We start from the raw sequence: 115,343 nt of genomic DNA on the forward strand, positions 1-115,343 counted from the left end.
ATCCGACCCCGAGCCGGCTGGCCGGCCAGCTCGACGCGGCGGTGCCGTCGGATGTCGGGCAGCCGTCGCCGGTGACCGTCGCCGCCCCGCTGTCACACGCCCAGGAGCGGTTGTGGATCCTGCACCGCCTCGACCCGGCGGATGTCAGCTATCACGTACCGCTCACCCTGCGCCTGACCGGCGAGGTGGACGTCGCGGCCCTCACCGCCGCGCTGACGGACCTCACCACCCGGCACGCCACCCTGCGTACCGTCGTCGAGGAGACCGAGGACGGCCCCCGCCAGAAGGTCCTCGCTCCGCGACCGATCGTCCTGGACCGGCTGTCGGTGACACCGGCCGAGCTCGACACGGTCGTGGCTGAGGCCGCGCGCCGGCCGTTCGACCTGGCCGCCGAACCACCACTGCGGGCCGCGCTGTTCGTCCTGTCGAACCGGGAGCACGTCCTGTTGCTGTCGCTGCACCACATCGCGGCGGACGGACTGTCTCTCGGCCCGCTGGTCGGTGACCTGGCTGCGGCGTACGCGGCGCGAAGCGGGGGAACCGCCCCAACCTGGCCGCGCACGCCAACGTCGTACGTCGAGCACGCCCGCCGTACCCGCGGCGTCCTGGGCGAAGCCGACGACCCGGCCGGGCGCCTGGGTGCGCTCCTCGGGTACTGGACCTCGGCGTTGAGCGGCCTGCCGGCCCGGATCGATCTGCCCGTCGACCGGGTCGACGCGGATCCGGTGGATCACCGTGGCGACCGGGTGCCGATCATGTTGCCTCCTCGGCTGCACCGGGCGATCCGGGCATTGGCCCAGGAGCGCCGGGCCAGCTCGTTCATGGTCGTGCACGCCGCGATCGCGGCCCTGTTGACGCGACTGGGCGCGGGGAGCGACATCCCGATCGGTACGCCGGTGGCCGGTCGTGGTGACGACGGGGCGCTCGATGACGTCGTCGGCTTCTTCGTCAACACCGTGGTCCTGCGGGTCGACACCGCTGGCGACCCCGGCTTCCGTACGTTGCTGGATCGAGTTCGGGCCGCCGACCTGGCCGCCTACGCCAACGCCGATCTGCCCTTCGACGTTCTGGTCCGGCGGCTGCGACCGGAGCGCGATGGTGCGTCGCAGGTACTGTTCCAGGTTCTGCTGACAGTGGACGAGGCGCCTGTCACCAGGATCACGCTGCCAGGTGTCGAAGCCCGGCTGGGCACCGTCCCGACGGCAACCGCGAAGTTCGACCTGTCGTTCCACTTCAGCGAGGAACACGACGAGGCCGGGGAGCCGGCAGGTGTGACGGGGTACCTCGAGTACCGCAGCGCGGTGTTCGACCGGGACACCGCCGAGTCGATCGCCTCTCGGGCTGGTCGACTGATCGATGCCGTGCTGAGCGCCCCCGACGCGCCGATCGGCGGGCATGACCTGTTCACCGGTGTCGAGCGTCGAGCGCTGGGTCTGGACCTGCCGCCGTCCCGGCCGGCACCGCTTCCCGACCAGACGTTGACGGAGATGTTCCGCGCCACCGCGCGCCGGTTTCCTGAGGCTGTCGCCGTCTCCGATCACACGGCCCGGATGACTTACGCGCAGGTCGACGCCGCCGCGGAGCGGCTGGCCGCCCGGCTGCGCGGCCTTGGCGTCGGCCGTGGGCAGCGGGTGGGTGTCTGGCTGCCGCGTACCGTCGACCTTCCGGTCACGATCGTGGCGGTGTTGCGGTCCGGCGCCGCCTATGTGCCGGTCGACGCGGACTTCCCCGCCGCCCGGGTGATGGCGGTCTTCGCCGACGCGGAGGTCGCGTGCGCGGTGACCGTCCGGAAGCTGGCCGACCACCTGTCTGGCTTCTCCGGGGTGGTCCTGGAGCTCGACGACCAGGTCGCCGGGGCAGGGCCGCGTGTCGCCGGGAAAGGGCCGGCTAGCGCGGTCGTCGGCGGTGGTGACGCTGATGGCGCGGAGCCGCCCGACGATCGAGCCGGCGGTCCCGCGAGCGCGGCCGACGAGGCCTATGTCATCTACACGTCGGGCTCGACCGGTGAACCCAAAGGGGTGTCGGTGTGCCACGCGAACGTGATGGCACTGCTCGCGGCGACCGACCGCTACACCAGGTCGGACGAGCCGGACGTCTGGACGCTGGCGCATTCGGTCGCCTTCGACTTCTCGGTGTGGGAGATGTGGGGGGCGTTCCGGCACGGCGGGCGGCTCGTCGTGCTCGCGTCGCATGTGGTCCGGTCGGCCGACCTGTGGTGGCGGGCGTTGGCGGAGCACCAGGTGTCGGTGCTCAACGTGACGCCGTCGGCCTTCTGGGCGCTCGACGCGATCGACGCGGCGGCCCCTGGTGGCGACCTCGCGGTACGGCTGGTGATCTTTGGCGGTGAGCCGCTGGCCCACGGTCGCCTGGCCGGGTGGATGTCGCGGCACGGTGCCACCACCGAGCTGATCAACATGTACGGGATCACGGAGACGACTGTCCATGTGACACATCTGCCGGTCACCGCCGAGGTGGTGGCTTCCGGCCGGGCGTCGATCGGTGAGCCGCTGCCCGGCTGGCGATGCTATGTGTTGGATGGGTGGTTGCGTCCGGTGTTGCCGGGTGTGGTGGGTGAGTTGTATGTGGGTGGTGTGGGGGTGGGTCGGGGTTATCGGGGTCGGGGTGGTGTGACGGCGTCGCGGTTTGTGGCGGATCCGTTTGTGGTGGGTGGGCGGATGTATCGGAGTGGGGATGTGGTGCGGTGGCGGGTGGGGGGTGGTGTGGAGTTCGTGGGTCGGGTTGATGGTCAGGTGAAGGTGCGGGGTCATCGGGTGGAGTTGGGTGAGGTGGAGGTGGTGTTGGCGCGGTGTGTGGGGGTGTCGGCGGCGGCGGCGGTGGTGCGTGATGGTCGGTTGGTGGGTTTTGTGGTGCCGGTGGCGGGGGTGGTGGTGGATCCGGTGGAGGTGCGTCGGTGGATGGGGGGTGTGGTGCCGGGGGCGTTGGTGCCGTCGGTGGTGATGGTGGTGGATGGGTTGCCGTTGACGGGGAACGGGAAGTTGGATCGTTCGGCGTTGGTGGGGTTGTCGGTGGGGGTGGGTGGGTCTGGGCGGGTGGTGGGGTCGGCGCGGGAGGAGATCGTGGCGGGGGTGGTGGCGGATGTGTTGGGTGTGGGGGAGGTGGGGTTGGAGGAGGGGTTTTTCGAGTTGGGTGGTGATTCGTTGGCGGCGGTGCGGGTGGCGGGTCGGTTGGGTGCGGCGTTGGGGGTGTCGGTGCCGGTGCGGGCGGTGTTCGAGGCGTCGTCGGTGGCGGGTTTGGCGGCGGGGTTGTCGGTGGGTGGTGGGGTGGTGCGTCCGGTGTTGCGTCGTCGGGAGGGTGGGGGGTTGGTGGCGGCGTCGGCGGGGCAGCGGCGGTTGTGGTTGTTGGATCGGTTGGTATCGGGGTCGTCGGCGTATCACGTGCCGGTGGTGGTGCGGTTGCGGGGGTCGTTGGTGGTGGAGGCGTTGCGGGCGGCGTGGGTTGATGTGGTGGGTCGGCATGAGGGTTTGCGGACGGTGTTGGTTGAGGAGGGTGGTGGGTTGTGGCAGCGGGTGGTGGAGGTGGGGTCGGGGGTGGAGTTGGTGGTGGAGTCGGTGGGTGTGGGTGAGGTGGGGTCGGTGGTGGGTGGGTTGGTGGGTGAGTCGTTTGGTGTGGGGTCGTCGGGGTTGCCGGTGCGGGCGCGGTTGTTGTCGGTGGGTGTGGATGAGTGGGTGTTGGTGGTGGTGGTTCATCATGTGGCGGCGGATGGGTGGTCGTTGGGGCCGTTGGTGCGGGATTTGGGGTTGGCGTATGTGGCGCGGCGGGGTGGGGGTGTGCCGGGGTGGGCGCCGTTGCCGGTGCGGTATTCGGATTATTCGGTGTGGCATGAGCGGGTGTTGGGTGAGGTGGGGTGGCAGCGGGAATTTTGGGGTGGGGTGTTGCGGGGGTTGCCGGACGAGATCCCCCTACCCCACGACCGTCCCCGAGGTCAGCTTGGCGTAGCTCCTCACCCCACGGCCGGCGCCGCCGGGAAGGGCCGGCGGCGTTCGCCGGCGGCCGAGGACGAGGCCGACACGGTGCGGTTCACCCTCACGTCCGCGCAGTACGCGTCGGTGGTGGGGTTGGCGCGGCGGTGTCAGGCGACGGTGTTCATGGTGGTGCACGCGGTGGTCGTGGCGCTGCTGACCCGGTTGGGTGCGGGTGTCGACGTGCCGATCGGTACGCCGGTGTCCGGTCGGGGTGATCCGGCGTTGAACGATCTGGTCGGGTTTTTCGTCAACACCCTGGTGTTGCGGGTCGACGTCTCCGGTGATCCCCGGTTCGTCGACCTGGTGGACCGGGTTCGTCGGGTCGATCTGGCGGCCTACGACCACGCGGACGTGCCGTTCGAGGACCTGGTGGAGATGGTCAGGCCGGGGCGGCACCCGGCCCGGCATCCGTTGTTCCAGACCATGCTCACCGTCGACTTCGCCCCCGCGCCCGTGCTCGACCTGCCCGACGTGCGGGCCACCCCCGAGCCGGTCGCCGTCCGACACGTGAAGGTCGATCTGTCGATCTCGCTGTCCACACCTGACTCCTCGGGCGGGGACGCGCGGGCTCGCGGCACCATCACCTATGCCACCGCGCTGTTCGACCGGACGACGATCGAAGGCATCGCCACCCGCTTCGTCACGCTCCTCACCGCGGTGACCGCGGATCCCCAGGTACGCCTGTCGGCGGTCGACCTGTACACCGACGGTGAACGCCGTCTGCTGGACAACGCCAACCAGACCGGACGGCACATCGGCTACCGGACCGTCGTCGAGGAGTTCCACCGGACAGCGCGGCGGTTCCCCGACGCGCCGGCGGTGACCGCCGGCGGGACGACCACGAGCTACGGCCAACTCCGGCGGGCCGCCGAGACCATCGCGGCGTGGCTGATGGCTCGCGGCATTCAACGGGGAGAACTGGTCGCGTTGGCCATGCCGCTCGGCGTGGAGCTGATCGCCGCCATGTGGGGAGTCATGCGCGCCGGCCTGGCCTACCTCCCACTGGACATCTCCGCACCACCGGCCCGCAACCGCGTGATCGTCGACGACGCCGCTCCCGCGCTCACCCTCGACGCGACCGACATCCGTACGGTACTGCGCGACACCGAAGCCGTTGCCACCGAAGTCGTTGCCACGACGGCGCTGCCGCATCCCGCCGACCTGGCCTACGTTATCTACACCTCCGGCTCCACCGGTACTCCCAAGGGCGTGGAGATCGAGCATCGCTCGCTGGCCAACTACGTCGCGTGGGCGGTCGACGCGTACCCCGGCCTGTCCGGTGTGGCCGTGGCGCACTCCTCCCCGGCTGCCGACCTGGCCGTCACCACACTCGTCGCCACCAGCCTGGCCGGTGGCGAGATCCGGGTGGCGGACCTGGCGGACGCCGCCGACGCCACGTTCCTCAAACTCACCCCGAGCCACCTGCAACTGGACCCTGCGTCGGCGCCGACAAGGGACCTCGTGGTGGGTGGGGAGCAGCTGACCGGCCACACCGTGCGCCGCTGGCGGGCCCGTCGGCCGGACCTCACCGTCGTCAACGAGTACGGCCCGACCGAGGCCACCGTCGGCTGCCTGGCCCACCGGATCCCGCCGGGGGCGCCGTTTGGTGATGGTGTGGTCCCCATCGGACAGCCGGTGTGGAACACGATCTTCTATGTGTTGGATGGGTGGTTGCGTCCGGTGTTGCCGGGTGTGGTGGGTGAGTTGTATGTGGGTGGTGTGGGGGTGGGTCGGGGTTATCGGGGTCGGGGTGGTGTGACGGCGTCGCGGTTTGTGGCGGATCCGTTTGTGGTGGGTGGGCGGATGTATCGGAGTGGGGATGTGGTGCGGTGGCGGGTGGGGGGTGGTGTGGAGTTCGTGGGTCGGGTTGATGGTCAGGTGAAGGTGCGGGGTCATCGGGTGGAGTTGGGTGAGGTGGAGGTGGTGTTGGCGCGGTGTGTGGGGGTGTCGGCGGCGGCGGCGGTGGTGCGTGATGGTCGGTTGGTGGGTTTTGTGGTGCCGGTGGCGGGGGTGGTGGTGGATCCGGTGGAGGTGCGTCGGTGGATGGGGGGTGTGGTGCCGGGGGCGTTGGTGCCGTCGGTGGTGATGGTGGTGGATGGGTTGCCGTTGACGGGGAACGGGAAGTTGGATCGTTCGGCGTTGGTGGGGTTGTCGGTGGGGGTGGGTGGGTCTGGGCGGGTGGTGGGGTCGGCGCGGGAGGAGATCGTGGCGGGGGTGGTGGCGGATGTGTTGGGTGTGGGGGAGGTGGGGTTGGAGGAGGGGTTTTTCGAGTTGGGTGGTGATTCGTTGGCGGCGGTGCGGGTGGCGGGTCGGTTGGGTGCGGCGTTGGGGGTGTCGGTGCCGGTGCGGGCGGTGTTCGAGGCGTCGTCGGTGGCGGGTTTGGCGGCGGGGTTGTCGGTGGGTGGTGGGGTGGTGCGTCCGGTGTTGCGTCGTCGGGAGGGTGGGGGGTTGGTGGCGGCGTCGGCGGGGCAGCGGCGGTTGTGGTTGTTGGATCGGTTGGTATCGGGGTCGTCGGCGTATCACGTGCCGGTGGTGGTGCGGTTGCGGGGGTCGTTGGTGGTGGAGGCGTTGCGGGCGGCGTGGGTTGATGTGGTGGGTCGGCATGAGGGTTTGCGGACGGTGTTGGTTGAGGAGGGTGGTGGGTTGTGGCAGCGGGTGGTGGAGGTGGGGTCGGGGGTGGAGTTGGTGGTGGAGTCGGTGGGTGTGGGTGAGGTGGGGTCGGTGGTGGGTGGGTTGGTGGGTGAGTCGTTTGGTGTGGGGTCGTCGGGGTTGCCGGTGCGGGCGCGGTTGTTGTCGGTGGGTGTGGATGAGTGGGTGTTGGTGGTGGTGGTTCATCATGTGGCGGCGGATGGGTGGTCGTTGGGGCCGTTGGTGCGGGATTTGGGGTTGGCGTATGTGGCGCGGCGGGGTGGGGGTGTGCCGGGGTGGGCGCCGTTGCCGGTGCGGTATTCGGATTATTCGGTGTGGCATGAGCGGGTGTTGGGTGAGGTGGGGTGGCAGCGGGAATTTTGGGGTGGGGTGTTGCGGGGGTTGCCGGACGAGATCCCCCTACCCCACGACCGACGCCGTACCGGAGCCACCTCGGCGCGATCCGGCGTGGCCCGGATAACGGTGGACGCGGCACTGCACGCGTCGGTGGTGGCATTGGCGCGGCGGTGTCAGGCGACGGTGTTCATGGTGGTGCACGCGGTGGTCGTGGCGCTGCTGACCCGGTTGGGTGCGGGTGTCGACGTGCCGATCGGTACGCCGGTGTCCGGTCGGGGTGATCCGGCGTTGAACGATCTGGTCGGGTTTTTCGTCAACACCCTGGTGTTGCGGGTCGACGTCTCCGGTGATCCCCGGTTCGTCGACCTGGTGGACCGGGTTCGTCGGGTCGATCTGGCGGCCTACGACCACGCGGACGTGCCGTTCGAGGACCTGGTGGAGATGGTCAGGCCGGGGCGGCATCCGGCCCGGCATCCGTTGTTCCAGACCATGCTCACCGTCGACTCCGCCCCCGCGCCCGTGCTCGACCTGCCCGACGTGCGGGCCACCCTCGAGCCCGTACCGTCCGGCGAGGCCAAAGTGGACCTGTTCTTCGCCTTCACCGAGCGGCGCGACGATGACCGGCCCGCCGGGATGGACGCCGCCGTCCAGTACGCCGCCGACCTGTTCGACCCGGCGACCGCCGACCGGATCGCGACGATGACCACGAAGCTCCTGGCAGCGGTCACAGAGGATCCGTACCTGCCGATCAGCGCCGTCGAACTGGGGGAGTCGGACGAGTCGACAGGGCGACTGACGGGAGTGGTCGCCGGAGAACTCCGTACCGTCGTCGAACGGTTCCGTGCGACCGTCGCCGAACGGCCGTCCGCCACGGCGCTGTGCTGCGGGCCGCGCACCCTGTCGTACCGGGACCTGGGTGAGCGGGTCGACGGCCTGGCCCGACGCATCGGCGCGGCCGGGGCCGGCCGGGAGACCATCGTGGCGATGGCTCTGCCCCGGTCGCCGGAGCTGATCGTCGGACTCCTGGCGACGGTCTCGGCCGGTGCCGCGTACCTTCCGCTCGACCTGGGCCAGCCTGCCGCCCGGACGGCCGCCATCCTCGCCGAGGCGGGCCCGACCGTGTTCCTGGCCGACGCCGGCACCGCCCACCTCGCCCCCGACGGGGTGCGGACCGTTCGCGTGGATGAATCCGGCGATCACCCGGAGGACGATCACCCGGAGGGCGGCCGTCCGCAGGACGGACCCGCTCCGCTGCCGGCGCCGGACCTGGACGCCCTCGCCTACGTCATCTACACCTCAGGCTCCACCGGCAGCCCCAAGGGAGTCGCGGTGAGCCATCGCGCGCTGGCCGCTCTTCTGTCCGGAATTCCCGAACGGATGCCGGTCGAGCCGAACGACCGTGTACTGGCCGTCGCCAGCATCGCGTTCGACATCGCGGGCTACGACGTCCTGGCTCCACTGCTCGTCGGCGCGACCCTGGTCCTGGCGACCGCCGACGACACCAGCGACCCGCACCGCCTCGCCCGACTGGCCGCCGAACACGGCACCACCCAACTCCAGACCACGCCATCGCTGTGGCGGGCTCTGCTGGCGGTCGCTGACGGCTGGCCGCCGATGCGACTGCTCACCGCCGGAGAAGCGCTGCCCGCAGACCTGGCCGAAACGCTGCGCCGCACCGGTACCGGTGCCTACAACCTGTACGGACCCACCGAGGCGACCATCTACGCCACCGCCGCCCAGATCGGCCCGGATCATCCCGACAACTCGATCGGCGGCCCGCTGCCGCACGTCCGGTGCCACGTCCTCGACCACCGGCTGCGACCGGTGCCCATCGGCGTAGCCGGCGAACTCTACCTCTCCGGTGCCGGGCTGGCCCGTGGCTACCTGTACCGGCCCGGTCTGACCGCGACCCGGTTCGTCGCCGAGCCGAACGGCTCGGGCACGCGGATGTACCGCACCGGCGACCTGGTCCGCCGAACAAGCGCCGGGGAGCTCGTCTACCTCGGACGCACCGACGACCAAGTAAAAATCCGCGGGTTCCGGGTGGAGCCGGGCGAAGCCGAGGCCGCGCTGGTCCGTCAACCGACGGTCGCGCAGGCGACCGTGGTGGTGCGACCAGACCGGTCCGGCGGGCCACGGCTGATCGGATACGTCGTACCGACGCCCGGCCTCGACGTCGATCCCGACGCGCTGCGTGCCGACCTGACCGGCATCCTGCCGGACTACCTCGTGCCGTCCACCGTCGTCGTGCTCGCGGAGCTGCCGCTGACCGCGAGTGGCAAAGTCGACCGGCGTCGCCTGCCGGAGCCGCCGGCACCGGCGGTCGCCGGGCGGGCGCCTCGCGACGAAGCCGAGGAACTGATGTGCGGGGTCGTCGCCGCCGTACTCGGACTACCCCACGTCGATCCGGACGCGAACCTCTTCCAGCTCGGCGGCGACAGTATCCACGTCCTGCACGTCGCTCGGGCGGCGCGGGACGCCGGCGTCGCCGTCACGCCCCGGCAGGTGTTCGAGCAGCCGACCGCTGCCGGCCTCGCCGCCCTGGCCCGTACCGCCGGCCAGCGAACGGTCGGCGACGGCGCCGGTGACCCGCCCGGTGCCGGACCGATGCCGATGACGCCGATCGTCCACTGGCTGTACGGCAGAAACGGTCCGATCGACGGCTTCAACCAGTCAGCGATGATCCGCGTTCCACCGGGGCTGCGGATGGAGCACCTGGCGGCCGCGCTCCAGGCCGTCATCGATCACCACGACGCGCTCCGGCTGCGGATCGACGCAGCGCCGACGGCGCCACTGCTGCGGGTTCAGCCGCCCGGCGCCGTCGAGGCCGCGAGTCTGATCAGGCGGATCGCGGATCCTGGTGACGAGTCGCGCCGCAGGACGCTGGCCGCCGAGGGCGAGCGGGCCCGGCGTCGGCTCGACCCCGGTCACGGTGTCACGGTGCAGGCCGTCTGGTGTGACGCCGGGTCCAGCGGTCCCGGAGAACTGTTGCTCGTCGTGCACCACCTCTGCGTCGACGCGGTCTCCTGGCCGATCCTCGTGGCCGATCTCGCCGCCGCCTGGAGAGCGGTCCGTGCCGGGTCGCCGACGTCGCTGCCGATACCTCGTACGGGGCCACGTCGATGGGCGGCCCGCCTCGTCGAACTCGCCACCGACCCGGTCGTGGTGGCTGAGACGGCGGGTTGGGTGGAACTGCTGGATCCGCCCGGCTCGACGTCCGACGCGACGGCGACGTCCGACGCGACGCTGGGCTGCGCGGCGCTGACCGTCGAGCACACCCAGGCGACGCTACGGCACCTGCGTCGAGTCGCGCCCAGCGACATCGCCGCACCGATCCAGGTGGACCTGCCGACGCGGCTGCGCTGCGGAGTGGACGAGATCGTGCTGACCACGACAGCCTTCGCGCTCGCGCGGTGGCGGCAGGAGAACACCGGCGGGCGGAACTCCGCCGTCCTGCTCGACATCGAGCGGCATGGTCGCGACGCGATCGACGACGTCGACCTGTCCCGTACGGTCGGCTGGTTCACCACCCTCGCCCCGGCCCGGCTCGACCCGGGCAGGTGGCGACCGGGCGCGACCGTGTCCGGTCTGCTGCGGGTGACAGAGCAGGTACGGGCGCTGCCGAGCCGGGGCCTCGGCTTCGGACTGCTGCGCTATCTGAATCCCGCCACCGCCACCGAGTTGGCGGCGCTGCCCCGGCCGGAACTGGTCGTCAACCACCTCGGCCGGTACACCGATTCCGCGCCGGATCGTACGGAATGGCGGTTGCTGCCCACCGACGGACCGCTGGTGGCCGCCGCCGATCCGCGACTACCCCTGGCGCACGCCCTGGAGCTGACCACCGCGTTGGTCGACGGACCGGCCGGGCCACGCCTGGTGGTGACCTGGTCGTGGGCCGGCGGCCTGTTCCGCCCGGCCCAGATCGAGCGGCTGGCCGATCTCTGGGACGACTGCCTGGCCGTACTGGTGGTCGACGCGTCGCAGCGGGAAACGCTGGCCGCACCCACGCCGGACCCGCCGGCAGCGCGACCGCCGGACCCGCCGCTGGTGGACCTGCCGCCGGACGAGCTGAATCGTCTCCTCGCCGACTGGAGGCCCTGAGATGACGTCCGGCCGGATTCAGGACGTCCTGCCCCTGGCCCCGCTGCAGGAAGGACTGCTGTACCACGCGCTGCTCGATCCCAGCCGGGCCGACGTCTACGTCGTCCAGCTGACAGTCGATCTCGAAGGTTCGCTCGACCAGGTCAGGCTGCGCGCCGCCGGACAGGCGCTGCTCGCGCGGCACCCCAACCTGCGGGCCGCCTTCTGGCAGCGGCGGCAGGGTTCGCCCGTGCAGATCATCCCCGACGCTGTCGACCTGCCCTGGCACTACGTCGACGTCGCCGGTGAACCGGGCGGGTCGGACACGGCGGCCCGGCGGATCGCCGTGGCGGAACGGGCCTGTCGTTTCGACCCGGCCACCCCACCACTGCTGCGCATGACCCTGGCGCGGCTCGACGCCCGGCGGCATCGGCTCATCGTCACCGTGCACCATCTGCTGCTCGACGGCTGGTCCGTACCGCTGCTGGCCCGCGATCTCTTCTGGCTGTACCAGCACGACGCGAAGGCCGAAGGGCTGCCACCGGTGCCGGCCTATCGTGACTACCTGTCCTGGATCGGGGCCCGGGATGCGGAGTCCGCGCGGGCGACCTGGCAGGCCGCGCTGGCCGGGCTCGACGCGCCCACTCTCGTCGCGCCGGACCTGCCCAGATCCGGGCCGCCACCACGCCGTACGGCCGTGGAACTGTCCCCGACCCAGACCGCCGACCTGCGGGCCGCCGCCCGGTCCACGGGCGTCTCCGTCAACACGGTGCTGCAGACCGGCTGGGCACTGCTGCTCGCCACCGTCACCGGCCGTACCGACGTGGTGTTCGGCGCCACCGTCTCCGGCCGGCCGGCGGAGCTGCCCGGCGCGGAGTCCATGGTCGGACTGCTGATCAACACGGTGCCGGTACGGCTCCGGCTGGACCCGGCGGAGTCGGTGCTCCTGCTGCTGCGCCGGCTGCAGCGGGAACAGGCCAGCCTGCTGGACCACCACCACACGCCACTGGACCGGATCCAGCGGTGGGCCGGGCTGGGCGAGTTGTTCGACACCACGCTGGTGTTCGAGAACTATCCGGTCGACGCCTCGTCCCTGCGGGCATCCGTGGGTGAACTCACCGTGGTGCGGACGGAGAGCGTCGACGCGACGCACTATCCGCTGACTCTGGCCGTGGCCCCGGTCGACGGCCGACTCCTGCTACGACTGGACTACCGACCCGATCTGCGGCATCCGGTCGACGCGGTGCGGCTGCTGAACCGGCTACGCGGCATCCTGTCGGCGCTCGTGAGCGACCTGCGCAGACCGCTGGTGCGGGTTCCGACCGTGTCCGTCGGCGATGTCCCGCCGCTGCCACGGCACCCGCCGACGGCTGCGGCCACCCACCAGAGTCGGTCGCTCGCCGATCGCTTCGATGCCGTGGCCGCCGGGCGTGCGGACGAGGTCGCGGTGACCGACGCCGACGCAGACACCACCTACCGGCAGCTCCGTACCGATGCGGATCTGCTGGCCCGCAGGCTGGTCGGCATGGGCGTCGGCAGAGGAAGCCGGGTCGGTGTCCGGGTGCCCCGCTCGACCCGGATGGTCGTCGCGGTGCTGGCCGTCCTGAAGACCGGCGCGGCCTACGTGCCGGTGGACGCGGACTTCCCGCCGTCGCGGGCCGCCGACGTCTTCACCGACGCGGGCGTGTCGGTGGTGCTGACCGTGGCCGATCTCGTCGCACCGACGTCCGGGCCGTGGCAGACCGTCGCGATCGACCTGCCGCCGGCCACTCCGGCCGATCGGGCGTCGCACCGCACCGCTCGGGCCAGCGCGGCGGACGACGCCAGCCCGGCCAGCGCGGCGGACGTCGCGTATGTGATCTACACCTCGGGATCGACCGGTACGCCCAAGGGCGTCCTGGTCCGGCATGCCAACGTGCTCGGTCTGATCGACGCCACCCGCCACATCGTCGACGTGGGGCCAGCCGACGTGTGGACCCTGCTGCACTCCGTCGCCTTCGACGTGTCGGTGTGGGAGATGTGGGGCGCGTTGCTGCACGGCGGCCGGCTGGTGATCGTCCCAGCGGACGTGACCCGGTCCCCTCGGCGGCTCTGGGCGCTGTTGGCCAGCCAGCGGGTCACCGTCCTCAGCGCGACACCGTCGGTGTTCTGGGCGTTGGACAGCGTCGACGCGGCGGACGCAGTGGACACCGCGGCGCTGCGCTACGTCATTCTGGGCGGTGAGGCGCTGGCCGTCGGGCGGCTGGTGTCATGGCGGCGACGTCACGCCGATCGCCCGGTGCTGATCAACATGTACGGCATCACCGAGACCACCGTGCACTCCACCTGGATCGACGTCGACGACGACGTGGTGCGCGGCGGCGGGAGTCCGATCGGTGTCGCCCTGCCCGGATGGGGCTGCCGCATCCTCGACCCGTGGCTGCGCCCCGCCCCGACCGGGACCCCCGGTGAGGTGTACGTCTCCGGGGCCGGCGTCACGATGGGCTACCTCGACCAGCCGGGCCTGACCGCGTCCCGGTTCGTCGCCGATCCGACGGGCCCGCCCGGGTCACGGATGTACCGCAGCGGTGACCTCGCCCGAGCCGTCGGCGGCGGCGCCGTACTGGAGTATCGCGGCCGGATCGACGACCAGCTCAAGATCCGTGGACACCGGATCGAGCCGGCGGAGGTCGAGGCGGCGCTGGAGAGCCACCACACCGTGGCGCGGGCCGTCGTCGTCGCCCGGCGGGACCGGGTGGCCGATGACCAGCTGGTGGCGTACGTGGTTGCTGTCCCAGGGCAGCGGATCGATCCGGCCGGGCTGCGCCACCACCTGTCCGAGCGGCTGCCGTCGGCGATGGTGCCCGGTGTCGTCACCGCTCTCGACGCCGTACCGCTGACCCGCAACGGCAAGATCGATCGCGCGTCGCTGCCGGACGTCGTACCGCTGTCCGGGGCCGGCCGTGCCCCCGGCACACCACGCGAGGAGATCCTCGCCGACCTGATGGCCGACGTGCTGGACGTCGCGCACGTCGCCGCCACCGACGACTTCTACGCCCTCGGCGGCCACTCGCTGCTCGCCGTCAGGTTGGCCGGCCGGGTCCGGGCGGTGCTCGGGGTCGACCTACCGATCGGCGCGATCCTGGCTGCACCCACGGTCGCGGCTCTCGCCGCGCGCCTCGACAGCGTGCGGACCACCCGGCCGCCACTGGTCGCGCGGCCGCGACCGGAAACGCTGCCGCTGTCGGCCGCCCAGCGCCGGTTGTGGCTGCTCGACCAGATGAGCGCGGCGAGTCCCGCCTACCACATCCAGCTCGGCGTACGGATAACCGGAGATCTGGACCCCGACGCGCTCGTGGCCGCGGTGGCCGACGTGTCCGCTCGGCACGAAAGCCTGCGGACCACGGTGCCGATGGAGGCGGGTGAACCCTGTCAGCGGATCGACGACCGGCCACAGCGGCTCGTCGTCGTCGACCTGGCCGCCGCTGATCCGTCCGCCGTCGACCAGGCTGCTGTCGACCGGGCTGCTGTCGACCGGGCTGCTGTCGACCAGGCTGCCGTCGTGCTGGCCGCCGCGCTGACCGAGGCCGCGACCATGCCGTTCGCCCTCGACCGCGATCAGCCGATGCGCGCGCGGCTGTACCGGTTGGCACCGAACCGGCATGTGCTCCAGGTGGTGGTGCACCACATCGCCGCGGACGGCTGGTCACTGGGTCTGCTCGCCCGGGACCTCGGCGTCGCGTACGCCGCGCGCCGCACCGGCCGGACACCCGACCTGCCCGCCCCGGCCGTGCAGTACGCCGACTACACCCTGTGGCAGGCACTGGTCCTCGGCGACCCGGACAGCGCCGAATCGCTGGCCCACCGGCAGCTGGCCTTCTGGCGTACCCGCCTGGCCGGGCTCCCCGCCGAGGTGCTGCCGGCCACCGACCGACCCGCTCCGGCGCAGGCCTCGGCGGACGCCGCCACGATCTCGTTTCCCCTCGGACCGGAACTGCTCACCGGGTTGGCGAACGCCGCACGCGACCACGGGTGCACCACCTTCATGGTGCTGCACGCCGCTCTGGCCGCACTGCTGACCCGGCTGGGCGCCGGCACCGACGTCCCCGTCGGCACACCCACCGCCGGGCGGGTCGACCCCGCCACCGAGGACCTGGTCGGTCTGCTCGTCAACACCGTCGTGCTGAGGGTGGACACCAGCGGCGATCCGACGTTCGCCGAGCTGCTGGACCGGGTCCGCGCCGTCGACGTGGCGGCGTACGACAACGCCGACGTGCCGTTCGAACAGGTCGTCGAGGCGCTCAACCCGACCCGTGGGTCGGTCCGGCATCCGCTGTTCCAGACGATGCTCACCGTCAACACGACGCCACCGCCGTCGCTGCGTCTGCCGGGCCTGACCGTCGAACGAATGGACACCGAACTGCCCGGCGGTGCCAAGGTCGACCTCGCCCTCACCGTGACCGGCCCGCAGGCCACGATCGCGTACGCGACCGACCGCTTCGACGAGTCCACGATGCGGCGGTTCGCCGAGCGGTATGTCACCCTGCTGTCGGCGATGCTCACCGACCCGCGTACCAGGATCGGTGCGGTGGATCTCCGCGACGACGCCGAGCGCGGACTGCTCATCCGGATCAACGACACCTCCCGGCGGGTCCGTGACGTCACCGTGGTCGCGCTCTTCGAGGAGACGGTCGCCCGAACTCCGCAGGCTCCGGCCCTGTCCGAATCCGGTGTGACGCTGACCTACGCGGAACTGGACCGCCGCGCGAACCAGGTCGCCCATCACCTCATCCGGCTCGGCGCCGGGCCGGAGCGGATCGTGGCCGTCGTCCTGCCCCGGTCGGCCCGGTGCGCGGTCACGCTACTAGCGGTGTTGAAGACCGGTGCCGCGTATCTGCCGCTGGATCCCGCGCATCCGCCGGCCCGGCAGGCCGCCGTGCTGGCGGACACCGGACCGGTCTGCGTCGTCACCGAGACCACCGCGAGGATCCAGACTGCCGCGACGATCCCGACCGCCGATCGCGCTACCCGGGTCGTGCTCGACGATCCGTCCGACATGACCCGGATCGACGCCTGCCCGACGACCGCCCCGACCGACCGCGACCGGATCTCACCGCTGCGACCGGCCAATGCCGCGTACGTCATCAGCACGTCCGGCTCCACCGGCACACCGAAGGGCGTGGTCGTGGAGCACCGGTCGCTGACCAACTTCCTCACGCTGGCCGCCACGGAGTTCCCGCACCTGCGCGGGGTAGCCCTGCTGCACTCGCCGCTGACCTTCGACTTCACCATTCCGTCGTTGCTGGTGCCGTGGACAACCGGGGGACAGGTGCACGTCGCCGACCTTGAGGCGGCGGCCGACGGGCCCACACCGACGTTTGTCAAGATCACACCGAGCCATCTGCCGCTGCTCGCGACGGTCGCCGCCGCCGCGCCCACCGGGGAGCTGATGGTCGCGGGCGAACAACTGCACGGTGCCGCGCTGGCCGCGTGGCGCGAACGGCACCCGGACACACCGGTGATCAACGAGTACGGGCCGACCGAGACGACGATCGGAGCCACCGCGTACCGGATCCCCCCGGCCACGGTGCTGCCGTCCGGCCCTGTCCCCATCGGTCGGCCACTGTGGAATACCACCGTGCACGTCCTCGACGACCGACTCCGACCGGTTCCGCCGGGGGTGCCGGGGGAGTTGTACATCGGTGGCGCGGGCGTCGCTCGCGGCTACTGGCGCCGGTCCGGGCTGAGCGCGACCCGCTTCGTCGCGAATCCGACCGGACCGCCGGGGACCCGCCTGTACCGGACCGGCGACCTGGTCCGACTGCGTGGCGACGGCGAGTTGGAGTTCCTCGGTCGCGTCGATGCCCAAGTCAAGGTCCGTGGGCACCGGGTCGAACTCGGCGAGGTGGAGGCGGTGCTCGTCGCGCACCCGGCGGTCGGGCGCGCGGTCGCGGTGGCGCGCGGGGATCGGCTCGACAGCTACGTGGTGAGTGTGGGCGACGCCGTGCCCGACCCGCAGGAGGTACGGCGTCACGCGGCGGCGTACCTCCCGGCACCGCTGGTTCCGACAGTGACCGTCCTTACCGATCTTCCGCTGACCGCGCACGGCAAGGTCGACTCCGCGCGTCTGCCCGCGCCGACTCCGGGCGGGGCCGGTCGTACTCCGGACACCGCACGCGACACGGTGCTCGCCGGCCTGTTCGCCGATGTGCTGGGGTTGCCGCAGATCGGGCTGGACGACGACTTCTTCGCCCTCGGCGGCCACTCGCTGCTCGCGGTACGGCTGATCGGCCGGATCCGCGACGTTTTCGGTGTCGAGGTGTCGGTGGGGACGCTCTTCGCGGCTCCGACCGTCGCCGGCCTCGGGTCCGCACTCGGACCGGCTCTCGGGTCCGCCGCCGGACCGGCTCTCGGGTCCGCCGCCGACGGCGGTGCCGTCGCCGTCCGCCCTCGGCTGGGCCCGCAGATCCGCCCGCCCCGGCCGCCGCTGTCGTACGCACAACGACGGCTGTGGTTCCTCAACCGGCTGGACCCATCGACGGCGTACCATGTTCCGCTCGCGGTGCGGCTCACCGGAGACCTGGACCAGGAGGCGTTGCGCCGGGCCTTCGCCGATGTGGTCGAGCGGCACGAGAGCCTGCGCACCGTCTTCCCCGTGCACGACGACGAGCCGTACCAGCTCATCCTGCCGGCCCCCGTCGAGTTGACCTGGGACGCCGACGGCACGGTCGAGGAACTGGTGCGCCGGCCCTTCGATCTGACACAGGCACCTCCGCTGCGGGTTCGTCTGCTGTCGTCAGGGCCGAACGAGCATCTGCTGCTGGTGGTGATGCACCACGTCGTCGCCGATGGCGGGTCCTGGCTGCCGTTCCAACGCGACCTCGCCGCCGCCTACGCCGCGCGTCGCGTCGGACGGGCTCCCGAGTTCCCGCCGCTCGCGGCACAGTACGCGGACTACGCGGTGTGGCAGCGACGCGTTCTCGGGTCGCCGGACCAGACCGACAGTGTCGTGAGCCGACAGATCGCGTTCTGGCGGCAGGCGCTCGCGTCCGCACCGGCCGAGGTACGGCTGCCCGCCGACCGGCCACGACCGCCGACCACCGGCGGCCGGGCGGCCCGGATACCGTTCACCGTCGACGCCGCGACGCACGCCGCGGTGGCCGCGCTCGCCCGCGCCCACGACGTGACCGTGTTCATGGTGGCGCAGGCGGCGTTGGCGGCGACCCTGACCCGCAGCGGCTCGGGCGTGGACCTGCCGATCGGTACGCCGGTGGCGGGGCGCGTCGACCCGGCCACCGAAGACCTCATCGGGTTCTTCGTCAACACGCTCGTGCTGCGTACCGACGTGTCGGGCGATCCCACCTTCGCCGAACTCCTGCGCCGGGTGCGCGCCGTCGCGCTGGCCGCCTACGAGCAGCAGGATGTTCCCTTCGAACTGCTGGTCGAGGCCGTCAATCCGCCCCGGGACCTCGGCCGTCATCCGTTGTTCCAGGTGATGCTGTCGTACCAGTCGGCGATCGCCCGCCGTCTGGAGCTACCAGGGCTGAGGGTCGTCACCGAACAGGTCGACGCGGGCGCGGCCAAGTTCGATCTGTTGGTGGACCTGACCGAGCGCCGCGACGAAGACGGCGCACCGCTCGGCCTGTATGGGGTGGCCGAGTACCGCACCGACATGTTCGACCACGACACGGTGAGCGAGTTGGTCGCCCGGTTCGGCCGGCTCCTGACGTCCGTCACCGCCGACCCGGAGCAGCGCGTCGGCGCGATCGAACTCCTCACCCGGCGGCAACGGGCCGCGCTCGCCGCGACCGACATCGTCGACCCGGCCCGGATCGAACAGGTCCTGTCGGCACACCCGCTGCTGGCCGAGGTCTCGGTGGCGGTGCGCAACGATCCGTCCGGAGACCGCGTGCACGCGTACGTCGTGCCCCGACCCGGCTACCTGGTCGAGGCCAGCGACGTACGGGCGTACGCCGCCGACCGGCTCGCCGCGAACGCGGTTCCCCGTACCGTCGAGGTCGTCGCGGTGCGGGACGGCGCGGCGGGTACGGACGGCGTGACGGGTGCGGACATCGCGGTCGGTGCCGACAGCGTGGAGCGGCCGCGCCGGGGTGGGCCGGTCGACCCGTACGAGGATCTGCTCTGCGGAATTGTGGCGGACCTGCTGCGGCGTCCACGCGTCAGTGCCGACGACGGCTTCTTCGCGCTCGGCGGGCATTCGCTGCTCGCCGTCAACCTCGTCGACCGGCTACGGTCCGCGCTCGGGGTGGACGTGCCGTTGCGGACCGTCTTCGAACAGCCGACGCTGGCGGCGCTGGCCCGCCGACTCGTCGACGCCAGGTCCGTTCGCCCGCCGCTGATCCGGCTGGACCGGTCCGGCCCGGTGCCGCTGTCGCCCGCGCAGCGGCGACTGTGGATCCTGCACCGCACCAGCGGCGTGGCCGGGGACTACGCTATCGCGCTCGCCCAACGGCTGACCGGCCCGCTGGACGTCGAAGCCCTCGCCCTCGCTCTCGCCGACGTCGTCGAACGGCAGGACACCCTGCGGACCGTCTTCCCCGAACGCGACGGTGTCGCGGAGCAACTCGTCGTCGAGGTGCCCGTTGCCGACCTACGGCCGGTCGACGTACCCGGGGACGACCTGCCACGGCTGCTCGCCGAGCTTCGCGCCGAACCGTTCGTTCTGGCGATCGACCCCCCGGTACGGGTCCGGCTGCTGCGCGTGGCTCCGGACGTACACGTGCTGGTCCTGGTCGTGCACCACATAGCCGCTGATGGCGCGTCGTTGGCACCGTTGGCGCGGGACCTGAGCGCGGCCTACCGGGCACGCGCCAGGGGGCACGCGCCGGCGTGGTCGGCGCTGCCGGTGCGCTACCGCGACTACGCTCACTGGCACGTCGAGGTGGTGGCCGACCAAGGCGCGGCGCAGCGCCACTACTGGGGCGACCGACTCGCCGGACTGCCGGTCGAGATCGACCTCCGCGCCGACCGTCCCCGGCCGACGGTCAGCGACGGAGCGGGCGCCGACCTCGACTTCGCGGTGGACGCGGCGACCCACGCACGCCTGGTCGCCTTCGCCCGCGAGCATCAGGCGACACTGTTCATGGTCCTGCACGCCGCGTTGGTGGCGACGCTGACCCGGTCCGGTGCCGGCCCGGACGTGCCGGTGGGCACCCCGTTCGCCAACCGGACCGGCGGTATCACCTCGGATCTGGTCGGCTTCTTCGTCAACACGCTCGTGTTGCGGGTCGACACCGCCGACGATCCGAGCTTCGCGGCGCTGGTCGGTCGCGTCCGCGAGGTCGACCTGTCCGCGTACGACCATGCCGATCTCCCTTTCGAGCAGGTCGTGGAGGAGCTGAAGCCGCCCCGGCACCCGGCCCGGCATCCGCTGTTCCAGACCATGCTGGTGCTGAACTCGGGCCGCGCGCCCAGGCTCGAGCTGCCAGGCCTGTCCGTCGAAGCCGAACCGGTCCCCGGCGGTCCGGCGGCCTTCGACCTCACCTGGACCTTCGCCGACCGCTACGCCGCCGACACCCCGGCGGGCATCACCGGGTCGTTGCGGTACGCGGTGGCGCTGTTCGAGGAAGCCACCGCCCGTACGCTCGTGGATCATCTCCAGCGCCTACTGGCTACCGCGGTGGACAATCCGCACCGGCCGGTCTCGACGCTGGACCTGCTCGGCTCGGTGGAGCGGCACCGCCTACTCACCGAGTTCACGGACACGACGCGACCGATCGACCCGGCCACGCTGCCGGCCCTGTTCGAGGCGCGGGCCGCCGCCGACCCCTCGGCCCCGGCCCTGCTGACCGACGGCGAGGCGGTGACCTACCGGGAACTCGACCTTCGGGCCAACCGACTGGCGTACCACCTGATCGAAGAGGGCGTCGGCCCGGAGAGCATCGTCGCCGTCGTGCTGCCGCGCTCGGTCGCGGCGGTGATCGCCGTCCTCGCGGTGGCCAAGGCCGGCGGTGCGTTCCTGCCGCTCGACCCGGACCTGCCGGCCAGCCGGACGGCCAGCCTGCTGGCCGCCGCGCGCCCGACACTGGTGCTGGACAGCCTCCGAGGGTGGGAGAGCGGGCCGGCTTCCCGCCCGACCGACGCCGACCGGCGAGCCTCCCTACGCCCGGACCACCCGGCCTACGCCGTCGCCACCTCTGGATCGACGGGGGTGCCCAAGGTGGTGCTGGTGACCCACGCCGGCATCGCCAACCTGGCTCGCGCTCAAGGGCAACGATGGGCCCTCGGGCCGGGGGGCAGGCTGCTGCAGTTCTACGCGCCGGGTTCGGACTCGGCGGTCTCCGAGACCCTCACCGCTCTGCTCAACGGGGCAGCACTGGTCCTGCCACCGGCCGGGTTGCGGTCGGCGGAGGAGACCGCCGAGGTGATCGTCCGGCACCGGGTGAGCCACGCCGCGCTTCCACCGGCGATGTTGGCCACGCTGGCGCCGGACAGTCTGCCGACCGGTCTGACGCTCGTCGTCTCGGGTGAGGCGTGCGCGCCGGAACTGGTCACCCGGTGGGCCGCCGGCCGCCGGATGATCAACGCGTACGGGCCCACCGAGGTGACGGTCTGTGCGACCCACAGCCCACCACTCGATCCCGGTGACCATCCGACGATCGGCGCGCCGATCGACAACGTTCGTGCCTACGTACTCGACGCGGCCTTACGGCCGGTGCCGATCGGGCACGTGGGCGAACTGTACGTGGCCGGCCCTGGCCTGGCCCGGGGCTATCTGCACCGGCCCGGCCTGACCTCGGCGTGGTTCGTCGCCGATCCGTTCGGCGCACCGGGGCACCGCCTGTACCGCACCGGTGACCTGGTCCGATGGCGGTCGGTCGGCACGCTCGACTTCGTCGGGCGCGCCGACGACCAGATCAAGATCCACGGCCATCGGGTGGAACCCGCCGAGATCGAAGCGGCCCTGCTCACCTGCCCCGGTGTTCGGGCCGCGGCGGTGGTCGCCCGGGACGACCGCCCCGGTGGACGCTACCTGGCCGCGTACGTCGTGGCGGCACCGGATGTCGAGCCCGACCTCGCCGAGCTGCGGTCCACGATGGCGCGGCAGCTGCCGCCGGCGATGGTGCCAGCCGTGTTCTCGGCGGTGGCGGCGTTGCCCCTCACCGGTGCGGGCAAGGTGGACCGGCGTGCGTTGGCGGCCTTCGATTCCCCACCTCGCCGGACACCGTCCGCGTCAGACCTGCCGCGTCGTCCGACGGCCGTTCCGGCGGACAACGCACGTACGCTGGCCACGATCATCGGTGGGCTGTTCGGCCGGGACGACGTCGGCGTCGACGAGGAGTTCTTCGCCCTGGGCGGCGACAGTGTCATCGCGATCCAGCTGGCGAGCCGGGCCCGAGCGGCGGGCCTCGTGCTCACCCCACGGGACGTACTCGAGCACCAGACCGCGGCCGCGCTGGCCGCTGTGGCGAGGCCGGTCGTCGTTCCCACCGTGGACGCGGCCGCCCCGTCGGGTCCGGTGCCACTCACCCCGATCGTCCACTGGCTGCGCGAGCGCGGCGGTGACGTCGACACCTTCAGCCAGGCCGCCATCGTGGTGGTGCCAACGGGGCTGGATCGCGCCCAGTTCGTCGCCGGCCTGCAGGCCATGCTCGACCACCATGACGCGCTACGGATGCAGCTGCACTGCCCACCAGGTGGCTACTGGGCGTTGACCGGCCGGCCGGCGGGGGCCGTACCGGCGGATCCGTTGGTGCACCGGATCGACGCCGCGAGTCTGACCGACGTCGATGCATACGCCGGGACCGACGTCGATCCTGCCGCCCACGACGCCCTCGACGCCGACGTCCGGCGGCGCACTGTCGCGGCGGTCGCGGCCGCCCGCTCCCGCCTCGACCCTGCGGCCGGGACCCTGGTCCAGGCGGTATGGGTCGACCGTGGACGGACCCGCACCGGCCGGTGCGTACTGATCATCCACCACATCGCCGTCGACGTCGTCTCGTGGCGCATCCTCCTGCCCGACCTGGCCGACGCCTGGCGTGGGCAGACTCGTGGCGCGCCGGTGGCACCCGCGCCGGTCGGCACCTCGTATCGACAGTGGGCCGAACACCTCGTACGGGACGCCCAGGATCCGAGGCGGCTGGCGGAGATGCCCTTCTGGACGACACTGTCGTCCGACGGCGAGGAACCGCTGAGCACCCGTTCGTCGACGGCGACGGGGCAACCGGCCCTGCCCAGACGGACGCTGCGCCGCGACCTTCCGGTAGCCCTCGGTGCCGGCGTGCTCGACCGCGCCGCTCGGGCCTTCCACGCCGGCGTTTCCGAGTTGCTGCTGGCTACCCTTGCCCTCGCCGTCAGCAGATGGCGCGGGGCCACCGGCAGGCAGGGCGGGTCGGTGTTGGTGGACGTCGAGGGACACGGCCGGGTCGAACGGCCGGGCATCGACCTGTCCCGCACGGTCGGCTGGTTCACCAGTGTGCATCCGGTCCGCCTCGACCCGGGTCCGGACCCGGGTGAGGGCGATCACGCGGCGGTCGCCGCGGCGGTCAAGCGGATGAAGGAGCAACTGCGCGCCGTACCGGACCAGGGCATCGGCTACGGCCTGCTGCGGTACCTGAATCCGCAGACCGCGACGGTGCTCGCGGCGCTGCCCCGGCCGCAGATCGGTTTCAACTTCCTGGGCCGGGTTCCGGCGGAGCAGGCCGGCCAGCTGGCAACCGCAGCGGCGACGACCGAGGTAACGGTCGAGCCGGCTGCGGAGGCGTCGACCGGCGGGTCGGCAGCCCGTACCCACGCACTCGAGATCACCGGGTACGCGGTCGACACGTCCGACGGACCGACGGTGACCCTGATCCTGACCAGTCCGCGTGACCTTTTCGCCGACGAGGACCTGACCGGCCTCGCCGACGCCTGGTCGGCGGCGCTGCGGGAGCTGGTCGCTTGTGCCGACAGCGGCCTCGGTGGACGGTCTCCCAGCGATCTGCGGCTCTCCCGCCTGAACCAGGCGAGCATCGACGAGTTGGCGGCCCGATGGCCCGGCTACGTCGACGTGCTGCCGCTGACCCCCCTACAGGAGGGCCTGCTCTACCACCTTCAGGCCGATCCGGACCGCGCGGACGTCTACGCCGTTCAGCTCGCTGTCGACCTGTGGGGCGAGCTGAACCCCGCTTCGCTGCGGCGCGCCGCAGCGGCGCTGCTCAGCCGGCATCCGGCGCTGCGGGCCGGCTTCTGGTATCCCCGGTCGGGCCGTCCGGTGCAGGTGATCCCCGCCTCGGCGGAGCTTCCGTGGACCGAGGTCGACCTGTCGGCTGATCCGGATCCGGAGGAACGGGCGGTCAGACTGGCCGTCGAGGAACGGACCCGTCGCTTCCGGGTCGACACCCCACCGCTGCTGCGCTTCGCGTTGCTGCGCCTCGGCGAGCGGCACCATCGACTGGTACTGACCAACCATCACCTCCTGCTGGACGGGTGGAGTGTGCCGCTCGTGCTGCAGGACCTGCTGGCCGCCTACACCGGTGTGCCGATGCCGCCTCGGCCGCCCCTGCGCGACTACCTGTCCTGGCTCGACAGCCAGGATCTCGACGTCGCAGGGGCCACCTGGCAGCGGGCTCTGGCCGGTCTGGCGGCCGCGCCGCTGGTGGCCCCGGCGGTCGCTGGTCGAGCCGCCACCGAGAAGGTGAGTCAGCAGCTCACCGAACACCTGCCGGCGGATGTGACGGCGCGGCTGCGTCGTGTCGCCGTCGCGCACGGTCTCACCCTGGCCAGCGTCCTGCGGGTGGCCTGGGCGGCGGTGGTGGGCCGGCTGACCGGGCACGACGACGTGGTGTTCGGCGGCACCGCCGCCGGACGGCCGGACGAGCTGCCAGGCGTCGAGAACGTCATCGGGCTGATGATCAACACCTTGCCGGTACGGGTGCGGCTGACTCCGGCCGAACCGATGCGGGCGGTGGTGGACAGGGTCCAGCACGAGCAGGCGGCGCTGACACCGTACCGGCACGTGGCCCTGTCCGACGTGTGCCGCCGTACCGGCCTCGATCCGCTGTTCGACACGGCGATGGTCTTCGAGAACACTCCGGTCCATCGCGCGCCGTCGGCGGTCGCCGGCGACCTTCGGGTGGGCGACGTACGCGGTCACGACGCCGCCCACTATCCGCTCAACCTCAACTGTGGTCCGGACGGGGATCGGCTGCGCGTACGGCTGGACCACCGGCCAGATCTGCTCCCGGGCGGTACGGCGGAGCGGGTGATGGGCTGGCTGCGGCGGTTCCTGGTGGCCTTCGCGGCGGATCCGGACCGTCCGTTGGGCACGGTCGTGTTCGACGATCCCGTCCCGTCCGGTTCGTCGTCCGCGCTGTCCGCGTCGTCCTCATCCCTGCCGGGTACCGTGAGTGACATCTTCGCCGCCGTGGTCGCGGCGACACCCGACGCCCCCGCGCTGGTCCACGGCCCACGTACGCTCAGCTACGCCGACCTCGACCGGGACGTAGCCGCGACGGCGAGCGGGCTGCGTGCCGCCGGGATCGGCCCGGGTCGCCTGGTCGCGCTCACGCTGCCCCGATCGATCGAGCTGATCGTCGCGATGCTGGGCGTGCTGCGCGCCGGAGCGGCCTACCTGCCGATCGACCCGGCCTACCCGGATCCTCGGCGGAAGGCGGTACTCGCCGACGCGCGGCCCGCGCTCGTCGTCGGTCCGGGTGACCTGTCCGCGCTGATGCGAGCCGGGGCCCAGGGCGATCCCGGGCCCGGGCCGCGTCCGGACGACACGGCGTACGTCATCTACACGTCGGGCTCGACCGGCGCACCGAAGGGCGTCGTGGTGACCCACGCCGGCGTCGGTCGGCTGTGTGAGACCCAGCGGGCTCGACTCGGCGCCGGTCCGGCCGCCCGGGTCATGCAGTTCTCGTCACCCGGATTCGACGCGGCGTTCTGGGAGCTCGGCATGGCGCTGCTCACGGGCGGGACGTTGGTGCTGCCTCCCGGGCCGTTGATCTCCCCGGCCGAACTGCCGGACCTGGTCTGTCGCCACGCGATCACGCACCTGACGATTCCGCCGTCGGCGCTGGCGACGATAGCCTCCGGTGCCCTGCCGCCGTCGTTGACGGTCGTGGTGGCGGGCGAGGCGTGTCCCGCGCCGCTGGCCGCGACGTGGGCACGGCACCTGCGGCTGCACAACGCGTACGGTCCGACGGAGGCGACGGTCTGCGCGACGCTCAGCGCGCCGCTGCGGGACGACCCGCGTCCGCCACCGATCGGTGACCCGGTGGCCGGCACCGGGCTGCGGGTGCTCGGCGGCGCGCTGCGTCCGGCTCCGGCCGGTGAGCTCTACCTGGCTGGTCGCGGCCTGGCCCGCGGTTACCTGGGACGGCCCGGACTGACCGCGACCAGGTTCGTCGCCGACCCGTACGGCCCACCCGGGTCCCGGATGTACCGCACTGGTGACCGCGTGCGCCGCCGCGACCTCGGTGAGCTGGATTTCGTCGGCCGCGTCGACGATCAGGTGAAACTCCGTGGCTTCCGCATCGAGTTGGGCGAGGTGGAGGCGGTCCTGTCCCGCCACCGGCGGGTCGTCGCGGCGGCCGTGGCACTCCGTCCGGACCGGCGCGGCGAATCCCAGCTAGTGGGCTACGTCGTCGCCGACGGAGCGGACCTGGACCTCGACGAGGTGCGGATCTTCACCGCGCGGCGACTACCCGACCACATGGTCCCCACCGCGCTGGTCGTCTTGGACGCGTTGCCGACGACGCTCAGCGGCAAGCTCGACCGCAGGGCTCTGCCGGCGGTCGCGGACGGCGCCGATGCGCGGGCCGCGACCTCAGCGGCGATAGCGGCGATCCCCGTTTCGGCGATCCCCGTTTCGGCGGCCAGCGCGCCTCGGACCGCCGCGCCTCGGACCACCGGAGAAGACATTCTGTGTCGGCTCTTCGCCGAGGTGCTCCAGGTGCCGTCGGTCGGTCCGGAGCAGAACTTCTTCGACCTGGGCGGCCATTCACTGCTGGCGGCTCGGCTGATCGCCCGGATCCAGGCGACGACGGGGGTGGCGCTGTCGGTGGGTGGGCTCTTCGACGCGGCGACGCCGGCGGCACTGGCCCGCCGACTCGACACCGGCCTGCCCCGCGACCAGGCCTGGGACCTGCTGGTTCCGCTGCGCGCGGGGACGGGTGGCACCCCGGTCTTCTGCGTTCACGCCGTGGCGGGACTCAGCTGGAGCTACGCCGGACTGATCCGCCATCTACCGAGCGAGTTTCCCCTCGTCGGGGTGCAGGCACGGGGTTTCGCCGAACCGGGATCGTTGCCGTCCTCGATCGAGGAGATGGCCGCCGACTATCTACAACAGATCCGCCGCCTGCGGCCAACCGGGCCGTTCCACCTTCTCGGCTGGTCGTTCGGCGGACTGGTCGCCCACGCGATCGGTGCCGAGTCGCATCGGCTCGGCGAGCCGACCGGGGTGACGGTGTTGCTCGATGCGATGCCGGTCGTTCCCGGTGCCGGACCGGGAGTTCCCCGGGAGACCGAGCTGCTGGCCGGCGTGCTGCGCGCCGCCGGCCTGCCCGTGGCGGAGTCGGAGTGCCCGAGTCGGGCGGAGGTGGTCCGACTGCTCCGGCAGGCCCCGCACGAACTGGCCCGGCTCGCCGCCGACCGGCTGGATGCCATCGTCGATGTCAGCGGCAACAACGCGCGGCTCGCCCACCGTTACACACCCGGTCCGGTTCCCGCCGATGTCCTGCTCTTCACGGCCCGGGAGCGGACCGGACCGCCGCCGGCCGACCTGTGGCGCCCGTCGCTCACTGGACGGGTCAGTCATTACACCGTCGGTAGTACGCACGACGGGATGCTCGACGAGGCCGCGTTGGTCGAGATCGGGCCGATCCTGACCCGTGAGCTCACCCTCTTCGAACGCACGAGTTCCTCGGAGGAGCGATGACCAAGGACCTTTATCCGTTGGGAGAGATCCCACCCGTCGGCGAGGTGCCGGCGCGCATGCACGCGATGGTGATCCGCCCGGAGCGGTTCGGACCGCCGGAGAAAGCCATGCGGCCGGAGGTGGTGGAGACGCCACGACCCGGTCCGGGCCAGGTGCTGGTGATGGTGATGGCGGCCGGTGTCAACTACAACAACGTCTGGGCGGGACAGGGCCAGCCGGTCGACGTGATCGCGGCCAGGACGAAGCTCGGCGATCCGACCGGCTTCCACATCGGTGGATCCGACGGTGCGGGAGTGGTGTGGGCGATCGGCGCGGGCGTCCGGCACGTCGCGGTGGGTGATCACGTGATCCTTTCCCCGGGACAGTGGGACGAGACCGCACCAGACATGCGCATGTACGGTGATCCGGGTTACAGCACGAGCGGCCTGGCCTGGGGCTACGAGACGAACTACGGATCGTTCGCCCAGTTCTGTCTGGTCGACGACTACCAGTGCCATCCCAAGCCAACGGGTCTGACCTGGGAAATGGCCGCCTGCTTCCTGCTGACCGGCGCTACGGCGTACCGCCAGTTGTGTGGTTGGCCCCCGCACGTCGTCACGCCTGGCGATCCGGTGCTGGTCTGGGGTGGCGCCGGCGGACTCGGGTCGATGGCGATCCAGATCGTACGACGGTTCGGCGGCCGGCCGGTCGCGGTGGTCTCCGACGAGTCGAAATACGAGTACTGCCTCGGACTCGGTGCGGTCGGTGTGGTCAACCGCAGCCACTTCGACCATTGGGGACGGCTGCCCGACGTGACCGACACCGCTGGGTATGCCCGCTGGTCGCGCGGGGCTCGTGCCTTCGGCCAGGCGGTGTGGGAGGCGCTGGGGGAGCGGGTGCCACCCAGGATCGTGTTCGAGCACCCGGGAACGGACACCATGCCGACCTCGCTGTACCTGTGTGCTCCGTCCGGGATGGTGGTGACCTGCGGCGGCACCTCGGGCTACAACGGCGACATCGACCTGCGTTTCCTGTGGATGCGGCAGAAACGTCTCCAGGGTTCCCACGGGGCGAACACCCGGCAGTTCCGGGCCGTCGTCGACCTCGTCGCCGCCGGGGACATCGTTCCCTGCCTGGCCGGTACGGCGTCGTTCGCCGAGATTCCCTGGGCGCATCAGTTGATGTACGAGAATCGCCATCCGCGAGGTAACCAGGCGGTTCTCGTCAACGCTCCGACGGTAGGTCTGCGGGACCTACCAGCAGCCGCTCCGGCGGTTGGCTGACCGCTGTTCCCGGCCCGACCGGGCCGGGGTCGACTCCGAAAGGACGATGATGACGACGAACCCCTTCGACGACGAGGACGGCACGTTCTTCGTGCTGATCAACGACGAGGCCCAGTACTCCCTGTGGCCCACCTTCGCCGACGTCCCGGCCGGCTGGACCGTGGTCTTCGGGCCGGACAGCCGCGCCGCCAGCATCGAATACGTGGAGGAGCACTGGACCGACATGCGTCCGCGCAGCCTGGCCGAGGCGATGGACGGCAGGCAGGACTGAATGCCGGGCACCCTGTCCTCGCGGAGCGGGACGGTCGGGGAGGTGGACCTGGCGGATCCCGGGTTGTACGCGCGTGGTCGTCCGGAACCCGTCTGGGCGGCGCTGCGCGCCCGTGGCCCGGTGTACCGCAATCGACGTCCCGACGGCACCGTGTTCTGGGCGGTGTTGAGTCACCGACACACCGTCGAGGTGCTCTCGTCGCCGGAGACCTTCGTGTCCGAGCGAGGAATGCGCCTCGACGGTGACCCCGCCGCTGTCCGGGCGGCGGCCGGAAAGATGATGATCATCAGCGATCCACCTCGGCACGAACGCATCCGACGCCTGGTCAACACCGCGTTCACGCCCCGCGTGGTGGGGCGATTGCGGGACACGATACGGCGTACGGCGGCGGAGATCGTCGCGGACGAGGTGAAGGCAGGCGGCGGCGACATCGCCGCGGCGGCGGCACGGCTGCCGGCGTCCGTCGTCGCCGATCTGCTGGGGGTGCCCCGAGCGGACTGGCCGTACCTGCTCGAGCGGACGATGGTCGCCTTCGGCGCGGCCGACGACGCCGACGCGTCCCAGGACCGGCGGCCGGCGAAGATCGCGCAGGCGCACACCGAGTTGTTCGTTTACTTCACCGATCTCCTCGCGCAACGACGTGCGGACCCGGCCGACGACGTGCTGAGCGCGCTCGCCCACGGTGAGATCGACGGCCGGCCGCTCACCGAAGAGGAGATCATCCTCAACTGCAACGGACTGATCTCCGGCGGCAACGAGACCACCCGCCACGCCGTCCTCGGCGGGCTGCTGGCCTTGACCGACCATCCGGACCAGTGGCGGCGACTGCGAGCCGACCCGGGTCTGCTGGCCACCGGGGTGCCAGAGGTGCTGCGATACACGAGCCCGGCGATGCACGTCCTACGGACGGCGGTACGGGACGTCGATCTCGGTGGAGCGCGGATCGCCGAGGGCGACCAGGTCGCCTGCTGGCTGCCGGCGGCGAACCGCGACGAGATGGTCTTCCACGAACCGGACGCCTTCGACGTCGCTCGGCGCCCCAACCGGCACCTGGCGTTCGGCCACGGCCCCCACTTCTGCCTCGGATCCGCCCTGGCCACCGCCGAGCTGAACGCGTTCTTCGCCGAGCTGCTCGACCAGGTGCACGAGGTGGAACCAGTGGCCCCGGCCCGGCGGATGGCGTCGAACCTCATCTGGGGATTCTCGGCTCTGCCGGTACGACTCACGCCAAAGGAGGCCGGATGAGCGGCTGGTTGTTGCGCCGCCCGGACCGCGCGGCAGGCAGTTATCTGTTCTGCCTGCCGTACTCCGGAGTCGGCGCGTCCATGTACGCCCGGTGGCCGCGCCACATCGGTCCGGCCCAGATCTGTCCGGTGCAACCACCCGCGCGGGAGAACCGCATCGCCGAGCCGCACTACGGCACCTACGAGGCGTTGGCCGAGAGCCTGGCCGCCGATCTGCTGCCGTGGCTGGATCGTCCCTACGCGTTGTTCGGTCACTGCAGTTCCGCCCTGGCCTGCTACGCGACCGCGCTGCACCTGCACCGCAGCGGCGCGCGACCACCTGTCAGGTTGTTCGTGTCGTCGCAGGTCGCGCCGCACGACGGCCCGCATGGCCGGTTCCTGACGATGACCGACGGAGAGTTGGCCGAGGAGCTGGCCAGTCTGGTCCGCGCGATGGGCGGCGAGCCGAACGCCGCCTATCTGGACATGTGGCTGGACGTCCTGCGCGCGGACGTCGCGGCCAACCGGCGGTACCGGCTCGAACGTCCACGACGACTGCCCGTGGCGATCACCGTGATCGGTTGGAGCGACGACCGCGAGGTCCCCACCGACCTGATGGACGGGTGGAGCAGCTACTCCGACCAGGTTCGGTACGTGACGCTCAGCGGCGGGCATCACAGCTTCCTGTCCGCACCCCTGGCCCTGCGGGGAGAGCTGGCGGCCGACCTGAAGGAGAGCGTGGATGCGTACCGTTGATCAACTCGTCGCGGCACAGGCGGACCTGCGCCCGGACGCGGTCGCGGTCGACGGTCCCGGTCGTCCGCCGGTGACGTACGCGTCCCTCGACACACAGGCCGGTCGGGTCGCGGCGGGGCTGGCCGCGCGGGGAATCGGCCCGGGTGACACGGTCGCGCTGACCGCGTCCCGGCAGGTGTCGACGATCGTCGCGCTGCTCGGGATTCTACGGGCGGGCGCGGCCTACCTGGCCCTCGACGCACAGCTGCCAGCCGAGCAGCGGGAGCGGATCCGCCGGGACGCCGGGGCGACGGTGTCGCTCGACGACGCCGCCTGCGTCGAGCTGTGCGGCCACGATCCCGGACCGACGGCCGGCCGGCGGAGCGCGGCCCACCCCAGCGGTACGGCGTACGTCGCCTACACCTCCGGCAGCACGGGTCGACCCAAGGGCGTCCGGATCCCGCATCGGGCGGTCTGGCGGCTGGTTCATCGACCCACCTACGTCCAGGTGGGGCCCGGCGACGCGGTGCTGCACGCCGCACCGCTCGCCTTCGACGCGTCGACCTTCGAGATCTGGGCACCGCTGGCCGCCGGCGCGCGGATCGTGCTGCCGCCCGCCGGAGCCCTGTCGCTGGCCGACCTCGCCCAGGTCATCCGGGAACACCGGGTGACCATCGCCTGGTTCACCGCCGGGGTGTTTCACCAGATGGTCGACACGCAGATCGAGGCACTGGCCGGTCTGCGGTATCTGTTGGCCGGCGGCGACGTGCTCTCCGCCGCACACACGGACCGGGTCCTGGCCGAGCTGCCCGGCGTACGGTTGGTCAACGGCTACGGTCCCACCGAGAACACCACGTTCACCTGTTGCCATCGGGTCACGGATCCGGTCGGGACCGGCCCCGTACCGATCGGTCCGCCCATCGACGGAACCACCACGTACATCCTGGACGGCCGGCTGCGGCCGGTGCCGGACGGCCACATCGGAGAGCTGTACACCGGCGGCGAGGGGGTGGCGACCGGTTACGCCCGACGGCCGGGAGCCACCGCGCGGCGCTTCCTCGCGGATCCGTTCGCCCGGTCCGCCGGGGCGCGGATGTACCGGACCGGGGATCTCGCGCGTCGCCGTCCCGACGGGACGCTGGAGTTCCACGGTCGGGTCGACCGACAGGTCAAGATCAGCGGCTTTCGGGTCGAGCCCGAGGCGGTCGAGGCGGCGCTCGTGGCGGCGGACGGCGTCCGCGACGCGGCCGTGGTCGCCACGCCGTCGGTCACCGGCACCCGTCGCCTGATCGCTTTCGTGGTGCTCGATCCGATCCTGCCGGCGTCGCTGTTGGCGCTGCGGCGCACTCTGCGGGAGCAGATGCCGGCGTACGCGGTGCCGTCGTCGCTGGTCCCGGTCGACCGCCTGCCGCTCACCGGCAACGGCAAGGTCGACCGGGCGGCGCTCGTCGCTCGTCCGGTGTGTCAGGAGCGCAACGTCACCGCGCCCTACGTCGCGCCCCGGACCCCGGTGGAGGAGGCGCTCGCCACGCTCTGGATGGATCTGCTGGAGGTCTCGTCGGTCGGTGTCGACGACGACTTCTACGAACTCGGTGGGTACTCGCTGGTGAGCATGCAGATCACCAACGAGGTGGCGGACAGTTTCGGGGTCGCCGTGGCTCCCCGGTCCTTCTACGAGAACCCGACGGTGGCCGGACTCGCCCGACTCGTCGAGCGGGCAAGCACCGTCGTCGAGCGGGGAAGCACCGTCGCGGAGCGGGGAAGCACCGTCGTCGAGCGGGGAAGCATCCCGGCGGAGCGGACATGAGAATCACGCGACCAGCCGGCGACGACCATGTCGACATCGACAAGGTGGACCTGTTCGACCCCGGCTGGTACGCCGACGGCGACCCGCACCCGGTCTGGCACTGGTTGCGGGTGAACGCTCCGGCGCACCGGCAGACCCTGCCCGACGGACGGCGGTTCTGGTCGGTGACCCGGCACGCCGACGCCTGCCGGGTCCTGCGGGACCACGAGACGTTCACCTCGGAACGCGGCACGCTGCTGTGCGCACTGGACCGGGGCGACCCGGCCGGCGGCAAGATGATGGCCGCGACCGACCCCCCTCGGCACGCGCTGCTGCGGGAGCCGCTCAACCATGCCCTGTCAGCTCGCGCTTTGGCGCAACGGTCCGAGATGCTCCGGTCGGCGGTCCGTACCGCGCTCGATCCGGCCCGCGACGGGGGAGTGTGGGACCTGGCGGCGGCTGCGGCGCGGCTGCCGATGGCGTTCACCGGCACGCTCATGGGGCTGCCGGAGCAGGACTGGCCGGATCTGATCCGATGGACCTGGGCCGCGATCGCCCCCGACGATCCGGACTTCGGCACCGGTGATCCGGACACCACGCTGGCGACGAGCCACCACGCGCTGTTCGGATACTTCCGCGATCGGATCCGCCACCGCGATCCGGCCCGTGACGATCTCGTCGGCACGCTGCTGGGCATCCGCCTCGACGGCCGGGAACTGCGCCTCGACGAAGCCGTCTACAACTGTTACAGCCTGCTGCTGGGTGCCAACGTCACGACGCCGCACGTGATCTCGGCGAGCGCGGCGGCGTTCGTCGCCGACCCGGACGCCTACCGGCGGCTGGTCGACGACCCGGGACTCGTGGACCGTACGGTGGAGGAGGCGCTGCGCTGGTCCTCGCCGGCGAACCACTTCATGCGCTACGCGATCCGGGACACCACGGTTGCCGGGCGGCGGATTTCCGCCGGCGAGGCGGTCGCGGTGTGGCTGGGTTCGGCCAACCGGGACGCGTCGGTCTTCGTCGATCCGTACCGGTTCGACGTGACGCGCTCGCCGAACCGGCACATCGCCTTCGGGTACGGTCCCCATTTCTGCGTCGGGGCTCCACTGGCCAGGATCGTGCTGCGGATGGTGTTCGCCGAGATGCGTCGGGTCGTCACCAATTTCGAACTGGCCGGTCCGGTACGGCATCTGCGGTCGAACTTCGTCGCCGGGATCACGCGTCTGCCGGTGCGGACGAGTCTCGCGGGTGGTGACGGCAGATGATCAACTACCTCCAGATCACTCCTGATCTGCTGACGTACGTTCGGGAATGCTCCGCTCCGGAGAGCGACGCGCTTCGCGGCCTGCGCGAACGGACCGCCGCCCTTCCGGAGGCGATGATGCAGGTGCCGCCGGAACAGGGTCGGCTGCTGACCCTGCTGACCCTGTTGACCGGCGCCCGACGGGTGCTCGAGATCGGGGTCTTCACCGGTTACAGCACGCTGTGCCTGGCTACCGGCGTTCCCGCCGACGGCACCGTGCTGGGGATCGAACGCAACCAGCAGTGGCTCGACATCGCCCGCCCCTTCTGGGACCGTGCGGGTGTCGGCGATCGGATCGAAACGGTCACGGGCGAGGCCGAGCAGGTTCTCGACGCGATGACGGATCCGTTCGACCTGATCTTCATCGATGCCGACAAGGAACGGTACGACCACTACTACGAGGCCGCGTTGCGGCTGGCCAGGCCGGGCGCGCTCGTCATCGTCGACAACACTCTCCATTTCGGACGTGTGGTCGATCCGGAGGCGCCCACCGACGATCCCGAGTACGAGCGGATGCGACCGCAGTACCGCGCTCTCGACCGCCTGAACCGCAAGATCGCGGTGGACCCCCGCGTGGACTGCGGCATGGTGCCCGCCTTCGACGGTCTCACCTTGTGCCGGGTACGCGAGTCGGGTGATCAGGGCGGGGTGATCGACGGCGCCTGGCCGGAGCCGAAGCGCCAGCCCTCGACGGTGCCGACGGCCGGGTTGTAGCTGCCCGCGCCGAGGCTGCTGTAGTTCCAGGTACCGCCGGGCGTGGCGTGCCAGTACGACCAGTAGGCGTTGACCGGCGGGGTGTTGACACATGGTTCGGTGGCTGCGGTGGGCAGCCCGTCGATCCGGCAGACGAACGCCAGGCCCCACCGCACCGTTCCGGTCGGCGTGAAGCCCGCGCCCTGCAGAGCGGCGAGGCCGGTGGGTGGGTCACCGAGGTAGCAGTTGGTCTGGACGCCGAGGCCGAAGGCGGTGAAGTCGACGACCACGGTGACGCCGGTTCCGGGTGCACAGGCGGCGGCGTGCGCCGGCCGGGTCAGGGGGTCGACCGCGACCAGACCGGCCGCCACCATGACGATGGTGGCGAGTGCCGCGATACGGCGGCGGATCAGTGTTGTCATGTTTCCTCCGTGGGCGGGGTGCCGCGGCCTGACGGGCCTAGCCGCAGGCCAGGGTCGGTGCGTCCGGTCGGGAACCGTTGGCCGACAGGGTGACGAGGCTGGCGGCGGCCAGTCCGGGTACGGCCTGGGCGGTGGCCCGGGGCGCGGTGGTGGGGTCGAACCCGGAGGTGGTGTAGGCGATCGCCCCCCGGTCGGCAGCGCTTCCGGCGCAGTCGACCTGCAGGCCGAGCAGGAACTGGCGGGCCTGCCACCAGGCCAGCAGCCGTCCGGACGCCGCCAGCGCCTGGGCGGCCAGGCCGGTGCTGTTGGCGTTGGCCACGCCGCCGGCGCTGAAGGACCCGTCGGTGGCCTGTACGGAGATCAACCACTGTGCCGCTGTCTGGGCCTCGTGCCACTCGCCGGCCGCCACCAGTGCCTGAACGGCCATCGCGGTGGCGTCGACGTCGCTGCTGCAGGTGGCCTGGGCGAACTGGAGCGGGAACCCGCCGTCCGGGCACTGGCTGTCGGCCAGGAACGACACGGCCTGTGCTGGTGCGCCACCGGCCCGGTCCAGGGCGATGACGGCGAACGACTGGCTGAACATGTTGCTGTAGTCGCCGAACGCGGACTGGTCGGAGAACCGGCCCGAGGGTGCCATCAGTCCGGTGAGCCGGGCGAACAGGTCGACACCGCCGAACGACGTCGGATCGAGGCCGCGGACCTGCACACCGAGCGCGAGCTTGGCGGTGGCGCCCGCGTACGCCTCCGTGCCGTCCCCGATGTACCCGGTGATCACCGCCGGTTCGGCGAGCCAGGCGGTGGCGTTGGTCGCGTAGGTGTCGGCCTCCTTCGCGGCGGCGAAGGTGAAGATCGCGTCAATGGTGAGGCCCTGATCGGGGTAGGCGACGCCGCCGAAGACGACTTCGAAGCGCTCCCCGTCGACCATCTGCCGGGCGAGCCAGCCGGCGGCCGCGTCGACGCGGTGGTGGGTCTGCGGTGGGGTGGCGGCGGCCGGCACGGCCGCGGTCACGGTCAGCGCCAGTACGGTGAGCACAACGGTGGTGACGAGTCGGAAACGGTCGCGGTGGCGGTGAACGGCCATCGGGCGGCGCCTTTCCGGCCCCGGGCGTCGAGGCAGCCCAGGCGGACCGGGCGGCTCCGACCCGTGGGCCACGACGGGTGAGGAACTCTGCAGCTGTACGTCGATGGGTACTCGGGCTCGCGGCGAGGTGTTCGCCGCCTACCGTTGCGGGCCAGCGCCGGCTTCCGACCGGACTTCCCCCATCGACGTTCAGGAACGGATCTGCTGCGGACAGTGTGGGCACGGCTCGTTCAGGTCGTCAACGGCCAGAACGCGATCGAGGTGGCTTCCGTGGCGGGGATCACCGACGAGGTGGCTGTCAACCGCTGACCAGATCCGCTATTCGAACCGATTGGCCGCCGCCGTCGACGTCCGGTGCGGACGGGTGCGTCGGCGCGTCTGACATACTCGGTAGCGGCTCGTCACAACTGAATGTGCTCCCAGGCGGGGGAAGCCGGTGCGAGGCCGGCGCTGACCCGCAACCGTATGCGCGCCGGTGTGTCCCATCAGTACTGGTGCGCGAGCCGGAATGCCCGACTGTGGAGTGAGCGGCTCAGAACGTCGTGGTCTACGGATCGAGCCCGGGTCGGCCATGGTCGCGTGCGGCCGGGCGGATGCGGTTTCGGTCACCGCTCCGAAAGGTCTTCTCCATGGTTCGTGGCTCCCTCAGCCGGATCCTGCCGGCCCTCGCCGCCTTGGCCTTGATCGCGGCCGGCACCGGGGTCGGCCTCATGTCGTCCGCCGGACCCGCCCTGCGATGGGCTGCCCTACCGGCGGCGGCCAACCCAGACGCCGCCCAGGCCGGCTCCCGCTGGCTGGCGGGTCAGCTCGTCGACGGCGGCCTACCCGGCTTCGTCGGCACCGACTGGGGGCTGACCATCGACGCGCTGTTCGCGTTGCGGGCCGCCGGCGCCGAACCCGAGGCGGCCGTGGCCGTCACCGAGGCACTCGCCGTCGACGCCGACGGCTACGCCGCGATCCGCACGGAGACGGGCGATTTCGTGACCGGCGGTTCGACGGCGAAGGTTCTTCTCGCGGCTGTCGTCACCGGCGCCGACCCCACCGACTTCGGCGGGTACGACTGGCGTCAGCGCACCCTGGACTTGATCTACGGCGCTGACCAGGGCGCCAAGGCAGGGTGGCTGTACGACGTCAACCTCGACACCACCGCCGGGTCGAACCTGTTCGGCCAGTCGTTGGCGGTGACCGGGCTGGCCCGATCCGGCGGCGTACCGCAGCCGATGGTCGATTTCCTACTCAGGCAGCAGTGTCCCGGCGGCGGGTTCCGGCTCTACCCGGGCGCCGCCGGCACCTCCTGCGCGGCGGATCCGGCGACCGAGCAGAACATGGAGGTCGATGCTACGGCGATGGCGGTCCAGGCGCTGCTCGCGGCCGCCGACGCCGGAGCCAGTGGCACCAGCGAACCGGTGGCCGCCGCCACGTCGTGGTTGCTGTCGGTGCAGGCCGCCGACGGCTCCTTCAGCGGTTCCGGGTTCACCGCCTATCCCAACACCAACAGCACCGGTCTGGCCGGGCAGGCCCTGGCGGCGGCCGGTGAGTCCGCCGCCGCCGGTCGGGCCGCCGCGTTCGTCGCCGCACAGCAGATCACCGCCGGCAACGCCGGGGCCGCCTCGGCCCACGTCGGCGCGATCGCGTACACGCCGGACGCACTCGTCGCGGCCGCCGCGAACGGCATCGGCGAGTTCGAACTGGACCAGTGGCGCCGGGCCAGTGCCCAGGCCGTCCTCGGCCTGGCGCAGGTGCCGTTCGGACAGATCGGCTCCGGCACCCCGACCCCGACGGCTACTCCGACCACGTCACCGTCACCGACAGCGGACCCGACCACGTCGCCGACGCCGACGACGTCACCGACAGCGTCACCCACCGGATCGCCGAGCGGCACCCCGACTCCGAGTACCAGCCCCACGGCACCGTCGCCGACGACCACCGCCGGCCCGACCACGGCACCGGCGACGACCGCGCCGCCCACCGGTGGGCGACTTCCCACCACCGGTTCCCCGATCGCGGCGTACGGCCTCGTCGGCGGCATGACGGTCCTCGCCGGAGTCGGTCTGATCCTGGCGTCCCGCCGCCGCAAGGCCCGGCCGTGACCACGACGCCTGCGGTGTCGGCCCGGAGCACAGTGGCCGGGGGGCGGGCGGTCCGACTGCTCACCGTGGTGCTCCTCACCGCCGGTACGGCCGTGGCACCGGCGGATCCGGCGACCGCCGTCGGTCGGTCGGGATTCTGCCCGGACGACAACGGAGTCACCGTCGTCGTCGACTTTCAGGAACTGGGCGGTCCGACGATCGTCCGCTGCGCCGTCGGCGATCAAGCCACCGGTCACGCGGCCTTGAAGAACGCCGGGATCTCGATCACCGGCACCGCACGTTGGGGCGAATCGTTCGTCTGCCGGATCGAGGGCAAGCCGACGGTCGCCGAGGAACCGTGTGTCGACACCCCACCGGCGAACGCGTACTGGTCCTACTGGCACGCCTCCAACGGCGGCGCGTGGACCTACAGCCAACGCGGTGTGACAGCGCGCAAACCTCCGCCGGGCAGTTTCGAGGGCTGGTCGTTCTCCAAGAACAGGACGGCGTCGACCAGCCCGTCTCCTGGCGTGGCACCAGTACGTCCCGTACCGCAGCCACCACCATCGACCCCAGCGCCGCCACCCCCACCACCGCCGCCACCGTCCCGGACGACGTTGCCTCCGCCGCCGAACCCGTCGCCAACCACGCCGACCACGCCGACCCGCGGCCAGCCCGGATCCTCGCAGAACGGACCTGAGCCAGGCCAGCCCGCGACGACGCGGCCCGGTATGTCGACACCGTCCCGGAACGTGACGACGACGCCGAGTGGATCGTCGACCACGGCCAGCGCGGCGGCCCCGGATCCGACGGTCCCGTCGGCGGCGACCGATTCCAGCGCCCGGGGTGAGGCCTGGACCGGGGACGTCGATCCAGTGTCGGGGCAGCGCTCCGGGCTGCCGACGATGACCGTGGTCGGTGTCGGCCTGCTGCTGCTGGTCACGGTCGCCGCGGTGGTGACCGCGCGCCGGCGGGGTCGGAGCGGATAGGTGCCGCTGCGGCGTGCTCGGGTGCCGAGGGCGGTGCACCCGGGTGCCTGGTGGCTCTGGGCGCTCGGCCTGGCCGCCGCCGCGACCCGTACGACGAATCCGCTGTTGCTCGCGCTCATCATCGGGGTGGCGGCCTTCGTGGTCGCGGCGCGCCGTACCGACGCGCCGTGGGCCCTCGGGTTCCGCCTCTACCTGTGGCTCGGCGGAATCATCGTGCTGTCCCGGATCCTGTTCCGGATCGTGTTCGGCGGTGGCCAGGGCGAGCACGTCCTGTTCACCTTGCCGGAGATCCCGCTACCCGAGTGGGCGGCTGGGATCCGGTTGCTCGGCCCGGTCGCCCTGGAACAGGTGCTCGGCGGCGGCTACGACGGTCTGCGGCTGGCGGCCATGGTGATCTGCCTCGGCGCGGCGAACGCGCTGGCCAACCCGAAGCGGCTGCTCCGGGCCGTACCCGGCGCGCTCTACGACGTCGGCACCGCTGTCGTGGTGGCGCTGTCGGTTGCCCCGCAACTGGTCGAAAGCGTGCTGCGGGTCCGACGGGCCCGGCGGCTGCGCGGGGCCCGTCGCAGCGGTGTTCGTGCCCTGCGCGGCATCGTCATCCCGGTACTCGCCGACGCGCTGGACCGGTCCCTGGCGCTCGCCGCCGCGATGGACTCCCGTGGCTACGGCCGGCGCGGCCAGCAGGCGGCCGGGGCGTACGCGTTGACCGGCGCGCTCGTGATCGGTGGCCTGTGCGGAACCTGCGTCGGGATGTACGGGCTGATGGACCCGACCACCCCGCGTTACCTGGGCGTGCCGATGCTGGCGGTGGGACTGGGCGTCGCCGCTGCGGGCCTGGCGATCAGCGGTCGGCGGGTGCTGCGCACCACGTACCGGCCGGACCGCTTCGGCGGCGCCGAGCTGCTGGTCGCGGCCTGCGGGCTGGTGGCAGCGGTCGGGCTCTACCTGACCACCCGGATCGACCCTGCCACCCTCTACCCGTCGTCGAGCCCGCCGCACTGGCCTGAGGTCATGCCGCTACCGGCGGCGTCGATCCTCCTCGCGGCGCTGCCCGCCTGGCTGGCGCCGCCGCCACCGCCGGAGACCGATCCACCTGCCGCGCCGGTCGCACACACCACGCCGGTCGACCCCGCCGCGCCGGTCGCACACACCACGCACCATCAGCTGCGAGCGGAGGTCGTCCGCGGATGATCGAGTTCGACGATGTCACGGTGACCTATCCCGGGGCCGCGACAGCGGCGCTGTCGAACGTGACACTGAGCATCGCCGAAGGGGAGCTGTGCCTGGTCGCCGGCCGGACCGGCGCGGGGAAGTCGACGTTACTGCGTGCCGTCAACGGACTCGTACCGCACTTCACCGGTGGGCGACTGAGTGGTCGGGTCACCGTCGCCGGCCGGAGCACCCGTGATCATCCGCCCCGCGAGTTCGCCGACCTGGTGGGGGTCGTCGGGCAGGACCCGCTCGCCGGCTTCACCACCGACACCGTCGAGGAGGAACTCGCCTACGGGATGGAACAACTCGCCGTCCCCGCCGCCGTGATGCGCAAGCGGGTCGAGGAGACCCTCGACCTGCTGGGCATTGCCGACCTGCGCCGCCGTCCGCTGCGTACCCTCTCCGGCGGGCAGCAGCAACGGGTGGCGATCGGGGCCGCCCTCACGGCGCACCCCATGGTGCTGATTCTCGACGAGCCCACGTCCTCGCTCGACCCCACGGCCGCGGAGGACGTCCTCGCGGCGATCACCCGTCTCGTCCACGATCTCGGCATCACCGTCGTCGTCGCCGAACACCGGCTGGAGCGGGTCGTCCAATACGCCGATCGCCTCATCTACCTCGCCGGCGACGCCACCGTGTCGTCCGGGACACCCGGCGACGTCCTGGCCACCGCCGTGGTCGCCCCACCGGTCGTCGAGTTGGGACGCCTCGTCGGCTGGAACCCGCTCCCGCTGTCGGTGCGCGACGCCCGACGCCGGGCCGGCGAGCTGCGTACCCGGCTCGCCGACACCGGGCCGCCACCAACCTGTCCCGACGCCACCGGTCCGGTCCTGCTGCGTGCCCGGGGGATCGTCGTCCGGTACGGTCCGGTCGTCGCCGTACGCGGCGTCGGCGTCGACTTCTCGGCGGGTTCGGTGACCGCGCTGATGGGCCGTAACGGATCAGGGAAGTCGTCCCTGCTGTGGGCGCTGCAGGGATCCGGTCCACGGCACGGCGGCCAGGTGGACGTCGGTGGGGTCGACCCTCGGGACCGACCGGCACACCGGGCCCGCGCCATCGTCGGGCTCGTTCCGCAGACTGCCAGTGATCTGTTGTATCTCGACAGCGTCGAGGCCGAATGCGCACAGGCCGACCGCGAGTCCGGCTCGCCGCCTGGCACATGCCGCGCGCTGCTCGACGATCTCGTGCCCGGCATCGGGGACCAGCAGCATCCCCGGGACCTGTCCGAGGGACAGAAGTTGGCCCTGGTCCTGGCCATCCAGCTGGCCGCCGCGCCCACCGTCGTCTTGCTGGACGAGCCGACCCGTGGCCTCGACTACCCCGGCAAGAGACACTTCGCGGCGTTGGTACGCCGCCTCGCCGCCGATGGACGCGCGGTCGTCGTCGCCACCCACGACGTGGAGTTCGTGGCGGCGGTCGCCGACCGGGTGCTCGTCATAGCCGAAGGGGAGATCGTCGCCGACGGCCCGACCGCCGAGGTCGTCGTCGCCTCTCCGGCGTTCGCGCCGCAGGTCGCGAAGATCCTGGCGCCCGCGCCGTGGCTCACCGTGGACCAAGTGGCCGCCGCGCTGGCCGGAACCACGGGATGAGCGGCGCGACGAAGGCCACCCGGACCAGCGGCCGGACGCTGGTGCGCGTCAAGGTACGCGGTGCGCTGGTGCTCGGCCTCGTGTCGACCGCCGGCCTGGCCATGTTCTTCTGGCCGTTGTTCGCCGCGCCCGCCCCGACCGCGATCGCGCACGCCGACGACGCTCCGCTGATGTTCGTGCTGATCCTGCCGCTGCTCATCGCCATCGTGTTGAGCGAGCTCACCTCCGGTGGGATCGACACCAAGACCCTGGCCATGCTCGGCGTACTGTCTGCCGTCAACGCCGCGCTCCGGCCGCTGGGCGCCGGTACGGCCGGTATCGAAACGGTCTTCTTCCTGCTCGTGCTCGCCGGTCGGGTGTTCGGCAGCGGGTTCGGGTTCGTGCTCGGCTGCACCAGTCTGTTCGCCTCGGCGCTGCTGACCGCGGGCGTCGGTCCGTGGCTGCCCTTCCAGATGATCGCCGCCGCCTGGGTCGGCCTCGGTGCCGGTCTGCTCCCGCGCCGCCCCAGGGGCAAGGCGGAAATCGCCCTGCTCGCCCTGTACGGAGTCGTGGCCGCCTACCTGTACGGCTTCCTGATGAACATGTGGTTCTGGCCGTACCTCGCCCAGGGCACCCAGCTCGACTTCGTCCCCGGCGACCCGGTTCTGGACAACCTGCACCGGTTCGCCGTCTTCACCGTCACCACCTCCACGTTCGGGTGGGACACCGGTCGCGCGCTGACCAACGGGGTCGCGCTCCTGCTCGCCGGCCCGGCGGTGCTGACCGTGCTCCGCCGGGCCGCCCGTCGGGCGGCCTTCGACGCGCCGGTGGAGTTCGACGCACTGGCGGAGGTCACCACGCCGGTGGAGGTCCCCACGCCGTCCCCTCCGCCGACGACGGCGGCGGACGTGGTCGCGCACCGCGCGGGCGACCCGCCCGGCCGATGATGCAAAATAGTGGCAACAGCACACTGATGGCACTACGGAGGGAACTTCTGTGGCCGTGTACACGTTGCCCGACATGCCCTACGACTACGGCGCGCTCGAACCCGCCATGTCCGGTGAGATCCTCGAACTGCACCACAGCAAGCACCACGCCGCATACGTCAAGGGCAGCAACGACGCGCTCGACCAGCTCGCCGAGGCGCGCGACAAGGGCGACTACTCGACGCTGGTCGGCCTGGAAAAGACCTTCGCCTTCAACCTCTCCGGCCACGTGCTGCACTCGATCTTCTGGAACAACCTCTCGCCCGACGGCGGTGACCGTCCCGACGGCGAGTTGGCCGCCGCGATCGACGAGCACTTCGGCTCGTTCGAGGCGTTCGCCGGTCAGCTGTCCACGGCCACCAAGGGCGTCCAGGGATCCGGCTGGGGCGTGCTCGCCTGGGAACCGCTGAGCCGACGGCTCATCGTCGAGCAGGTCTACGACCACCACGGCAACGTCGGTCAGGCGTCGACGCCGATCCTGGTCTTCGACGCCTGGGAGCACGCCTACTACCTGCAGTACCGTAACGTCCGCCCGGACTACGTCGACCGGCTCTGGGACCTGGTCGACTGGGCCGACGTCACGGCCCGGTTCACCGCCGCCCGCGCGGCGAAGCCGTTGATCTGACCGGTGGCGGATCACCCCGTACCCGCCGCGGCCGACGTCGTCCAGCGCGCCGCCGGCGTCATCGCCGCGCGACATCGCGGCGACCTCGACGGCGCCGAGGCACTGCTGGCGGACTTTCCCTCGGAACACGCCCGGACGCTCGGCTTCTACCTGCTCGCCGACCTCGCCCTCGGACTGGTCCGCGCCCAGAGCGGACAGACCATGGACGATCTCGTGCGGGAACTCTCGCTGCACCTGGCCGCAGGAACGCACCGGCCGCCGCCGACCGACTGACACCTCGGGCCGCGCTGGCACACCTCCCACGCCGGGCGGACTTCGGTGAAGTCCGCCCGGCGTGGTGTCGTCAGTCTCCCCGCACCCGCGCGGCGGCCGCGACCAGGTGCCGCAGCGACGCCTCGACCTCGGGGTATCCGCGAGTCTTCAAACCACAGTCCGGGTTGACCCACAGGCGGTCCGCCGGGACGGCCGCCACCGCGCGGCGTACCGCCTCGACCACCTCGTCCAGGGCCGGCACCCGGGGCGAGTGGATGTCCCACACCCCGGGGCCGACCCCCCGGCGGTATCCGATCGCGGCGAGGTCGTCGAGGACCTCCATCTTCGAGCGGGACGCCTCGATGCTGGTCACGTCGGCGTCGAGGGCGTCGATCGCGGTGATCACCTCACCGAACTCGGAGTAGCACAGGTGGGTGTGGATCTGCACGTCGTCGGCCACCCCGCTGGTCGCCAGGCGGAACGCGGCGACCGCCCAGTCCAGGTACGCCTGCTGGTCCGCCCGGCGCAGCGGCAGGGTCTCCCGCAGGGCCGGCTCGTCGACCTGGATCACCCCGATCCCGGCGGCCGCCAGGTCGCGGCACTCGTCGCGCAGGGCGAGCGCCACCTGATCGGCGGTGTCGGCCAGCGGTTGGTCCGTACGCACGAATGACCAGGCCAGGATGGTGACCGGGCCGGTCAGCATGCCCTTGACCGGCTTGTCGGTCAACGACTGGGCGTAGGCGGACCACTCGACCGTCATCGGCGCGGTGCGGGCCACGTCGCCGTAGATGATCGGTGGGCGGACGCAGCGGGAGCCGTACGACTGCACCCAGCCGTGCTCGGTGGCGGCGCACCCGTCGAGCTGCTCGGCGAAATACTGGACCATGTCGTTGCGTTCCGGTTCGCCGTGCACGAGCACGTCAAGGCCGAGCCGCTCCTGCAGCCGGACGACGTGGGCGACCTCGGCGCGCATCCGCTGGACGTAGCCGGCGTCGTCGAGCCGCCCGGCCCGGTGCTCGGCGCGGGCCGCGCGGAGTTCGGCGGTCTGCGGAAACGATCCGATCGTGGTGGTCGGCAACGCCGGCAGCGCCAACCGCCGCCGCTGGGCGGCTACCCGGTCGGCGTAGTCGCCGCGCTGGCGGTCCACCGGACGCAGGGCGGTGAGCCGGGTACGTACGTCGTCGTGCCGCCACCCCGCTGGTGCGGCCGGAGGCGGTGGCGGCAGCTGCCCGGTCCCGTCGCGCAGCGCGCGACCGAGCGCGACGACCTCGTCGACTTTTTGCCGGGCGAACGCCAGCCGCTCCGACAGCCGGGGATCCAGCCGGGTTTCGGCGGCCAGGTCGACCGGGACGTGCAGCAGCGAACAGGAGGTGGCGACGGCGACGTGATCGGCCAGTCCGGCGAGCACGGCGCCGGTCGCCACGGCGGCCCGCAGGTCGGTCCGCCAGATGTTGTGGCCGTCGACCAGCCCGGCCACGATGGTCCTGCCGCGCAGTGGGCCGGCGGCCGCCAGCCGCTTCACGTTGTCCGGGCCGGCGACCAGGTCGACGCCGATCGCCTCGACCGGAGTGGCCAGCAGAGCCGGCAGCGCGTCGCCGAGGTCGCCGAAGTAGGTGGCGACGAAGATCCGTGGCCGGTGCGTGAGGTCGCCCAGCCGGGTGTAGGCGCGGCGGAGCGCGGCTATCTCCTCGGGGCTGCGGTCGGTGACGTAGGCCGGCTCGTCGAGCTGCACCCAGGCCACGCCCGCGTCGGCCAGCGCGGTGAGGATCCGCGCGTACGTCTCGACCAGGTCGTCGAGGCGGGCGAACGGGTCGTGCCCCTTGGCCAGGAGCAGGAACGTGGCCGGCCCGACCAGCACCGGCCGGGTGACGACGCCCAGGTCACGTGCCTCGGCGTACTCGGCCAACGCCTTCGTCGGGTTCGCCGTGAACACGGTGTCGGGGCCGATCTCCGGCACCAGATAGTGGTAGTTGGTGGCGAACCACTTGGTCAGCTCCAACGCCGGCTCGGCGTCGACGCCCCGGGCCATCGCGAAGTAGGTGTCCAGTTCGGACAGGCCCAGTCGGGTGAACCGGTCGGGGATCGCGCCGACCGCGACGGCGGTGTCCAGGACGTGGTCGTAGTAGGAGAACGTGTTCGACGGGATCGCGTCGAGCCGGGCGTCGCGCAGGGTCCGCCAGACCTCGGCGCGCAGCGTGGCGGCGGTGTCCGCCAGGGCCGCCGCGTCGATACGGCCGGCCCAGTAGCTCTCGACGGCTTTCTTCAGCTCGCGGTTGGCGCCGATGCGCGGGTAGCCGAGCACGGTGCTCTGGCCGAAGGTGGTTGTCACCACAGGGTCCTTCCCTCGAAGTGCCCAGCGGCACGGGAAAAGAACCAGGGAGGAAAGCCGGCAACGGTACGGCTTCCGCCCCGGCCCTCCCGCGAGGCCGCCGGCGACGCACACCGGGCGGTGTGCGCAGCGCTGGCAGGTCTTCGGACTCGTGGGCGTGACCCGACTGGTCGCCTACTGGCCGTCGCTTCCCAGACCTCGCGGTCCAGTGCTTCGTTGACGGCGGTCGTTCCCACTTACCGCTGCGGGGCAGTCCCGGATTCGCACCGGGTTCCCTCTTGCGACGTTCCGCCTGGTGGGCGGAACGAACCAGCACCACCCGCCATCGTACGGGCACCTCGGCGGTGGCCGGACGAGGGCGGGTGGCAGCGGAGCCCGGCGGTCGGGACCGGACGGGAGCGGGAGCGGGAGCGGGTGGCGCCGACTCCGTTGGTCAGAAGTCGTCGTCGAAGGTGACCGATCCGGTCACCCCGACCTGGTACGCCGACACCCGGCGTTCGAAGAAGTTCGACAGTTCCTGCACGTCCTGCAGGTCCATGAAGGCGAACGGGTTGGTCGAGCCGTACATCGGTGCGATGCCGAGTGCGGCCAGCCGCCGGTCGGCGACGTGCTGCAGGTACTCGCGCATGTCGGTCAGGGACATCCCGGAGACGCCCTGTTCGAGCAGGTCGGCGGCGAACTGCACCTCGCACTCGACCGCCTCGGCGAGCATGTCCCGCACCTGCTGTTCCATCTCGGCGTCGAACAGGTCCGGCTCCTCGGCGCGGACGGTGTCCACCACGTCGAAGGCGAACGCCATGTGCATCGACTCGTCGCGGAACACCCAGTTGGTGCCCGACGCGAGACCGTTGAGCAGCCCCCGGGACCGCAAGAAGTACACGTAGGCGAAGGCGCCGTAGAAGAACAGGCCCTCGATGCAGGCGGCGAAGCAGATCAGGTTGAGCAGGAACGCCCGCCGGTCGGCGCGGGTACGCAGCTCCCGGAGCTCGAAGATCGAGTCGATCCACCGGAAGCAGAACTCGGCCTTGCGGGCGATCGACGGGATGTTCTCCACCGCCGCGAACGCCGCGAAGCGTTCCTGCTCGTCCGGCACGTAGGTGTCGAGCAGGTTGAGGTAGAACTGGACGTGCACCGCCTCCTCGAACAGCTGCCGGGACAGGTAGAGCCGACCCTCCGGCGAGTTGACGTGCTGGTAGAGGTTGAGCACCAGGTTGTTGGCCACGATCGTGTCGCCGGTGGCGAAGAACGCGACCAGTCGGGACACCAGGTGCCGCTCCGCTGGCGTGAGGCGGGCCAGGTCGGCGAGGTCGGAGTGCAGGTCGACCTCTTCGACGGTCCAGGTGTTCTTGATCGCGTCACGGAACCGGTCGAAGAACCGTGGATACCGCATCGGTCGCAGGGTCAGGTCCATGCCGGGGTCGAGCAGCAGGTGCCGCTCGCCCGGGGCGGCACCGGCGGCGGCACCCGCGGTGGTACGGGCGTCGGAGGCAGCGGTACGGGTGTCGGGAATCGTGGTCACTGGCAGGCCTCGCAGCTTTCGGGGTTTTCCAGGGAGCAGGCCAGCGCGTCATCGTCGCCGACCGCGATGGTCGGGGTGACGCCCGGGGTGGCGATGGCGACGGTGGCCTGCTGGATCCGGGTCGCGGGACGCGACCGCAGGTAGTAGGTGGTCTTCAGCCCGGATTTCCAGGCGTACAGGTACATCGACGACAGCTTGCCGATGGTGGGGGCGCTCATGAACAGGTTCAACGACTGCGATTGGTCGATGAACGGGGTCCGGGCGGCGGCCAGGTCGATCAGCGCCCGCTGCGGCAGCTCCCAGGCGGTACGGAACAGCTCCCGTACCTGCGGGGGAAGCTCCGCGATGCCCTGCACCGATCCCTCGGCCCGCTTGATCTGGTCGCGGATCGCCGCCGTCCACAGCCCGCGCGCCTTGAGCTCGCCGACCAGGTAGGTGTTGATCTGCAGGAACTCCCCGGACATGGTCTCGCGCTTGAACAGGTTGGACACCTGCGGCTCGATGCACTCGTAGCAGCCGGCGATCGAGGCGATCGTGGCGGTCGGCGCGATCGCGACCAGCAACGAGTTCCGCAGGCCGTGCGCGGCGATCGTCGCGCGCAGCGCGGCCCATCGTTGCACCTGCGCCGGCTCGGCACCCCACAGGTCCGGGTGCAGCTCGCCGCGCGCCGCCCGGGTCTCGGCGTACGCCGGATGCGGGCCGAACCGTTCGGCGAGTCCGGCCGAGGTCTCCAGCGCGGTGAGGAAGATTTCCTCCTGTACGCGGGTGGACAGTTCCCGGGCCCGCGGTGAGTCGAACGGCAGTCGCAGGGTGAAGAAGGCGTCCTGCAGGCCCATCAGTCCGAGCCCGACCGGCCGCCAGCGGGGGTTCGAGGCCGCCGCCTGCGGGGCGGGGTAGTAGTTGATGTCGATGACCCGGTCGAGGAACACCACCGCCGTACGGACCGTGTCGCGCAGCTTGTCCCAGTCGACGCCGTCGGCGGTGACGTGCGCGCCGAGGTTGACCGAACCCAGGTTGCACACCGCGGTCTCGGTGTCGTCGTTGACCTCCAGGATCTCGGTGCACAGGTTCGACAGGTGGATCGTGTTGCCGGGCATCCCGGTCTGGTTGGACAGCCGGTTGGCGGCGTCCTTGAACGTCATCCAGCCGTTGCCGGTCTGCGCCAGGGTCCGCATCATCCGCCCGTACAGGTCGCGGGCCTTGACCGTGCGGACCGCCTTCTTCTCCGCCGCGCGGTACGCCTCGTCGAACGCCTCACCGAACAGGTCGGGCAGTTCGGGTGCGTCCGACGGGTCGATCAGGGACCAGTCGGCGTCGGCCTCGACCCGGCGCATGAACTCGTCGGGGATCCAGTTGGCCAGGTTGAGGTTGTGCGTACGTCGGGCGTCCTCACCGGTGTTGTCCCGCAGTTCCAGGAACTCTTCGATGTCCGGGTGCCACGGCTCCAGGTAGACGCAGGCCGCGCCCTTGCGCCGGCCGCCCTGGTTGACCGCCGCGACCCCGGCGTCCAGGGTCTTGAGGAACGGGACGATCCCGTTGGACCGACCGTTGGTGCCCCGGATCAACGCGCCGCGTCCGCGCACCCGGGACCAGGAGATGCCGATTCCGCCGGAGAACTTCGACAGTCGCGCCACCTGGTGGTACCGCTCGTAGATCGAGTCCAGTTCGTCGCGGGGCGAGTCGACCAGGAAGCAGGACGACATCTGGGTGTGCCGGGTGCCGGAGTTGAACAGGGTGGGCGAGCTCGGCAGGTAGGCCAGGCTGGACATCAGCCGGTAGAAGCCGATCGCGTCGCCCGGTGTCTGGGACAGCCCGCAGGCCACCCGGAGCAGCCAGTACTGCGGGGTCTCGACCACCAGCCGGGACTGCGGATGCCGCAGTAGATATCGGTCGGCGACGGTCCGTAATCCGAAGTACTCGAAGCGTCGGTCGCCGTCGAGGTCGATGGCATCGTCGAGCTTACGGGCGTGGCGGGCCACGAACGCCGCGGTGTCGTCGCCGACCAGTCCGAGGCCGTGGGCGTAGCGGATCGACTGGCTGAAGCTGGCGACGCCCTGTCCCCGGACTTCCTTGTCCACGAACGCGGCCAGCAGCCGGGCGGCGAGTTTCGAGTACTGCGGCTCCTCGCCGATCAGCTCGGCGGCCGTCTGGATCGAGAGTTTGTCCAGCTCGGCGGTGGTGGCTCCGTCGTACAGTCCGCTGATCGTCTTGGTCGCGACCCGGAGTGGGTCGACCTCGTCGAGGTCGGCGACCCACCGCTCCACCGCCTTGACGATCTTGTTGACGTCGACCGGTTCGGTGTCGCCGTCGCGCTTGCGGACCCGCATCGCGGGCCGGCGCTGCTCGTGCGGGCGCTGCTCGTGCGGGCGCTGCTCGTGCGGGCGCTGCTCCGCCGTGCGCTGCTCCGCCGTGGGCCGCTCCGTGACGGCTCCGTCCGCAGTGGCCTGTTCGGCTGTCGCGGTCATGTCCCCCTCCTCACACCGATCGACAGGTCGACGGGCGCGCAGGGGGAGACGCCACCGGTCGCCCTCGGCAGGTCTGCCGACGGGCCCGGCTGATGGCGTCGGCCGTCCCGCGCGGCCTCCGACCGCCGCACGCGGCGCGTGCGGCGCGCTGGCAGGTCTTCGGACTCGTGGGCGTGACCCGACTGGTCGCCTACTGGCCGTCGCTTCCCAGACCTTGCGGTCCAGTGCTTCGTTGACGGCGGTCGTTCCCACTCACCGCTGCGGGGCAGTCCCGGATTCGCACCGGGTTCCCTGTTGCCTCGACCGCGTGCGACGGCGGTCGAACCAGCTGCGGGAGACACCATATCTGGGTCTGGTGGTTCTTGTACAACACCAGATGCTGTGTCGCGTGGTGACGGGCGAGATGGTGGCCGCGCGGTGGGACGAGACGACCCCGGGGGATCTTTTGTTTAATTGGGCGAAAGATCGTAACGATCACTCAGAAGATCTTGCTACTTCGACGAATGTGGCCCATGATGTGCCGCAGCTGTGATCGAGGATCATCTCGTCCCCCGAGCAGGTGCACCCCCTCGGCGATGGTTCCGACCGCGGCCCCACCGCACCGCCGAAGGGGAAGGTATGTCTCCACACTCACCACGTACTCGCCGTCCACTCACGTTCCTCGCCACCGCCACCATGCTCGGTTCGCTGGCCGCCGTCGCCGGGTCCGCTCCCGCCGCCGCCCAGGCGGCGGAACTCCCGCCACAGGAGCCGGGCGTCACCTTGCGTACCTACGACGTCCGGGTCCCGCTGTCCGAGATCTGCACCCTCAAGCCCGGACAGACACCGAACGTCGACAAGCTGATGCCGGTCGTCGACTGGTCCAGCGCCGACAACTTCGGGTTCGAGGACAACTTCGTCACGCACGCCCTCGCCAACCTGCACATCGCCACCGCCGGGACCTACACCTTCCGGCTGACCAGCGACGACGGTTCCCGGCTCTACATCGACGACGCGGTCGTGGTCGACCACGACGGCCTGCACGGTGCCACCGACATGGACGGTGCCGTCACGTTGACCGAAGGCCACCACGCGCTGCGGGTCGAATACTTCGAAGCCGGCGGCGGCCAGCAGCTCACCCTGTCCTGGCAGCCGCCGGGCGCGGCGGACTTCGTCGTCGTACCCACCTCGGTGCTGAGCACCGACGCTGGCGTGGTCCGGGTGACCGCACCGGGCCGCAAGGAGTGCCAGGGCGTCACCGACACCCCCGGAGACGGGCTTCCGCTGGACGGCGTGCACCCCGACTACACCCTGACCGACCTGCGTCCGGACGGTTTCCAACCACAGGTGTCCGGGATGGACTGGACCGCCGACGGTCGGCTGGTCATCGCCACCTGGGGCGGCAGCGAGCAGTTCAGCGGCGAGGTGTACATCGTCGAGAACGTGACCGGGGAGACCGGCCCCGACCAGGTCACCTACAAGCGCATCGCCAGCGGTTTGAACGAGCCGATGGGTGTGGCCGTCGTCGACGGCGTTATCTACGTGTCGCAGAAGCACGAGCTCACCGAACTGCGCGACACCAACGGTGACGAGGTCGCCGACGAACAGCGGACCGTCGCCAGGTGGCCGTACGGCGGCAACTTCCACGAGTTCGCCTTCGGCCTGCTCTACAAGGGGGGCAACTTCTACCTCAACCTGTCGGTCGCCATCGACTACGGCGGCGCGACGACCAACCCGCAGCCGGTGGCCAACCGGGGGACCAGTGTCGTGGTGAACCGACGCACCGGCGCGGTCAGCTACGTCGCTGGTGGACTGCGTACCCCCAACGGCATCGGCTGGGGTCCGGAGCAGGAGCTGTTCGTCACCGACAACCAAGGTGGCTACCTGCCGGCCAGCAAGCTGGTGCACATCGAGTCCGACCGGTTCTTCAACCACTACACCAACCCCGCCGGGCCGTACGACGCCAACCCGGTCACTCAGCCCGCCCTCTGGCTGCCGCAGAACGAGATCGCCAACTCGCCCAGCACTCCGGTGCTGCTCAAGAAGGGCCCGTACCGGGGTCAGTTCCTGATCGGCGACGTCACCTACGGCGGGCTGCAGCGGGCGTACCTGGAGAAGGTGAAGGACCAGTACCAGGGCGCGGTGTTCCGGCACACCCAGGGCCTGGAGGCCGGTGTCAACCGGGTCACCCTCGGTCCGGACGGCGCCATCTACGTCGGTGGGCTCGGCGCCGACGGCAACTGGGGTCAGCCCGGCAAGCTGCGGTACGGCCTGCAGAAGCTCACCCCGAACGACAACCGTACGTTCGACATGAAGTCGATGAGCGCCACCCCGAACGGGTTCAAGATCGAGTACACCCGGCCGTTGTCCACCGAGACGATCCAGGACATCGCCGGGCGCTACCAGGTCGAGCAGTGGCGCTACGCGCCGACCCCGACGTACGGCGGCCCGAAGGTCGACGAGGAGTCCCTGAGCGTCAGCGCGGTCAAGGTCTCCAACGACCGTCGGACGGTCTGGCTGACCATCGACGGACTGCAGCAAGGTCGGGTGGTGCACCTGCGCTCGCCTCGGTCGTTCACCGCGTCAAACGGCGAACAGCTGTGGAGCACCGAAGCCTGGTACACCCTCAACGCCATTCCCGGCGTCCAGCCCGACCGGGTCTTCTACGAGGCCGAGGAGGGCCACCGCCAGGGCAGTGCCCGGGTCGACACCGAGCACGTCGGTTTCTCCGGGGTCGGTTTCGTCGCCGGGTTCGGCGACCTCAACGCTTCGACGACCGTGCACGTGGACGTGAAGCGCAACGGCGAGTACGAGGTGGGGCTGCGCTACAGCAACGGTCCCAACCCGTTCTCCGGCGACAAGACCGTCAGCGTCTACGTCAACGGCGCCAAGGTGCGTCAGACGGTCCTGCCGTCCACCGTCACGTGGAAGGAGTGGGCCACCAAGACCGAGCTGTTGACGTTGCGTAAGGGTGTCAACGCCATCGAGTACCGGGTGGAGACCGGCGACACCGGACACGTCAACCTGGATCTCGTGACCGTGCGTCAACCGGGCGAACGGATCGTGCTGTTCGACGGTGGCAACCTGGCGGAGTGGCAGCACACCGACGGGCGTTCGGCGAGTTGGCCGCGACTGGGCGACGGAGTCATGGAGGTCTGCTGCGGCGACCTGCGTACCCGTCAGGCGTTCGGTGACTTCCGGTTGCACGTCGAGTTCAAGGTGCCGCAGCTGCCAGCGGACGTGACCGGGCAGAACCGTGGCAACAGCGGCGTCTACCTGCAGGAACGCTACGAGATCCAGATCCTCGACTCGTACGGTGACCCGACGCTGGACACCAACGAGGCCGGTGCGATCTATCTGCAGAAGGCGCCGGACGTCAACGCCGCGCGACCGGCGGACACCTGGCAGACGTACGACATCACCTACCGCGCGGCCCGTTACGACAACGCCGGCACCAAGACCGAAGACGCCCGGGTGACGCTGGTCTGGAACGGCGTGACCGTTCACGACGACGTCGCGATCACCGGTCCGACCGGCGGGAACATCCCCGAGGGTCCGGCCACGGGGTCGATCCGGCTGCAGGATCACCAGAACGCCGTGCAGTACCGCAACATCTGGATCGAGCCGCTGAGCTGATCCGTCCGGCGGTGGTGGTGGACCGGGGGACCGGCCCACCACCACCGCCGCAGCGACGGTCCATCGCGATATTCAATCTATTCGTGACGGGCGACGCGGAATTGTTGACATTGGGAGCCATGGTGGTTGACCATGGCCGGACGGCGGGGTGACCACGCTCACACCGAAACGCACCTGCACTCTGTGTGCACCCGCCGGGATTGACGCACCCCACGATTCCCGTCCCGGAAGGGCCTCGTCAATGAAGAAGACCCTCACCCTAGGGTTGATCGCCACCATGGCGATCGCCCTGACCGCCTGCACCGACTCGGACGCGACCCCGACCGACCAAATCGACGGCGAACTGCGTCAGGTCCGCGTCGCGGCGCTGCCGATCACCGAAACCGCCGCGTTGTGGGGCGGCATCGAGGCCGGCATCTTCGCCGAGCGCGGACTCGCGGTCGACGTGCTACCCGCGCAGGGTGGCGCCCAGGCGATCCCCGCCCTGATCAACGGCGACATCGACTTCGCCATCGGCCAGCCGTTCGGTCCGTTCCGCGCCGACCTGCAGGATCTCGGCGTCGTCCTGATCGGCAACTACGCCTCCTCCTACGCCGAGGGCGACGACATCAACGCCGTCGTGGCGTCGGCCCGGTCCGGCATCACCCGCCCCGCCGAACTCGCCGGTCGCCGGGTGGCGGTCAACAGCCTCGGCGCCGCCGGTGACGTGACGATCATGGCGGCGGTGGAACAGGACGGCGGTGACCCGAGCACGATCCAGTTCGTCGAGGTCGCCTTCCCCGACGTTCCCGCCCAACTGGAAGCCGACAACATCGACGCCGCCTGGGTACCGGAGCCGTTCGTCACCCAGCTGCGCGGTCGCGGCGACGTCCTCGTCGTCGAGCCCTACCAGGCCGTCATCCCCGGCCTGGCCACCCTGACGACGATCACCACCGCCGAACGCCTCGAATCCGACGCCGACCTGATCGCCGACTTCTCCGCCGCGATGGAGGAGACCCTCCAATGGGCGCGGGATCCCGCCAACGAGGCGGACGTGCGTCAGTCGATCAAGGACAACCTGGAACTGCCCGAGGCGGTCGCCGACTCGGTGCGGTTGCCGGAGTTCGGTTGGGAAATCGACCGGGCGAGCCTGGAAACGCTAGCGACGCTCGCCACGGACTACGCCGTACTGGAGCAGCAGCCGGACTTCGACCGCCTCATCCAGCAGCAGTAGCGGTGCGGTCCGGCCCGCCGCGCCGATACGGCGCGGCGGGCCGGACCGCCGACCACGGGAGCGACATGCACGTTTCGTCCATCCGGCGTCCCCGGTCACCGCGCAAAGTGGTGCTGGGCGCCGTCGGACTGACCGGGTTCCTGATCGTCTGGCAGCTGATCCCGACCCTCGGCCTGGTGAACTCGCAATACCTGCCGTACGTCACCGATGTGCTCGGACGACTCGTCGAAGAGTTCCGTGACCTGGCCTTCTGGCGTCGACTCGGATCCACCATGACCGCCTGGGCGATCGGGCTGGGCGTGGCCACGGTCGCGGCGGTCGCGCTCGGCACGCTCGTCGGCTTGGTGCCGGTCCTGCGCCGGGCCACCCACACGATGGTCGAGTTCCTGCGGCCGATTCCGTCGGTCGCCCTCATCCCGCTGGCCGTACTGCTGTTCGGCATCCAGCTGCAAGCGGCTCTGGTCATCATCATCTACGCCTCGTTCTGGCAGGTGTTCGTGCAGATGATCTACGGCGTCGCCGACGTCGACACGGTCGCCCGCGACACCGCGCGCAGCTTCGACCTCACCCACCGGGAACGCCTGGTCTACCTGGTGCTGCCGACCGCACTGCCGTACCTGATGACCGGGGTCCGGCTGGCCGCAGCGGTCGCGCTCATCCTGGCCATCACCGCCGAGATGGTGATCGGCAACCCCGGCCTCGGCCGCATGATCGAGTTGTCCCGCTCCGCCGGCGACGCCGTCGGGCTCTACGCCTTCGTCGTGGTCACCGGCCTGCTCGGCCTCAGCGTTAACCTGGTCTTCCGGTTCATCGAGCGCCGGACGCTGTCCTGGCACCAGTCGGTACGGGGAGAGGAGGCCCGGTGACCGCGTCCGCCGTACCCGCCGACCGGTCCGTCGCGCGACCCCGGCGCCGGCGCTCCGTCGGTCGGCGGATCGCCGAAAGTCTGCTCTACTCCTTCGGCCTGCCCTTCCTGCTGCTGGTGATCTGGGGGGTGGCGTCGACCTCGTCGTCCAACCGGTTCTTCCCCGGGCCGGTGGAGATCCTCGACGCCTTCGTCGCCACCTGGGTCGGACCCGCGTTCGTCTCCGACGTCCTGCCCAGCCTGTACCGGCTCGCCCTGGGCATCGTCGCCTCGATCGTGCTCGGCATCGCCGCCGGTACGCTGATCGGCCTGTTCCGGTCGCTGCGCGAGCTCCTCGAACCGCTGCTGGAGTTCTTCCGGGCCATCCCGCCGCCGGTGCTGATCCCCATCGCGATGCTGCTGCTGGGCATCACCGACACGATGCGGGTGGTGGTGATCGTCTCCGGGGCGCTGTGGCCGATCCTGCTGAACACGATCGACGGCGTCCGCTCGACCGACTCCGTCATGTCCGAGACCGCCGACTCGTTCCAGATCACCTGGTGGGAGCGACTGTGGTTCCTGGTGCTGCCGGCAGCCAGCCCGCGCATCATGGCCGGCGTCCGCCAAGGACTGTCGGTCGCGCTCATCCTGATGGTGATCTCGGAGATGTTCGCGTCCTCCGCCGGGCTCGGCTACCGAATCGCCTACTTCCAACGCAACTACCTGATCGCCGAGATGTGGAGCGGCATCCTGCTGCTCGGTCTCGTCGGTGTCCTGCTCGCGGTCACCTTCGGTGTCGTCGAGCGGCGTGTGCTGCGCTGGTACCACGGAGCAAGGGAGATCAATCGTGCCTGAGCGGAGCGTCCTGCTGCGGGTCGAGCACCTGCGTAAGGTCTACGAGTCGGCGAACGGCGATGTCGAGGCCATCGGCGACGTCAGCTTCACGATGCACGCCGGCGAACTCGTCTGCATCGTGGGTCCGTCGGGCTGCGGCAAGACGACTCTGCTGAAGTGCCTCGCCGGGCTGCTGCGCCCCACCAGCGGCCACATCGAGATGGACGGGGCGCCGGTCACCGGCCCGAGCCCCGCGATGGCCGTCGTCTTCCAGGAGTACGGCCGCAGTCTTTACCCGTGGTTGACCGTCCGGGGCAACGTCGAACTGCCGCTGCGGCACAAACGGCTGTCCCGGGCACAGCGCGGCAAGCTCGTCACCGACGCCCTCGAAGCGGTGGGCCTGGGCCACGCCGCCCGCAACCACCCCTGGCAGTTGTCCGGCGGCATGCAGCAGCGGGTGGCGATCGCCCGTGCCGTCGCGTACCACCCCGAGGTGCTGATCATGGACGAACCGTTCGCTGCGGTCGACGCCCAGACCCGCGCGGACCTGGAGGATCTGGTCCGGCAGTTGCACACCGACCGCAAGATCTCGATCGTCTTCGTCACCCACGACATCGACGAATCGGTCTACCTGGGCGAGCGGGTACTCGTGTTGTCGACGTCGCCGACCTGGGTCCAGGAGGACCTCACGATCGACCTTCCGGCCGAGCGTGATCAGATAACCACACGGGCGCTACCTCGCTTCACGGAACTCCGGACGCAGATCTACGGCCAGATCCAACGGGCCAAACGTGGCGAGACCGTCACCGGGTGACCGAATCGTCGGACGTCTCGATCGAGGGGGTGCCCCGTGCGCAGCCGTGCACCGAAACAGTTGCTGCTCGCCTTCTTCGGTGAGCACGTCGTCGACGAAGACCCGGGGCCGATCCGGGCCAGCGTCCTGATCGGTGTGCTCGACGGTGCCGGCGTCGCCGCCCCGGCGACCCGGGCCACCCTGGACCGACTCGTGCAGACCGGCGTCCTGGCTCGCAGCAAGCGCGGTAGGGAGATCCTGTTCTCGCTGACCAGGCACGGCGCGGCGGTGCTGCGCGAGGCGACCGAACGGGTCCGGGGACCACGGCCCTTCGACCCGCAGGGCACCGGATGGACGCTGGTCACCTTCACGATCCCCGAGGGCCAACGGACCCTGCGCCACCGGCTGCGATCCACGCTGACCTGGGAAGGATTCGCGCCACTGCGCGACGGGCTGTGGCTCGCCCCCGGCGAGGTCGACCTGGCCGGCTCGCTGGAGCCGCTGCGCCGGGACCTGCCGGCCGGCACCGTCGTCGCCTTCCACGCGCGGGAACTGCCGGAGTTCCCGATTGCCGACAGTGTCCGGTCGGCCTGGGACATCGAGGCCATCCGCCGCGAACATGTCACCTTCATCGACATGTGGGACGACCCGGCGGCGGTGACCGAGGCGGCGAGCGCGCTGACCGTGCGCACCATGCTGGTGGCCGACTGGCTCGCGCTGCTACGGGCGGACCCGAGACTGCCCCGCGAGTTCATGGACGAGCAGTGGCCCGCCGTACGGTCGACCCAGGTCTACCGTCGGATGCACGAACGGCTCGCCGAGTCGTCGGCGGCGGAGTTCGCCAGGCTGGTCGGCGGCTCCGTCACACCTGACCGCCGAACCGGGCCCGCAGATCGGCCTTCCGCACCTTCCCAGATGCGGTCCTCGGCAGCTCGTCGACGATGACCACGTTCTTCGGCATCTTGTAACGCGCGATCCGGCCGTCGAGCTGGCCGCGTACCACGTCGACGTCGATCGTCGCGCCGTCACGGACGGTGAGCACCGCCCACGGAATCTCGCCCCACCGGGGGTCGGGCACCCCGATGACGGCGGCCCCCGTCACCCCGTCGATCTCGGCGAGCAGCAGTTCGAGCTCCGGCGGGTAGATGTTCTCCCCACCCGAGATGATCATGTCCTTGAGGCGGCCGGCGATGTACAGGTAGCCGTCGTCGTCCAGATAGCCGAGGTCGCCGGAGCGGAACCAGCCGTCCGCGCTGAACGCCGCCGCCGTCGCGTCCGGCAGCCGGTGGTAGCCGGCGAACACGTTCGGCCCGGCGATCTCGATCTCGCCGATCGTGCCGGCCGGCGCCGGCGAGCCGTCGCTGTCGCGGATCCGCACGTCGGTGAAGAAGTGCGGCAGCCCGACGCTGCCCTGCTTGGCGGAAGTCATCGCCGGCGGCAGCGCGGTCGCGCCCGGCGACGCCTCGGTCATGCCGTACCCCTGCGAGAAAGACAACCCCCGCTGCTCGTACGCGTCGAGGATCCGTACCGGCACCGCCGATCCGCCGCAGGTGAGCTTCGTCAACGACGACAGATCGGTCGACGACCAGTCCGGATGCTCGGCCATCATCTGGTACGTCGTCGGCACCCCGCTGAGCATCGTCACGCCGTGCCGCTCGATCTGCGCCAGCGCCCGGCCTGGTTCGAAGCCCTTCTCCAGCACGAGCGTCCCGCCCTTGAGGATCACCGGCAACGCACCCATGCCGAGGGATGCGACGTGGAACAGCGGGGAGATCATCAGCGCGACGTCACCGGAGACCACGTCGTAGTCGATGACGCAGTTGATCGCCACCCAGGTCAGGTTGGCGTGGGTCAGCACGGCGCCCTTGGCCCGGCCGGTCGTACCCGAGGTGTAGATGATCGCGGCGGGGTCGTCCATGCCCGCCGGGCACGGTCCGATCTCGCCCGCGTCGCCGGTACCGGCGGCCGAGTCCAGCAACGTCCGCAGTCCCGGTTGGTCGGTGGCGTCCGTCCCGGTGACCACGATCCGCAGCGCCGGCACGCCTCCGGTGGCGGCGGCCACCCGGGGGGTGAACTCCGGATCGTGGATCAGCACCCGCGCGCCACAGTCGGTGAGCACGTGGGCGATCTCCGGGGGCGCCAGTCGGGTGTTGACCGGGACGAAGGCGGCACCGAGCCGCGCCGTACCGAACATCACCAGAAGAAAGTCGGGACTGTTCTCGCCCAGGTAGGCGACGGAGCCGCCGGTACCGACGCCGAGACCTCGCAGCATCGCCGCGACGCGGTCAGCGCCGTCGGCGAATTCGCGGTACGTCATGGTCGACTGGTCGCCCCAGACGAGGGCGGTCCGGTCGGGCGAGGTGAGTCGGCGCTTGGCCAACCAGGCACCAATCCCGTTCTGGTGCATCAGCGTTCTCCTGGTCGTGAAAACGAATCTCCTGGTCAGGGCTGATCTGGTCAGCGGTGTCCGCTCACGCGAGGAAGCGGTACAGGCCGCGCGCGACGACCGCCGGCTTCACGCCGCCCTCGATCTCGACGGTCTGGTCGACCACCAGCTGGTACCCGCCCCGGACCTCGGCGACCTCGGCGACCTCGGCGACGACGGCACGCATCCGCACGCGTGACCCGACGGCGACCGGGGCGGGGAAGCGCACCTTGTCGAGGCCGTAGTTCAGCTTCGTCGCCACACCGGTCACGTCGAGCAACTCCGTCCAGAACGGGACGGTCAGCGAGAGGCTGAGGAACCCGTGGGCGATCGGCCCGCCGAACGGCCCGTCCTTCGCCCGTACGGGATCGACGTGGATCCACTGGTGGTCGTCGGTCGCGTCGGCGAACAGGTTCACCTGTTCCTGGGTGACCGTCCGGTACTCGGTGTAACCGAGGTCGGTGCCGGCGAGACCGGCGAGCTGGTCGTAGGCGATGGTCGTGGTCATGGCGTTCCTTTCTCTCGCCGCCCGGTCGTCTGGTCGCCCGGTGTTCCCGTCACCCGGCCAGGCGCAGAAGGCGGACGGCGTTGTGCTTGACGATCCCGGGGAGCACCTCGGGCTTGAGATCGGTGCTCTCGACGTCACGCAGCCAGCGGTCCGGGGTGAGCAGCGGGTAGTCGGTGCCGAACAGCACCCGGTCCTTCAGCATCGAGTTGGCGTAACGCACCAGCTCGGCGGGGAAGTACTTCGGGCTCCAGCCGGACAGGTCGATCCAGGTGTTGGGTTTGTGGGTCGCCACCGACAGCGCCTCGTCCTGCCAGGGCACCGACGGGTGGGCCATGATGATCTGCAGGTCCGGGAAGCTGGCGGCGATCGGGTCGAGCCGCATCGGGTTGGACAGGTCCAGACGCAGTCCGTAGCCGCCGGGCAGCCCCGCCCCGATCCCGGTCTGGCCGGTGTGGAAAAGGGCCGGCACGCCGGCCTTGGCGATCAGGCCCCACAGCGGCGCGTACCGCTCGTCGCCGGGATCGAAGCCCTGCACCGTCGGATGGAACTTGAATCCGCGTACGCCCTCGTCGTCGACCAGCCGGGCGGCGGCCTCCAGGGCCGCGTCGCCGGTGCGCGGGTCGACCGAGCCGAACGGGATGAGCACGTCGGCGTGGTCGGCGGCGGCCCGGGCGATCTCGACGCTGGACAACGGCGGATGCCGCAGCTGGGTACGCGCGTCGACGGTGAACACGACGGCCGCCATCCGCCGTTCGCGGTAGTACCCCGCGATCGCGTCGATCGCCGGCCGGGGACCGTCGGTGCGGAAGTACTTGGACGCGGCGGCCACCAGCGGCTCCGGTAGCGACGCGTGGCCGTGGTCGTCGACTTCGATGTGGACGTGGACGTCGATCGCGGTGATCGCGTCGACGTCGATCGCGGACTGGTACATGTGGGGTGACCTCGGGCTAGCGGTTCAGGAGGTGGCCGGCGGGGATCACGAGGCAGCCGGCTGGAACTCCTCGGGGAGTTCCGGAAAGCGCTCACCGACGCTCTGCAACGCACCAGCGAACTCGGTCGGCCAGTCGGCGACCAGCGCCTCGTAGGTCCAGCCCCCCTCGCGGTAGGCGGTCGTCGCGGCCTCCGGGTGGGTCCAGATCTGGATCCGGTCACCCCCGACCCCGATCACCTGACCGGTCACCTCGGCGGCCGCGTCGGAGCCGAGGAAGGCGACGAGGCCGGCCACGTCGTCGGCGGTGCCGAAACCGAGGTCGTGCCGGAAGAAGGCCGGCATCGGCCCGCCCTGCGCGTCGGCGCGCACCGCTGCGGCGAAGTAGGGCACGGTGGCCGTCATCGCGGTCGCCGCGACGGGTACGACCGTGTTGGCGGTGATGCCGGCCCGCTTCAACTCCAGCGCCCAGGTCCGGACCATTCCGACGATGCCCGCCTTGGCCGCCGCGTAGTTGGTCTGTCCGAAGTTGCCCCGCTGGCCGGTGGGGGAGCCGACGCAGATGATCCGGCCGCCGTCGCCGGCCTGACGCATGTGCCGTACCGCCTCGCGCACGGTGGTGAAGGTGCCGCGCAGGTGCACGTCGATGACGGTGTCGAAGTCGTCGTCGCTCATCTTCCAGAGCACCGTGTCGCGTAGGACGCCGGCGTTGGTGACTACGATGTCGAGCCGACCGAAGCTGTCGACCGCCGCGGTGACCAGAGCCTGCGCGGTCTCGGTGGGACCGACCGGCGCCACCACCGCGACGGCCCGTCCACCGGCGGCCTCGATCGCCGCGACCGCTTGGGCGGCCGTGTCGGCGTCGACGTCGTTGACCACGACGCTGGCGCCCTGGCGGGCCAACTGCTGGGCGTAGGCCAGGCCGAGACCTCGCCCGGAGCCGGTGACGATGGCGACTTTGCCGTCCAGAGACATCGGGAACTCCTTCGCGTCGAAGCCGATCGGACCATGAACCGTTGATAATGTCAATTATTGGCGTTGCCTGCTACCATCGTCGCCATGCCTGCGAGCGAGAAGCCCCGGCACGCCGGTGCCGGCGGCCTGCGGGACAGCGTTCTCGGCGCGGATCTCGTCTTTCTGCTCGCCCGGGCCAACGCGCTCACCCTCGCCGCGGCGAACACCGCGCTGGCCGAGCACGGGCTCAAAGCCCGGTCCTACTCGGTGCTCGCGCTGGCCGCCGACGACGCCCGCCCCACCCAACGGGAGCTGGCCGAATTTCTCCGGCTCGACCCGAGCCAGGTGGTCGCCGTGATCGACGACCTGGAACGGCGCCGGTTGGTCGCCCGCCACACTGATCCGGCCGACCGGCGGGCCAACGTCCTGGTGGCGACCGACGCCGGCCGGGCCCTGTTCGCCCGGGCCCAGGAGTCCGCCCGTGCCGTGGAACGTGGGCTGCTCGCACCCGTGACCCCCGAGGACCATCAGCGGCTTGCCGAGTTCCTCCGACTGCTGGCCTTTCCCTCCTGACGCACCGCCTTTCCCGCCTGACGCACCGGCCCCGTCTCAGCGCCGTCCGGCGTACCGGCCGACCGGCCCGGTCACCGCCCGGGAGATCGCCCGTCCCGCCGCCTGCACCAGCGGAGCCAGCGCCACCGGATCGGCCCGGTCGTACGCCACCACCAGGGAGATCGCCGCCAGCACGCCCTCCGACAGCCGCAGACCGATCCGGTCGCCGTCGAGTCGGCTCTGCGACAGTGGGAACCGCCGGTGTACGCACCGGTCGGCCAGGGCCACAGCCGTCCCGGCCTCGGTGCGGTAGAGCACGAGCGGCTCGCCGAGCACGGTACGGGCGAGCAGGTGCCGGCCGACCTCGTCGTTGTACGCGGCCACGTACCACTGGTTGCGCGCGAACGGCATGCGACTGACCTCCTGACGGTGATGGATGACAGCGGTGGGGTGGTCGCATGGTCCCGCGCCACTAACGAGACCGGGACCCTGGCTTTCACTCAGTGGAACGTCACTGAGCGGGAGCCAGGGTCCCGGTCGTCGTCCGCCGTCGGCGAGGTGTCGCGGCGAGGTGTCGAAGCGCTATCGACGGAATCGGGTCGATCCGCTATCTGATCTCAGTGGTGGTCCACCGCCGCGAAGCGTTGGTGACCGGTACGGTCGGCCCGACCAGGGTGGTCCGTCCCTGCGCCAACCGGTGCTCGCTGGTACCCACCCAGATGTCCACCTCACCCGGCTCGACCACCCGGGTCATGGTGCGGTCGGCGAAGGCCAGCCGGGTGGTCGGCACCGTCAACTCGACCGTGACCGACTGACCCGGCGCGAGGTGCACCCGGCGGTAGCCGAGGAGCTGCGCCACCGGGCGGGTCACCGAGGCGACCAGGTCGTGGCCGTAGAGCTGGACCACCTCGTCACCGGCCACCGACCCGGTGTTCGTCACCCGTACGGTCGCCACCAGTGCCCCGTCGCTGGGCACCGTCGCCGGCACGGTCAGCTCCGCGTAGGCGAACGTGGTGTACGACAGGCCGTGGCCGAACGCCGCCGGTGGGGTCACCGACAGGTTGGTGACCTCGTTCCCCTCGCCGAGGGCCGGGTGCAGGTAGGAGTACGGTTGGGCGCCTGCCGACCGGGGCAGGCTGACCGGCAGCCGCCCGGACGGGTTGATCCGCCCGGAAAGCACTCCGGCGACCGCCCCGGCACCTTCCTCACCGGGGAAGAACGCCTGCACCACGGCGGCGCACCCGTCGAGCGCCCAGCCGATCGCGTAGGGCCGACCGGTGAGCAGCACCAGCACCACGGGAGTGCCGGTCGCCAGCACGGCCTCGACGAGGTCGCGCTGCACTCCGGGCAGCTCCAGGTCGTCGGTGTCGCAGCCCTCGCCGACGGTGCCGCGCCCGAACAGGCCGGCCTGGTCACCGACGACCAGTACGGCGACGTCGGCGGCGGAAGCGGTGGCGACGGCGTCGGCGAAGCCGGACCGGTCGGGGTCGTCGACGCCGCAGCCGCGCGCCCAGCTGACCCGGTCGGTGCCGAACTCGGCCCGCACCGCGTCGAGAACGGTCGGTACCTCGATCCCGGCTTCCACCCCCGGATGCTGCGGCAGCACGTGGTTGACGAACGAGTAGCAGCCGAACATGGCGTTGACCAGGTCGGCGTTGGGTCCGATCACGGCAATCGCGCGACCGGCGGGCAGCGGGAGGGTGTCACGGTTGGTGACCAGAACGACGGACCGTTCCGCGAGGCGGCGGGCGATCGCCCGGTGTTCGGCCGAGTCGAGGTCGATGTCGCGGGGCGGCTCGTCGGTGAAGGTGGCGTCGAGCAGCCCGAGGTCCTGCTTCTGGCGCAGGAGCCGCAGCACCGCCCGGTCGAGGAGCGCCTCGTCGACCCTTCCGGCGCGCACCGCCGCCGGCAGCCGCAGATAGGCGTCGCCGGTCGGCAGTTCGATGTCGACCCCGGCGGTCAGCGCCTGAACCGCCGCGTCGGTATGGTCCTCGGCGACGTGGTGCAGCAGGTGGAGGAACGCCACCCCGAAGTAGTCCGCCACGACCACCCCGTCGAAGCCCCAACGGTCCCGCAGCAGGCCGGTGAGCATCGCCGGGTCGGCGGCGACCGGGACCCCGTCGATCTCGGCGTACGAGTGCATCACCGAGCGGGCGCCGCCGTCGAGCAGTGCCATCTCGAACGGGGTCAGCAGCACGTCGGCGACCTCCCGGGGGCCTGCGTGCACCGGGGCGAAGTTACGGCCCGCGCGCGAGGCGGAGTAGCCGACGAAGTGTTTCAGGGTGGCGTGCACACCCTGCGACTGCAGCCCCCGGATGTACGCGGTGCCGATGGTGCCGACCAGATAGGGATCTTCGGAGATGCACTCCTCGACCCGGCCCCAGCGCGGGTCGCGGATCACGTCGAGCACCGGCGCGAGGCCCTGGTGCACGCCGAGCGCGCGCATCGACGCGCCGATCGCCTGCGCCATCTCGGTGACCAGGTCGGGATCGAAGGCGGCCCCCCACGCCAGTGGTGTCGGGTAGGAGGCAGCCTGCCACGCGGAGAGACCGGTCAGGCACTCCTCGTGGACGATCGCCGGGATGCCGAGCCTGGTTCTCGCCACCAGTTCGGACTGGAAGTTCCACAGCCAGGCGGCGCGTGCCGCCGGGTCGACGGGACGGGTGCCGTACACCCGGGTGAGGTGGCCGAGGCCGTGCCGGGAGAAGTCCTCCAGACCGAAGCTTTCGCCGAACTCGCCCTGCAGCGGGGCGACGGCCTCGCCGTCCTCCTTCTCCCAGAACCCGACCAGCTGCGCGATCTTCTCCTCGACCGTCATCCGGTCGAGCAGGTCCCGCACGCGCGCCTCGCCGTCGAGCCCGTCAGGCCGGTCGGGTCCTCCGGGCTGGTCGTGGCGCGGACCAGCCTGTCCCGGCGCGCCCCCGTCCACCGTCGCGCGGACCTCAGTCATCCTGTGCCTTCCCTTGTTGTGCGTGTGCCACGTTCGTCGCGCGCACGCCGCGTCGTCGTACCGAAGGGGTCAGCCCTTGACGGCACCCTGCAGGCCCCCGACGATCTGCTTCTCCGCGATCGTGAAGAAGATCAACGCCGGCAGCATCGCCATCGAGGTGAAGGCGAGGATTCCGGCGGTGTCGGAGGTGTACTGGCTGGAGAAATTCTGCACGCCCAGCGGCAGGGTGTGCAGGTTGGCGTCACCGAGGACGAGCAGGGGCAGGAGGAACGCGTTCCAGCTGGTCACGAACGCGAGGATCCCGACCGTGACGAGCGCCGGACGCGACAGCGGCAGCATGATGCGCCACAGGAAACCGAGCCGGCCGGTGCCGTCGATCGCCGCCGCGTCTTCCAACTCCCGGGGTACGGCGGTCAGGAAGGGCCGCAGGATCACGATCGTCAGGGGTAGCGCGAAGGCGATCTGCGGGAGGATCACCGCGAAATAGGAGTTGATCAGGTTCATGTCGCGCAACATCAGGTAGAGCGGCAGGATCGCCGCACCAGCCGGGAAGAGCAGCCCGAGGGTGAAGAAGGTGTACAGCACCTCCCGGCCACGGAAGGTGTACCGCGCGAGTACGAACGCGGCGCACAGTCCCAACGTCACGACCCCGAACGTCGTACCGAAGGCGACCACCGCGCTGTTGAACACCTGCTGCCAGAAGCCACTCTGGGTGAGTACCCGGACGTAGTTGTCGGCGACCCACGGATCGGGCAGCGCGGCCGGGTCGGCGATGATCTGCGGGGTGGTACGGAAGCCGCCGATGATCACGTAGATCACGGGGGCGATCGATGCCCCGGCCACCACGAGAGCCAGGGCGTAGGTCAGCGGATTGCCCCACGACGAGTCCCGGCGGCGCTTGCGGGACGCGGCGGCGATGGCGGTTGTGGTCACGGTCAGTTTCTCCTTCCGGTCACTGCGCCCTCGATGTCCCGACGGAGGAGGAACCGCTGGAACAGCAGCGCCGCGATGAACGAGATCACGAAGAGGATCACGGCGATCGCGTTGCCGTAGCCCCACAGCCGGGCGAAGAAGCCATTGTCGACCATGTAGGTCGCCATGGTCGCCGAGGCACCCAACGACCGTACCGCCGGCACCGAGGTCACCCAGATCACGTCGAAGACCTGCAACGATCCGATCATCGACAGGAACATCCAGATCCGGATCGTCGGCCCCAGCAGCGGCAGGGTGATGTGGCGTTGGATCTGCCACCAGCCGGCGCCGTCGATCTCGGCCGCCTCGGTCAACTCGGGAGGCACATTGGATAGACCGGCGAGCAGGAGGATGATCGCGAAGCCGACGTACTTCCAGGTGAGGACGAACAGCAGGGTCCAGATCACCAGGTCGAGATCGGCGAGCCACGGCCGGACGAGGGCGCCGAGGCCGATCGATTGCAGGAAGGCGTCGGTGGTGCCGCCGTCGGTCAGCAGCAGCTTCCACATGATGCCCGCCGTCACCTCGGCGAGCACGTAGGGTACGAAGACCAGCAGCCGGAACACCGTACGGCCGCGGAAGGGCCGGTTGAGCAGCAGTGCGATGCCCAGCGCGATCGGACCCTGGATCAGCAGCGATCCGACCACGATGAACGCGTTGTTGCGCAACGCGTCGCGGAAGATCGGGTCCTGGAAGGCGAGGATGTAGTTGTTGAGGCCCACGAAGTCGGTGGGCGGCCCGACTCCGCGCCAACGGAACAGGCTGTAGTAGAACGCGAAGCCCATCGGGACCAGGACGAACACCACGTAGACGATGATCGCGGGTGTGGTGAGTCCGATGATCTCGTACCACTTGCGTCGGGTCTCGGTCGCGCGGGAGGAACGCTGCCTCCTCGCGTGCCGGACCCCCGCCGGTGGCGCGGTCGCGCCGCCGGCGGGGTTCTGGTTGTGGCTGATCGTCGTCACTTGCTTGCGGCCGCCTTCATTGCCGTGACGACGTCTTCAGGCGAGCCGTTGCCCGCGAAGATCGCGACGATCGCGTCGTTCATCGCGTTGCCGACCGTGCTACCGAAGGCCGTGTCCAACCAGAGCTGGACGTAGCTCGCGTCGGTCGTCGCCTCCAGGATCGACTGGAGCGCGGGGTCGGTCACGGCCGCCGCCGCCTCGGGAGCCACCGGCAGGCCGGTACCGGTCTCGGCGTAGCCCTGCTGCACCTCGGGGCTGACGATGTACTTGAGGAACTCGACGCACTCGGCCGGGGCCTGTTCGGCGCAGGCGAAGCCGTCGCCACCGCCGAGGGCCGCCGACGGGTCACCGGCGGAACCGGAGATCGCCGGTACGGGGAACCAGCCGATGAAGCCGGCGAGCTCCTCCGGATCGGAGGCGACGGTGTCCAAGGTGCCCCGGTTCCAGTCGCCCATCAGCTCCATGGCGGCCAGACCGTTGGCGAGCAGGCCGTTGGCGCTGGTCGGGTCGTTCTGGCCCGGCGTCGCGATGAAGTTCTCCTGGAAGGGCTCGGTCTCGATGAAGTCCTGCAGGTCCTCACCGGCCTTCACCCAGCACGGGTCGTCGAAGTTGAGTTCGGTGGACGCCGCCCGCAAGGTGTCCGGAGAGCAGGCACGCAGGGCGAAGTTGTACCACCAGTGCGCGGCGGGCCACTTGTCACCGGCACCCAGGGCGATCGGGACGACGTTGATTGCCTTGAGCTTGGTGACGGCGTCGTTGAGCTCGTCGAAGGTGGTCGGTGGCGCGTCGATGCCGGCCTGTGCGAACAGGTCCTTGTTGTACCAGATGCCTTCGATGCCCATCCGGTACGGCAGACCGTACTGCCGGCCGTCGGCCTGCCAGATCTCCACCGAGGAGCCGATGTTCTCGACCTCGGCCTGGACCTGGTCGGTGATGTCCTTCAGGTAACCGGCCTCTGCCTGTTCGCGCAGCTCGCCGCCGCCCCAGGCCTGGAAGATGTCTGGGGGGTCGTTGCTCAGCAGGGCGGCGGGGAGCCGGGTGCGCTGGAGCTGGTTGGTCTCGATCCCCTCGATCTCGATCGTGACCGTGGGGTGGAGCGCGGAGAAGTCGGCGGCGACCTTCTCCCAGTAGTCCTTGCCGGGTCCGTCCTGGGAGGCGTTGTGCCACCAGGTGAGGGTCACCGGGTTCTCGTACAGCTCGCCCTCGGGCTCGCTGCTGTCGCCGCTGGTGCAGCCGGCGGCCAGGAGGGTGCCGGTCATAAAGAGCGCTAGGACGGCGCCTGCGCGGCGCGGAATCGCCATCATGTTTCTCCTCGACTACTCAGTCGCGGTGCTTGGCCTGACGGCGAGTTTTACAGCCATGTAACGCGGTGTCAATCGGTATCGATAACGTTTTCGGCTCGGCCCTGCCGGGTCGCCACGGCGCCCTCTATCATCGTCGACGTGGCGTTCCCGCAGCGTGTCAAGATGTCGGACGTGGCCCGCGCGGCCGGCGTCTCGGTGGCGACTGTATCGAAGGTCGTCAACGGTCGGTACGGGGTGGCTCAGGCGACCGTCGACCGGGTGCGCGACGTCATCCGCCAGCTCGGGTACGAGGCGAGTCTGGGTGCGCAGAGCCTGCGCAGCCACCGGACGAACGTCCTGGGCATCCTCGTGGCCGAGTTCGAGCCCTTCTCCACCGAGCTGCTCAAAGGCGCCTCCAAGGAGGTAGCCGGTACCGGCTACCAGTTGCTCGCGTACTCCGGCGGAGACGGTGACGGCGCGGCCATCGGCTGGGAACGCCGATCGCTGGCCCGGCTCTCCGGCACCCTCATCGACGGGGCCGTGATCGTGACACCGACGGTGGTCGAGACGAAGCAGGGCTTCCACGTGGTGGCGGTCGACCCGCACACCGGACCCTCCGGCCTGCCGACCGTCGACTCCGACAACTACGCCGGTGCCATCCTCGCGACCAACTACCTGCTCTCCCTCGGCCACCGCCGGATCGCGCACATCAGCGGCCGGACCGACCTGGAATCGTCCCGGCTACGGGAGGCGGGCTTCCGCCAGGCGATGGCCGACGCCGGCGTACCGGTGAACGAGACCCTCGTGCGCGTCGGTGGATTCCGGATCGAGAGCGCCGCCGGCACCGCCGCCGAACTACTCACCCTGCCCGAGCCGCCGACCGCCATCTTCGCCGGTAACGACCTCTCGGCGATCTCCACGCTGACCGTCGCCCGGGAGATGGGTCTGACGGTGCCCGACGACCTTTCCGTGATCGGATTCGACAACATCCCGGAGTCGGCACTGGTCAACCCGCCGTTGACCACGATCATGCAGCCCCTGCAGCAGATGGGCGCCGAGGCGTTGCGCCTGCTCGTCGACCTGATCGCCGGAGTCGACCGGGACACCCACATCCGGCTGCCGACCGAACTGGTCGTCCGCGCCTCGTGCCGTCCGCTGCACCGACCGATCGGCGAGAACCTGTCCGCTCCGCCCGCCGTACCGGTTTCCCCCGCCGTACCCGCTCCGGCCGCACCCGAACCGACCGGCACGCCGGTGTCCGCCGCGGCGACCGCTCCGGCCGCCGCCACCCCGATCACGACGACCTGAGCGCCGGCCCGCGCGGCGATGGCGTGATCCGCTCTGTCGGCGCGGGCCGCCGGGGTAACTGGTCGAACGTGGACAGCAGGCTAGATCGGGAAGCGGCCGCGGCGCCACTGCCAGTGGCGGCCGGCGGTCAGGTGGTCGACGACCGCGCGTTGCAGCACGGTGCGCCGAGGCAGCTCATCGAGGGGCGTGGTCAGGGTCCGGAACACGAACCGCAGCACCTCGACGTCGGCGTCCAACCCGTCCGGCTCCTCGTACGGCTCCAACTCGAACCGGCGCTGGAACCGCACGATGTTGGAGTCCTCGGGCAGGTACTCCCGCAGTTGCGGGTCGAGCAGCCAGGACCCACAGGCGAACGCCGTGTACGGTTCGTCGGGGAAGTGGCGGGGAAAGAACGCGCGTGCCGTGTCGAGTGACGCGGTGACGGCTTCCGGGGTTAGCGGCCCCGTGTCGGGGATGTGCAGGTCGATGGCGGTGCCACCGCGGTGGTGCTGCAGCCGGCCCAGCTCGTAGAGGCCGCCGCGTACGTGTAGCGTCAGCCAGGCCTGCATCACCGGCCAGCCCTCGCCGTGCATCCGTCGGTCGACGGCGAGGTTGCGGCCGAGGTCCGCGAGGGTCGTCCACGACACGGTGTCGGCGATGCCGTGGGCGCGGTGGTACGGCCGGACGACGTCGACCAGCGCCAGGTACGCGTACGTGTAGAGGTGTCGCCAGGCGGGACCCCGCTCGCGCGGCAGCTCCGGGCCGGGCGTCAGCCAGCCGTGGCCACCGAGATCGGCCCGGACCAGTGCGATCGTACGGTCCAGCAGCCAGCGCAGCTCCGGGGTCCACAGCGGCGAGTCGGGGTCGGGCCAACCGGCCATGATCTCGGCGGCGTCGTCCGCCGGCACGGCGAGCCGGTGCAGGATCGCCGGTGCGTCGGCCCGGGCCGGTAGCGGAGCCGAGGGCCGGTCACCGGCGAGCTGGTGTACCCGCTCGACGTCCGCGACGGGCACCCCGAGCCGGGCGGCGGTCGCGTCCAGATCCACCCGAACGACGCTACCGGATGCCGTGACGACATCTCACGAACAACGGAGCCACGCGTCTCGGCGGGCAGGCTGCCAACTGCCGGCCCGCCGAGACGCGCGACTCAGTACACGTCGCGGACGTAGCGTTTCTCGGCCGCTAGCTGCTTGAGCCAGGCCTGGGCGGCGTCTGGCTCGAGCCGCCCGTGGGCCGTGGCGATGTCGCGCAGGACGTCGTCGACGTCGCGGGCCATCCGGCGGGCGTCGCCACACACGTACAGGTGTGCCCCGTCCCGCAACCATCTCCACAACTGGGCACCGTGTTCCCGCATCCGGTCCTGCACGTAGACCTTGGTGCGCTGGTCGCGGGGGAACGCCAGGTCGAGGCGGGTGAGTACACCGTCGGCACGCAACGCGGCGAGTTCGTCCGCGTAGTAGAAGTCGGTGGCCTGGCGTTGTTCACCGAAGAACAACCAGTTGTCGCCGGTGGCACCAACAGCCTGCCGTTCCTGCAGGAAGCCGAGAAACGGGGCGATTCCGGTGCCCGGCCCGGCCATGATCATCGCGGTGGCGGGATCCGCAGGGGGCCGGAAGTGTGGTGTCCGCGCGACGAAGACTCGGACGGGGGTGTCGGGTGCGGCGTCGGCGAGGAAGGCGGAGCAGACGCCTTTGCGTGGGCGCCCGTGGTGGTTGTCGAAGCGGACGACGGAGACGGTGAGGCTGACCGCCGCAGGGCTGGTCAGTGGGGTGGAGGAAATCGAATACCGGCGAGGCTGGAGGCGGCTGAGGACGGTAGCCCACTCGGTGGCGGTGGCGCGGACGGGCCACTCGGCGACGACGTCGATGGCTTGTCGTCCCCACGTCCACTTGGCGAGCTCACCGGTGTTGTCGGGGCGCAGCAGCGTTTTCAGCTGGGGGTCGCCGGTGTGTTCGGCGACGAATCGCAGCAGGCCGCCGGTGATCCGGGTGATGTCGAGATGCTGACGCAGTGCTTCGGCGAGCGGGGTGGGTCCGAGGTCGGGTATCTCGATCGGGTCGTCGGGTCGCAAGCCTGTGATGGCGAGCCATTCGTCGACCAGGCCGGGGCCGTTGGTGGGCCAGACGCCGAGTGCGTCGCCGACCTGGTATGCCAGCTCGCCGCCGGTGTCGAAGGTGAACCGGCGAACGTCCTTGGCAGAGCCGGGCCGACTCAGCCGGTGGTTTCCGGTGAGGACGGCGGTGAGCGGGTGCGTCTTCGTCGCGGCGATCGGTGTGCCGGCCCGCGTCGGCCGCTGGCCGGTCGCCGAACCGGAACGGGGTACGGCCGAACCGGAACGGGGTACGGTCGCCGGTGTGGTGGTGGGCCGGGGCGGGGTGGTCAGCGCGGCGAGGACTTGGTCGAGCCAGGCGTTGGCGGTGGATTCGTAGTCGGGTTCGCAGTCGGCGCGGTCGTTGAGGCGGATGCCGCCGAGCTCGGCGAGGCGGGCGTCGAGTCGGCGGCCGTGACCGCAGAAGTCGGCGTAGCTGGAATCACCGAAGGCGAGTACCGCGTAGCGACGCCCGTCCAGCCGGGGCGGGCTGTCGCCGGTGAGCGACCGCCAGAAGGCGTCGCCGTTGTCGGGGGCGTCCCCGTCGCCGAAGGTGCTGGTGACCAGGAGCAGATCCGCCGCGGCTCCGAGCGCGTCGGTGGCGGTGGTGTCCATGGCGCGCAGGACGGGTCGCAGGCCGGCGTCGGTGAGTCGGGCGGCGACGGTTCGGGCGAACTCCTCGGCGGTGCCGGTCTGCGATGCCCACAGCACGTGGACCTCACGGGCGTCCCGGGTGGTCGGCTGGTCGATGATCGACGCGGCTGAATCCCTGCCGGCCAGTGGCGTGGTCTGGGCGTACGTCGCGGCCAGCAGACCGTTGAGCCAGTGTCGGGTGTCGGCGTCGAACGGTGCCGTCGGCGGGAGCACCGGTGCCGTACCTGCGGGTGGTGTGGCGAGCGCCGTCAGGAAGCCGGCCAGGTAGTGGCGCTGCCCGTCGGACAGTGGTGGTGGGGTGAGGTCGAGTCCGAGGATGCCACGTACCGCCGCCGCCGGTGTCGTCTCGGCCGGTGTCGTCTCGGCCGGCGGGAGCGCCCTGGTCGGGACGGGCACCGGCGCGGGTACGGCGGGCGCGGCGACCCGGCTCAGCGTGACGGCGCAGACCTTCAGCTCCGGTTGGAAGGAGATCGGGTCGACGGCGTCGTTGGTGACGGCGTTGATGCTGAGATATTCGCCGAACAGGTCGTTCCAGTGGAACGGGGCGAAGCAGCCGCCCGCCATCACCCGGTCGGTGACCACTGCGGGCAGCACGGCGCGGCCCCGGCGGGAGGCGACCTCGACGTGGTCGCCGTCGACGATCGCCAGCGCCCGTGCGTCGACCGGGCTGATTTCGACGAACGGGCGGGGGTTGAGCTTGTTCAGCTTCGCCAGCTTGCCGGTCTTGGTCATCGTGTGCCACTGATGCTGCAGACGGCCGGCGTTGAGCACGAACGGGAAGTCGTCGTCGGGCAGTTCGGCGGCGGGCAGATGCGGGCGGGCGAAGAACACCGCCCGGCCGTTTGCCGTAGCGAAATTCAACCGTGGTCGGGTGCCGTCTGGGCGGATCCGTACGGGCTGGTTGACGCCGTCGTTGAGGTAGCGGATCGGATTGCGGCGGTGGCAACCGGCCGGGGCCGGCCACTGCACGGGGCCGTCGGCGAGCCGTTCGTAGCTGACGCCGCGTAGGTCGTACCCGGTCTGCGGGTTGGCGAACTGCTGGATCTCGGCGAAGATCTCGGCGGCACTGGTGTAGGTGAACGCGTCGGCGTACCCCATCTCACAGGCGACTCTGGCGATCAACTCCCAGTCCGGCAGCGCCTGTCCCGGCGGGTCGACGACGGGGCGGACCTGGGTGAGGTTCCGCTCCGAGTTGATCATGATGCCGTCGGTCTCCGACCACATCGCCGCCGGCAGCACGATGTCGGCGTACGCGTTGGTCTCGGTGTCGGCGAACGCGTCCTGGGTGACGACGAACTCGGCCGTCTCGAGCGCTTGGATGACGATCTTCCGGTTGCCCACCGAGGCCACCGGGTTGGTGCAGATGATCCAGCAGGCCTTGATCCGGCCCTCCGCCATCTGGGAGAACAGGTCCACGGTGCCCGTGCCGACCTCGGTTCGCAGTGTTCCGGCGGGTATGCCCCAGGCGTTCTCGACGAACGCGCGGTCCGGCGCGACGAGCACCGAGCGTTGGCCGGGCAGGCCGGGACCCATGTAGCCCATCTCCCGGCCGCCCATGGCGTTGGGCTGCCCGGTGAGCGAGAACGGGCCCGAGCCGGGTCGGCAGATCGCGCCGGTGGCCAGGTGCAGGTTGATCAGTGCGTTGGTGTTCCAGGTGCCGTGGGTGGACTGGTTGAGGCCCATCGTCCAGCAACTCATCCAGTTCTCGGCCGACCCGATCAGTTCGGCGGCCCGCCGCAGGTCGGCCTCGGGGACACCGGTGATCTCGGCGACCCTGTCCGGCGGATAGTCGGCCAGGAACTCCGGCATCGCCTCCCAACCGTCGGTGTGCTCGGCGATGAACTCCTCGTCGAGGCGTCCGGCGGAGGCGATCAGGTGCAGCAGACCGTTGAGCAGAGCCAGGTCGGTGCCGGGGCGGACCGGCAGGTACAGGTCGGCCTTGTCAGCGGTGGCGGTACGGCGCGGATCGACGACAATCAACGTCGCGCCGGCCTTGACCCGGTCGAGCAGGCGCAGGAACAGGATCGGATGGCAGTCGGCCATGTTCGCGCCGATGACGAGGAACACGTCGGCGTGATCGAAGTCGTCGTACGAGCCGGGCGGGCCGTCCGCGCCGAGCGACAGCTTGTAGCCGGTGCCGGCGCTGGCCATGCACAGCCGCGAGTTCGACTCGATCTGGTTGGTCCCGATGAACCCCTTGGCGAGCTTGTTGCTGAGGTACTGCGCCTCGAGGGTCATCTGCCCGGAGACGTAGAGGGCGACCGCGTCCGGGCCGTGGGTGTCGACGACCGCCCGTAGCCGCCGGGCGGTCTCGGTGATCGCGGTGTCCACGTCCCGATCCACCGGTGTCGCGCCGCGCTCCTCGCGGACCTTGGCGGTCGCCAGCCGGCCTGCGGCGGCGAGCAGATCCGCGCTGGTCGCACCCTTGGTGCACAACCGGCCCGCGTTCGCGGGATGGGCCCGGTCACCGCTGGCCCGGACGACCTTGCGGTTGCCGTCCGGGCCACGGCCGATGTCCAGGACGATGCCGCAACCGACACCACAGTACGAGCAGACGGTCCGGACCTGCGTCACGTCGCCCTCGCCGGTCACCCGCACCCCCGACAAATTCGGCCTACGCCGACGGTCACGGTGGCGGCGCGTCCCCGACGCTAGAACCACGTGGTTACCGCGGGATCACAGACCCTGGACGTACCGCGTTACCGCACTCCCACATCGCGGCGACGCCGGGATGTGAGGCGGGGACCAAAGGCCAGGCGTACTCGTGACCTTCGCCGGCGGTGGCCGCTGGCGTCCTGGCGGAGAGTAGCTGACATCGACCAGTACGGCGGTGTCGGCGCCGGACCGCCCCACCGCCGTCCCCGTGGCGACCACACGAGCGGACAGTGGGCAAGCAGAGCCGGGACAGGGCTCGCGCGCTGCGCGACGCGCGGACCGCGATCGCCGCTCAGCGCAGGCGCGGGCGCGGGCACCGGTGGGCGTACGCGGGCGGCGGTGTGGTGATCGCCGCGCTGGTCGTGGCGATCGCGGTGACCCCTGGTGAACGCGGCGAGCCGCGACTCAGGCAGCGTCCCGGCGGACGCGTCGCAGCGGCCGGCGCTCGCCACCACGGCGGGCTCGCTGTCCGCCGGTGACCCGGCGGCCGAGGTCGAACTCGAGGTGTTCCTGGACTACATGTGCCCGTTCTGCGGCCGCTTCGAGCGGGCCAACGGCGACGAGATCGCCCGGCTGGTCCGGGCGGGCACCGTACGCCTGGAGCTGTATCCACTGTCGTTCCTGAATGGAGTATCCGCCGGCAGTGAATACTCCACCCGGGCGGCGAACGCGGTGGCGACCGTGGCGGACCGCGCACCGGACCAGTTCCTCGCGTTCCACCAGGCGCTGTTCGAGCAGCAGCCCGACGAGGGCACCGAGCGGTGATCAGCTGTGGCACGGTGGGCGGTTCGTGGCAGGCGCAGCTGTTCGGCTTTCCGAACGCATTCCTCGGGCTGGTCGCGGAACCGGTGGTGATCACCATTTCGGTCGCCGCGCTGGCCGGGGGTCCGGTTCCCGCGATGGTTCATGTTCACGGCGCAGGCCGTCTACACCCTGGGCGTGATCTTCGCCTACTGGCTGTTCCAGCAGTCCATGTTCGTCATCGGCGCGCTCTGCCCGTGGTGCCTGTTGGTGACCGTCTCCCACCACCTTCGTGTTCGTCACCCTGACACACGTCAACATCCGCGACGGCAACCTCTATCTGCCGCCGCGCTGGCAACGCTTCGCGATCCGGTTCATCGATGCCGATCTCGACGTGTTGGCGGTGACCATCTGGATCCTCGTCCTGATCCTGGCCGTGGTGTCGACGTACGGCAGCACGCTGCTGTCGTAGCCGCGCCCGCCGGTGCCCGGTCTCCGCCGGTGCCCGGTCTCACCGTCGCGGGTCGGCGGTGCGGGGTCGGGCGCCGGCGACGAACCCGTCGAGTGCCGGGCCGTGCAGCACACCACCGGGTACGGGATCGCGCAGCGCCCGTACCGCCAGGCGTGCGACGGGCAGCCGATCCGGCTGTCGTGCCGCGACGAGCACCACGTTGCCGTACCGCCGGCCACGGAGCATCCGTCGGTCGGCGACGACGCACACGTCGGCGTAGACCGCCCGCAGGGTCGCCACCTGCACCCGGGTGGCGACCAGCGGCGGCAGGTCGGTGACGTTGACCAGGTGGACGCCGTCCGGTCGGAGTACCCGGCCCACCTCGGCGGCGAAGTCGACGGTGGCCACGTGCGTCGGCATCCGAGCGGCCTGGTAGATGTCGGCGAGCACCAGGTCGTACGCGTCGGCGGGTGCGGCGGCGACCGCCTCCCGTGCGTCGGCGACGTGAACCTCGACTCCGGCTGGTCGGGGTGGCAGGTCGCGGGCCGCCAGGTCGACCACGGCCGGGTCCCGTTCCACCACGACCTGCGCCGAGCCCGGCCGGGTCGCGGCGACGTAGCGCGGCAGCGTCAGCGCGCCGCCACCCAGATGCAGCACATCCAGCGGAGCGCCGGCCGGTGCCGCGACATCGATGACCACGGCCATCCGGCGGACGTATTCGAAATGCAGATAGGTGGGATCGGCGACATCGACGTACGACTGCTCGACCCCGCCGGCGAGCAGCGTACGGCCGGTGGGCCGGGCCGGGTCGACGACCAGCTCGATCCGGTCGGCGGGCGTCCGCATGGCCAGCAGGGTAGCCAACCGACACCGGTTGGCGGTGCTCGGCCAGTGCGGCGAGTCCGATTGACGCGTCGACCAAGACCGGTCACCGAGTCGGTGACGCGCTGAGGTGGTTCGTGAGCCGGTAGCTGCGGTGTGCCGTCGCGGGACACGCGCCTTTCGACCAGACCATGACATTTCGGTTCTCGCCTCAAGACGATTCGGCGCGGTCGAAGCGAAATCCGACACCACGTACGGTGGTGATCCAGTGCTTGTGACCGAGTTTGGCGCGAAGGCTGCTGATGTGGGTATCGAGCGTTCGTCGGGACCACACATCGCCCCAAACCTGGTTCATGATCTGGGTGCGTGGGATGAGCTTGCCAGGTTGGGAAGCGAGGAGGTGTAGGAGTTGAAACTCCTTGCGGGTAAGTTCGACGCATTTGCCGTTGATCTGGACCTGGTTGGCGCTGGGGTCGATGTGGAGGGACCCGTGGGTGATGGTGGCGGGTTTGGTGTTGGGATGCGTACGCCGCATGACGGCGTGGATGCGGGCCATCAGTTCCGGCATCCCGTACGGTTTGACGAGGTAGTCGTCGGCTCCAGCGTGGAGACCTAGGACGCGGTCGAGTTCGGTGCCACGGTGAGTGACGGCGATGAGTGGGGTGTCGTGGTGTGTGCGGATGGTACGACAGACTTCGAGGCCGTCGAGGTCAGGCAGGTCGAGGTCGATGAGGATGAGGTCGGCCTCGGTGTAGGTGTGCAGGGCGTCGGTGGCGGTAGCGACATGGTGGACATCGTGGGCGTGGCGGCGAAGGGCGGTGACGAGAGTCTCGGCGTCCTGGGTGTGATGCTCGACCACTAGCACACGCCAGCCGTTGGGTCGCGGAGATGCGGTGAGTGAGGCCGTCTCGGGTGATTCGGTCATGGCTTGAGGATCCCTTTCGACTGGAACGGTGCACACCATCGGTCGGTCTGCTCAGGGGAGCGCACCCTTGCCGATGCCTGTGCCGGTGGCTGTCCGGTCGGGACGAAGAGCCGCTGCTGGTCCTCGAATCGAGGCGAAGTGGCAGCTTCGCGGCGCGTGAGCGTGGGGAGACGTAGCCGTGTGAAGCCCATGATCTACTTGAACACCCCCGTGTGTTCGGTATGCCGAGTCGGCCGGTCTGCGGCCTGCGCGCCGATGATGATAACCGCTTACTGTCACGTCTCAGTTACGTTGCGCCCGGCCTGGTGTCCTAGTTGGTCGATCCGCTGCCGCTTGGGGTGATATTGACGAGGAAGAATCCAATAGGCCGGATGGAGGATGTCGGAAGATCGACACAGTGGGTCCCGTAGGGTTGGTCGTCATGGAGTACACCCGTCTTGGCCGAAGTGGCCTCTCTGTGTCCCGGCTCGTACTTGGCACAATGAACTTTGGGCCGGAAACGTCCGAGAAGGACAGTCATCTGATCATGGATCGAGCTCTCGACCTCGGCATAAACTTTTTCGACACCGCCAACGTCTACGGCGCTCGTCTCGGCGAGGGCGTGACCGAACAGATCATCGGCCGCTGGTTCGCTGGCGGCGACGGCCGGCGCGAGAGGACCATCCTGGCTACGAAGGCCTACCTGCCGACTGGCGACTGGCCCAACGACAGTCGACTCTCCGCGCTGCACATCCGCCGTGCGTGTGACGCGTCGTTGCGGCGGCTGGGGACCGACTATATCGACCTCTACCAGATGCACCACGTCGATCGAGACACGCCCTGGGACGAGATCTGGGAGGCGTTCCAGGTCCTACGTCAGCAGGGGAAGGTGATCTACTTCGGCTCGTCCAACTTCGCCGGCTGGCACCTCGCGCAGGCTCAGGAGGCTGCCCGGTCGCGTCACTTCCTCGGCCTGATCAGCGAGCAGTCCATCTACAACCTCATGACTCGCTGGATCGAGCTGGAGGTGCTGCCGGCCGCCCGGCACTACGGCCTCGGCGTGATCCCTTGGTCGCCGCTGCATGGCGGCGTGCTCGGCGGAGTCTTGCGCAAGCAGCGCGAGGGCGGCGCGTCCCGTGGCAACTCCGGCCGGTCGGTCGACGTCCTCGCGAAGAACGGCGAGACCATCGAAGCGTACGAGAATCTGTGCGCCGACCTCGGCGAACACCCTGCTCACGTCGGTCTCGCGTGGCTGCTCGCGCAGGAGGGCGTGACCGGACCGATCATCGGGCCACGCACGGTAGCGCAGTTGGAAGGTGCGCTCCGCGCGCTGAACGTCAGCCTCGACCCGGCGACTCTGGCCCGGCTTGACGAGCTGTTCCCGCCGCCTGGGACGAACGGCGGACGGCCGGCTCCGGAGGCCTACGCATGGTGACGTGATCCGATGCGCGGCCCGGTTGGGCTCCACGCACCGCGTGGAGCCCAACCGGGCCGCGCGGCCCGCGGCGTGGTTCCCGTCGCCGGTGTCGACCCGCCGCCGGGTGTGACGATGACGCACGTGCCTCGGGCATCGGTTCCTGGTGGTGCCAGAAGCATGGGCCGACGCGTGGACGAGGCCTTGAACACCTTCCGCCTCGCCGGACAGGCCAACATCGCCCACGTCCGCCGTGACCTCCTCGACCGCGCCGACACCTTCGCCGTCTACGACATCGACCAAACGAGGATCAAGTCAGACATACAGGAGAACGCCGGACCGCAGGATTTAACCTGTCTCTGACATTCGTGTGCGATGCCGTAGAGATCTCTGTCAAACCTCCGAACTGATATTGACAGATATCTAAGATCGAGGAGGTTGACGTGGCTTCTGGATCCGAAGAAGATAGATGACAAGATCCGGCGCTCTGTCGCCATCTCATTCCGGTGCCTTCCGGTTCTGCTGCCATCGTTGTTGTTCAGGGCGCTGCGGCCTGCGCGGAAGTGGTGAGCTGGACGTTATTCGCTTTGAGTGGGGGACTCTATGAAGCTGAAGCACATCAACGGCAATATCGATCGATGTGTCGAGTGGATGCCCACGGCGGAGTTGTGTCGCACCTGTCGTGAGGGGATAGCGGGCGACATCCGCGCACTGCCACGGCTGTACGAAGAGTGCGGCACGGTGCTCGGCCGGGCATCACCCGGCGGTCTGCGGGAAAAAGTCAGTGGTGGCCAGCTGCCCGGCTTCACCATCAACGGCTTCGCGGCGGAGGCTCGAACGACGATCCTCGGGACGCTGGCGCGCTGGAGTGGTCTCGTCGCCGGAGAGCGCGGTATCACGCCACCGGCCCGCCGGGTCGCGCCTCTGGCTGCATTCTTGCTGATCCACTTCGACTGGCTGGCCGCCCACCCCGCCGCGCTCGAACTGCGGGCCGAGGTGGCTGACGCCGCGCGACTCGGGCGGCGGGTCGCGTCACCGGAGTCCGTCAAACGCATCGTTGTCGGCCGTTGCGTGTCGGACGGGTGTGACGGATTGCTCACCGCGACGGTGCGCGGTGGTCGGGCCGGCGAGCGCACGCAGGTGCGGTGCGAGGCGGACGCCGATCACATCTGGGAAGAGCGGGAGTGGACCGGCCTGCGTCGGCAGATGCGCGGTACCGCGTCGGCCACCGGTTCGAGATGGCTCACTGCGGCTGACATCGCTCGTCTGTGGAGTACGCCGATTGGCACCGTCTACCGGCTTGCGAGCGAACAAGGATGGCACAAGGTGACCCGCTCGGGCCGTGCGTACTATGCGGAAAACGAGGTACATCAGACGTTCGCCCGCCGTACCGCGCGCTCCGTCTGACAAATCTGCCGTGAACAAAGTTGGCCTCCGTGTCTGCTTCTCGGCACGGTACGGGACGGACTATTGGAGGAGATGCCATGCACAGTACGTTGATTGTGGCCCGGATGGAATCGTCCGCAAAAGATGATGTGGCAAACCTCTTTCGGGGATTCGATTCGACTGACATGCCGCACCGTATGGGTACTCGGCGTCGTCAGCTCTTCTACTATCGTGGCCTGTACTTCCACCTGCAAGACTTCGACGAAGACAATGGCAGCGAATTGATCCAGGGAGCGCGTACGGACGCGCGGTTCGTGCAGATCAGCGAGGATCTCAAGCCCTTCATCCAGGCGTATGATCCGGCGACGTGGCGCTCGCCTGCCGACGCTATGGCCACCCGCTTCTATTCCTGGAAGGCGGACCGGTGAACGAGCGCCGGGTCGTCATTACAGGTCTTGAGGTGCTAGCTCCCGGTGGGCTCGGCGCCAATGCGTTTTGGTCGCTGATCAGCGAGGGCTCCACGGCAACGCGGAAGATCACCTTTTTCGACCCGACGCCGTTCCGGTCGAGGGTCGCTGCGGAAATCGACTTCGATCCGGAGGTGCACGGCCTCACTCCGCATGAGGTCCGGCGAATGGATCGTGCCGCGCAGTTCGCCGTCGTGACGGCCAGAGGCGCGCTGGCCGACAGCGGTCTTGATCTGTCCGCGTGCGACCCCCACCGCATCGGAGTCACCGTCGGCACGGCGGTTGGTGCGACGACAGGTCTGGATCAAGAGTACCGAGTGGTCAGTGACGGCGGGCGACTCGACCTCGTCGACTACCGCTACGCCGTCCGTCACCTCTACAACTACCTGGTACCCAGCTCGTTCGCGGCTGAGGTCGCTTGGGCCGCGGGTGCCGAGGGTCCGAACACCGTCGTCTCGACTGGCTGCACATCCGGCATCGACGCGATCGGTTATGCCGCCGAGATTCTGCGTGAAGGCTCGGCCGACGTGATGATCGCCGGGGCGACCGACGCGCCGATCTCGCCGATCACCATGGCGTGCTTCGACGCGATCAAGGCGACGACGCCGAGGTACGACGAGCCGGAGCGGGCGTCGCGCCCGTTCGACGGTACCCGCAACGGGTTCGTCCTGGGCGAGGGTTCCGCGTTCTTCGTGCTCGAGGAGTTGGGAAGCGCCCGCCGCCGGGGTGCTCAGATCTATGCCGAGATCGCCGGGTACGCGACGCGGTCCAACGCGTATCACATGACAGGGCTGCGTCCCGACGGAACGGAGATGGCGGAGGCCATCCGCGTCGCGCTGGACGAGGCCCGGCTGGATCCGACCGCCATCGATTACATCAACGCGCACGGCTCGGGCACCAAGCAGAACGACCGGCACGAGACCGCAGCCTTCAAGAGGAGCCTGGGCGAGCACGCGTACGTAACGCCAGTCAGCTCCATCAAGTCGATGGTCGGGCACTCGCTCGGCGCGATCGGTTCGATCGAGATCGCCGCGTCGGTGCTGGCGATGACCCACCATGTCGTGCCGCCGACCGCGAACCTGCACACCGCCGACCCGGAGTGCGATCTCGACTATGTGCCGATCACCGCACGTGAGCACCGTACGGACGCCGTCCTGACGGTCGGCAGCGGGTTCGGCGGGTTCCAAAGCGCCATGGTGCTGGCTCGTCCCGAGAGGAGCACGCTGTGAGTGTTGTGGTGACGGGGTTGGGCGTCGTCGCGCCCAATGGACTCGGTGCGCAGAACTACTGGTCCGCGGCGCGGGTCGGCAAGAGCGGCATCGGCCGACTGTCGCGCTTCGACGCTGCCTCGTACCCGTCACGGCTAGCCGGTGAGATCCACGGCTTCGATCCTGCGGCGCACCTGCCGAATCGACTGCTGCCGCAGACCGATCGGATGACGCAGCTCGCCCTGGTCGCCGCCGACTGGGCTCTGGCCGACGCCGGGGTGCGTCCGGTGGATCTGCCCGCATTCGAGATGGGCGTGGTCACGGCCAGCGCTTCCGGCGGTTTCGAGTTCGGCCAGTACGAGCTGCAGCGGTTGTGGAGCAAAGGTAGCGAGTACGTCAGCGCGTACCAGTCGTTCGCGTGGTTCTACGCGGTCAACAGTGGGCAGATCTCGATCCGGCACGGGATGCGCGGACCGAGCGGGGTCGTCGTCAGCGACCGCGCCGGCGGGCTGGACGCGGTGGCGCAGGCCCGCCGTCAGATCCGGAAAGGCACTCACCTGGTGGTCACGGGTGGCGTCGACGCCTCCTTGTGTCCATGGGGATGGGTGGCGCAGATGGCCGGCGGCCGGATGAGCACGCGCGACGACCCCGCGACCGCCTATCTGCCCTTCGACCGCCGTGCGGCGGGTCACGTGCCGGGGGAGGGCGGGGCGATCCTCATCCTGGAGCGCGCCGAGTCGGCCCGGTCCAGGGGCGCCCGAGTCTACGGAGAGATAGCAGGTTACGGAGCTACCTTTGACGCCCGCCCCGGCACCGGGCGTCCACCCGTCCTGGACAGGGCGATCGAGCTGGCGATGGCCGAGGCCAGGGTCTCCCCGGCTGACGTGGACGTCGTCTTCGCAGACGGCGCGGCGGTGCCGGAGTTGGACCGGATCGAGGCCGACGCGGTGACCCGCATCTTCGGCCCGGGCGGAGTGCCGGTGACCGTACCGAAGACGATGACCGGCTGCCTGTACTCGGGCGCCGCCCCGCTCGATCTGGCGACTGTCCTGCTGGCGATGGATGAAGGACTGATTCCACCAACCATCCACATCGAGCCATCCGACGGGTACGACTTGGACCTCGTCGTCGATCAACCGCGAACCGCGCGGCTGCGCACGGCGCTGGTGTTGGCCTGTGGCTACGGCGGCTTCAACTCCGCGATGGTCGTCCGATCCGAACAATGAGCCGGAAAGAGGCACCATGTCCGTCAACGAATTTACCCTCGACGATCTTAGGCGCGTCCTACGCTCGGCTGCCGGTGCCGACGAGGCTGTCGATCTCGACGGCGACATCCTCGACGTCGACTTCGACGCGCTCAACTACGACTCGCTCGCCCGACTCGAAACGTGCAGCCGCATCGAGCGCGAGTACGGCGTCTCACTCGACGACGCGCTCGACATCGCGAACACCCCGCGTTCGCTGATCAAGGTCGTCAACGACCGGCTCGCCTCGACATGAACGACGGTGTGACGACCACCGTGCCGCCGACGGCCGTGTCCGGCGGAGTGCGGCCCATCCGGCTGGATGTGGCGGGCGTACCACTGTCGGGTCTGCTAGGCGAGCCGGAGTGGACGTCCCCCCGCGGGGTCGTCGTGGCACTGCACGGAGCGGGTATGACCGCCGGGTACTTTCACGGCCGGGCTCACCCGGACCAGTCCTTGGCCGAGCTCGGCCGCAGCCTCGGTTTCACCGTTCTGGCGCTTGACCGGCCCGGATACGGTGCGTCCTCCGCGGTGTTGCCACACGGGCAGAGCGTCGCTGAGCAGGCCGCTCTGCTGCGCGGCGTGCTGGCCTGGTACGCCGACCGGCACGCGGTCGGTGCGGGCTTCTTCCTACTGGCGCACTCCTACGGAGGCAAGGTAGCGCTGACCGCGGCGGCCCAGGAGTCTGGCGATGGCCTCATCGGGCTCGACATCTCAGGCTGCGGCCACGAGTACCTGCCTGACCATCCGCTGGCCGGTCCGGGGCACTGGAGACGGCACTGGGGATCGTTGCGTTGCTATCCGCCGAACACGTTCCGACTCAGTGAACTGACGGTGGCACCGATACCTGAGCGGGAACTGGCGGAGGTGTCGCAGTGGCCCGAGGTCTTCGCCACGGTCGCGGCCCGAGTGCGGGTGCCGGTGCGGTTTACGTTCGCGCAGTACGAAGGGTGGTGGCGGCACGACGAACCGGCCGTCGCCGATCTCGTGTCCCGGTTCACCGGGACACCCCGCGTCGTGGTCGACCGGCAGCCCGACAGCGGTCACAACATCAGCTTGGGCTGGGCGGCACGCGCCTACCACCTTCGCGCGATCGGATTCCTCGAGGAGTGCCTCGCGGCAGCCCGGTGCAGGCTCTGATCACATCGGCATACCAGGGGAGATGACACGGCATGGCACAGGAGAAGAGGACGGCGCTGGTCACCGGCGCCACCAGCGGCATCGGGCTCGCCGTCGCCGAGCTGCTGGGTGCACTGAACCACAAGGTGTACGTCGGCGCACGGAAGGCCGACAACGTGGCGGCAACCGTGAAAGCACTGCAGGACAAGGGCTTGGATGCCGCCGGCACCACCGTGGACGTGCGCTCCGGCGATGACGTACGGACGTTCGTGCAGGCGGCCGTCGACTGCTTCGGCACGGTGGACGTCCTGGTCAACAACGCGGGTCGAAGTGGTGGTGGGGTCACCGCGGACATCACCGACGAGTTGTGGCAAGACGTCATCGAAACGAACCTCAACAGCGTCTTCCGGATGACCCGCGAGGTCCTGAACGCGGGCGGGATGCGGAAGAAGAACCGGGGACGCATCATCAACATCGCCTCTACGGCGGGGAAGCAGGGTGTGGTGCTCGGCGCGCCCTACTCGGCTTCCAAGCACGGTGTGGTCGGGTTCACCAAGGCACTCGGCAACGAATTGGCGCCGACTGGCATCACGGTGAACGCGGTGTGTCCCGGCTACGTCGAGACGCCGATGGCCCAGCGCGTGCGGCAGGGATACGCGGACGCCTGGCAGACGACTGAGGAGGCCATCCTCGAGAAGTTCCAGGCCAAGATCCCGCTGGGCCGGTACTCCACCCCGCAGGAGGTCGCCGGTCTCGTCGGCTACCTGGCCTCGGACACCGCCGCGTCCATCACCTCCCAGGCGCTCAACGTCTGCGGCGGCCTTGGTAACTTCTGACACCTTCAAGGAGCTGACGACATGACCATTCGCGAGGTCGAGCACGACATCTCCGTCGACGCGCCAGCCGAGACTGTGTACCGGCTCATCGCCGAGGTAGAGAACTGGCCGCGGATCTTCCCGCCCACCATCTACGTCGACCATCTGGAGCGCGGCGAGAAGGAGGAGCGCATCCGGATTTGGGCAACGGCGAACGGACAGCCCAAGAGTTGGACGTCGCGACGCCTGCTCGACCCGGGGAACCTCCAGATCGACTTCCGTCAGGAGGTGTCCGCACCACCGGTTGCGGCGATGGGCGGTTCCTGGCTTATCGAACCGATCTCCGCTACCACGTCGCGAGTCCGATTGCGGCACGACTACCGTGCGATCGATGACGACCCCGCAGGTCTGAAATGGATCGATGATGCCGTGGATCGGAACTCGCGGTCGGAACTGTCCGCCCTCAAGTCGAACATCGAGCGCGCGCACGTAGCCGCCGAGGTCACCTTCTCGTTCGAGGACACCGTCCTTGTCGACGGAGCGGCCAAAGACGTCTATGCCTTTATCAACGACGCACACCTGTGGAAGGAGCGGCTGCCGCACGTCGCTCGGGTCAGCCTCGTCGAGGAGACGCCCGGCCTGCAGGAGCTGGAGATGGACACTCGAGCCAAGGACGGCTCGACGCACACCACGAAGTCGTACCGGGTGACGTATCCGCACCGGCTGATCGCCTACAAGCAGGTGACCCTGCCAGCACTGATGAATCTGCACACCGGCTACTGGACGTTCACCGAGACGGACAGCGGCGTGACGGCGTCGTCGCAACACACCGTGGTGCTCAACACCGACAACATCGCTCGAATTCTCGGTGAGGGTGCCACGGTGGCGGACGCGCGCGAGTACGTGCGCACCGCCCTGAGCACCAACAGCCAGGCCACGCTTCACCTCGCCAAGGCGTACGCCGAGGGCAGACGCTGACACCTCGACCAGGTCGGCCGGTACGAGCGTCAGGTCCCATGGCCGTCACGGCCCCGACGCGATGCCGTGGCCCGGCCGGAAGGGCTGACGCGGTCGGCCCCGTCCGGTTCGGACCTGTTCTCGACGTCGCTGAACGCCGGATCCGGGGAGCGGCTTCGAGCCGACGCGTGGGGGCACCTTCACACGACGTGGTCTCCGGGCAGGGCACCGCCGAAAGCGGACAGTGATTGAGGCAGGACGGTCTCGATGTAGGGACGAACTTGGGAGACATCAAATGGACGCTTCAGTGGTTGTTGTGGGTGCCGGCCCGGCTGGTCTGATGCTGGCCGGCGAGCTGCGGCTCGCGGGAGTCGATGTCGTCGTACTCGAGCGGCTCGAACGACGCACCGGGGAGTCGCGTGGGATCGGGTTCACCGTCGGCACGATGGAGGTTTTGGACCAGCGCGGGCTGCTGCGCCGTATCGGTGCCTACGAGACAAGCAACATGGGTCACTTCGGTGGCATCCCGCTCGACATGGGAGTACTCGGTGCGGCCCACGAAGCGGCCCGCACCGTGCCGCAGTCGGTCACCGAGGTGGCGCTGGAGGGCTGGGCGACGGAGTTGGGTGCCCGAATTCGTCGCGGTCACGAGTTTCTCGGCCTCGCCGACGCCGACGACCGCGTGACAGTCACCGTCCGTGGCCCCGATGGGCAGTACGAGCTGACTACCCGGTACCTGGTCGGCTGCGACGGTGGCCGCAGCCGGGTCCGCAAGGCGGCTGGCTTCGACTTTCCTGGCACGGAGACCACCACTGAGATGTTGCTGGCCGACATCCGTGGGGTGGACCTTCCACCGCGCATGACCGGACAACAGGTCGGTGGTGGCTTCGTCATGGTCGCGAAGCTGGCCGGGGGAGTCCATCGAGTGATCGTCGGCGAGCGCGGCATCCCGCCCCGGCGGCGTACCGGTCCGCCGGCTTTCACGGAGGTCGCCGACCTCTGGAAGCGGTTGACCGACATCGACATCTCGCACGCGGAACCGGTCTGGGTCAGCGCGTTTGGCGATGCCACTCGGCAGGTCACCCAGTACCGTCGGGGACGGGTACTGCTGGCCGGCGACTCCGCCCACGTGCATCTGCCGGCCGGCGGCCAGGGCATGAACACGAGTCTGCAGGACTCGTACAACCTGGGGTGGAAGCTCGCGGCGGTGGTCAACGGCCACGCGCCGACGTCATTGCTGGACACCTACCACACCGAGCGCTACGAGGTGGGCCGGCGGCTGCTGACCAACACCCGGGCGCAGAGCCTGCTTGTGCTCGGCGGTGCCGAAGCTCAACCGCTGCGTGACCTGCTCGCCGAGCTTGTTCAGTTCCCGGACGTCGCACGGCATCTCGCCGCCAAGGTCAGTGGCTTGGACATCCGCTACGACGTGGGCATCGGCGCCAACGCGGTCCTCGGCCAGCGGATGCCGCACCTGCCGATAACAGTCGGCAACCGTGCTACCAGCAGCACCGAGTTGCTGCGGTCGGGGCGCGGGGTGCTGATCGACCTCGGCGACAACGCCGTCCTGCGTCGTCGGGCGCAGGCCTGGCGCGACCGGATAGACATCGTCACGGCTGTAGGCCAGGCACCCACGCCCGGCTCGCTGGTCGGCACCAGCGCCGTGCTGCTGCGCCCGGACGGATACGTGGCGTGGGCCGCACCGGGCAGCCACCAGAACGTGACCACCGCCCTGACCCGCTGGTTCGGCCCGCCCGCGCAAGGTCGGCGATGACGGAGCCCGCCCCGGACGTCGTGATAGTGGGCGCGGGCCCGGTCGGCCTGTTTCTCGCGATCGAATTGCGCGCTGCCGGGGCGCGCGCCCTTGTCCTCGAGCGGTTGGCCGAGCCGACCGGCGAGTCCCGGGCATCCATTCTGCACGCACGGACCATGGAGATCCTTGCCGATCGCGGCCTGCTGGCTCGCCTTGGTGACCTGCCGCCGGTAGGCCCCGGGCATTTCGGCGGATTGCGCCTGGATCTCGCGGCGGCCGACCCAGCCCACCCGTACGCCGGCCAGTGGGAGTGCCTGCAGAGCCACCTGGAGGCCACGTTCGAGAAGCACGCCCGGGAGCTCGGCGTCGAGATCCGGCGGGGCCACACGGTCACCGGTCTGCTGCCGTCGACCGACGGGGTCGAGATCGCGGCGAGTGACCCGGCTGGGCGATGCTATCGAGTGACGGCGGCCTACGCGGTCGGTTGCGACGGCGAGCACAGCCTCGTGCGGCAAGCCGCCGGATTCACCCTGGCTGGTCAACCCGCCGACAAACGGATGCTGCGCGCCGACATCGCCGGCATCGACATCGAGAACCGGCGCCTGCGCCGCTACCCCAACGGGGTCGCCACCGCCTATCGTCGGCCAAACGGGGTGACCCGGCTCATGGTCCACGAGTTCGGCCCGCTCATCGACGCCGACCTCGACGCCGCCCGGATCTTCGAGGTCTGGGCAGTGGTGACGGACGAGGACATCAGCCACGGCCGAGCGCTGTGGCTCAACGAGTTCGACAACGCCTCCCGGCAGGTCACCCGGTACCGGCAGGGCAGGGTTCTGCTCGCCGGCGATGCGGCCCACGTGCAGATGCCCGTCGGCGGTCAAGCGCTCAACCTCGGCCTGCAGGACGCCGCCCACCTTGGCCGCCGACTCGCCCGCGTCGCCACCGGCGTGGCCCGGCCTGCGCTGCTCGACGCGTACCACACCGAGCGGCACACAGCCGGGTCTCGCACACTCGCCAACATCCGAGCCCAATCGGCGCTCTTGTTCGGCGCAGACGAGGTCACCGCGCTGCGTGACGTTGTCGGCGAGCTGCTGGAACTCGGCGTCGTCCAGCGTCATCTCGCGGCATCTGTCAGCGGCTTGGACGTACCACCGCCCACCATCGACACACCCATCTCGCGGAGGCCCTCAGTGGAGAGACTCATCGACAAGACGGCCCTGGTCACCGGCTCCAGCCGGGGCATCGGCCGGGCGACCGCGATCCGACTGGCGCGTGAGGGCGCCCTGGTCGCGGTGCACTACGCGGTCAACGACGCAGCCGCCACCGAGACGGTGTCGCTCATCGAGCAGGAGGGGGGCAGCGCGTTTCCCGTCCGCGCCGAACTGGGCACGCCCGGCGACGTACACGAACTGTTCCTGACGCTGGAGCGAGGTCTCAAGGAGCGTGTCGGCGAGAGCCGGCTGGACATCCTGGTCAACAACGCTGCGGTGACCAGTACCGGTCAGACTCCGGACGAGTTGACCCCGCAGGAGTTCGACCGGTACTTCGCCGTGAACGCCCGAGCCCCGTACTTCATCGTGCAGAAGGCGATCGGACTCATGCCCGAGGGCGGGCGCATCATCAACATCTCCTCGGGCGTCACCCGCACCGCCGTGCCGGACCAGCTCGCCTACGCCATGACGAAGGGTGCCATCGAGCAGCTCACGTTCCACCTCGCCCGGTTGCTCGCCCCACGCGACATCACCGTCAACACCGTGGCACCAGGGATCACCGACAACGGCGGCCCGGTCTTCGACAACCCGCAGGCGGTCGAGGCGATGTCCCAGCTGTCCGCGTTCAAGCGAGTCGGCACGGTTGGCGACGTCGCCGACGTCATCACGTTCCTGACCACCGACGAGGCCCGCTGGATCACCGGAGCCTTCATCGACGCCACCGGCGGCACCCTGCTCAGCTGAGCGCGTGCGTCGATCCCAGGGAGGGAACATGTCCACCGACCACGCTCAGGTCGCGGTCGTCACCGGGGCCAACAAGGGCATCGGCCGGGAGATCACCCGGCAACTCGCCCAGCGCGGCCTCGTCGTCTATCTTGGCGCCCGCGACGAGCAACGCGGTCGCGCCGCCGAGCGCGATCTGCGCGCCGAGGGCCACGACGTGCGGTTCCTGCAGCTGGACGTCACCGACGCCGAATCGGTCTCCCGGGCGGCCAAGCGCCTGGACAGCGAGGTAGGCACGGTGCGCGTGCTGGTCAACAACGCCGGAATCGGCGGACCGATGCATCCGCCCAGCCAGACTCCGGCCGACCAGGTGCGCACGGTCTACGAGACGAACGTATTCGGCGTCATCACGGTGACCAACGCGCTACTCCCGCTGCTGCGCCGGTCTGGGTCGGCCCGCATCGTCAACGTCAGCAGCGTGGTCGGCTCACTGACAGCTGCCGCTGAGAACGTCGATCCATCGGGCGTGCACCCGCCTGGCGCGTTTCCCACCATGCTTTCCTACGCGACATCCAAGTCAGCGCTCAACGCGGTCACACTGACGTACGCCAACGAGCTCCGCGGCACCGGCATCCTGGTCAACGCCGCGTCCCCCGGTTTCGTGGCCACGGACATCAATTTCCACCACGGGGTACTCACCGTCGAGGAGGGTGCCCGCGTCCCGGTGCTGCTGGCTACGCTGCCCGACAACGGGCCTACCGGCACGTTCCTCGGCGAGAACGGCACCGCCGAGGGCCAGGTGTTGCCGTGGTGAATGCGCGCCGCGCCGCGCTGCTGTTCGTCCTGTCGGGAAACATGCTGCTCGATGCCATTGAGGTCTCGGTGGTGCTGATCGCCTTGCCTACGATCGCGTCCCGGCTCGGACTGTCACCGTGGCAGGCGCAGTGGCTGATGAGCGGCTTCGCGCTCGGCTTCGCCGCCCTGCTGGTGGCCGGGCCACGGCTGTCCGCGCGGCTCGGCCGCCGGCGGACGTACCTGGGCGCCATGGTGGTGTTCGGCCTCGCGTCGCTGGCTGCGGGCGTGGTCGGCGGGCTCGCGGCCCTCGTCGCCATCCGCGTTGTCAAGGGCGCGTGCGCGGCCCTCACCGCGCCGGCCGGCCTCGCTATCATCAACGACGCGTTTCCTGAGGGACCGCGTCGGCGCCGTGCCGTGTCGGTCTACGCGTTCTCCGGCGCGACGGGCTTCACCGCAGGCCTGCTGTTCGCCGGGCTGGTGGCCGCCGACCACTGGCGCTGGACCTTCATGTTTCCCGCGCCGGTGGCGCTCGTTCTGCTGGCGTACGGGTTCTATGCCCTGCCTCCCGACCTCGACGACGAGGGACCACGCCTGCCACGCCCGCTGGTGCGTCACCGCCCACTGGTACGCGCGGCGCTGGTAGCGGCGTCGCTCAACGGCGACTATCAGAGTCTGCTCGTCCTCATGACCTTCCAGGCGCAAGATGTACTCGGCTGGTCGCCGTGGCTGACGGCGCTGGCACTGCTGCCCGCGTGTGTCCCACTCGTCGTCGCGGTGCCGTTCGCAGGTCGGCTCATCGCACGGTACGGCACCGGGCGACTCGTCGCACTCGGCGCCGTGCTGCCGTTGCTGGGCTACCTGTACTACCTCGCCGCGCCGCACGGGAGACCGTACGCGCTGGGCATGCTGCCGGCGATCTTGCTGGTCGAAGCGGGTTTCTGCTGCGCGTTCGCGGCGCTGAACGTGCAAGCCACGCTCTCGGTCCCGGCCACTGACCGAGGCCCGGCGGTGTCGCTGTACCAGACCTGCGTGCAGCTCGGCGCGGGCCTGCTGCTCCCACTGACCGTCGGCCTCAACGAAATCCACGGCCCACGTGCGGCACTCGCGCTCATCGTGACCGTAGCGGCCGCCGGTTTGGCTGCCGCCATTACCGGCCTGCCGGTCCGGCAGGCCCGACTCACCTGATCCCACCCCGTCCCACCAAGGAGGTTGCGCCATGGCACACGACGCATCAGTCAACCCGGGCCCCATCATGGGCATCGCTATCGGGTACTGGCAGTCGAAGATCTTGCTGGCCGCAGTCGAGCACGACATTTTCACCACACTGTCCGGTCGATCGGCGACGTCGGCCGAACTGGCCACAGAGCTGGGTCTCGTCCCGATCGGCACCAACGACCTTCTGGTGGGCCTGAGTCATCTCGGCCTGCTGGAGATGCGAAATGGACGATTCGCCAACGCGCCCGTCGCCGACGCGTTCCTCGTCCGAGGCCGTCCCGCCTACCTGGGCGGTTACCTGCGCTTTTGCGATCAGGAGCTGAACCCGGCATGGGACGGGCTGGCCACGGCCCTGCGTACCGGTCAACCGCAGAACAGGGCCGCCGTGGTGGGCAACCCGTACGACAGCCTGTACCGCGATGCCGACGCGACGGGTGACTTCCTGGACAGCATGGACCTGCTCGCCACCCCGATCGGGCTCGCGCTGAGCCGCTTCGACTGGAGCCCGTACGCCTCCTTCGTCGACATCGGTGGCGCGCGCGGCCATTTCGCCCATCAGGTCGTCACGGCGAACCCGCACCTCAAGGGTGCGGTGTTCGATCTGCCTCCGCTGCAGCCGGCGTTCGAGCAGCACATGGCGCGTCTCGGCGGTGTCGGCCCGTCGATCACCTTCCACGGCGGCGACTTCTTCCAAGATCCGCTGCCCGAGGCGGATGTGCTCGTCTTCGGCCACGTGCTGCACAACTGGGGCGTCGAGGACCGCATCCGTCTGCTGCGCAACGCCTACGACGTGCTCAAGCCAGGTGGTGCGGTGTTCGTCTACGACCCGATGGCTGGTGGGCAGGCCCCGGCGATGCACGCGGTCCTGGCCGGCCTGGCGATGCTCGTCTGGTCCCGCGGCGGCCACGAGTACTCGGTGTCTGACCTGCACGGCTGGATGAAGGAAGCCGGCTTCCGGCCCGAGACCGCCGAGGTGCCGGATCTGAACGACGACGTCCTGGTCATCGGTCACAAGGACCGCTGACCCCGCCCACACCTGAGGAGCCGAGGATGCCCATCGCCAGCAATGTCCGCCCGACCATCGACCGTGACGACGTCGCCGTCGCGCTGGTGGAGGAGGTTATCACCGACGAGCAGACCCACCAGGAAGCCATCACGGCCATCATCAAGCACTGGGAGACCGCGCCGTGGCCGGCAGGCCTGGTAGCCCAGTCACTGTTCGTCGGCACCGACGGTGGATCCCTGCTGACGTACGCGCAGTGGCGCGACCATGACGCGCTTGCGGTCGCCATGCGAGGACCGGGCGGTGCCCAGCGGTTCGACTGGCGCGGCGTGGGTGTGGCGTCCGGCGAGCCGCGCGCCTACGAGTTGTACCGCCGGGTGCAGCCCGCCGTGCTGCCCGATCCGGTTCCCCCGGTCGGTTGCTATCCAGCGGCGTACTTCGTCATGGACAGCGCCGACGCGGCTCGCAAGTGGATCGACGGCTTGCTCAACAGCGAGGAGGAGACCGAGGGCAAGGACCGAGCCTACCCCGGCGCGCTGGCCGCGAACTTCCACGTGGCCTCCGATGGCAGCGGCATCTTCCTGTTGTCCGAGTGGGCCTCGGAAGCCGAGGCGGTCGCGCACATCGATGAGGTGATCATCCCGCTGCTGGAGTACATGGGTCAGGCACAGGCCGGCCCGGGGCGCCGGTATGCGTTCCTCGCGTCGGCCGCCGCCTGAGGCGGTCTTCTGTGACAAGCTGGGGAGGATAGTTCGTTCTCCGAAATGAAGGGCAGAACATTGTCTGCACAGGACGTCGTCTTCGGATTCGGCGCGCACAGCAGCATCAGCGACGGTCCGGAGCTGCTGCGCATGACCGAGCAGGCCGACCGTGACGGGCTCGACCTGTTCTCGCTGTCGGACCACCCCTACATCGGCGAGCGGCTGGATGCCTACGCCACTGTGGGGTACATCCTGGGGCGTACGCAGCGGCTGGCGGGCTTCGCCAACGTGACGAACCTGCCCACCCGGCCGCCGGCCATGCTGGCCCGCGCGGTGACGGCACTGTCGTCGCTGTCGGGCGGCCGTGTCGTGCTCGGCATGGGCGCGGGCGGCCTATGGGACCGCATCGCCGACATGGGGGTGCCCCGCCTGACGCCCGGGGCGGCAGTGGATGCATTCGAAGAGGCGATCGTACTGGTGAAAAAGCTTTGCGGCGGTGGCGCTCCGGTCACCTTCCAGGGCCGGTACTACCAGGTCAACAACTTGGCGCCGGCACCCGTACCCGCGCCGCCGATATGGACCGGTTCGGTCGGTGCCAAGTCGCTGGCCGCCACGGGCCGGGTTGCCGACGGCTGGATCCCCGGACATGCGGCGGACTGGCTGAGCCCGCGCTATCGCGAGTCGCGGCCCGTCATCGACGCGGCAGCCGCAGCGGCGGGCCGCGACACGCGGGCCGTCCGCACGGTGTTCAACTTCCCCGGCCACATCACCGCCCGGCCACTGGCTGCCACCCGCGAGCCGGGCACCGGCCGCTGGGTCGGCGGCTCGGTCGAGCAGTGGATCGAGGAGCTGACCGGCGCGGTCGTGGAGCACGGGGCCGGCGGTTTCATGCTCTTCTCACCTGCTGGCGGCACGACGGACCTCGTCTCCCTGGGCCGCTGGGCCAACGAGATCGTTCCGGCCGTCCGCGAGGCGGTCACCAAGGAAACGCACCGCATCTGACGAAGAAGGGTCAACCATGGGCAGGCTGCAGAACAGAACAGCGCTGGTCACCGGCGCCAGCCGGGGCATCGGACGCGGCATCGCGCAGCGGCTGGCCGCAGACGGGGCCGTGGTCGCCGTGAACTACGCGACGAACGAGGCCGCGGCCAAGGAGACCGTAGCGATTATCGAGGAGGCTGGTGGCCGGGCCTTCGCCGTGCCGTCACAGCTGGGCAGGCCCGGTGCGGTAACGGAGCTGCTGACCAGGGTCGAGGCGGGCCTCGTCGAGCTCACCGGTGAGAAGAGGCTCGACATTCTGGTGAACAACGCGGCGGCCACCGGCTTTGCCGGCGCGGGCCCCGACGCGGTCACCGAGGAGATCATCGACAACTGTTACAACGTCAACGCGAAGGCACCGTTCTTCCTGATCCAGCAGGCGTTGCGGCTCATCCCGGACGGTGGACGCATCATCAACGTCTCCTCCGGCGTGACGCACTCGACCTTTCCTAGACAGATCGCGTACGCGATGAGCAAGGCCGCCCTTGAGCAGATCACCCTGCACATGGCCCCGGTCCTGGCGCCGCGCCGGATCACCATCAACACGGTCGCCCCCGGTGTGACGAACAACGGTGACCCGGTCTTCAGCGATCCCGAGGCCGTCAAGCACATGTCGGCCCTGTCGGTCTTCAACCGTGTGGGTGAGGTCGACGACGTGGCCGACATCGTCGCCTTCGTCGCGTCCGACGACGCGCGCTGGATGACCGGCGCCTTCGTTGACGCGACGGGCGGCACGCTGCTGAGCTGAGGAGGACAACGATGTCCGAGACCATCCTGTCGGCGGTGGGCTTCGCGCACGCTCGGCCGGAGAAGGCCGCCGAGCTGGGTGCCCTCCTCGTCTCGTTCGCCGAGCGTTCGCGTGGCGAGCAGGGCTGCCTGCAGAGCAGGATCCACCAGGACCTGACCGACCCCAACCAGTTCGTCTTCTACGAGATGTGGGCTTCCCAGGAGGACCTCACTCGTCATCTCGACCAGCCGTACATGACGGAGTTCCTAGCCAGCCGCATGGATTACCTGGTGAAGGATCTCGTCGTGCGACAGCTCGGTCTGGTCAGCTCCGGGCCCGTCGTCGCGGAGCCCACCGACCCGGTGGAGATGAACCAGCGCTACCTGGACGCGTACAACGCCCGCGACATCGAGGCCGTCATGGCCGTGTACGCGCCCGGCGCCGCTGCCGTCTGGCAACCAGGCAAGGCGGTCAGCGGCCCGGAGCACCGGGCTGCAGTCGCCGATTTCCTGAAGCTCGACCCGAAACTCTCGGCCGAGGTGCGCGAGAGCTACGTCGCCGGAGACACAGCGGCACTGGTCGTCGACTGGAGCATCGAGGTCCCGGGAGCGCCGGAGATGACGGGCACCGGCCGAGGCCTCGACGTTCTGCGCCGCGACGCCCGGGGCGAGTGGCGTTACGTGATCACCAACCCGTTCGGGAGTCGGTAAATGAAGATCAAGGACAGCGTCGCGGTCGTCACCGGTGGTGCCAGCGGCATGGGAAAGGCCTTGGCCGAGAAGCTGCGGGACGCCGGGGCACGGGGGATCGTCGTGGCCGATCTCGACGTCGAGGGCGCCGCGCGAGTCGCTTCCTCGCTCGGCGCCATCGGCCTGGCTGTCCACGCGGACGTCGCCGAAGAGTCGTCGGTCCGTGAGCTCGTGGCACGCGCGCGGGAGCGGTTCGGATCAATTGATCTGTTCGTGTCGAACGCGGGCCTCACCGTTACCGGGGGCTTCGAGGCACCTGATGAGGATTGGCGGCGGGCCATCGACGTGAACCTGATGGCACACGTGTACGCCGCGCGGGCGGTCGTGCCGGCGATGCTGGAGGCGGGCCACGGCCACCTCCTACAGAACATCGCCGCCGCCGGCGTACTGACCGCGTTCGGGGCCGGGCCCTACACGGTGGCCAAGCATGGCGCCGTGGCGTTCGCCGAGTACCTCGCCGTGCAGTACGGCGGCCGTGGCTTGGGCGTCTCATGTCTGCTCCCACAAGCCGTGAACACCCCGATGTTGGCGGCCAGCGTTGCCGATCACGAGGAGCTGGCGGTCCTGCGGTCGTTCTCCAACGTGCTGGAGCCCGAGGAGGTCGCCGAGATCGCTCTCGCCGGCGTCGAGGCCAACCAACTGCACATCTACCCGCATCCGGAGGCTGCCGACTCGTTCCGTCTCCGAGCTCAGGATCCCGACAAATGGGTGACCGAGATGCGGGCCATGCTGTCGCGCCGAGGCGACTGACCCGCCCTCACCCAGGCCATGATCGCTCGATGTCCAGGGAAGGAACTCCATGTCCGAGGAACTGCGGCTGACCGTGATAATCGGCTCGGCGCGCGAGGGTCGGTCAGGACCGGCCGTCGCGCGTTGGTTCGTCGACGAGGCCAGAGCCTTCGGCTTGTTCGATGTCGACGTGCTCGACCTAGCCGATGTCGAGCTTCCCCTGTCAATGACTCAGCACCCGGCCCCGCAGGACGCTCAGGTGCTGGCCGATGTAGCGGGGCGGCTGACATCGGCCGACGCGTTCGTTGTGATCACACCGGAGTACAACCACAGCTTCACCGCTCCGCTGAAGAATCTGATCGACTGGCACCGTACGCAGTGGCAGGCCAAGCCGGTGGCCTTTGTGTCCTACGGTGGGCTGTCCGGTGGCCTCCGGGCGGTGGAACAGCTGCGCCAGGTGTTCGCGGAGCTGCACGCTGCCACGATCCGTGACACCGTTAGTTTCCACGCGGTATGGGAGCAGTTCGGCCCGGACGGCAACTTACGCACCTCCGACGCCGCTACTCCCGCCAAGGTGATGCTGGAGAAGCTCATCTGGTGGGCCGCCGCGCTCAAGGACGCTCGTGCCTTGCGTCCCTACTCGGCCTGATGCTCTGGACCAGGAGGATCGACATGAGTGCCATCAGGATAGACGACGGCTACCTGACGCTGTTCAACATGTTCTACACCAACAGCGGCGAGGACCAGGACAAATTGTTCGACCAGTGGCGCGGCCTGCCGCCCGCGAACGTGCAAAAGGGCCTCATCGCCGGCAACTTCCACCGTGGCCTCGACGGTCGATCCGTGGTCAACTACGCGCAGTGGGAAAGTCTCGCTGACTACGAGGCATTCCTGGCCGAGGCGGGCACCCGCAGCCGGCTCGGCCAAGCGCTCGCCTTCTCCCACATGGAGAGCATTCCGACCGAGGTGGTCCACACCTGGGACCCCGCTCCGGAACTGACGATCGACAAGCCGTGGTTCACCGTCGTGATCATCGTCAGGGCGGCACCGGAACACCAGGCGACGGTGCTCGCCGAAATGACCAACGATCCGCCGGAACTGGGGGACACACCGGGGTACGTCTCGCACGCCGTGCATCGCGGGCTCGCTGGCGAGCACGTCATCAAATATGCCCAGTGGGCCGACGAGGAGAGCTTCCGTTCGTTCTTGAGTCGTCCTCAGCAGGAGCAGCACTCCTCGCCTGCCGTCGAAACCACCGTGGAGCTGCACTTCACCCGACTGGAGTACATCCGGGAGCGCTCATGACCGTGGTGGGGAACTGGCCGGACCCCGACGCGCTCACAGCTGCGGCGGAGCGGGCGGGCGCCGAGGCGGCGAGCGCGGACGCCACCGGCTGCATCGGCGCGGACGTGGTCGAGGCCCTGACGGCAGCGGGCTTCCCGACGTGCTTCGTGCCACGTCGTTGGGGTGGCGCCGAGCTGTCCCTCGATGCGGTGACGCGAGCGGTGGCGCTGGTAGGCGAGCAGAACGCATCGGCTGCCTGGATCGCATCGCTACTGGCCTATAACGGACGATTCGGTGCCTACCTGCCAATCGACGGCCAAAAGGAGATCTGGGCCGAAGGTCCTGAGACCCGGCTGGTCAGCTCCATGGTGGCGGCGGGCGTCACGGCGGAGCAGGTGCACGGCGGCTGGTCGTTGCGCGGAAGGTGGCTCTACGTCAGCGGGGTCGAGTTCGCCGACTGGGCTCTGGTCAGTTCAGCACCGCCGCGCGAGGGAGACCGATCGATCCTCGTGTTCGCCGTGCACCGCGACGCGTTCACCCACGAGCGGTCGTGGTCGTCCATAGGCATGCATGGCACCGGCAGCCATACCCTTGTCGTGGACGAGGTTTTCGTGCCGGAGTACCGTACGTTCGTCTGGGACGACATGCGTCAGGGCGTCGTCCCCCTGCCCGCCACCCACGCCCAGGCCGCTCCGCTGTTCTCGGTGAACGGGCTGACGTTCGCCGCGCCGATTCTCGGCGCGGCGCGCTACGCACTGCGCCTGGCCCATCAGCACCTCTCTGCGGCGGTGAGCGGGGCACGCGCGGCGTCGCGGCAGTCCAGCCGCGTCGCCTTCACCCGGGCAGCCGGCGAAATCGATGCGGCGGAGCTGCTGCTCGCACGGGTCGCGGCGACCGCCGACGCCGGACCTGCACGTGACGGCTTGGCCGAACGTAGCCACCGAGACGCCACACTGGCGGTGGAACTGCTCGTCGAGGCGGTGGACCGGCTGTTCCGGGTCACGGGAACCCGTGGACAGGCAGCCTCGCACGGGATGCAGCGCGTCTGGCGTGACGTTCACGCGGCGGCGTCGCATGCCGCGCTCCAGTTCGAGCCAGCGGCCCTCGCCTACACGCGGGCGCTCCTGAACGAGTGACACATGGTCCGCGAAGCCCTTGGTGGGATAGGGACGCGGCCGCTCCAGCACGATCGCCGGCCCGTCGGTGTGCGCGTTCGTGGCCCGGTCGAGTCGTGGAAGTCGCTGTCCGAGATTCGGCTACGCACCTTGGTGATCACGATGATCATCGCTGCGACCACTACTCACGGTCATAGTGACCTTGGTCGGCCATCTACGAACGGAAGGCGTGCGGATGTACGCTGGTGAGGTGGTCAAACAGGAAGGTCAGATCGGGCTCGTGACCGCCTTGGTACGAACCACGTTCCTCGTTAACGCCGTCTATGCCGATTCGGCCCGGGAGTATGGGCTGACGCCGCAGCAGGGGCAGCTACTCTGCGTGCTCATGGTGCAGCCTTATGGCATGGGTGAGTTGAGCGCGGTGCTGGGGCTGGCCAAGTCGAGCCTGACTGGCCTGGTGGACCGCACCGAGCGCAACGGACTCGTCCGGCGCAAACAGGACCCACAGGACACGCGCGGCGTACGGGTCGCGCTCACGGCCGAGGGCAGGCGCCTCGCGGAGGAGTTCTACACCGAGACCTGCCGGCGCATCGACAAGCTACCGCTCGGATTGAGCACAAAGGAACGCGACGAGCTGAGTGCCTTGTTGAGTCGCGTCGTCACCGACAACGAGGTTCCGGTCGTCTTCGTGGAAACGGAGGAGGGCGCGATCCGCAAAGCCTAGGGCCGTGTGTCGTCGGCGCCCGGTGGTGTGGTACGGCAGACGATGATCATGCCGCCCACCACGGAGAAGGCACCGAACGGGCGGGTCGGTCTGCAGATCGGCCTTCCGACCTGACCGCCGCGACCTGTGCCTCCATCGACTGCACGACCAACAGTGCAACCTCGCCGTGGACGAGTTCGCTGATCAGACGCCTGTCGCGTCCAACCGCACGCACCTCAGACACGGGACCCAAGGTCCTGATGCGACCTTAGGCTTGCAGTTCGTGATACGAACTAATATAGTTCGTGCTACGAACTCGACATCTGAGGAGCGTGAAGTCATGAGTCGTGCCGTCGTGGTAATCGGCGGAGGTTATGGGGGCTCGGCGGTCGCCAAGGCGCTGGACGCCGACGCGGATGTCGTTCTCGTCGACCCCCGGGACGCGTTCGTCAACGCTGCGGGGTCGCTGCGGGCGCTGACCCAGCCCGAATGGGCCCCCAACATGTTCTTCTCCTTCGACACGCTGCTCAAGCGAGGCCGAGTAATCCGCGACCGAGCGGCCTCGGTCGACCCGCAGGGCGTTACGCTCGCTTCGGGTGAGCGGATCGATGCGGACTACATCGTGTTGGCCACGGGTTCGAGCTACGCCTATCCGGCTAAGCCCAACGACAGCTCGACGCTTACCGTCGAGGCGCTCAACGATCTGCGCGAGTCCCACAAGGAACTGCTCAACGCCGATCGAGTGCTGATTCTCGGTGCCGGTCCGGTTGGCCTGGAGCTGGGCGGCGAAATCAAGGAGGTTTGGCCAAACAAGCAGGTGACGATCGTCGATCCGGCCGAACAACTTCTGCCGGGTTTCCTGCCTGAGGTCCGCGAGGACCTGCACCGCCAGCTCGACGGGCTCGGCATCGAGGTTCGGCTGGGCACCGGCCTTACCGCGCAGCCGTCGACTCCGCCCGGCCGCGCCGGCACCTGCACCGTCACCACGACCGCCGGCGACGAGATCGTCGCCGACATCTGGTTCCGCGCCTTCGGCGTGCGGGTGAACAGCGAATGCCTCGCTGACGGCAAACTCGTAGGCCGTGATGGACAGGGCGCGGTTCCCGTGACCGAGCACCTCAACGTCGAGGGTTACGCGCACGTCTACGCGCTCGGTGACGTAACGAACCTGGCGGAGGCCAAGATGGCCGGCTACGCGATGCAGCACGCCGAGGTCGTGGCGAAGAACATCATCGCCCAGCTTAACGGCGAGCAGCCGTCGGCGACGTACACGCCCGCGCCGGATCCGATGATTTTGCTCCCGCTCGGCCCTCGTGGCGGCGTCGGACAGCTGCCGATGCCCGAGACCACCCCGGTTGGCTCGGACATCGTCTCGCAGTACAAGGGCGCAGACCTCTTCACCGGCAGGTTCGCGGAACAGTTCCGGGCCGATTGACGGAACTCCGTCCGGCGCCAACAGCCGTAGTACCCGACTCCGTAGGTGCTATGGCTGTTGGCGCCAGCGGTCATTTGGAGACTTCACAGATTTCCACCCCCTTCGGTCCGGGTCGCGGGTGCGCGATGCCGCACCCCTGCAGGCCGCCGGCGCTGGTCGTACTGGGTAACCTTCACTGCGACTAGGATCGCGGGCTGCTGGTAACGGTCGACCACACCAGATCCCGGCCGGTGGTCGAATCCGTACCACACTCACACGAGCCCTCCGGTCGTTGCGGAGCGGGGTGACGCTCACCCGGTTAGATCGTCGTCCGAGTCCTTTCCGCTGCTCCGTTCACGTGCTGTCGCCGCCGTGCAGGCGGTCCAACTCTTCGAGGTACATCGTCTGCATGCGGTCGTAGTGCCGGACCAGCAGTCCGAGTTCCTCGACGCTGTAGCCCTCGACGAGCAGCTGCGTCCGTTGGGCGAACCGCTCGTACGGTCGCTCCAGGTCGGCGATCCGCTCCGGCCGCAGGGTGACGATCACCCGCCGTCGGTCCGCAGGGTCGCGTTCGGCGTGCACGTAGCCGGCCTGTTGCAGCCGGCGGAGCATGCTGGTAACCGCCCCGGTGGTGAGGTTGGTGCGCTCGGCGACCTGCCCGGCGGTGGCGGATCCGACGTCCGCCAGGTAGTCCAGGCATTCCAGGTCGCTCACGGTGAGCCCCAGCTGCTCGGCGATGGCGTACCGGAACATCATGGACAGCCGCGATGTTTCCCGCCCGGCGCGCATCAGGTCGGCGATCGCGGAGGCACGGGCCGGCTCGTGGGACATGCCGGTTATCATGCCTCCAGTACGGTGACCCGGTGCAGCCGAGGTAGCACGCGGGTCAGCACCCAGTGTGGTGCGGACGCGCTTCCGGTGAGGCGACGCATCAGCCCGGCGGCGGTGTCGACGGCTTGGAAGGCGTAGGGCACCGTCTCTTCCTGGTAGGCGGTGATCGCCTGCTCCACCGGCGTGCCGCTCGCGCGGGCCTGGACGAGTCTGCGGCCGAGCAGGGCGGCGTCGCGTAGCGCGGTGTTGCCGCCGTGGCCGCCGAACGGCGGCATGACGTGCACGGCGTCGCCCATCATCGTCGCCCGGGGCACCGTCCACCGTCGCGGGCGCCGGCCGGTGGCGAAGACGTTGAGCACCGTGGCGTCCAGTTCGGCTGTGTCGACCAGCCGCTGGATGAGCGGATGGAAGTCCGTGCTCGTCCGGGCGGCCAGTTCCCACAGCCTCAGCAGGTGCCCACGGATGGTGGTGGGGCACCTCCTCCTGCCGCAGCAGCAGTCCCCACATGACGTAGTCGTCGCCGGTGGGGGCGTAGCTTCCCGGGGCCAGGCGGGCGAACGCCTCGGGTGGGCGTTCGCCGAACCGCATGGAGGTGAAGAAGAAGGCGCGGCCAGGCCGGTCGGCGATGGCCAGGACTCCGCTGGTACGCAGCGTGTCCGGGATGACGCTCGCGCCACCGCGCCACAGCGGCGACCGGCCGTAGATGCCCACCATCGGGGTGGTCGTCGGGTCCGCGTTCGGCATGAGTTGGGCGCGCAGCGCCGAGCCGACGCCGTCGGCGCCCACGACGACGGTCGCCGGAGCGGCCCCGCCGTCGGAGAAGCGTAGCCGCAGCCCGGCCGGGCCGCCGCTGTCCACCGCGACGGCGGCCTTGCCGTAGTGAATGCGCCCGTCCAGCCTGGACCGCAGGCTCTCCCGCAGTGCCGCCAGCCCGTGCCGGTCGAGGATGATCCGGTAGCCCTGCCGCCTGACGAAGGGTCCGGGGTCCCGTTCGTAGACGTGCACGTCGATGCCGGTGCGCGTCAGGTACTGGGCGAGACAGAGGCCGGAGAGGCCGGCGCCGGCGATCGCCACCGAGAAGTCAGTCGATTCGCTCATCCAATCATCTTAATCATCAAGATGATTGCGCCAAGGCGACGACGCCCAGCGTCGACAGCGCCGGCTCAGCCTTCCGCCGCAGCTCCACGATCGGCGAGCAACAACATGAGCCCGAGCAGCACCATGATTCCGGCGACGGCGAACGGCAGTGGGTACGACACCGCGTACAGCGCACCGCCGAGTGCCGGTCCGGCGACGAAGGCGAGTCCGTTGGTGGCGGTCAACAGCCCGGCGGCGGACGCCTGCTCATGTTCCTCGACCACCATCGACGGGGCGGCGGTGTACCCCGGTGTCGCGATCCCCATCCCGGCGGCGACGACCAGCATGGCGGCGCCGATGCCCCAGACGCCGGGCACCACCGCGATGCCCAGCAGACCCGCCGCGGCGATCGGGGTGCCGACCATCATCAACCGGCGCGGCTTCCACCGGACCTTCGGCACGAGGACACCCTGGCTGGCGGCGAGCACGAGGCCGCAGGCGAAGATGATCGCGCCGGTCACCCGGGCGGCCGCGTCGGCGTCGAGGCCACCACGGTCCTGGACGGCGAAGCCGATGGTCAGCAGGACCAGACCCAGTCCGGTGTAGAGCAGGAACCCGACGAGCAGCACCGAGCGTACTCGTGGATCCCACGGCCGCAGTCTGGCCGGCCCGCCGCCCGGCGGCGGCCCGGCCACGACCGACGGCGGCACCAACACGATCATGAGTAGCAGCGCGGCCAGCACCGCCGCCGGGGCGGCCCACACCGGGCCGAGCAGCCCGGCGAACGCCACCACGGCCCCGATCGCCGGGCCGAGCACGATCGCCAGCCCTTGGGCGGCACCCAGCTTGCCGACCGCGCCGGTGCGCTCCTGGGCGGTGGAGCCGGCGACGACGATGGCGAGCGCGGCGACCGGTACTGCGGCCAGGCCAGCCCCGAACAGCACGCCACGGGTCGCCAGCATGAGCACGAAGGTGAGCGTCGGGTCGATGTCGCCCGCCAGGGCCAGGGTGGCGACGGCACCGAAGGCGGTCAGGCCGGCCAGTGCGACGGTCAGCCCGGTCACCAGGACAGCGCGCGGCCCGAGCGTGGTGCAGCGGCGTGCCCACCAGGGGGCGGCCAGCACCAGCACCGCGGCGGCGACGCCGATGGTCAGGCCGAGTTGCGTCTCGGTGAGCCCGGTCTCGCGGGCGAACGGCGCCAACGCCGGCAGCAGCACCTGCTGGGCGCAGAACGCGACCAGCACGGCCAGCAGCAGCACCCCGGTACGGGGCTGGTCTGTGCCGGTCGGCTGTCCGGCCGAGGTAGGACTCGTCAACGCCATGCTTCTCTCCTTGTCACAGGCCGGTCTTGCCCGTGGCCCAGTACGCCTTGACCGTGACGTAACGGCGACTCAGGCCCTTGGTCCGTAGCAGTGCGCGGATGCGCTGAGCGGTCTGCGCATGTCCGGCCAGCCGGACCCGTACCCCTCCGAAGGCGTTGGCCTCGACGCGGTCGGCCCATGCGGTGAGGGCGGCTCCCGCCTCGTCGCCGGTGTTCAGAACGAACGTCCAGGTCGGGTACCAGTCGCCGGACGGCGTCGCGGTCGTCGGGGTGGGCTTCCACCGCTCCGTACGGGGTCGCGTGCCCGGCCACGGCGAGCAGACCGTGGAACAGGCCGACGGTGGTGACGTCGCCCAGCACGATCAGTCGTGCGCCGGGCTCGGGCGGCATGGCACCGACCCCGCCGCCGGGTCGCATCATGTCCACGGTGTCACCGGGCCGCAGCGCCGCTGCCCATCGGCTGCCCGGCCCGCCGGCCCGGGTGGAGAAGACGACCTCGAGATGGCCCGCCGCACGGTCGAAGACCGGCGGCGTGTAATGGCGAAAGCCGCCCCCTGAGACGTGGAACTCGACCTCCTGCCCCGGGACCCAGGGTCGACCGCGCAGACCTTCTCCTTCGAGGGTGACCTTCAGCAGCGCCGGGCTGAGCACGTCGACGGCGGTGACGGTCGCCGGACGGCCGAACCAGCGGGCCGCCGTCACCGCGAGCGCGACAGGCATGGTCGGCATCGTGGATGTGTCCTCTCAGGGGTTGACGGCTGCCGGGGTAGTGGGGGCGAGCCGCCAGCCGCCGGCGCGTTCGCGTTCGCGCCAGAACGCGGCGTACCGGCCGTCGGCGGCCAGCAGTTCGTCGTGACCACCCTGCTCCGCGACGCTGCCGCTGTCCAGCACGAGGATCTGGTCGGCATTGCGGACCGTCTGCAGGCGGTGCGCGATGACCAACAGCGTCCTGTTCGCGGTCAACGCGGTCAGCGCCTCCTGAACCGCTGCCTCGTTGGCCGGATCGAGCGCGGCGGTCGCCTCGTCGAGCAGCACGATCGGGGCGTCCTTGACGATGGCGCGGGCGATGGCGATGCGCTGACGTTCCCCGCCGGACAGCCGGGCCCCGCCTTCACCGACCCGGGTCCGGTACCCGTCGGGCAGCCGTTCGACGATCTCGTCGACGCGGGCCAGCCGGCCGGCACGTTCGACGTCGTCGTCGGTGGCGTCGGGGCGGCCGGTACGGATGTTGTCGGCGATCGTGGCGTCGAAGAGGTAGACGTCCTGGAACACCAGTGACAGCTGGGCCATCAGCTGCTCGGTGGTTTGCTCGCGTACGTCGGTCCCGCCCACCCGGACGATGCCGGCGTCGACGTCGAAGAACCGGGCGACCAGCCGGGTGATGGTGGTCTTGCCGGACCCGGACGCACCGACCAGCGCGGTCATGCTGCGGGGCGGCACCCGCAGGCTCACGTCCGTGAGCACCGGTCGGTCGGCCGTGTAGCCGAAGCTGACCCCGGCCAGTTCGACGCTGCCGTCACCCCGATGGCCGGCGGCGGGGCCGGCCGGTTCCGGCAGGGTCGGCGTACGGAGCAGTTCGTCGACGCGGGCGAGAGAGTTGCGGGCGATCCGCAACGCGCCGCCAAGGTCGGCCGCCGTGACCAGCGGTTCAGCGAACCGGATCACCAGGACGAGCAGCGCGATCAGCTCGGCCGCGTCGACGTCACCGCCGATGGCGAGCGCGACACCGACGACGAGGACGGCGGTGACCGCGATCTGCACGGTGAGCACGAACGCCGCCAGCCCCGGAACAGCGCGGACGAGCTGGGCCCGTCCGGCGCGTGCCTGCTCCGCCAGGGCCGCGTCGAGCTGGGCGAAGCCGTCGCGGGCGCGGCCGTGGGCCCGTAGCACCGCCTGGGTCTGGGCGTACTCGACGACCCGGGCGGCGGCCTCCGCGCCGGCCGCGTCCACAGCATGGTCGCTGGCGGCGACCAGATTGCCGGTCCACCGGTAGACGAGGACCAGGACGGGAACGGTGAGCAGGGTGGCCGCCGCCAGTCGCCAGTCGAACACGGCGAGCACAGCGACCACGGTCGCCGGGGTGACCACGGCCGAGACGACCGGCTGCAGCAGGTGCGCCGGCACACCCATGATGTCGACGACACCCTGACTGGCGAGCCGGGCGACCCGGCCCACCTTCTCACCGGTGAACCAGCCCACCGGCAGCGCGGCGAGGTGGTCGCCGGTACGGTGGTGCACGGCCCGGGACAACGCCATGCCGACCCGGTAACCGAGTTGCGCCTGCAGGTAGTAGGCGACCGTGGTGGCGGCAACCGCCACCGACAGGACACCGAGCCACCGCCAGGCAGTCATGGTGTCACCGGACAACAGCGCCCGCAGCACTGGCACGAGCAGGGTGAACACCACCGCCTGCAGCACGCTGTAGACGATCATCGCGGCCAGATGCCGGCGGAGCGGGCGGGCATAGTCGGGGCCGAGGACTCGGCCGAGCAGGCCGGTCATCGCGAGACCTCCAGCGATTCGACCGTGGTGGTGTGGGGTGCCCATAGGCCGGTGCGCTCGTGGGCCTGCCACAGCTGCTCGTACCGGCCGCCGGCGGACAACAGGTCGGCGTGCCGGCCGCGTTCGACGACGCGGCCGGCGTCGAGCACGACTATCTGGTCGGCGTCGACGACGGTCGACAGCCGGTGCGCGACGACCAGTAGCGTCCGTCCGGCGATCAGCGTGGACAACGCGTCCTGGATCGCGGCCTCGGATTGCGGGTCGGCGAACGCGGTGGCTTCGTCGAGCACCAGGATCGGCGTGTCGGCCAGTAGCGCCCGGGCGATCGACACCCGCTGTGCCTCGCCACCGGAGAGGTGCCCGTCGGCACCGAGGACCGTGTGGTATCCGGCCGGCAGGGCGAGGATCCGGTTGTGGATCTGCGCGGCTCGGGCGGCGGCGTACACCTGTTCGTCGGTGGCCTCCGGCCGGGCCAGCGCGATGTTGTCCCGTATGCTCGTCGGGCACCCGCGTCGCCGCCGGCTGCGGCATCGACGGTGTGTCGAGCAGCGCGATCACCCGGCCGGCGGCCTGCCGGGCCAGTCGTAGCTCGTTCGTACCGTAACCCAGGGTCAGCACGGGCGCGGTCAGGCCGAGACCGAGCAGTACGAACGGCAGCACGTCGGCGGGCCGTACCCAGCCGTTCGCGGTGAACCAGGTGCCCCAGCCGAGCACCACCAGCAGCATCACCGGCGGCGCGACCAACGCGCTGGCGACCGCCTCCGCGCGGACCATCCCGGTAGCCCAGGCGCCGAAGAAGTCCGCGAAGTCGTCGGTGGCCTGCCGGAACCTGCGGTGTGCCCGGCGGGCCTGCCCGAACGTCTTGATCACCGCGATGCCCTGTACGAACTCCACCACCGCCGTGTTGATCCGGGCCAGCGCTGCGGTGTACTGGGCCATCTTCTCGGGATAGCCGCGCATCATCACCGCGTACACCGCCACGAACAGCGGCACCGTCACCAGGGTCAACAGCGCCAGCCGCCAGTCCACCCACAACAGGTAGCCGAGGGCGACCAGCGGGGTCACCACGGCGGCCGCCAGATCCGTCAGTGCGTGCCCGACGAGGTGGTGCATCGCGCCCACGTCGTCCTGGGTCGCCTTCTTCACCTGCCCGGCCGACCGGTCGGTGAACCAGCCCAACGGCACGGTCGCCAGGTGGGCGGCCACCCGTCGACGTACCCGCAACTGCAACCGCACGTCGGCGAAGTGCGTGATCCCACCCGCGGCGGCGAGCGTCACGAACCGTATCAGCAGCCCACCGGCCGCCCCGATCACGATGATCCACAGCCGACGCTCGTCGACCGGTCCGTCCGCCAGCAGGGTACGGCCGATCTCGGCGACCGCGACGAACGGCACCAACGACGCCACCGCCGACACGATCTGCAGCAGCACCGCCAGGACCAGTTGGACCCGGATCGGAGCCAACAGCGCGGCGAGCGCCCTGGGGTCGGACAGCGTCGCCCGTTCGGTGGTGTCCGTGGTGTTCGTGCTCATGCCGAGGCCTCGGGTATGCCGGTGCCCCGCGTTGGTGGCGGGTCGGCGGGAAGGTTCGGAAAAGCCATGGCCTCTCTCCGGATCACCATCGCTGCGTACGGTGTAAACAGAGGACAGGCTTACCTAATTAACCGGCATCGTCAAGGTCGCATCGGCACGTGGGGCAACAACGGCCGTACGGGCGAACCGCCGATCAACCGTTCGGACGGTCGGCGGGCAGCGCACCCCGGATCAACGCGGTGAGTCCCGCCGCGTAGACCGCTTCCGCGTCGAACTCGGCCAACAGCGGCATGATCGACCGCACCCGGGGAAGCTCGTCCAGCGGTGCCCGGTTGGCCAGCTCGTCACGGCGGGCCCGGACGGCCGGGTCCTTCGGGTGCGCCGCCGCCAGATGCCCCAGCGTGTACTGCCACAGCGCGGCGTACACCCCCAACGCGTCACGGCCGTGCAGCCCCGCGACGGCCAGTGCCTCCAGCACCGCTTCGGTGAACCGCAGCGCCTGCGGCGCGAACAGTTCACCCTCCCGGAGCACGTCGACCACCCATGGAAACCCACCGAGATATTCGTGCAAGGAATCGAACAGCGCGAACAACCGCCGGCTCGGTGGGCCATCGACGAGCGGCAACGGTAAGCCGGACGCCACATCGTCGAGCACCAGGATCAACAACTCACGCTTGTCCGACACGTGTCGATACAGCGCCATCGCCGAGCAGCCCAGCTCTGCCGCCACTCTCCGCATCGACACCGCGTCGACGCCCTCGCTCTGCGCCAGCCGCCGCCCGGCACCGACGATCGTCGTCCGACTCAGGTCCCTGCCGCCCATACCCGCCGACGATGCCATGCCGTCTACCCGCACGCGCGGAGGGAGCGCCGGGAACGGTCCGGCGCTCCCTCCGTGGTTACCTGCCGAACACTTCGAGGTTGAACAGGGAGTATCCCCATTCGGTGGCGCGGGTGGTGCCGTACATCCGGATGTAGCGGCCGGTGGCGTCGAGACCGGTGAGGTCGTCGGTGCCGCCGTCGCCGTTGGTGATGGTGCGTGCGGTGGTCCAGGTCTGTCCGTCTGGTGAGACCTGGATCTGGTAGGCGGTTCCGTAGGCGGCTTCCCAGGTCAGGCGTACGCGTTCGACGGTGTACGTCTGGCCGAGGTCGATCTGGAGCCATTGTGGGTCGGCGAATTGGCTGGACCAGCGGGTGGTGGTGGAGGCGTCGACGGCGGCCGACGCCGGGTAGGCGTCCGCTTCGACGCTCGACGCGGTCGCCGGCTTGCCCGCCGCGACGTTGCTGAGCGCGGGCGGTGCGTCACCGAACACTTCGAGGTTGAACAGGGAGTATCCCCATTCGGTGGCGCGGGTGGTGCCGTACATCCGGATGTAGCGGCCGTTGGCGTCGAGACCGGTGAGGTCGTCGGTGCCGCCGTCGCCGTTGGTGATGGTGCGTGCGGTGGTCCAGGTCTGTCCGTCTGGTGAGACCTGGATCTGGTAGGCGGTTCCGTAGGCGGCTTCCCAGGTCAGGCGTACGCGTTCGACGGTGTACGTCTGGCCGAGGTCGATCTGGAGCCATTGTGGGTCGGCGAATTGGCTGGACCAGCGGGTGGTGGTGGAGGCGTCGACGGCGGCCGACGCCGGGTAGGCGTCCGCTTCGACGCTCGACGCCGTCGCCGGCTTGTTCAGCGCCAGGTTCGATCCCGTGGGCGGCTGCCCGGAGGTGAGGTGCAACGAGTCGACGTTGAACAGGTTCGACCCCGTACCGCCGGTGAAGACCAGGTAGAGCGGGGCCGAACCGCCCGGCGGCGCGGTGACGGCACCGGTCACCGTGAGGTACGTGTCGAGCGAGCCGGTTGGCGTGACCGCCGCCGTGCCGACCACTGTGCCGGTCGCCGAACCCGACCGCAGCGTGATGGTCCCGCCGCCGCCGGGCGCGGCCGACACCCGGGCCGAGAAGCCGGTGACACCGGCGAGATGGTACGGCGTGAACGAGATCCAGTCGCCGTTGTCGATGCCGCCGACCACATTGCCGCCCTGCGCGCCGGCCACCGGCAATACGCTCACCCCTTGCTGGGTGCTGAAATGCTCGGCCTGACGCAGGCGCGGTTGGAGTAGCACCGGCTCGGCGTTGATCGCTGTGGTCGAGCCGGGCGGCGTGTAGGCGGCGTTGATGATGCCGAAGATGTTGGCCGAGGCGTCGTGTTCGCCGTCCACGGTGGTCTGGATCGTGCCCGAGCAGCCGTCGACACTGGTGATCGGATGTCCGTGGGTGTCGTGCCCGAGGACGTAGGTGACCCGTACCCGGGAACAGTCCACGACCTGATGCGCCGGGTCGGAGACCGACACGGAGAACGGCACCGCGTCGCCGAAGTTGAACAGCTGTCCGTCCTGCGGCGCGGTGACCGTCACCGCCGGACCACCCGCCGCGATGACGACGCTCGCGGTGGCGGTGAGGCCGCCGCTGTCGCGGACCGTCAACGTCGCCGTGTACCGCCCGTTGACCGGGTAGGTGAACGTGGTGTCCGGGGTTGTCGCATCGGTCGAGCCGTCGCTGGTGAAGTCCCACGCGAAGCTGAGCGGGTCGCCGTCGGGGTCGCTGCTGCCCGCGGCCGAGAACGTCACTGTCAGCGGCGTGTTGCCGCTGGTCGGATTGGCCGCCGCGACCGCGACCGGCGGGCGGTTGTTGCCGGAGATCCGGTACTCGATCCGGTATACCGCCGAGTTGGCGTCGCCGCCGAACCAGCCGGTGCCGTAGTCGAGCACGTAGAGCGCGCCGTCAGGCCCGAACTCGTAGTCCATCACCTGTGTACCGGACCAGGGGAACGGGGTGATGGTGCCGGGTGACCCGTCCGCCCCGATGGCGATCGTCTTGATCCAGCGTCGGCCGAATTCGGTGGCGAACAGCTTGCCGTGGTACGACGGTGGGAACTTGACATCGGAGTCGAGTGAGGCGCTGTAACGGTAGACCTCGCCGCCCATCGGTGACAGGCTCCCGCAGCACAGGCTCGGCGGATCCTGGCCGCCACCATACGGCAGCCACGCGGACCGTGCCGGCGGCAACCTGGTCAGACCGCTGTTGTTGGGCGAGTTGTTGGTCGGGCCGCCGGCGCAGTCGAACGGCCCGGCTGAGGGACCACTCGGGAAGGCGTACTCCTGGTACGGCGTGTTGCGGTTGTTGCAGTACGGCCAGCCGTAGAAGCCGGGCTCGGTGATCCGCTCGAAGGAGACGTCACCGGCTGGTCCCCGCTCGGGGTCGGCGGTGCCCGCGTCGGGACCGTAGTCGCCGAGGTAGACGTCGCCGGTGGCCGAGTCCACGCTCATCCGGAACGGGTTGCGGAATCCCATGGCGTAGATCTCCGGCCGGGTTCCGGCGGTCCCGGCCGGAAACATGTTCCCCGCCGGGACGGTGTAGCCGCCGGCAGCGGACGGCCTGATCCGTAGTACCTTGCCGCGCAGATCGTTGGTGTTGGCCGAGGTCCGTTGGGCGTCGAAGGCGGGGTTGCGACCGGCTCGTTCGTCGATCGGCGCGTAGCCGGCGGAGTCGAACGGGTTCGTGTCGTCTCCGGTCGACAGGTAGAGGTTGCCGGCGGCGTCGAAGTCGATGTCGCCACCGACGTGACAGCACTGGCCCCGGCTGCTCGGTACGTCGAGGATGGTGACCGCCGACGCCGGGTCGATCGTGTGGTCGGCTCGGACCGTGAACCGGCTCAGCCGGTTGACACCGTCGAAGGGCGCGAGCTGTGCCGGCGTGCCGCTGGTCGGGGCGTCGCCGGCCGGAGTGGACAGCGGCGGAGCGTAGTAGAGATAGACCCACCGGTTGGTGACGAAACCGGGGTCGGCTTTGATGCTCTGCAGTCCTTCCTCGTCGTGCGTGTAGACCGGCAGGGTCAGCGCGACCTTGGTGTTGCCGGCCGGATCGGTGTAACGGACCACGCCGTCGCGCGAGGTGTGCAGCACGCCCCGGTCGGGCAATACGGTCATGCCCATCGGCTCGCCGGTCTCGGCGACGCCTTTGGCGAGGGTCACCTGGGAGAACTCGCCGGGTGGGTCGACAGGTCCGGTGCCGGTCGCGCAGTCGCCGAGGCCCTGCGCGGCGTACCGGATGCCGCCGAGCAGGTGGGTACGGAAGTGTGCCTCGCTGTAGCTCTCCTGGGTGTGACCCATGCCGGTGTACCAACTGCGCCCGCCGTCGTACGGCCGGCACCAGGCGATCGGGTGGTCGTCGCCCATCGTCCCGCCGGTGTAGGTGGTCTCGTCGAGGTTGGCCAGCACGTGTACGGCGTCGCGTGGGTTGTGGCGGTAGTCGTACCACTCGTCGGTGCGGACCCAGTCGGTTGGCAGCCCGGCCGTGGAGGGGTGTTCGTGGTCCTCGATCCGTACCGTCGCGGGTTGGATGTGCGGGTGGCTGGCGAAGTACGCGCCGACCAGGTCGCCGTACCAGGGCCATTCGTACTCGGTGTCGGACGCGGCGTGTACGCCGACGTAGCCGCCGCCGGCGCGGACGTAGCGTTCGAACGCCGATTGCTGGCTGGCGTTGAGCACATCGCCGGTGGTCGAGAGCCAGATGACGGCCTGGAATCGGGACAGGTTGGCGTCGGTGAACGCGGTGGCGTCCTCGGTCGCTTCCACGGTGAAGTTGCTCTGCGTGCCCAGCTGCCGGATCGCGGCGATGCCCGCCGGGATCGAATCGTGCCGGTATCCCGCGGTCTTGCTGAAGACCAGTACGGAGAAGTCGGCCGCGATCGCGGGAGTCGCCGGGATGGCAACACCCGCCAGGACGAGGGCGACGCAGAGCGCGGCTCTGCGCAACATGATCGGAGTTCCGCCTTTCTGGTGGGGAGGGTGGTCAGACGTGCGCCGATCACGTCGGGGCGAGTCGGTAAGCGCCGAGTTACCGCTCGTACAGACACGATCGTCGATAGAGCGCTCTCTGTCAATACCAAAGCGACAAACTGGACGAGGATGATCGTTGCTGCCCCGTGTCCCGGCGTCGTCGCGTCACCGGAGCGTGTCGGGGTGCGGCCTTCGCTCGGTCGGGTGAGCGTCAGCTCCGTCGGCGCGATCGTGATCCTGGCGGGCATCGCCTGCCGGCTCCGCATCTCACCAATGCCGTCGAATGGTCCGGGTTGTTGGTTGCGGCGATCGTACGCAATCGGGTTTCTGGTCTTGCTGGTTTCTGGTCTT

The 115,343-nt window shown here is 70.1% G+C and carries 78 protein-coding genes, 2 pseudogenes and 4 riboswitches (1 of these 84 only partly in view); of the genes and pseudogenes, 53 read left to right on the plus strand and 27 right to left on the minus strand.

The features are described from left to right. The 9 genes in view from O7632_RS17080 to O7632_RS17120 are tightly spaced (at most 49 nt apart) and all read left to right on the plus strand, a layout consistent with a single transcriptional unit that may run on beyond the window. Positions 1 to 11,069 carry the 3' portion of a non-ribosomal peptide synthetase gene (locus O7632_RS17080; protein ID WP_278115537.1) on the plus strand. 3,154 nt of this gene lie to the left of the window's left edge, so 11,069 of the gene's 14,223 nt are visible here — the last part of the coding sequence; its start codon lies beyond the left edge, outside the window; the stop codon is at positions 11,067 to 11,069. 1 nt (position 11,070) lies between these two features. Then, complete coding sequence (locus tag O7632_RS17085; protein WP_278115539.1) at positions 11,071 to 27,909, plus strand: non-ribosomal peptide synthetase; 16,839 nt, start codon at positions 11,071 to 11,073, stop codon at positions 27,907 to 27,909. Further along, a complete protein-coding gene (ccrA, locus tag O7632_RS17090) occupies positions 27,906 to 29,171 on the plus strand; it encodes a crotonyl-CoA carboxylase/reductase (protein WP_278115541.1) in 1,266 nt (421 codons plus the stop codon). Before O7632_RS17085 ends, ccrA begins: the two co-directional genes overlap by 4 nt. 49 nt (positions 29,172 to 29,220) lie before the next feature. After that, entirely contained in the window at positions 29,221 to 29,442 is a 222-nt protein-coding gene (locus O7632_RS17095; RefSeq protein ID WP_278115543.1) for an MbtH family protein, read from the plus strand. 42 nt (positions 29,443 to 29,484) lie between these two features. Next, positions 29,485 to 30,687, plus strand: a complete 1,203-nt coding sequence (locus O7632_RS17100) for a cytochrome P450 (protein ID WP_278115545.1) — start codon at positions 29,485 to 29,487, stop codon at positions 30,685 to 30,687. Then, a complete protein-coding gene (locus O7632_RS17105) occupies positions 30,684 to 31,421 on the plus strand; it encodes a thioesterase domain-containing protein (RefSeq protein ID WP_278115546.1) in 738 nt (245 codons plus the stop codon). Before O7632_RS17100 ends, O7632_RS17105 begins: the two co-directional genes overlap by 4 nt. Continuing rightward, positions 31,408 to 33,207: a non-ribosomal peptide synthetase gene (locus O7632_RS17110; protein WP_278115547.1), complete on the plus strand. Its 1,800-nt coding sequence runs from the start codon at positions 31,408 to 31,410 to the stop codon at positions 33,205 to 33,207. Before O7632_RS17105 ends, O7632_RS17110 begins: the two co-directional genes overlap by 14 nt. After that, positions 33,204 to 34,451: a cytochrome P450 gene (locus tag O7632_RS17115; protein WP_278115548.1), complete on the plus strand. Its 1,248-nt coding sequence runs from the start codon at positions 33,204 to 33,206 to the stop codon at positions 34,449 to 34,451. Before O7632_RS17110 ends, O7632_RS17115 begins: the two co-directional genes overlap by 4 nt. Then, the gene (locus O7632_RS17120; protein WP_278115550.1) at positions 34,448 to 35,203 is read left to right on the plus strand and encodes a class I SAM-dependent methyltransferase; all 756 of its coding nucleotides are present in this window, start codon (positions 34,448 to 34,450) and stop codon (positions 35,201 to 35,203) included. The genes O7632_RS17115 and O7632_RS17120 overlap by 4 nt, the downstream gene beginning before the upstream one ends. Here O7632_RS17120 and O7632_RS17125 read toward each other — a convergent pair. Both O7632_RS17125 and O7632_RS17130 read right to left on the minus strand, forming a co-directional pair. Then, on the minus strand, positions 35,128 to 35,604 hold the full coding sequence (locus O7632_RS17125; RefSeq protein WP_278115551.1) for a hypothetical protein: 477 nt from the start codon (positions 35,602 to 35,604) through the stop codon (positions 35,128 to 35,130). The two genes, O7632_RS17120 and O7632_RS17125, sit on opposite strands and share 76 nt — an antisense overlap. A gap of 37 nt (positions 35,605 to 35,641) precedes the next feature. Further along, a complete protein-coding gene (locus O7632_RS17130; protein ID WP_278115553.1) occupies positions 35,642 to 36,685 on the minus strand; it encodes a prenyltransferase/squalene oxidase repeat-containing protein in 1,044 nt (347 codons plus the stop codon). Between the two features lie 84 nt (positions 36,686 to 36,769). Beyond that, positions 36,770 to 36,905, minus strand: a riboswitch (cobalamin riboswitch). A 158-nt stretch (positions 36,906 to 37,063) separates the two neighbouring features. Beyond that, positions 37,064 to 37,220, plus strand: a riboswitch (cobalamin riboswitch). A 94-nt stretch (positions 37,221 to 37,314) separates the two neighbouring features. Here O7632_RS17130 and O7632_RS17135 point away from each other — a divergent pair. From O7632_RS17135 to O7632_RS17165, 7 genes are read left to right on the plus strand one after another with little or no spacing between them, the layout of a single operon-like run. Further along, positions 37,315 to 38,775 carry a prenyltransferase/squalene oxidase repeat-containing protein gene (locus O7632_RS17135; protein ID WP_278115554.1) on the plus strand — a complete coding sequence of 487 codons (1,461 nt, stop codon included), beginning with the start codon at positions 37,315 to 37,317 and terminating at the stop codon, positions 38,773 to 38,775. 32 nt (positions 38,776 to 38,807) lie between these two features. Next, on the plus strand, positions 38,808 to 39,743 hold the full coding sequence (locus O7632_RS17140; protein ID WP_278120125.1) for a hypothetical protein: 936 nt from the start codon (positions 38,808 to 38,810) through the stop codon (positions 39,741 to 39,743). Further along, complete coding sequence (locus O7632_RS17145) at positions 39,744 to 40,934, plus strand: CbiQ family ECF transporter T component (protein ID WP_278115556.1); 1,191 nt, start codon at positions 39,744 to 39,746, stop codon at positions 40,932 to 40,934. It abuts the gene before it with no gap. Further along, positions 40,931 to 42,544, plus strand: coding sequence for an ABC transporter ATP-binding protein (locus O7632_RS17150; RefSeq protein ID WP_278115558.1), 1,614 nt, complete (start codon positions 40,931 to 40,933; stop codon positions 42,542 to 42,544). Before O7632_RS17145 ends, O7632_RS17150 begins: the two co-directional genes overlap by 4 nt. After that, positions 42,541 to 43,470 carry an ECF transporter S component gene (locus tag O7632_RS17155; RefSeq protein WP_278115559.1) on the plus strand — a complete coding sequence of 310 codons (930 nt, stop codon included), beginning with the start codon at positions 42,541 to 42,543 and terminating at the stop codon, positions 43,468 to 43,470. The genes O7632_RS17150 and O7632_RS17155 overlap by 4 nt, the downstream gene beginning before the upstream one ends. Before the next feature lie 49 nt (positions 43,471 to 43,519). Further along, positions 43,520 to 44,134: a superoxide dismutase gene (locus O7632_RS17160; RefSeq protein WP_278115561.1), complete on the plus strand. Its 615-nt coding sequence runs from the start codon at positions 43,520 to 43,522 to the stop codon at positions 44,132 to 44,134. Between the two features lie 3 nt (positions 44,135 to 44,137). Next, complete coding sequence (locus tag O7632_RS17165) at positions 44,138 to 44,407, plus strand: superoxide dismutase (RefSeq protein WP_278115563.1); 270 nt, start codon at positions 44,138 to 44,140, stop codon at positions 44,405 to 44,407. A 70-nt stretch (positions 44,408 to 44,477) separates the two neighbouring features. Here O7632_RS17165 and metE read toward each other — a convergent pair whose 3' ends face one another. From metE to O7632_RS17180, 3 genes are all read right to left on the minus strand, one after another. Next, positions 44,478 to 46,715 (minus strand): 5-methyltetrahydropteroyltriglutamate--homocysteine S-methyltransferase, encoded by a 2,238-nt coding sequence (metE, locus tag O7632_RS17170; RefSeq protein ID WP_278115565.1) that lies wholly within the window; start codon positions 46,713 to 46,715, stop codon positions 44,478 to 44,480. 116 nt (positions 46,716 to 46,831) lie between these two features. Further along, positions 46,832 to 47,044, minus strand: a riboswitch (cobalamin riboswitch). Between the two features lie 104 nt (positions 47,045 to 47,148). Beyond that, a complete protein-coding gene (locus tag O7632_RS17175) occupies positions 47,149 to 48,234 on the minus strand; it encodes a ribonucleotide-diphosphate reductase subunit beta (protein WP_278115567.1) in 1,086 nt (361 codons plus the stop codon). Then, positions 48,231 to 50,699, minus strand: coding sequence for a ribonucleoside-diphosphate reductase subunit alpha (locus O7632_RS17180; protein ID WP_278115569.1), 2,469 nt, complete (start codon positions 50,697 to 50,699; stop codon positions 48,231 to 48,233). The genes O7632_RS17175 and O7632_RS17180 overlap by 4 nt, the downstream gene beginning before the upstream one ends. A 132-nt stretch (positions 50,700 to 50,831) precedes the next feature. Continuing rightward, a riboswitch (cobalamin riboswitch) is annotated at positions 50,832 to 51,043 on the minus strand. A gap of 274 nt (positions 51,044 to 51,317) precedes the next feature. Between O7632_RS17180 and O7632_RS17185 the strand changes: the two genes are divergently transcribed. The 6 genes from O7632_RS17185 (at position 51,318) to O7632_RS17210 (ending at position 58,943) form a co-directional block, all read left to right on the plus strand. Further along, positions 51,318 to 54,314: a family 16 glycoside hydrolase gene (locus tag O7632_RS17185; protein WP_278115570.1), complete on the plus strand. Its 2,997-nt coding sequence runs from the start codon at positions 51,318 to 51,320 to the stop codon at positions 54,312 to 54,314. Between the two features lie 241 nt (positions 54,315 to 54,555). Further along, entirely contained in the window at positions 54,556 to 55,527 is a 972-nt protein-coding gene (locus O7632_RS17190; RefSeq protein WP_278115571.1) for an ABC transporter substrate-binding protein, read from the plus strand. Positions 55,528 to 55,592: 65 nt separating this feature from the next. Further along, positions 55,593 to 56,393, plus strand: a complete 801-nt coding sequence (locus O7632_RS17195) for an ABC transporter permease (protein WP_278115573.1) — start codon at positions 55,593 to 55,595, stop codon at positions 56,391 to 56,393. Further along, positions 56,390 to 57,226, plus strand: coding sequence for an ABC transporter permease (locus O7632_RS17200; protein ID WP_278115575.1), 837 nt, complete (start codon positions 56,390 to 56,392; stop codon positions 57,224 to 57,226). Before O7632_RS17195 ends, O7632_RS17200 begins: the two co-directional genes overlap by 4 nt. Beyond that, a complete protein-coding gene (locus O7632_RS17205; protein ID WP_278115576.1) occupies positions 57,219 to 58,019 on the plus strand; it encodes an ABC transporter ATP-binding protein in 801 nt (266 codons plus the stop codon). The genes O7632_RS17200 and O7632_RS17205 overlap by 8 nt, the downstream gene beginning before the upstream one ends. 36 nt (positions 58,020 to 58,055) lie before the next feature. Then, entirely contained in the window at positions 58,056 to 58,943 is an 888-nt protein-coding gene (locus O7632_RS17210; RefSeq protein WP_278115578.1) for a PaaX family transcriptional regulator C-terminal domain-containing protein, read from the plus strand. Here O7632_RS17210 and O7632_RS17215 read toward each other — a convergent pair. The 4 genes from O7632_RS17215 to O7632_RS17230 all read right to left on the minus strand — a co-directional run bounded on the left by O7632_RS17215 (position 58,861) and on the right by O7632_RS17230 (position 62,834). After that, positions 58,861 to 60,405, minus strand: a complete 1,545-nt coding sequence (locus tag O7632_RS17215; RefSeq protein WP_278115580.1) for a long-chain fatty acid--CoA ligase — start codon at positions 60,403 to 60,405, stop codon at positions 58,861 to 58,863. The two genes, O7632_RS17210 and O7632_RS17215, sit on opposite strands and share 83 nt — an antisense overlap. A 64-nt stretch (positions 60,406 to 60,469) precedes the next feature. Continuing rightward, positions 60,470 to 60,931 (minus strand): MaoC family dehydratase, encoded by a 462-nt coding sequence (locus tag O7632_RS17220; RefSeq protein ID WP_278115582.1) that lies wholly within the window; start codon positions 60,929 to 60,931, stop codon positions 60,470 to 60,472. 49 nt (positions 60,932 to 60,980) lie between these two features. Further along, positions 60,981 to 61,862 (minus strand): amidohydrolase family protein, encoded by an 882-nt coding sequence (locus O7632_RS17225; protein ID WP_278115583.1) that lies wholly within the window; start codon positions 61,860 to 61,862, stop codon positions 60,981 to 60,983. Positions 61,863 to 61,907: 45 nt separating this feature from the next. Then, entirely contained in the window at positions 61,908 to 62,834 is a 927-nt protein-coding gene (locus tag O7632_RS17230; RefSeq protein WP_278115584.1) for an SDR family NAD(P)-dependent oxidoreductase, read from the minus strand. 84 nt (positions 62,835 to 62,918) lie between these two features. Between O7632_RS17230 and O7632_RS17235 the strand changes: the two genes are divergently transcribed. Next, positions 62,919 to 63,386 (plus strand): MarR family winged helix-turn-helix transcriptional regulator, encoded by a 468-nt coding sequence (locus O7632_RS17235; protein ID WP_278115586.1) that lies wholly within the window; start codon positions 62,919 to 62,921, stop codon positions 63,384 to 63,386. A gap of 36 nt (positions 63,387 to 63,422) precedes the next feature. Here O7632_RS17235 and O7632_RS17240 read toward each other — a convergent pair whose 3' ends face one another. From O7632_RS17240 to O7632_RS17260, 5 genes are all read right to left on the minus strand, one after another. Next, positions 63,423 to 63,776: a Rieske 2Fe-2S domain-containing protein gene (locus O7632_RS17240; RefSeq protein ID WP_278115587.1), complete on the minus strand. Its 354-nt coding sequence runs from the start codon at positions 63,774 to 63,776 to the stop codon at positions 63,423 to 63,425. Between the two features lie 196 nt (positions 63,777 to 63,972). After that, the gene (locus tag O7632_RS17245) at positions 63,973 to 66,315 is read right to left on the minus strand and encodes a glycoside hydrolase family 3 N-terminal domain-containing protein (protein WP_278115589.1); all 2,343 of its coding nucleotides are present in this window, start codon (positions 66,313 to 66,315) and stop codon (positions 63,973 to 63,975) included. 69 nt (positions 66,316 to 66,384) lie between these two features. Beyond that, a complete protein-coding gene (locus O7632_RS17250) occupies positions 66,385 to 67,233 on the minus strand; it encodes a carbohydrate ABC transporter permease (RefSeq protein ID WP_278120126.1) in 849 nt (282 codons plus the stop codon). A 17-nt stretch (positions 67,234 to 67,250) separates the two neighbouring features. Further along, a complete protein-coding gene (locus O7632_RS17255) occupies positions 67,251 to 68,252 on the minus strand; it encodes a sugar ABC transporter permease (RefSeq protein WP_278115591.1) in 1,002 nt (333 codons plus the stop codon). Then, the gene (locus O7632_RS17260; RefSeq protein ID WP_278115592.1) at positions 68,249 to 69,511 is read right to left on the minus strand and encodes an extracellular solute-binding protein; all 1,263 of its coding nucleotides are present in this window, start codon (positions 69,509 to 69,511) and stop codon (positions 68,249 to 68,251) included. Before O7632_RS17260 ends, O7632_RS17255 begins: the two co-directional genes overlap by 4 nt. A gap of 183 nt (positions 69,512 to 69,694) precedes the next feature. Here O7632_RS17260 and O7632_RS17265 point away from each other — a divergent pair, with 183 nt between their 5' ends. Next, positions 69,695 to 70,843 (plus strand): LacI family DNA-binding transcriptional regulator, encoded by a 1,149-nt coding sequence (locus O7632_RS17265; RefSeq protein ID WP_278115594.1) that lies wholly within the window; start codon positions 69,695 to 69,697, stop codon positions 70,841 to 70,843. Between the two features lie 80 nt (positions 70,844 to 70,923). Here O7632_RS17265 and O7632_RS17270 read toward each other — a convergent pair whose 3' ends face one another. Both O7632_RS17270 and O7632_RS17275 read right to left on the minus strand, forming a co-directional pair. Beyond that, on the minus strand, positions 70,924 to 71,868 hold the full coding sequence (locus O7632_RS17270; protein ID WP_278115596.1) for an acyltransferase domain-containing protein: 945 nt from the start codon (positions 71,866 to 71,868) through the stop codon (positions 70,924 to 70,926). A gap of 101 nt (positions 71,869 to 71,969) precedes the next feature. Further along, positions 71,970 to 76,139, minus strand: a complete 4,170-nt coding sequence (locus O7632_RS17275) for a bifunctional nitrate reductase/sulfite reductase flavoprotein subunit alpha (RefSeq protein WP_278115598.1) — start codon at positions 76,137 to 76,139, stop codon at positions 71,970 to 71,972. A 465-nt stretch (positions 76,140 to 76,604) separates the two neighbouring features. Here O7632_RS17275 and O7632_RS17280 point away from each other — a divergent pair, with 465 nt between their 5' ends. Together O7632_RS17280 and O7632_RS17285 are read left to right on the plus strand one after the other, a co-directional pair. Beyond that, on the plus strand, positions 76,605 to 76,985 hold the full coding sequence (locus O7632_RS17280; protein WP_278115599.1) for a thioredoxin domain-containing protein: 381 nt from the start codon (positions 76,605 to 76,607) through the stop codon (positions 76,983 to 76,985). 268 nt (positions 76,986 to 77,253) lie between these two features. After that, positions 77,254 to 77,433: a hypothetical protein gene (locus O7632_RS17285; RefSeq protein ID WP_278115601.1), complete on the plus strand. Its 180-nt coding sequence runs from the start codon at positions 77,254 to 77,256 to the stop codon at positions 77,431 to 77,433. 39 nt (positions 77,434 to 77,472) lie between these two features. On the opposite strand, the gene O7632_RS17290 is transcribed toward O7632_RS17285, so the two are convergent. Further along, positions 77,473 to 78,258 carry a fused MFS/spermidine synthase gene (locus tag O7632_RS17290; protein WP_278115603.1) on the minus strand — a complete coding sequence of 262 codons (786 nt, stop codon included), beginning with the start codon at positions 78,256 to 78,258 and terminating at the stop codon, positions 77,473 to 77,475. Between the two features lie 187 nt (positions 78,259 to 78,445). Continuing rightward, a complete protein-coding gene (locus tag O7632_RS17295; protein WP_278115606.1) occupies positions 78,446 to 79,198 on the minus strand; it encodes a response regulator transcription factor in 753 nt (250 codons plus the stop codon). Positions 79,199 to 79,580: 382 nt separating this feature from the next. Here O7632_RS17295 and O7632_RS17300 point away from each other — a divergent pair, with 382 nt between their 5' ends. From O7632_RS17300 to O7632_RS17420, 25 genes are all read left to right on the plus strand, one after another. Then, a complete protein-coding gene (locus tag O7632_RS17300; RefSeq protein ID WP_278115608.1) occupies positions 79,581 to 80,573 on the plus strand; it encodes an aldo/keto reductase in 993 nt (330 codons plus the stop codon). A 171-nt stretch (positions 80,574 to 80,744) separates the two neighbouring features. Next, positions 80,745 to 80,915, plus strand: a complete 171-nt coding sequence (locus O7632_RS17305; RefSeq protein WP_278115609.1) for a hypothetical protein — start codon at positions 80,745 to 80,747, stop codon at positions 80,913 to 80,915. Between the two features lie 240 nt (positions 80,916 to 81,155). Next, positions 81,156 to 81,959, plus strand: coding sequence for a hypothetical protein (locus O7632_RS17310; protein ID WP_278115611.1), 804 nt, complete (start codon positions 81,156 to 81,158; stop codon positions 81,957 to 81,959). 77 nt (positions 81,960 to 82,036) lie between these two features. Further along, the gene (locus tag O7632_RS17315) at positions 82,037 to 82,366 is read left to right on the plus strand and encodes a TcmI family type II polyketide cyclase (RefSeq protein WP_278115613.1); all 330 of its coding nucleotides are present in this window, start codon (positions 82,037 to 82,039) and stop codon (positions 82,364 to 82,366) included. Next, the gene (locus O7632_RS17320) at positions 82,363 to 83,634 is read left to right on the plus strand and encodes a beta-ketoacyl-[acyl-carrier-protein] synthase family protein (RefSeq protein WP_278120128.1); all 1,272 of its coding nucleotides are present in this window, start codon (positions 82,363 to 82,365) and stop codon (positions 83,632 to 83,634) included. Before O7632_RS17315 ends, O7632_RS17320 begins: the two co-directional genes overlap by 4 nt. Then, complete coding sequence (locus O7632_RS17325; RefSeq protein WP_278115615.1) at positions 83,631 to 84,839, plus strand: ketosynthase chain-length factor; 1,209 nt, start codon at positions 83,631 to 83,633, stop codon at positions 84,837 to 84,839. Before O7632_RS17320 ends, O7632_RS17325 begins: the two co-directional genes overlap by 4 nt. Before the next feature lie 16 nt (positions 84,840 to 84,855). Then, a complete protein-coding gene (locus O7632_RS17330; protein ID WP_278115618.1) occupies positions 84,856 to 85,113 on the plus strand; it encodes a phosphopantetheine-binding protein in 258 nt (85 codons plus the stop codon). Further along, the gene (locus O7632_RS17335; protein ID WP_278115619.1) at positions 85,110 to 85,997 is read left to right on the plus strand and encodes an alpha/beta hydrolase; all 888 of its coding nucleotides are present in this window, start codon (positions 85,110 to 85,112) and stop codon (positions 85,995 to 85,997) included. Before O7632_RS17330 ends, O7632_RS17335 begins: the two co-directional genes overlap by 4 nt. A gap of 32 nt (positions 85,998 to 86,029) precedes the next feature. After that, entirely contained in the window at positions 86,030 to 86,812 is a 783-nt protein-coding gene (gene fabG / locus O7632_RS17340) for a 3-oxoacyl-ACP reductase FabG (protein ID WP_278115621.1), read from the plus strand. Positions 86,813 to 86,833: 21 nt separating this feature from the next. Beyond that, a complete protein-coding gene (locus O7632_RS17345; RefSeq protein ID WP_278115623.1) occupies positions 86,834 to 87,769 on the plus strand; it encodes an aromatase/cyclase in 936 nt (311 codons plus the stop codon). Between the two features lie 274 nt (positions 87,770 to 88,043). Beyond that, positions 88,044 to 89,522 (plus strand): FAD-dependent monooxygenase, encoded by a 1,479-nt coding sequence (locus O7632_RS17350; protein ID WP_278115625.1) that lies wholly within the window; start codon positions 88,044 to 88,046, stop codon positions 89,520 to 89,522. After that, positions 89,519 to 91,456, plus strand: coding sequence for an SDR family oxidoreductase (locus tag O7632_RS17355; protein ID WP_278115627.1), 1,938 nt, complete (start codon positions 89,519 to 89,521; stop codon positions 91,454 to 91,456). The genes O7632_RS17350 and O7632_RS17355 overlap by 4 nt, the downstream gene beginning before the upstream one ends. 28 nt (positions 91,457 to 91,484) lie before the next feature. Further along, positions 91,485 to 92,249, plus strand: coding sequence for an SDR family oxidoreductase (locus O7632_RS17360; protein ID WP_278115629.1), 765 nt, complete (start codon positions 91,485 to 91,487; stop codon positions 92,247 to 92,249). Then, the gene (locus O7632_RS17365) at positions 92,243 to 93,415 is read left to right on the plus strand and encodes an MFS transporter (protein WP_278115630.1); all 1,173 of its coding nucleotides are present in this window, start codon (positions 92,243 to 92,245) and stop codon (positions 93,413 to 93,415) included. The genes O7632_RS17360 and O7632_RS17365 overlap by 7 nt, the downstream gene beginning before the upstream one ends. Before the next feature lie 31 nt (positions 93,416 to 93,446). Next, positions 93,447 to 94,469 carry a methyltransferase gene (locus O7632_RS17370; RefSeq protein ID WP_278115632.1) on the plus strand — a complete coding sequence of 341 codons (1,023 nt, stop codon included), beginning with the start codon at positions 93,447 to 93,449 and terminating at the stop codon, positions 94,467 to 94,469. Positions 94,470 to 94,495: 26 nt separating this feature from the next. Next, entirely contained in the window at positions 94,496 to 95,167 is a 672-nt protein-coding gene (locus tag O7632_RS17375) for a hypothetical protein (protein WP_278115633.1), read from the plus strand. A gap of 45 nt (positions 95,168 to 95,212) precedes the next feature. Next, the gene (locus tag O7632_RS17380; protein WP_278115635.1) at positions 95,213 to 96,151 is read left to right on the plus strand and encodes an LLM class flavin-dependent oxidoreductase; all 939 of its coding nucleotides are present in this window, start codon (positions 95,213 to 95,215) and stop codon (positions 96,149 to 96,151) included. A gap of 16 nt (positions 96,152 to 96,167) precedes the next feature. Next, a complete protein-coding gene (locus O7632_RS17385; protein ID WP_278115637.1) occupies positions 96,168 to 96,935 on the plus strand; it encodes an SDR family oxidoreductase in 768 nt (255 codons plus the stop codon). 11 nt (positions 96,936 to 96,946) lie between these two features. Beyond that, entirely contained in the window at positions 96,947 to 97,624 is a 678-nt protein-coding gene (locus O7632_RS17390; protein WP_278115638.1) for an antibiotic biosynthesis monooxygenase, read from the plus strand. Further along, positions 97,625 to 98,413, plus strand: coding sequence for an SDR family oxidoreductase (locus O7632_RS17395; RefSeq protein ID WP_278115640.1), 789 nt, complete (start codon positions 97,625 to 97,627; stop codon positions 98,411 to 98,413). It abuts the gene before it with no gap. 49 nt (positions 98,414 to 98,462) lie between these two features. Continuing rightward, positions 98,463 to 99,041 (plus strand): NAD(P)H-dependent oxidoreductase, encoded by a 579-nt coding sequence (locus O7632_RS17400; protein WP_278115641.1) that lies wholly within the window; start codon positions 98,463 to 98,465, stop codon positions 99,039 to 99,041. Between the two features lie 23 nt (positions 99,042 to 99,064). Then, positions 99,065 to 99,697, plus strand: coding sequence for an antibiotic biosynthesis monooxygenase family protein (locus O7632_RS17405; RefSeq protein ID WP_278115643.1), 633 nt, complete (start codon positions 99,065 to 99,067; stop codon positions 99,695 to 99,697). Continuing rightward, on the plus strand, positions 99,694 to 100,812 hold the full coding sequence (locus tag O7632_RS17410; protein ID WP_278115644.1) for an acyl-CoA dehydrogenase family protein: 1,119 nt from the start codon (positions 99,694 to 99,696) through the stop codon (positions 100,810 to 100,812). Before O7632_RS17405 ends, O7632_RS17410 begins: the two co-directional genes overlap by 4 nt. 229 nt (positions 100,813 to 101,041) lie before the next feature. Then, entirely contained in the window at positions 101,042 to 101,515 is a 474-nt protein-coding gene (locus O7632_RS17415) for a MarR family transcriptional regulator (protein ID WP_278115646.1), read from the plus strand. 319 nt (positions 101,516 to 101,834) lie between these two features. After that, positions 101,835 to 102,929: an FAD-dependent oxidoreductase gene (locus tag O7632_RS17420; protein ID WP_278115649.1), complete on the plus strand. Its 1,095-nt coding sequence runs from the start codon at positions 101,835 to 101,837 to the stop codon at positions 102,927 to 102,929. 333 nt (positions 102,930 to 103,262) lie between these two features. Here the strand turns inward: O7632_RS17420 and O7632_RS17425 are convergent, their stop codons facing one another. Both O7632_RS17425 and O7632_RS32245 read right to left on the minus strand, forming a co-directional pair. Continuing rightward, positions 103,263 to 103,739 (minus strand): MarR family transcriptional regulator, encoded by a 477-nt coding sequence (locus O7632_RS17425; protein ID WP_278115650.1) that lies wholly within the window; start codon positions 103,737 to 103,739, stop codon positions 103,263 to 103,265. Positions 103,740 to 103,747: 8 nt separating this feature from the next. Then, complete coding sequence (locus O7632_RS32245) at positions 103,748 to 104,416, minus strand: FAD-dependent monooxygenase (protein ID WP_347403631.1); 669 nt, start codon at positions 104,414 to 104,416, stop codon at positions 103,748 to 103,750. A gap of 26 nt (positions 104,417 to 104,442) precedes the next feature. On the opposite strand from O7632_RS32245, the gene O7632_RS17435 reads away from it, so the two are divergent. Next, a complete protein-coding gene (locus tag O7632_RS17435) occupies positions 104,443 to 104,619 on the plus strand; it encodes a hypothetical protein (RefSeq protein ID WP_278115654.1) in 177 nt (58 codons plus the stop codon). A gap of 134 nt (positions 104,620 to 104,753) precedes the next feature. Here the strand turns inward: O7632_RS17435 and O7632_RS32250 are convergent. Together O7632_RS32250 and O7632_RS17440 are read right to left on the minus strand one after the other, a co-directional pair. After that, positions 104,754 to 104,837 (minus strand): annotated as a pseudogene (locus tag O7632_RS32250) (hypothetical protein); the annotation flags it as partial. 65 nt (positions 104,838 to 104,902) lie between these two features. Then, entirely contained in the window at positions 104,903 to 106,138 is a 1,236-nt protein-coding gene (locus tag O7632_RS17440) for an MFS transporter (RefSeq protein ID WP_278115656.1), read from the minus strand. 209 nt (positions 106,139 to 106,347) lie between these two features. Between O7632_RS17440 and O7632_RS17445 the strand changes: the two genes are divergently transcribed. After that, positions 106,348 to 106,695 (plus strand): hypothetical protein, encoded by a 348-nt coding sequence (locus O7632_RS17445; RefSeq protein ID WP_278115657.1) that lies wholly within the window; start codon positions 106,348 to 106,350, stop codon positions 106,693 to 106,695. 186 nt (positions 106,696 to 106,881) lie between these two features. On the opposite strand, the gene O7632_RS17450 is transcribed toward O7632_RS17445, so the two are convergent. The 5 genes and pseudogenes from O7632_RS17450 to O7632_RS17475 form a co-directional block, all read right to left on the minus strand. Then, on the minus strand, positions 106,882 to 108,684 hold the full coding sequence (locus tag O7632_RS17450; RefSeq protein ID WP_347403632.1) for an ABC transporter ATP-binding protein: 1,803 nt from the start codon (positions 108,682 to 108,684) through the stop codon (positions 106,882 to 106,884). Further along, on the minus strand, positions 108,636 to 109,085 hold the full coding sequence (locus tag O7632_RS17455) for an ATP-binding cassette domain-containing protein (RefSeq protein WP_278120131.1): 450 nt from the start codon (positions 109,083 to 109,085) through the stop codon (positions 108,636 to 108,638). Before O7632_RS17455 ends, O7632_RS17450 begins: the two co-directional genes overlap by 49 nt. Before the next feature lie 235 nt (positions 109,086 to 109,320). After that, positions 109,321 to 110,172: pseudogene (locus O7632_RS17460) on the minus strand (ABC transporter ATP-binding protein); the annotation flags it as partial. A 193-nt stretch (positions 110,173 to 110,365) separates the two neighbouring features. Next, positions 110,366 to 110,995 carry a TetR/AcrR family transcriptional regulator gene (locus O7632_RS17465; protein ID WP_278115659.1) on the minus strand — a complete coding sequence of 210 codons (630 nt, stop codon included), beginning with the start codon at positions 110,993 to 110,995 and terminating at the stop codon, positions 110,366 to 110,368. Positions 110,996 to 111,071: 76 nt separating this feature from the next. Then, positions 111,072 to 114,971, minus strand: a complete 3,900-nt coding sequence (locus tag O7632_RS17475) for a ThuA domain-containing protein (protein ID WP_347403579.1) — start codon at positions 114,969 to 114,971, stop codon at positions 111,072 to 111,074. Positions 114,972 to 115,343 lie beyond the last annotated feature (372 nt).

Source organism: Solwaraspora sp. WMMD406, from assembly GCF_029626025.1.
Taxonomy (GTDB): domain Bacteria; phylum Actinomycetota; class Actinomycetes; order Mycobacteriales; family Micromonosporaceae; genus Micromonospora_E.

What these genes read in the sequence shown, in the direction of transcription:
- O7632_RS17085 (WP_278115539.1), top strand. Translation starts at nt 11,071, where the DNA reads ATGACGTCCGGCCGGATTCAGGACGTCCTGCCCCTGGCCCCGCTGCAG.
- ccrA (WP_278115541.1), top strand. Translation starts at nt 27,906, where the DNA reads ATGACCAAGGACCTTTATCCGTTGGGAGAGATCCCACCCGTCGGCGAG.
- O7632_RS17095 (WP_278115543.1), top strand. Translation starts at nt 29,221, where the DNA reads ATGACGACGAACCCCTTCGACGACGAGGACGGCACGTTCTTCGTGCTG.
- O7632_RS17105 (WP_278115546.1), top strand. Translation starts at nt 30,684, where the DNA reads ATGAGCGGCTGGTTGTTGCGCCGCCCGGACCGCGCGGCAGGCAGTTAT.
- O7632_RS17110 (WP_278115547.1), top strand. Translation starts at nt 31,408, where the DNA reads ATGCGTACCGTTGATCAACTCGTCGCGGCACAGGCGGACCTGCGCCCG.
- O7632_RS17115 (WP_278115548.1), top strand. Translation starts at nt 33,204, where the DNA reads ATGAGAATCACGCGACCAGCCGGCGACGACCATGTCGACATCGACAAG.
- O7632_RS17120 (WP_278115550.1), top strand. Translation starts at nt 34,448, where the DNA reads ATGATCAACTACCTCCAGATCACTCCTGATCTGCTGACGTACGTTCGG.
- O7632_RS17125 (WP_278115551.1), bottom strand. Translation starts at nt 35,604, where the DNA reads ATGACAACACTGATCCGCCGCCGTATCGCGGCACTCGCCACCATCGTC.
- O7632_RS17130 (WP_278115553.1), bottom strand. Translation starts at nt 36,685, where the DNA reads ATGGCCGTTCACCGCCACCGCGACCGTTTCCGACTCGTCACCACCGTT.
- O7632_RS17135 (WP_278115554.1), top strand. Translation starts at nt 37,315, where the DNA reads ATGGTTCGTGGCTCCCTCAGCCGGATCCTGCCGGCCCTCGCCGCCTTG.
- O7632_RS17150 (WP_278115558.1), top strand. Translation starts at nt 40,931, where the DNA reads ATGATCGAGTTCGACGATGTCACGGTGACCTATCCCGGGGCCGCGACA.
- O7632_RS17155 (WP_278115559.1), top strand. Translation starts at nt 42,541, where the DNA reads ATGAGCGGCGCGACGAAGGCCACCCGGACCAGCGGCCGGACGCTGGTG.
- O7632_RS17180 (WP_278115569.1), bottom strand. Translation starts at nt 50,699, where the DNA reads ATGACCGCGACAGCCGAACAGGCCACTGCGGACGGAGCCGTCACGGAG.
- O7632_RS17185 (WP_278115570.1), top strand. Translation starts at nt 51,318, where the DNA reads ATGTCTCCACACTCACCACGTACTCGCCGTCCACTCACGTTCCTCGCC.
- O7632_RS17190 (WP_278115571.1), top strand. Translation starts at nt 54,556, where the DNA reads ATGAAGAAGACCCTCACCCTAGGGTTGATCGCCACCATGGCGATCGCC.
- O7632_RS17195 (WP_278115573.1), top strand. Translation starts at nt 55,593, where the DNA reads ATGCACGTTTCGTCCATCCGGCGTCCCCGGTCACCGCGCAAAGTGGTG.
- O7632_RS17215 (WP_278115580.1), bottom strand. Translation starts at nt 60,405, where the DNA reads ATGCACCAGAACGGGATTGGTGCCTGGTTGGCCAAGCGCCGACTCACC.
- O7632_RS17220 (WP_278115582.1), bottom strand. Translation starts at nt 60,931, where the DNA reads ATGACCACGACCATCGCCTACGACCAGCTCGCCGGTCTCGCCGGCACC.
- O7632_RS17225 (WP_278115583.1), bottom strand. Translation starts at nt 61,862, where the DNA reads ATGTACCAGTCCGCGATCGACGTCGACGCGATCACCGCGATCGACGTC.
- O7632_RS17230 (WP_278115584.1), bottom strand. Translation starts at nt 62,834, where the DNA reads ATGTCTCTGGACGGCAAAGTCGCCATCGTCACCGGCTCCGGGCGAGGT.
- O7632_RS17235 (WP_278115586.1), top strand. Translation starts at nt 62,919, where the DNA reads ATGCCTGCGAGCGAGAAGCCCCGGCACGCCGGTGCCGGCGGCCTGCGG.
- O7632_RS17240 (WP_278115587.1), bottom strand. Translation starts at nt 63,776, where the DNA reads ATGCCGTTCGCGCGCAACCAGTGGTACGTGGCCGCGTACAACGACGAG.
- O7632_RS17245 (WP_278115589.1), bottom strand. Translation starts at nt 66,315, where the DNA reads ATGACTGAGGTCCGCGCGACGGTGGACGGGGGCGCGCCGGGACAGGCT.
- O7632_RS17260 (WP_278115592.1), bottom strand. Translation starts at nt 69,511, where the DNA reads ATGACCGGCACCCTCCTGGCCGCCGGCTGCACCAGCGGCGACAGCAGC.
- O7632_RS17290 (WP_278115603.1), bottom strand. Translation starts at nt 78,258, where the DNA reads ATGCGGACGCCCGCCGACCGGATCGAGCTGGTCGTCGACCCGGCCCGG.
- O7632_RS17295 (WP_278115606.1), bottom strand. Translation starts at nt 79,198, where the DNA reads ATGGTGTGCACCGTTCCAGTCGAAAGGGATCCTCAAGCCATGACCGAA.
- O7632_RS17300 (WP_278115608.1), top strand. Translation starts at nt 79,581, where the DNA reads ATGGAGTACACCCGTCTTGGCCGAAGTGGCCTCTCTGTGTCCCGGCTC.
- O7632_RS17310 (WP_278115611.1), top strand. Translation starts at nt 81,156, where the DNA reads ATGAAGCTGAAGCACATCAACGGCAATATCGATCGATGTGTCGAGTGG.
- O7632_RS17315 (WP_278115613.1), top strand. Translation starts at nt 82,037, where the DNA reads ATGCACAGTACGTTGATTGTGGCCCGGATGGAATCGTCCGCAAAAGAT.
- O7632_RS17330 (WP_278115618.1), top strand. Translation starts at nt 84,856, where the DNA reads ATGTCCGTCAACGAATTTACCCTCGACGATCTTAGGCGCGTCCTACGC.
- O7632_RS17335 (WP_278115619.1), top strand. Translation starts at nt 85,110, where the DNA reads ATGAACGACGGTGTGACGACCACCGTGCCGCCGACGGCCGTGTCCGGC.
- fabG (WP_278115621.1), top strand. Translation starts at nt 86,030, where the DNA reads ATGGCACAGGAGAAGAGGACGGCGCTGGTCACCGGCGCCACCAGCGGC.
- O7632_RS17345 (WP_278115623.1), top strand. Translation starts at nt 86,834, where the DNA reads ATGACCATTCGCGAGGTCGAGCACGACATCTCCGTCGACGCGCCAGCC.
- O7632_RS17350 (WP_278115625.1), top strand. Translation starts at nt 88,044, where the DNA reads ATGGACGCTTCAGTGGTTGTTGTGGGTGCCGGCCCGGCTGGTCTGATG.
- O7632_RS17355 (WP_278115627.1), top strand. Translation starts at nt 89,519, where the DNA reads ATGACGGAGCCCGCCCCGGACGTCGTGATAGTGGGCGCGGGCCCGGTC.
- O7632_RS17360 (WP_278115629.1), top strand. Translation starts at nt 91,485, where the DNA reads ATGTCCACCGACCACGCTCAGGTCGCGGTCGTCACCGGGGCCAACAAG.
- O7632_RS17370 (WP_278115632.1), top strand. Translation starts at nt 93,447, where the DNA reads ATGGCACACGACGCATCAGTCAACCCGGGCCCCATCATGGGCATCGCT.
- O7632_RS17375 (WP_278115633.1), top strand. Translation starts at nt 94,496, where the DNA reads ATGCCCATCGCCAGCAATGTCCGCCCGACCATCGACCGTGACGACGTC.
- O7632_RS17380 (WP_278115635.1), top strand. Translation starts at nt 95,213, where the DNA reads ATGAAGGGCAGAACATTGTCTGCACAGGACGTCGTCTTCGGATTCGGC.
- O7632_RS17385 (WP_278115637.1), top strand. Translation starts at nt 96,168, where the DNA reads ATGGGCAGGCTGCAGAACAGAACAGCGCTGGTCACCGGCGCCAGCCGG.
- O7632_RS17390 (WP_278115638.1), top strand. Translation starts at nt 96,947, where the DNA reads ATGTCCGAGACCATCCTGTCGGCGGTGGGCTTCGCGCACGCTCGGCCG.
- O7632_RS17395 (WP_278115640.1), top strand. Translation starts at nt 97,625, where the DNA reads ATGAAGATCAAGGACAGCGTCGCGGTCGTCACCGGTGGTGCCAGCGGC.
- O7632_RS17400 (WP_278115641.1), top strand. Translation starts at nt 98,463, where the DNA reads ATGTCCGAGGAACTGCGGCTGACCGTGATAATCGGCTCGGCGCGCGAG.
- O7632_RS17405 (WP_278115643.1), top strand. Translation starts at nt 99,065, where the DNA reads ATGAGTGCCATCAGGATAGACGACGGCTACCTGACGCTGTTCAACATG.
- O7632_RS17410 (WP_278115644.1), top strand. Translation starts at nt 99,694, where the DNA reads ATGACCGTGGTGGGGAACTGGCCGGACCCCGACGCGCTCACAGCTGCG.
- O7632_RS17420 (WP_278115649.1), top strand. Translation starts at nt 101,835, where the DNA reads ATGAGTCGTGCCGTCGTGGTAATCGGCGGAGGTTATGGGGGCTCGGCG.
- O7632_RS17425 (WP_278115650.1), bottom strand. Translation starts at nt 103,739, where the DNA reads ATGTCCCACGAGCCGGCCCGTGCCTCCGCGATCGCCGACCTGATGCGC.
- O7632_RS17435 (WP_278115654.1), top strand. Translation starts at nt 104,443, where the DNA reads ATGCCCACCATCGGGGTGGTCGTCGGGTCCGCGTTCGGCATGAGTTGG.
- O7632_RS17440 (WP_278115656.1), bottom strand. Translation starts at nt 106,138, where the DNA reads ATGGCGTTGACGAGTCCTACCTCGGCCGGACAGCCGACCGGCACAGAC.
- O7632_RS17450 (WP_347403632.1), bottom strand. Translation starts at nt 108,684, where the DNA reads ATGGGCACCCCACACCACCACGGTCGAATCGCTGGAGGTCTCGCGATG.
- O7632_RS17465 (WP_278115659.1), bottom strand. Translation starts at nt 110,995, where the DNA reads ATGGGCGGCAGGGACCTGAGTCGGACGACGATCGTCGGTGCCGGGCGG.
- O7632_RS17475 (WP_347403579.1), bottom strand. Translation starts at nt 114,971, where the DNA reads ATGTTGCGCAGAGCCGCGCTCTGCGTCGCCCTCGTCCTGGCGGGTGTT.